Genomic DNA, 114,624 nt, shown 5'->3' with positions numbered 1-114,624 from the left:
CGGCGGCCAGACTGCCGCGCATCGATTCGATCGGCGGCAGCGCGGCGGGCGTCTATGTCGACAACCAGCCGCGCATCGCGTCGCTGTTCCGCGGCATCCCCGAGGAACAGTTCGAATCGCGGGTGCGGCCAATTTTTCTCGAGATTGCGAAGCAGTTTCCGGGTGTGCCGTTCGTCGTGCTGAATGACGGCGAGGTGACCGCCCTGGCGGGCGCGGTCAGCATCGGCAGAAATGCCCTGCTCGGGCTGGCCATGGGGACCAGCGAGGCGGTCGGTTTCGTGACCCCGGAGGGGACGCTGACCGATCACCTGAATGAGCTTGCGTTCGCTCCGGTCGACTATCGTGAAACCGGAGCTCCGGTCGATGAGTGGTCCGGCGACGCCGGCGTCGGCGCGCTCTATCTGTCGCAGCAGGCGGTCGGGCGGGTCGCCGGAAAGGCCGGGTTCGAATTTCCGGCCGGGACGCCGCTGCCGGAGCAGCTCAAGCTGGTCCAGAAAGCGATGGAGTCCGGCGACGAACGCGCCGCGAAGGTCTATCGGACCGTCGGCTGCTATCTCGGGTATGCGGTCGCCCATTATGCGATGTTCTATCCGCTGGAGAATCTGCTCCTTCTCGGGCGCGTTTCGTCCGGCAGGGGCGGCTCGATCATCCTCGACAAAGCGCGTGAAGTGCTGGCCGGGGAGTTCCCGGAGCTGAAGGTCGAATTCCATATTCCGGACGAGGCGTTCAAGCGGCACGGCCAGGCGGTCATCGCCGCCACGCTGCCGGAACTCTAGTCCGGAGGGCGCGTATCTGGAGAACCGCCGCAGGGCTGTCCTTTCCGGGAAAGAGCGCCGGAAACCCGCGGGCCGATTTGCAAAAACGGTCCGCGGGTTTTATATTATCCGATTGACAATCAGGGAGAGAAACCGGTGCTCAGGGTTGAAAATCTGACCAAATGTTACGATGCCGAGAAGGCGCTCGACGGCGTGTCGCTCACGCTGGAGGCCGGCCGCATCCTCGGCCTGATCGGTGAAAACGGCGCCGGAAAGTCGACCTTTACGAAATGTCTGACCGGAGTCGTCAAACCGACCTCCGGCCGGATTGAGCTCGAACCCGGTGTCTCGGTCGGCTGGATTCCGCAGGAGTTCAACCTCGTCGAACACCTGACCGTGACCGAAAATATTTTTCTCGGCCGGGAGAGGAGTCGTTTCGGGCTGCTCGACCGCGCCGCAATGCGCCGGGAGGCCGCGCGGCGTCTCGCACGGCTTCATGCCGATATCGATCCCGATACGCCGGTCGCGGAACTGCCGCCCTCCGGCAAACAGATGGTCGAGTTCGCCAAGGCGCTCGATGAAAGTTACCGGCTGCTGCTGATGGATGAACCGACCACGATCCTGAACGCGGAGGAGACGCAGCGGCTGTTTGCGATCATGCGCGAATTCAAAGCTTCCGGCGGCTCGATCATCTACATCTCCCACAAGCTGGCCGAGGTGAAGGAGATCTGCGACGAGATCGCCGTGCTGCGGGACGGTACGCTCGTCAGCGTTTCTCCGGCTTCGGAGCTCGATCCGCCAGAGATGGCGCGGCGGATGGTCGGGCGCGAGCTCTCCCGCATGTTTCCGGACTCGCCGTCGAATCCGCCCGGAACGCCCGCTCTCGAGGTCGAACACCTGTCGAGCGGCCGGGCCGTGCGGGATGTGAGCTTTGTCTTGCGGCACGGGGAGATCCTCGGCGTTGCCGGGCTGGCCGGGGCCGGCCGCACCGAAATGGCCGAAGCGCTGATGGCGCTGAGACGCATCGACGGCGGCACGGTGAAGGTGAACGGCAGAGCCGTCCGTTTCCGGCGTCCCGCGGAGGCGGTCGCGGCCGGGCTTTCGTATCTGCCGGAGGACCGGCAGGGCTCCGGCATCCTCCCCGGCTTCACGATCGGGGAGAATATCACGCTTGTTTCGCTCGCGCGCTACTGCCGCGGGCTGCTGCGCCCGGCGGAGATCCGGCGGGCGGCCGAGGCGTATGTGAAGGAGTTCCGCATCAAGCCGGCCCGGCCCGATGCACTGCTTTGCGAACTCTCCGGCGGGAACCAGCAGAAGGTCGCGATGGCGAAGGGGCTTGATACGCGGCCGGAAATTTTTATTTTCGACGAACCGACCCGCGGAGTGGATATCGCGGCGCGGCGGGATATTTACGAATTTATCCGGAATCTTGCGAACGGAGGCGTCGCCTGCCTGCTGATCTCGTCGGACATGGAGGAGATCCTCGGCATGTGCGGCCGGGTTATGGTCATGCGCGCCGGCGCCGTCGCCGGATTCCGCTCGGGTGAAGAACTCACGCAGGAGGAACTGATGTATCTGGCAATCGGGGTGGAACGGCGATGAAGAAGATCAACTGGAGGAATCTGCTGGATTCGGGCGGAGTCTGGATTGCGCTGTTCGCATTTCTCGCGGTCGCTTCGGCTTCGAACGAATATTTCCGTTCGCCGCAGAATCTCATCAACATCACCCGGCAGGTGTCGTACAGCGGGATCATCGCGCTCGGCATGACCTTCGTGATCGCGGCGGGCGGCATCGACCTCGCGGTCGGGTCGCTCTTCGCGCTGGCCGGAGTCGTGTCGCTCTTCGCAATGAATTCGGCGGGCGGCTCCGAGGCGGTTCAGCTGGCTGCCGGATTCGGCGCGGCGCTCGGCGTCGGCGTCGCGGGCGGCATGCTGAACGGGGTGCTGGTCGGCGCGGCGCGGGTCCAGCCGTTCATCGTTACGCTCGGCACGATGTCGATCTTTCGTTCGCTCGCGCTCTATTTTGCGAATGCGGGGCTGGTGCCGACTTCGAATTCTCTTTACCAGCCGCTGGTTTCGGCGAAGGCGGCCGGGCTGCCGCTTGCGACGCTGGTCCTTTTCGGCCTCACCGCGGTTCTGGCCGTCGTGCTGCGGCTGACCCGCTTCGGACGGCACGTCTGCGCGGTCGGTTCGAACGAGCGGGTCGCCTGCTATTCGGCGATCCGGACCGGCGTGGTCAAGTTCTGGACCTATGTGCTGGTCGGCGGCCTGGCGGGGCTGAGCGCGTTTCTGCTCGGCGGCCGGCTGAATTCGATCAGCAGTTCCGGCGCCGGGCTCTCGTACGAGCTCGACGCGATCGCGGCGGTCATCATCGGCGGAACCGCCATGACCGGCGGCAAGGCGACGGTGCCGGGGACGCTGGCCGGCGTTCTGCTGCTCGGAATCGTTTCGAACGTGCTCGACATGTGGGGGATTTCGGTCAACCTGCAGGGGGCGGTCAAGGGGCTGGTCATCATTATCGCTGTGCTGATTCAGTACCGCCGGAAATAATGAAAGGTCCGGCGTATTTTTTTCTGGAATGCTGCGGGGCGTTCCGGAATATGATCGTCATATTTATCCAATACGGAAGGATGGGGCGATGAAAAAACTTTTTACTTTACCATCGAAAATAATAAAAGTTCTGGCGTATTTTCTTCTGGAATGCTGCGGGGCGTTCCGGAATATGATCGTCATATTTATCCAATACGGAAGGATGGGGCGATGAAAAAACTTTTTACTTTACCATCGAAAATAATAAAAGTTCTGGCGTATTTTCTTCTGGAATGCTGCGGGGCGTTCCGGAATGTGATCGTCATGTTTATCCAATACGGAAGGATGGGTCGATGAAAAAAATTTTTACTTTGTTCGGGGCGGCGCTGCTGGCGTTCGCGGTGGTTTCGTGCGGAGACGCGAAGGCGAAGAAGACGAAGATCGGCGTGTCGATTCCGGCCGCCGACCACGGCTGGACCGGCGGCGTGATCTACAGCGCCGAAGCGGCGAAGCAGAAGCTCGAAGCGGCGAATCCGGATTACGAGATCATCATCTCGACCGCGCGCGATGCGGCCGAGCAGGTCAACAAGATCGAGAACCTGCTTGTGCAGGGGGTCAGGGCGGTCGTCGTGCTGCCGCAGGAGCCGGGGCCGCTGACCAGCGTCTGCGAAGCTGCGAAGAAGCAGGGGGCGTTCCTCGTGACGGTCGACCGCGGACTCGACAAGCCGATTCAGGATGTCTACGTCGCGGGAGACAACGCCGGCTTCGGCCGCACCGCCGCGCAGGCGCTCGTGAAGGCGCTCGGCGGCGAGGGCGACATCCTCGTCATGGAGGGGATTCCGTGCGTGGTCAACACCGACCGCGTCGAGGCGTTCAAGGCTGAGATCGCGAAGCACCCCGGCATTAAAATCCTTGAGTCGCAGTCGGCCTACTGGGATACCGAGAAGGGGTTGAAGCTCATGGAGAACTACCTGCAGAAGTATCCGAAGATCGATGCGGTCTGGGTCGGCGACGACGACGTCCTGGTCGGCGCCCTGAAGGCGCTCGAAGAGTCGAAGCGCCGGGATGTGAAGCTCATGCTCGGCGGCGGAGGCGCGAAACTGATCGTCAAGCGCGTGCTCGACCGCGACCCGATCGTGCAGATGACCGTCACTTATCCGCCGAAGATGATCGAAGTCGGCATCGAAGCCGCGATCGACGGACTGAAGAACGGCGGCAAGGCGAAGGAGACGAAGATCGTGATGCCGTCCGAAGTCGTGACGCCGGAAAATGCGCAGGCGTTCTATTTCCCGGATTCGATCTACTGACATGCTGCTCACGCTTGCGACATACGCGGTCGGCGGCCGCCGGTTCGAGCATCTGCCGGGGAACCCGGAGCAGCCGGCGCTCGTGCTCGTGCACGGGCTGCTGCACCGCGGCATCGTCATGCGGAGCCTGGCGAAGTTCCTGAACGGCCGCGGTTACCCGGTCTATATCTACGACTATAAAACCACCCGCAGCGGGATCGTGGAGCATGGGCGGAAATTCACGGAATTCCTGCGGAGCCTGCCCGAAGAACGGGTCGGAATCGTGACTCACAGCATGGGCGGGCTCCTGACCCGCGTCGCCTTGTGCGGATTGTCCGGCACGCCGGAGGCGGCGAAGATCGGCCGCGTGGTCATGCTTGCCCCGCCGCACCACGGTTCTCAAATGGCGGAAGACGTTTCGCGCCGTTTTCCTCCTTCGAAGCTCATGGTGCGTCCGCTTGCGGAGCTGTCGAACCGGGAAGGCGCGGTCTGCCGGACCCTGCCGGTGCCGCGCGGCTTTGAAATCGGCGTTGTTGCCGGCGACGACGACGGCAAGGTGTCGATCGAATCGACGAAGCTCGACGGCATCGCGGACCACGTTGTCGTGCACGCGCGCCATGTTTTCATCATGTTCCTGCCGGAGACGCGCCGCCAGATCCTCGCCTTTCTCGACACCGGGCGCTTCCTTCATTGAATTGCCCGCATTTGGAAAAAGTGAAAGGCTCCGGCTGGAAAAATGGCGGGGAGCAGTGTAAATTAACCGGATGAGATGAATCGAGCGAAAGGATTGTTTTATGCCGATTTTCAATTATAAATGCAAGGCGTGCGGGATTGAGTGCGAGCTGCTCGTCCCCCGTTTCGACTCCGAGGCCGAGTGCCCGAAGTGCGGTTCCGCCGATCTCGAGAAGCTGCCGAGCCGGTTTGCGGCGGTGCTGAACAAGGGACCGCGTTCGTGCGCGAACCGTGATGTCTGCCCGTCGGCCCATAAATGCGGCGGCAGCTGCGGCTGCGGCGGTCACTGATATGAACAAGCAGCAGCTGACGGCGGCGCTGGAGTCGATCGGCATGCGTCCGGGGCGCGGCCTCGGACAGAACTTTCTGCTCGACGGGAATCTGCTCGATTACATCGTGCGGCTGAGCGCTCCGGGAAAGGGAGAGCGGATCCTCGAGGTCGGCCCCGGCTTCGGAGCATTGACTTCCCGGCTGCTCAAGGCCGGAGCCGAGGTTTATGCGGTCGAGTTCGACCACCGCATCGCGGAGTATCTGCGCACGCATATCGAAAAAGGGAACTTTCACCTGACCGAGGCCGACGCCTGCCGGGTCGATTACGTCGAACTGCTCGAAAACCGGCCGTTCCGCGCGATCGCGAATCTGCCGTATTCGATCAGTACGATCTTCATCGCCCGGATGCTCGATCTGCCGAATCCGCCGGAGTCGATGTTCTTCATGCTTCAGCGCGAGATGGGCGAGCGGCTGAGCGCCGTGCCCGGTACTAAAAATTACGGCGCGCTGTCGGTGCGGACCCAGTTGCGGTATGATGTGAAGCTCGAAAAGATCGTGCCGCCGGAGGTGTTTTTTCCGCCGCCGGAGGTCGATTCCGCCATCGTCTCGTTCCGCCGGCACGACCGCTATGCCGAAAAGCCGGAGCTCTGCCGGCTGCTGCCCGGCGTGGTCAAAACCGTCTTTGCGCAGCGCCGCAAACAGATGGGCAAGGTGCTCGGGCAGAATTACGGGAAGGAGAAGGCGGCCGCCGCGCTCGCGGCAGTGAACCTTCCGCCCGAGATCCGTCCCGACAAGCTTGCCGTCGACCAGTTCGCCGTCCTGACCCGGGCGCTCTTTGCGCTCGACTGAGCGCCGGGTCGCCGCACGGACGGTCAGAGTTCGGTGAGGACGATGTTGTCGATCAGCTGGCTCTGGTTGCCGCGCAGGTAGAGACGGCTGAAGCTCCGGAAGCTGTCGTCTTTGGCGGAGGCGACGACTTTGCCGTCTATTTTCAGCGTGAGGACGCCGCCGCGGAGCGTGAATTCAAACCGGGCCGGCTCCCCGGAGAGCGCGGGGTGTCCCGACGCCGTATTGGCGAGCCGTTTTCCGCCGATGTTCCAGTCGAGCGGTTTCTCTCCTTCCAGCTTCAGGATATGCACGAATCCGGTTCCCTCCGCGATGTCGGGGCGGGACGAATCCCAGCCCACGCCGTAGCCGCGTTTGCCTTCGGCGTCGGTCAGGGCGACGACGAGATAGCGCTGCGCGTTCTTGTGAATCGCGTCGAAGGTCAGCCGGAAGCCGTCTCCGGCCGGCCGGGGCAGTTCGCGGCAGACCAGCGTGTTGCCGAGTTCAAAGCGGCTCGAAGTCTCCTTGCGGACATACGGCTTGACCGCCGGCTTTCCGCCGGAGAGCGGTTTCCAGAGCTCGGGGCGGGAGCAGTTGTCGGCGAGCAGCGCGCCCGGAACTTCGAGTTCGGGCTCCTGCACGGCATTCGCGCCGCCCCGGTCGAAGAATTCGTAATTCGGCACGGCGTAGAGGACCGGACTCCCCCAGTTTCCGGCTGCGTCGCGGGCGCGGAGCCAGACGAAGTGCGCGCCGGGCGTGCCGAGAATCTCGTCCGGGAGCGTCAGATAAAAAGTCTTGATTTTCCCCTCTGCGTCGAACGGGACTCCGCCGGTGACGGTGCGTTCTTCGCGCGGTTCGCCGAGAATCGAGATGAGCCCGAGCTTCGCGCCGTCGGCGTTGAGCGTGAGCGGCTTCGACGCGAGGTCGACCGGGCGCGGATTGACGGCAACCGCCGTGCGCCAGCCGTTCCAGAGTGCGGCCGGAAACTGACTGTCGCGCGGATACGGAGTGAAGGAGAGCGTGCAGTCGGCCTGTTTTCCCCCGGTCGGTTCGCGCAGGAGAACCGGTGTCCGGTTGGCCATGCGGACCGTCACCTTCTGCATCGGATTCTCCGGATCGAACACGGTTGCCGTGCCGACCGCGAAGGTTTCCGGCAGTTTTTCGGGCTCCGGCACGGTGAATGCGATTTCTCCGCCCGGGAGCGGTACCGCGCGGCCCGGCGTGTAGCCGAAGAGGTTCTGCTGAAGCTCGCTCTTCGGCAGCTCGCTCCGGGGAACGAGAGCGCCCTGCGGTCTGCCCCCGGCGGACTGCGGTGCGAGATAGTAGAGATCGCCGTTCCAGACCGCTTCGAGCGCGGCGACTTCGGAGGCGGTGTCGCGGACGGTCACCGCAAGCGCACCGCCGCGGTTGTGGGAGCGTTCGATTTTCTCGACCAGCGGCCCGGCGCCGTCGCCGTAGCCGAGTTTCTCCCGGATGGTCGGGTGGACCGCCTCCTTCGGCGGGAGCGGCGGCGGAACGAATTCCCGGCCGCGCAGATGGGCGATGACGCGGCAGTAGAGGTACGGATCGCCGGAAAAGCCGTCGAAGTCCCAGCCGGGTTCGAAGTTTGCGCCTTCCTCCCAGTCGTTCCAGCTCGACAGCATGATGAAGTCCGGATTGCTCCGGAGCGAATTCAGGATCGTGGTTTCGAGCGTGCGTCCGCCGAGCCCGTACTGGGCGACGCCGGTCTGCCGCCACGGCTGGCTGGTGCCGTCGAATTTCGGATACTGCATGTCGGTGATCTTTTTGCCGAGTTTGTGCCCGGCGGAGAAGATATGGGCGGGGGCCTGCTCGTTCAGCTGCCAGGCGCGGGTCTCCTTGCTGCGGCGGTGATGGCTGGCGCCGTCGACCATCCAGGCCAGCTGCGGGATCTTCCCGAAGCGGTTGACTGCGCCGAAGATCATCCAGTGGACCGGTCCGGCGGCGGTTTCGACCTTCCGGAACATCGCCTCGAGCTCTTCAGGCTTCACGCTCCAGCCGTAGGTCTGGAAATAATAGACCGGTTTGCCGTCCACGCGGTAAAAACCGGGACTCGACGCATATTTTTTCAGGAAACGGATGATTCTCTGCGCCATGATTTCGGGGTTCTGCGATACCGAACCTTTGCGGAATGCGACTTCATCCATGAAAAAGACCGGGAATTTCTCTTCCGCGGCGATGTCGAGAATGGTCCGGATCATATCCTCGGGGGCTTCCTGGATGAATTCGATTCCTTTGCCGTTGTCGGGATGGATCATGACCGCGACCGAGTCCAGCCCGGCCGCTTTCATGCAGCGGATCTGCCAGCGGATGATGTCGGGATTGGCCGAATCGTAGAGCCCGACCAGCGGATAGCCGTTGCGGTTCCAGTCCAGCCGCCAGGGTTCGCCGGAGGCGGTCAGGGTCGAATCCATATGGGAGAAAGGCCGCCGGGAATCCGGGTACGGAAACCCCCACCAGATATGCCACTCCTGGATGTAGGTCGGTTTGTCTTTCAGGATGCCGAAGCTTTCCGGCCCGAGTTCGGGTCCGGCTGCTGCGGCGGTGAACAAGAGTGCGGAGGCCGAGCAGGCGACCGCGGCGAGTCTGGCAAACAGGTTCATTCGGATTCCTCCTGGGTTGGTGCGAACAGATGCGGAATGCCCGGGTTGCCGGCTTCGTCGTAGGCTGCCGCCACGAACGGCCGGGCCGGGTCAATGCCGGCCGGAACGGGGATTGCGCCGGAGGGGGCGGCGGAATGCTCCTCCATCTCCGGCGACCAGATGATGACCTCGTGAATGCGGCTTTTCCCCTTTTTGCCGGAGAGCCGGATCAGAAGGTCGCCCTCTTCCCCGCAGAATCGGTCCCCCCACGCCGGGACCCAGCTGAAGACCGAGCCGTCCGCCATCGGCAGCGTGACGCCGGAGTCGAGGTTGAGGGAACGGCGTTCCCAGCGTGAATCGATCCGGTAATTTTCATGGACGGAACGGTAGTTGACGGTCAGCTTCGTACCGGCCGGAACCGAATGGCGGATGCCGATCCAGCGCGGGGTTGCGGTGCGATTCGCAAGGCCGGGCGCGTAGAACCGGAGTTCCCGGCCGCCCTCGATGGTTCCGTCCGCATCCGGCGCGCTCCAATTTGCGAGGCGGAGCTTCTGCCCCCGGTATTCTGCGTCGCCGGGCGTCCAGCGGGCGAGATTGTCCTGAACCACTCTCAGAACGGCCGGAACGGGGCCGTCCTCCGCCCACGGCAGGGGGAGCGTTCCGTTCTGCGGGCGCACCCGTGCAAAGACCGGTCCGAGATCGCCCGGCGCGGTGTCGCCGTAGAGCTTATGGCGGATATACGGATCGACCTCCGCGCGGGGCGGCAGCGGGGCGGGGCGGAAGGTTTTGCCCTGCATCGCCGCGACGATCCGGCAGTAGCGGTACGGATCGCCGTTGAAACCGTCGAAGTCCCAGCCCGGTTCGATGAAGGCGCTCTCCTCGAAATCGTTCCATTGGGTGAAGATGTAGAAATCCGGCTTGAATTTCATCGTCCGCCTGACCGAATCTACGAAGAACATGCCGTTCTCGGCCGGAATCCGCCCGCGCCCCGGATTGCCGCGGTCGAAGTTGTTGTTGAAGCGCGTATAGACCATCATGCCGAACTTCTTGCCGTGTTTGCGGGCGAGCTTCACGGCGCGCTCCATCGAAGCGTCGAGCTTCTCCCACGGGTGCGGCCCGGCGCCGTGCGGCGGCGTATGGAGGAACCAGCTGTTGTTGTGCGACAGGACCGCCCTGATCTGCGGGATCCGGAAGGCCGCTTCGCTGTCGGGGCCCTCGTAGACCCAGTAGACCGGACCGGCCTGCTTTTCGACCTCCGCGAAATAGCGTTCGAGCTCGGGCGGTTTGATCCAGCCGTTCCAGTTCTGGAAGTAGTAGACCGGCAGGCCGTCCGTTTTGTACCAGCCCGGATGCTTTCCGTAACGCCTGACGAGAAGGGCTGTCCGGCGGACGCTGTTTTCGAAGAGCTGCGCCTTGGTGATGTTCGGCCGCCGGAAGGCGATCTCGTCGTGGATCGCTATGGGGTAGCCGAGTTCGGCCGCGATATCGAGCGCGCGCTCGAAAAGCGGCTGCGGCGTCAGGTCGGCGCCGTCGTCCCAGAGCGACGGCCAGAGGTGCAGATACATGCATTCGATTCCGGCATTGCGCGCGGTTTCGAGCTGCCAGCGGATGATGCCGGGGCGGCCGGGGTCGTAGGGGCCCGGCAGGGGATAGCCGGCGCAGTTCAGGTTTCGCCGCCAGGAACTGCCGGGACGGAGCTGTTCGATCGTGGTTGCCGGATCGTATCGGCCGAACTTCTTCTCCCCGTTCCAGTGCGTCCAGCGCGGAACGGTCGGCCGGTCGCCGTAAGGCACGCCGGTCCAGATATGCCACTCCCGCGCGAAGACCGGGACTTTCACGTTGAGTTTCGAGGCCGCTTCGACGGCGGCGTCTCCGGGAACGCTTTCGGCATACTGCCGGAGATGTTCGTCGCCGGGCGCCGCAAAGAGCGGGAAGGCGGCCGCTGCCGCCGCAAGGGTCAGGAGGGTTCGTTTCACGGCTGTCTCTCCGCGTTCAGGTCCCGGATGCTCTCCCGGGCGATGAATTCCATGTCGATGATGAACTCGCGTGACAGAGTGCGTTTCGGCTGCAGGATGATTTCCAGCGCGGTCCGGCAGATTTTTTCGTTGGAGGCGATCACGGTCGACAGGCTCGGGTAGGTGTACTCCTCGATCCCGGCATAGCTCTGGGCCGTGATGATGCTGACGTCGCCGGGACAGCTGCGGCCGCTCTCGAGCACCGCGCGCAGCGCCCCGATCGCGCCGGGGATCGTGTCCACCACGAGCCCGGTCACGTCCGGGGCGCGCTTCAGCACTTCGCGGGCCTGGACGCAGCCGTTTTTCATCGGGTCCTGCCAGAACTCGATCGAGCTGTCCGGCAGCACGAGGTCGCGCCAGCGGAACCGGTACTCCCGCACAGCCTCCTTCATGCCGCGGATGCACTCCTGCTGGGCGATCGACGGCGGGTCGTTCGGAATGAAGCCGATCCGGGTGTGTCCCGCCTGCAGCAGGGTCTTCATCTTCAGGTAGCCGGATTGAAAGTGATTGCTGCTGACCGTGCGGATGTTCCGGTAGAGCTTGATGTTGTCGAGCTCTCCGATGATGACGACCGGCACTCCGGTTTCGTCGAGCCGCTTCAGCGCGGATTTGGGCGTCGGCAGTCCGGCGTTCACGATGATGCCGAGCAGATTCCGGCAGTTGTCGGCCAGTTCGAAGAGTGAGTCGAAATCCGATTCCGGGTGGATTTTCATATTGACCACCTGCAGATTTTCGCGCATCGCCCCGATTTCCAGGGTGTGCAGCCGTTCCCACAGAGAGTACGAGAAGAAGTCGGGCGAGGCGATGAGGAGTTCGCCGCGCGCCCGGACCGGAAGCCGGGTCGAGGCGATTTCGCTGTCGCGCGGCATGATGAAGGTTCCGCTGCCGATCCGGCGGGAGAGGTAGCCTTCCTTGACGAGTTCTTCGAGCACCTTGGTCATGGTCGAGCGGCTGACGCCGAATTCTTCGGCCAGCCGGCGCTCCGGCGCGAGGCGGGTGCCGACATCCTGACGGCGGATACTCTCAAGCAGCGCCTCCTTGACCTGGCTGCGGGGGGAAACCGGTGTTGCAATCATGATAAAGTGTTCCTTGCTGCCGGTTCTAGGGGCCGACCCAGAGCCGCTTGGTTTGACTGACGGGGTCGACGCAGGCCGAGAAGGTTCTGCTGCAGGCGCTCCGGGTAGCCTCGACATGACCGTCGTGGAAGAGGACGTTGGCTTTGCCGCTGTGGGAGAGGCTCAGGCTTTCGAACGTCGCATAGACGACCTGGGTCATGCGCGCGCCGTTGTCCTGAAAATTGTCGAAGGTCGTGACGAACATCGAAGGCGACAGGTGCGAAAGCAGCTCTTCATTTTTATCCGTATAGGAGCTTCCCGGAGGTGCGACCGGGCGGAAGGAGTTGCCCGACGCCTTCCAGTAACCGTCCTGGTTCACATTGACTTTGTCCGATGTGTGGATGCCGCGTTTGGCATAACCCATGATCTCATGTTCGAATTTTCCGTACGGATGAGTTGCCGGGCATGCCGCGATCCAGTTGACCTGTTTGCGGGTCGTGTTGTAGTTCTGGATATAACCGAGATTCGCCATGCTGATCGTCCAGAAATTCGTGTTCAGGGTGCCGGAAACCGCCGTCTGCGGGGCGGCTTTGAGGCGCGGCCCGTAGAGCCACCCCTCGTAGTCCTGTCCGTACTGGGCGTCTCCGATGCCGATCTGCTTGAGGTTGCTGGCGCAGTTCGCCGTCTTGGCGCGGTCGCGCGCCTTGTTGAGTGCCGGCAGCAGCATGGAGGCGAGAATCGCGATGATCGCAATAACGACCAGAAGTTCAATCAATGTGAATCGGAATCTTTTAATATGCAATATGTTACGATGATTGCGCATGCGTTTCATTTGGGGATTTTTCCTTTCTTTGAAGTTTCCGTGCGATCAGAGGTCCGAATGGCTGTGCCTATTCCATACTTGTACGCGATAATCGTCGTGCTGCATCTGCCCGGTGCGACATACTGTTTCTCCTTCATCCGGTGTGAACCGCCAAATTCAGATCAATTTGATTTTTCAGTAAATGGATTAATCCAATTTTGTTGTCAATATTATGATCGATTTTATTGAAAATGTCAAGAGCGGAACGGAATATTTTCGGAAAAATGGAGAATTTGGCCGGGGTTATGGAAAAAACGGCGCTCCCGTGCTATATTATCGCTTCATCAAATCGATTGCAGGAAGGGAAGATTCATGGCCGTTGCGCTTCTCGATTACAATATGGGCAACCTCGGCTCGGTGCGGAAGGCGCTCGAGTTCGTCGGCGCCGGGGTCGAGGTGGTCGAGTCCGGCGCCGGGCTGGCGAAGTTCGGCTGCTGCATTCTCCCCGGCGTCGGCAACTTCGGCGACGGAATGGAGAATCTGAAACGGCGCGGCTTCGACCGGGCGATTCCGGAATTCCTGGCGCGGGGCGGCTATTTCTTCGGCGTCTGCCTCGGCATGCAGATGCTGCTCGAGTCGAGCGAGGAGGCGCCCGGAGCGGCGGGACTCGGCATTTTTCCGGGCGCCGTCGTGCGTTTCCCGGCCGGGAGGGAGAAGGTCCCGCACATGGGCTGGAATTCGGTGTCGTTCCGGCCGGACTCCCCGCTCGGAGCCGGAATGCCGGAGGGGAGCTGTTTCTATTTCGTCCACTCCTACTATGTGCCGGTGAATGCCGCGTTCACGGCGGCGGCGAGTGAATATATCGTGCCGTTTTCGGCCTGCATCGGAAGCGGGCGCTGCTTTGCGGCGCAGTTCCATCCCGAAAAAAGCCAGCGCTGCGGGTTGCGGCTGCTGGCCAATTTCCTGCGGTTGGCGGGGGAGGTGAAGTAATGGCGACGAAAGCCCAATGGAAGAAGCTTTATGACGATCTGTATGCGCTGTACGGTGATCTCTGCTGTCCGCTCGACCATGTGACGCCGTTCCGGCTGCTCTGTTCGGTCATGCTGTCGGCGCAGTGCCGCGACGACCGGGTCAACGAGATTACGAAGGAGTTGTTCCGGGTCGCGCCCGATCCGGCTGCGATGGCGGCGCTCGAGGTTTCGGAGATCGCGGAGATCATCAAGGCGTGCGGACTCTACCGCAACAAGAGCGAAAACCTTTCGAAGACCGCGAAAATGCTGCTTGACGAGTTCGGCGGCGAGGTGCCGCGGACCATGGACGAACTGACCCGGCTGCCCGGCATCGGCCGCAAGAGCGCGAACGTCGTGCTCGGCAATGCGTTCGGCATTCCTGGGTTTCCGGCCGACACGCATGTGATCCGGGTGCTGAACCGGATCGGCTATGTTTCGACGCCGGACCCGGTCAAGATCGAGGCCGAAGTCAATGCAGGGACGCCGCCTGAGCTCTGGACCAATTTTTCGCATCTGATCATCGTGCACGGCCGCCGCGTCTGTCACGCCGGGAACAGGCCCGAGTGCGACCGCTGCCCGCTGACCGACCGCTGCCGCTATTTCAAGGAACACTGATGGGTTATTTCAAGCAGAAATTCCGCAGCGTCAAGAAGCTGCCGACCTGGATCTACTGGCTGCCGGCCCGGCTGATGCAGCTCTATGTGCGCACCTGCTTCCGGATCCGGGTGGTGGACCCGAACGGCTATATCGAAAATGCGAAGGGCGCCGTGTCGGTCACCTGGCACAACCGGCTCATGTTCTTCGCCGTGCTGTTTCCGGCCGGAGCGCGGAAACGGACCGTTGCGGTGGTCAGCGCCTCGCGTGACGGGCAGTATATTGCGGACTTCATTTCGATTCTCGGACTCAAGAGTCTGCGCGGCTCCTCCTCGAAGAAGGGGGCGAATGCGTACCGGGCCGGGATCAAGGCGGTCAGAGAGGGGTACAACGTGAGTTTTACGCCGGACGGTCCGCGCGGTCCGCGCTATGTCATGAAGACCGGCCCGATCTCCCTTGCGTCGGTCACCGGCACCGGCGTCATCCCGATCTCGGTCAACGCCTCGCGCTGCTGGTCGGTCCGGAGCTGGGACGGGTTCCAGATTCCGAAGCCGTTCTCTACCCTCACGCTGATTCTCGGCGACATGGTCATGATTCCGCCCGATCTTGACGAGGACGGGCTGGAGCTCTACCGCGAAAAGGTCGAAGCGGCGCTGATGGCCATCACGGCCGACCCGGCGTAACGGACCGGAGAACCGTTTTACGATCTTTTTACGTTTTCCGGTTGCATTCGGCTGTTCCGGTGATATTGTGTTGTCAGTCATCAAAATATTCCGGGAGGTGCTTATGCGGAAATTCCTGTTGAAACTGCTGGTGCGCTGTTCGGTTCCGCTGTCGCTGGTTCTGGCTTTGTTCGGCACGGGCGGCTGTTCCGGCGGCGACGGGGAACGGCAGGCGCTTGCCGGCGATATTGCGCCGGCGCCGGAGGCCGCGGTCCCGACCATATTGGGGAAGCCCGCGCCGCTGCCGGCCGCCGGGGAGGAAACCGGGAAGTGATGCGATGAGCGGCATTCCGGATTCCGCGATCCTCGAACTTACGTTCAACTGCAATCACTCCTGCCTGTTCTGCTACGCGCCGTGGCTGGAGGAGCCGTCGCTGTACGGCCGCGAGCTGTCGATTCCGGAATGGATCGAAGTCGCGGAGTTGCTGATCCGGCGCGGCGTCCGCCGTTTCACGCTCTCCGGAGGCGAACTTCTGTTGAAGGAGGGGGTGACGAAACTGATCGATTTTCTGGCCGCGCACCCGGAACGGCCGCACTTCACGCTCTATACGAACGGAAGCCTCGTTACGCGCGAACTGGTCGAACGGCTGCGGGGGACGCGCGGCGACTTCGCGTTCAGCCTGCCCGGAATCCGCTGCTACCGCGCGCTGACCGGCTCGACCTGGAGCGTTGACGGCCTGATCGACCTCTTCGACCTCTGCCGGAACCGCGGCGTGCCGTTCGGCGTCGGCATTGTGGTGACCCGTCCGGCGCTGCGGGAGTGGAAGCAGTTGATTTCGCTCGCCGTCCTCTCCGGCGCGGCGACGGTGCAGATCGGCCCCTTTCTGGCCGAAGGGCGAGGGCGGTTCCATCCGGAGCTGCTGCTGACCTGCCGGGAGGCGGTCCGACTCGGGGAGGAGGTGCGGCGCTTCTCCCGCAAATGCCCGGTTCCGCTGCGGTTCGCGGGGGAGCTTTTCTGCTCCTGCCGCAGCGATGCAGCCTGCATCAGGCCGCCGGGGGTGCCGGAAGATTATCGGCCCGCTCCATGTTCGGTCGAAGAACGGTTTCTGGTGGTGGGGCCGGCCGGGAAGTGCCGCCGCTGCCTCCATCTGCCGGAGGAGGCCGGCGATGTCCGCCGGTTCGCCGGTATGGCAAACTGATGAAAACTCTCGCTCCGCGACTGGACATTTGCTTTTCGCGCGTATATATTCCCTTGTATATAAGCGGAAGATTCGATCCATACTCATACGGGAGCGGTTATGCGGCATAAAATGTTGTTGCTCGGGGCGGTGCTGTTCGGCGTCATCGCGTTTGTCCTCACCTATCAGCAGCTGGAGGCCGAGCGGCGCAGCATCCGCGGCACGTCGGAGACCGTCATGCTGATCCGGCTGACCCGCGACAAGGCCGAAGGCGAGGAACTGCGGCAGGAGGACCTGGCCCGCTATGAGGCCCAGCGCCGTCCCGGGGAAGGCGGCATGAGCCGCGACATTCCGTGGACGGAAGCCTCACGCGTCGTCGGCCGCCGTCTCGAAGTGTCGATGCGGGCGGGGCAGACGCTCCAGAGCACCGACCTCAAGCCGATTTCGCAGCGGCAGGGGTTCTCCGGCGTGATCCGGCAGGATTACCGCGCGGTCTCGATTCCGGTCGACTCGGTTTCGTCGGTCAACAACCTGATTCAGCCGAACGACAATGTCGACGTGATCGGCACGTTCCGCTTCCCGGACGTGCGCGGCGACAGCTCGCTCGACACGGTGACCCTGACCATCCTGCAGGACGTGAAGGTTTTGGCGGTCGGCAACCGCTGGGGAGCCGCTTCCCTCGACCCGACCGGCAACCGGACCTACGGCACGGTCACGCTGCTGCTTTACCCGGAAGAGGTCGAAATGATCGTGTTCGCCTCCCAGAAAGGGAAACTGACGCTGTCGCTCCGCAACTTCGAGGATGAACGCATCGAGCGCAACATCGAATCGCGCAGCGTGAACTTCAAGCTGCTCGAGCAGGAGATTCCGAAGTACAACCAGAAGCGTCAGGAACGCCGGTCGTACAAATAGGCGGGAAGAGGAGGCGAAACGATGCTTGAACTCGAGATCCTGCAGCCCGGCGTACCCGCCGCCGCGGCCCAGCTTCCGCCCGGCGCTTACCTGGTCGGTTCCGGCGCGGAGTGCCACATCCGCCTGAAACGGCCGGAGATATCGAGCCGTCACGCCCAGCTCATCGTGCGCGACAACCGGCTTCTCGTCATGGACCTCGGCAGCCGGAACGGAACCGGGATGGAGGACGGCAGCACGCTGTTTCCGAATCAGCCGTATGATATTCCGTTCGGTACGAAGATCAGAATCGGCAAGGCCGTGCTGCGGGTGAGGCCGCAGGCGGAGCCGGTGAAGCAGGGCGCCGCAGTTCCGCCGGTCCCGGCCGCGCGTCCCGGTACGGCGGCGTTGCGGCCGGAAGAGCCGAAGCTCCGGCTGGACGGCCTGACTCCGGCCAGACAGGAGATTCCGGTGCTCCGCGTCTCCGGCATTCCTGAGAAGCTGCGCCCGATTGTGCAGGAGATCAAGAAGCAGGCGCACCGCGAGCTCCTGAAGCGGCTGAACCTGAAGAAGCTCGCCGTCTCCGGCGTCAGCGGCGAAGACCTCGCGCGGCAGGCCCGGAGCATGATCCGGGAGATTCTTTCGCAGCTGACCATTCCGCTGCCGCCGGAGATCGACCTGCCGCTGGTTGAAAAGGAGCTGTTTCAGGAGGCGGTCGGACTCGGCCCGCTCGAAGCGCTCATCGAGCGCGACGACCTCACCGAAATCATGGTCAACGGCCCGGATCAGGTGTTCGTCGAAAAGAACGGCATCCTTTACCGGACCGATACGGCATTTGCTGGCAGCAGCCAGGTGCTTTCGGCGATCGAGCGCATCGTCTCCCCGCTCGGGCGGCGCATCGACGAGAGTTCCCCGATGGTGGACGCCCGGCTGCCGGACGGCAGCCGCGTGAATGCGATCATTCCGCCGCTGTCGCTGGTCGGGCCGACCATCACGATCCGTAAATTCTCGCGCAAGCCGCTGCAGGCCGAGGATCTCGTGCGTTTCGGCTCGGTTTCGCCCGAGATCATCCGCTTTCTCGCGATCTGCGTGGCGGTGCGGAAAAACATCCTGATTTCAGGCGGCACCGGCTCCGGCAAGACGACGCTGCTGAACGTTCTGAGCTCGTTTCTGCCGAACAGCGAACGCATCGTCACCATTGAGGACGCGGCCGAACTCCAGCTCCATCAGGAGCATCTGGTCCGGCTTGAATCCCGTCCGCCGAACGTGGAGGGCAAGGGGGCGGTCACGATCCGCGACCTGGTCCGCAACGCGCTGCGCATGCGCCCCGACCGGATCGTCGTCGGCGAGTGCCGCGGCGGCGAGGCTCTGGATATGCTTCAGGCCATGAATACCGGCCACGACGGGAGCTTGACCACGATCCATGCGAACAGCGCGCGCGACGCGCTCGCCCGCCTCGAGACCCTCGTGCTGATGGCCGGCTTCGACCTGCCGCTGCGGGCGATCCGCGAACAGGTCGCTTCGGCGATCCAGATCGTCGTGCAGATCAACCGGGAGCGCGACGGGAGCCGCAAACTGGTCAGCGTCAGCGAGATCACAAAGATGGAGGGCGACGTGATCACGATGCAGGACCTCTTCGTTTTCCGGCAGACCGGATGGGATGAAGAGAATCGGATCGTCGGCGTTTACGAACCGACCGGAGGGCTGCCTACCTTCCTCGACGAGATCGAACGGGCCAAGATCGCCTGCGACATCGGCATGTTCAATCCGAAAAAGCGGGAGGAGTCGTGAAATGCTGAACAACTCTTTCTGGCCGAGTCTGTTTGCGTTTTGCAGCGTGTTTTTCGCCACGCTGGTGCTGATCGAGTTCGGCATCTACGTCGCCGGGCGTTACCGCGAGCGTTTTCTCGAAGAGGCCGGGACCGAACTGGACGACGTCCTGATCCAGATGCCGGCGGGCCGGGTGCTCGACATCAGTCTCGGGCTGGCGACGGCGGGCGTCATCGCCACGGCGATTCTGCTTTCGACCCAGGTGGAGTCGTTTTCGTGGAAGTGGGGGGCGCTGGTCGCGTTCGGCGTCGGGGCGGTGCTCTTCATGGTTCCGCGCATCATTCTGCGTTATTTGAAGAAGCGGCGGCTCCGGAAATTCAATATCCAGCTCGAAGAGGCGCTCGGCATCATATCGAGTTCATTGAAAGCCGGTTTCAGCATCAACCAGGCGCTCGATGAGGTCGCCGGGCAGAATATCCATCCGGTATCGGTCGAATTCCGGCTTCTGACGCAGGAAATCCGTCTCGGCGTACCGCTCGAGCAGGCGCTTGAGAACATGAACAGCCGGCTCGGGTCGGACGACTTCGAGCTCGTGGCCACCGCCGTGCTGACCGCGCGTCAGACCGGCGGCGAACTGACCGGCACGCTCGAGCGCGTGGCGGCGCTGATCCGCGAACGGGTCAAGATTGCGAACAAGGTGCGGGCGCTGACCGCCGTCGGCCGGCTGCAGGCGATCATCATTGCGGCCATGCCGTTTTTCCTGCTGTATATGATGACGCGCGTGAGTCCGGAGCTGATGGGGGAATTCCTGCACAGCTTTGCCGGGGTCATGGCGGTTATTCTCGTGGTGATCCTCGACTTGCTCGGATTCCTGTGGATCCGCAAAATCACGACCATTGAAGTATGAGGCGGAAACGTGTACGGTAATCTGATCCAGCTTCTGACCGCGCTTTCGGCTGCCCTGGCGGCCGGATTCGGCGTACTCTACCTCGGCCGGGTGCTCTCGGAGCTTGAGCTGGCTGAAAAGCATGAAAATCTGCCGCAGCGGCTGCCGCTGTTCGTCCGGCTGCTGCTGCCGTTCATTTCGGTGACCCGCCCGGCCGCGTCCGGAAACGCCTTCGCGGTCTGGCGCGACATGGCGGCCCCGAAGCTCTGGATGGCCGGGCTCGGGGATGCGTTCACGCCCGTCGATTACATCGCGCTCCGGCTGGTTTTCCTGATCGTGTCGCTGCTGCTGATCGTTCTCGGGATGGCTGCGGGGCAGATTCTGATCTGCCTGGCGCTCGCGCTCCTGTTCGCGGTCTATCCGGGCGTGTGGATTTCTTCGACGATCCGGAAGCGGCAGCTGTCGATCATGAAGGCGCTGCCGAACGTTCTCGATCTGCTGACGCTGTCGGTCGAATCCGGGCGCGACCTCCTGTCGGCGCTGCGCGACATCCTCGCCCGCCGCAAGGTCGATCCGCTCGGCGAAGAGCTGCTGCGGACCTTCCAGGAGATCCAGCTCGGCCGGAAGCGGACCGACGCGCTGCGGGCGCTGACGCTGCGGGTCAGGCAGGCCGACCTGACCGCCGCGATCAACGCGATCATCCAGGCGGAAGAGCTCGGAGTTTCGATTGCGCAGATCCTCCACATTCAGAGCGACATGCAGCGGAACAAGCGGTTCATGCTCGCCGAGAAGCTCGCGAACGAGGCATCGGTCAAAATCATCATTCCGATCATTCTTCTGATTCTCCCGGCTGTGTTTCTGGTGCTGGTGGGGCCGCTCGCGCTGCGGGCCGCCGCGTTTTTCCGATAGGGTTCCGCTATGATTTTCAATCTTGATTCGCTGCATTACGTCGCCCGCCGCCCGGTGTGGGCGCTGGCCTGGCGCGACCGGCTCCGCGGCATGATCGGCCGCCGTTTCGAGCCGGAGGGGATCGACGCGATGATCTTTCCGCGCTGCAACGCCATTCATACGATGTGGATGTCGATTCCGATCGATGTTGTGTTTCTCGACGCCGATGCGGAGGTGGCCGGGCTCTGCGCCGGGCTGAAGCCGTGGCGGCTGCCGGTTTCGTGCCGCCGGGCGGTCACGGTCATCGAACTGCCGGCGGGGAGGATCGCGGAGAGCGGAACCGAGGTCGGACACCATTTGAATTTAAACTCCACATTGTCGCCGGAAATGATTGAAAAATTACGTAAAAGTGCTATTCTTAATGCGGGTAACGCAAGCATCGTGCCGCGAAAAGCAGGCGGGGGAGAAGAATGAAAATCAGTTTTGACAACGGCCCGAGGTGCGGCGAGGAGATTGAATTTGCGCTGCCGGAGATCACGGTCGGCCGGGAGGAGGACAATGTGCTGCGGGTTCCCGCTGCCGGCGTCTCCCGTTACCACGGCGTGATTCAGCGCGCCGCATCCGGCTCCTGGTTGGTCCGCGATCTCGGCAGCACGAACGGCATAAAGGTGAACGGCGTGAAGATCGCCGGCGAAAAGGAGCTTGTCGAAGGGGATTCCGTCGAGTTCGGCGATCAGAAAATCCAGGTGAGCGGCCTCGGCGAGACGGCGCCGCCGCTGGTTTTCAATCTGCTCGACGCGGAGCAGCCCGGGCCGTCCGCCCGGGCGACCTCCAGACTGCCGGAGGAGCCGCCGGCTGCGCCGAAGAGTGAAGCGAAGGTCGAGGACCTGACCGCGCTGTTCACGGCCGGAGCCGGAACGCTTTTCGACCCGAACGGCCGGAAAAAGGCGGCGAAGGAACCGGAGACGGCGCCGCCTTCCGGACGGAAGCGCCGTTTCTCCAGTCATTTCTTCTATGTGTTGGTCGTCTGCATCGCTGTGATCGGCATCAGCGCCGCCATGCTGCTGATGAAACCCGGGCAGCCCGGCAGGAAGCCGGAGAAGGCTGCCGCTGCGGCCGGACCCTTCTCGCTGTTTTTTGAACGGAGCGTGGTGTCGCGGGACAATGTTTTCCGCTTTTCCCTGTTGCTGGAGAACGACCGGCTCGCTTTTACGGTCGACGACGTCAAGTCGCGCCGGCACGTGAGCCGGACGGAAAAGATTTCGAACGAAGCGGTGGAGCTGCTGCGGGACCGGGTCGGCGCCTCCGGCATCTGGAACGAAATTCCGCCGGTCTCCTCCCCGGGGGAGGACGCGACCCGGAAGCGCCGGGTCATGATTGCGGACGGCACCCGGGTCAAGGAGCTCTCCTACACCGGCGGTTACACGCCGACCAGCTTCGGGCTGGTGGAAACGCTGGTGAGCGACCTGGCCGAGACCTACGGGATTCAGACCATCTCGCTTTCGCCCGAAGAGCTTATGCGGCTGGCCGAATCGAATTTCACGCGCGCCGAGGATTTTTACGCGAACCGCGAAGCCAAGAACAGCTATCTGCGCGACGCGGTCCGCCGCTACCGCGTGGTGGTCGGGGCGCTCGAGCAGTTTTCGCCGCGGCCCTCGCTGTGGAACCGGGCGCGCAAGCGGCTGGAGGAAGCGGAGTCGCTGCGGGCGCGCAAGCTCGACAATCTTGAGATGGAGCGCGTCCGGCTCGGCCAGTTGGAGGATTTCGACGGCATGCGGCTGGTATTCCTGCAGATCATGGAACTGGCCGATGAGGAGTCGCCGGAATATTATGCCGCCAGGGAACGGTTGTTCAAGCTGGATGCTTTTTTAAGGGGGCGCAAACGATGAAACGAGCGGGTTATTTCATTTTCGGCGTTTTGACGGCGCTGCTGGTTGCGGCCGGGTGCTCGAAGGCGCCGGAGAAGGCGGTTGTTTCGGTGACCGGCCCGGAAGGAATGGAAATCACCGTCGGCGATGTCCCGGTCGGCCGCGCGCCGGTCACCCTGAAGCTGAATGCGGGTACTTATCTGTTCAAGTTCCACGCGCCGGGCTACGAACGCAGGTGGGAGACGGTGGTGCTCAGACAGGCGGAGAAACGCGCGATGCCGGTCCGGCTCGAACGCGAGACCGCCTCGGTGCTGATCACCACGAAGCCGGTCGGCGCGCAGCTGATTGTGGACGGCCGCGTTCTCGGCGCGACGCCGATCGTGCTCGAAAAGGTGCTGCCCGGCAAAGAGTACGTCGGGCAGCTGCGCATGCCGGGTTACAGCGAGCGCGAAGTGAAGTGGGCCGTGGACAACGCCCGCCCGAAGCAGATCATGATCGACCTCGATGCGAATATGGTCAAGGTCGAATTTCTCAGCAAGCCGCCGAAGGCGCGGATCGCGATCGACGGGCGCACCGTCGGGGTCACGCCGTACAAGGGGGAGCTGACGGAGGGAAAGTACCGGCTTCGTTTCGAGGCGGCCGGTTTTTCGCCGCTCGAGCAGACGGTTTCCCTGAGCCGCGGGGAGGATTTCAAGATGGAGTATGCGCTTACTCCGCTGCCCGGCGGCATCTCGATCACGAGCGTTCCGGAAGGCGCCGAAGTCTTCATCAACAACCGGAAACGCGGGGTGACGCCGTGCGTCCTGACCGATCTGCCCGCCGCAATTTACGAGGTGCGTGCGGAGAAGGACGGTTTCGACCCGGTGACGCGCAAGGTCGAGATCACGGCCGGCTACAAGGATGAGATCAAGCTCGTGCTGCTCTCGAGCACCGGGGAGCTTGAGCTCGACGTCCGCCCGGCCGGAGTCACGGTGCAGCTCGACGGCCGGGATATCGGGGTGACGGCGGCGAACGGAGACTCCGCCGCGGCCACGAAGCCGATCCGGGTCAGCGGCCTGAAGCCCGGGAAGCATACGGTGACCGTTTCGCATCCTCGTTCGCGCCCGCAGTCGCGGTCGATCGAGATCGAGGTGGAAAAGGGCAAGCTGACCCGCCCGAAGACAATCGATGTATGGCTCGTCAACTGTGAAATCCGTTACAGGGACGGCCGGATCGAAACCGGCGCCCTGTTCGAAGAGAACGACAGCACGATCTTTTTCGGGCCGGAGCCCGGCATCAAGTACGAGGTCCGCCGGGACGATCTCGCTTCGATCAAGCGGCTCGATAACGATTGAGGAACGGAAGAGGGGGCTCCTCTCCGTTCCTCCGGAGCGTCAGGCTACGGTGTCGATGGCGGAGAGTCGGCTCTCCAGATGACGGCGCCTTTGAGTATACTCATTGGTGATGAGAGCAAACTCGGTCTCGAGGATCTCAATTTCCTCAAGCAGTTCGAGGCGAGCTTTGGTCTTTTCAATCGACTCTCTTGTGTTTGTCTGCGAATCCGGCATACTTCCTCCATGAATGTTGTGCTTTGGGTGACGGTTTTGTTTTTATGTTTGCGATAGGTCAGGACGGCGGCCAGTTCGGGAATCCGCGCCAGCCGTTGTTTGACCAGTTTGTGCATCGCCTGGCGGGTGACGCCGCGGCGTTCGGCCAGGTCGCTTAAATTGAGGTCCGGATTTTCGAGTTTCCGGGTAATGAGGTCGAGCGAGCGGATATCGAGCGCCGCCATGAAGGTGATGACCTCCAGCAGGTCGGCGCGGGTGTATCTCCGGTCCTGTTCGGCCCGGCTGAACCGGTTGCCGGTCGGCCGCCGGTATTTGGCGAGCACGAGGTCGTTCAATTCATCCGGCAGGGCATTTTGCGCCAGAAGCGGCGGATCTCCGGCTTTGCTGCAGTGCCGCCTGAGCCGGCAGCTCGGGCACTCCGCCTGTTTCCCGTACAGGACTCCGTAACATTTCATCAGGCTCTCTCCTTCCTGTGACTCCGCGGCGTGCAGACGGCACGGAATCAGTTTATTTTAAAATTGTTTCAGATAATGCTTAAATATATGTAACTTGATACTTAATGTCAATTGTTTTTGATGAAAAAAAAAGGAAGAAAAATAGGAATTAAGTGAAAAATACATTAATATTGGTGTATATTTAGGCCTGATGCTGTTGCGGCGGGTCGCGGATATTGCCGGGAGGATCGCCGCAGGTCCGATTTTTTTCATGCAGGAAACGAATTTGCGTTCTGAAGTGATGTCTGAACCGGGGGAGAAGAGGAAGATGAAAATGGTTGCTCATGTGAACGGCTGGTCCGCCATTGAACGGCAGTTGCGACTGCAGGCGAAGAAGCAGGGGGAACTTGCGCGGGTGCTGGAGATTTCACAGGCGGCAGTGTCTCTGATGAAGAAGGGGAGCTTTCTTCTGAATCCGGGACAGCTGGAGAAGATCGCGCAGTTTCTGCGGTTTGACGAAGAGACGCGCTGTGAATTTTACACGGAGCTTTTCAACGCCCGGCTGATCTCCCGGACCGCTTCCGCCGAGCCGGCCGGAGAGGAGGAACGCGGCACATACCGGGTATCCCGCTCTCCGGTTCCCGAACGGAAGCGGATGTGCGAGGTTCCGCTGGCGGAGCTGGGGCTGCTGTCCGGGTATGAACCGCTTCTGGAGCCGCTGGTCGACTATCTGCTGCGGAGTTCGTCGGAACGGAGAACGGAGGCTCTGTCCGGAACCGGTCTTTGCGCGCTCCGGGTGGGGGCCGAACAGGAGAAGATCGGCCTGACGGCCGGCAGCATCATCCTGCTCGAAAGCGGACGGTATCCGGAGCCGAACTCACTGAATCTGATCGCTTTGCGGGATGGAAGCTTTCTTCTGCGCGAATACCGGCCGGAGGGCGAACTGGTCAGGTTCCGTCCGCTGTGGAAGAACTCCGAACCGGATATCGTCTGGAAACGGCAGGAGATTCCCGCCCGGATTTCCTGGCTCCACCCGGTTCTGGAGCTGACTTTGCGCCCGCTGCATTTCCCGCGAAGCTCCTGAACGGTCTTTTCTCCATCGAATTCGGGTTGCACTTGCGTGCGGACGCGGACCTGTCGGAAACACTCCGGCAGTTGCGCTGTTTTCCTGATTTCGTACCGGCAGCATTGGCACGAAGTGAATTGCCGCGGGGAAACGAAGCGCTTCTGCGATGTTTTCCGGAAAATCGTCCGGGGCGGGGAATGGAACGCGCTTTCCGGATGAAAAATACGGTTAATCTCGCATGAATCCTTTGACTAATGGGCTTTCCGGTAGTATTTTATGGAATGAATCAGGTCGCCGGGGTGTAGCGCAGTGGCTTAGCGCGTCTGCTTTGGGAGCAGAAAGTCGAGGGTTCGATCCCCTCCACCCCGACCATTTTCGCCTGTTCCGGGGGACGCGCCTGAATGACTGGGTTTGACAAAGGGGAATACATTGCCGGGGAGACCGGCTCAGGTTATGAAAAAATATTATCCGCTTCTGGTGATCGCGTGCTTCGTGCTGCTTTATCTGGGCTCGATCTGGCAGAGGCCTTTTTTTATCCCCGATGAGACGCGTTATGCGGAAATTCCGCGTGAAATGATCGCAAGCGGTGACTTCATCGTTCCGACTCTGAACGGACTGCCGTATTTTGAAAAGCCGGTCATGGGCTACTGGCTGAATGCCGCGGCAATGAAATGTTTCGGGGAGGTGCCGGGGGCCGTCCGCTTCATGGGCGCGCTCGGGACGCTGCTCTCCGCCGGGCTGCTCTGGCTGCTCTGCCGCCGGGCGGATGAGGAGAAAATCGGCCGGGTTGCGGCAGTCGTCTTTCTGCTTTCCGGCCTTGTTTTCGCGGTCGGCACCTACGGCGTCCTCGACGCCCAGTTCAGCTTTTTCGTTACTTTGACCATGAGCATGTTCTATTTCGCCTGGACGGAGAAGTCCCGCTGGAAGCTGGCCGGGTATCTGGCGCTTGCCGGCGTCGGGACGGGATTGGCCTTTCTGACCAAGGGATTGCTCGGCTTTGTGCTGCCTGTCCTTGCCGTGGTGCCGTTCCTGATCTGGCAGAAGGAGTGGAAGCGGATCTTGTTTCTGCCGTGGATTCCGCTCGCAGCGGCGCTGCTCGTGCTGGCGCCGTGGTCAATCATGGTGCACCGGGCCGACCCGGATTTCTGGCCTCAGTTTCTGGGAGTCGAACACTTTCAGCGTTTCTTTTCGGGCCGCGGCGCGAATGACGACCGCAGTCAGCCGTTCTGGTTTTTCCTGCCGGTCGTGATCGGCGGGCTGCTGCCCTGGCTGCTTTTCGTTCCGGCGATCTGGCTCGGCTATCGCGGCCGGGCGAGAGAGGCTTTCCGGAATCCGCTGCTGCGCTATGCGGCCTGCATGGGCGGTGTCTGGCTGCTCTTTTTCTCGGTGTCGAGCGGCAAGCTGGCCACTTACGTGCTGCCCTGTTTTCCGGCTTACGCCGTGCTGATCGCCTGGGGGCTCGTCCGCTATGCGGAAACCGGCAAAACGTTCCGCGAGGCGGACTGGGCGCTGCGGATTCTGTTCCGCTGCCTGCTGCCGGCGCTGGTGGTGCTGTTTGCGGTGCAGGCGTTCAATCTGTTTGTGCCGGGTAAAATTCCGCAGCATTATCTGCTCTTCTGGCGCGGGGAGAATTTCTTTCTGCCGGTCATCGCGCTCATGGTGTTTCTGCTCTGGATCTGGATGGCGAAGGAGGCGCGCGAGCCCGTATATAAGTTCACCTGCGTCTGCGTTGCGGTCGGTTTTGCGGCGCTGGCTTACCCGGTCTCCATTCCGCACCACCTGGTGCGGGAGATCGCTCCGGTCGATTTCCTCGCCCGCAATGCCGGGAAATTCCTGACCCCCGACACGCTGATTCTGGCCGACGACCGCATGGCGGTCGTCGCGGCGTGGACATTCCGCCGCTCCGATATCGGCGTCTACTACAAGAAGGGGGAACTCGCTTACGGTCTCGACCGCCCGGAAGGGGAGGGGAGATTTTATACGAAGGACGCTCTGGCGGAGCTGGTCCGGAAGACAGAACGGCCGATTCTCGTTGTGACCGGCTCTGAAAAGCGGGCGCGCGAAATGCCTGCTTCGCCGGAGAAATCCTACCGCCGTTCCGGTGATTTATTTCTGGTTCATTACCGACCGAAAGGAGAGAAACATCCATGAAGTACTACGCTCTGGTTGGCGTGTTTTTCATTGTCGCCTATCTGCTGCCGCTGGCCGGCCGGCCGATGGTCACCCCCGACGAGTTCCGTTATGCGGAGATTCCGCGCGAGATGATCGACCGCGGCGACTACGTGACGCCGCATCTGGTCAATATGCGCTATTTTGAAAAGCCGGTCATGGGCTACTGGATGACGGCAGGCTGCTTCAAAGTGTTCGGCGAGAATGCTTTTGCGCTGCGTCTCCCGGCTGCGCTCGGGGCTGGGCTCGCCGCGCTGCTCGCCGCGCTGCTGATTCAGCAGACTCTGCATGACGAGAAGATAGCCGCACTGGCGGCCATGCTGTATCTGACGTTCGGGATGGCATACGGCATCGGCACTTTTGCCGTGCTGGACAGCCAGTTGACCGGCTTCGTCACCGGCGTGTCGTGCACGGCATTCCTGGCGGCGGTGGAGCCGCGCTTCACGCGGCGGAAGGCGGCGCTGCTTGTGATCTGCGGCTTCTTTGCCGCCTTTGCATTCCTGACCAAAGGATTTCTCGCCTTCGTGGTTCCGGCGCTCGCCGTGACCGGTTTCCTGCTTTGGGAACGGCGCTGGAAGGAGTTTCTGATCCTGCCGTGGATTCCGCTTGCCGTGGCGCTCGCGGTCATTGCGCCGTGGGCGCTGGCGGTGCATCGCGCCGATGGAGACTACTGGCGTTATTTTGTGGTGGTCGAGCATCTGCAGCGCTTCTTTTCGGACAGCGGCGAACAGCATCCGGAGCCGTTCTGGTTCCTGATTCCGTTTCTGGTCGGCGGCATCTTTCCGGCCGGCCTCCTGCTTTCCGCGGCGATTCCTGGCATTCGCGGGGAGCGGAAGACGTTTTTCCGGAGTCCGCTCAACCGGTTTTGCCTCTGCGCGGTGGTTCTGCCGTTTCTGTTTTTCTCGATTTCGAGCGGCAAGCTGCCGACTTACATCCTGCCGTGCTTCCCGTTTCTGGCAGTGCTCGGTGCCGGCGGCATCGCGGCTTATTTCCGCACCGGAGGGACGCACCGCGCGTTCAGCGTCGTCATGTCCGTCTGGGGGGGGCTGCTGCTGGTGGCGGGGCTCGGGGTGCTGGTGATTGCGTTCGGCGACCTGATTCCGCAGTTTTCGTCGCGGCGGATCGTCGTCGGACTGCTCGGGATCTGCGGGCTGCTCTCCGGCGGCCTTCTGCTGTTCAGCCGGCGTTATGTCTGGCGGACCCGTTTTTACCTGTTCTTCGCCGGGATCGGCCTGATCGTTCTGGTCGGCGGCTGGGCGATACCGGCGGAGCTGCTGGAGAGCAAGGCGCCGGCGTCGGCGCTCCGCTCGTTTCCGGAAAAGCTCGGCTTCGATCCTGCTACCGCGGTTTTCATCACGCATCCGAGCATGATTCATGCCGTGGCGTGGGTGTATCACCGGCCGGACGCCCGGCTGTATGAGTCGGAAGGAGAACTCTCATACGGAATCGCCCGGGCCAAACAGGCGGGCGAGGTTCCGGTCCGCATGAGCAAGGCGGAGCTGGCTGCCCTGCTGTTGAATCCGGACCGTCCCGACGTCGTATTCATCGCCCGCGGCGACAGGAAGCGGAAATTCCCGGTGGAGGCGGAAAGCCGTTCCGCCTTTGTCAATGATGTTCAGGCAATCTGTTTTCCGGCTGCCGGGAGCGGCCGGGCGTTATAAAGAGGTATGGTAGTGATGAGCAAGAATGTTCTATTCCGACGCTTTTTGCGCAACCCGGTCCAGGTCGGAGCGTTGTGTCCTTCGTCCCGCGCGTTGTGCAGCACGATGGTCTCCGAAATCGGTGTCGACACGGCCGATGTGATTGTTGAGCTTGGCCCCGGGACCGGCGTGATCACCCGCGAAATCGTCCGGTGCATGTCGCCGAATGCAAAATTGATTGCCATTGAATTGGATCAGACTCTCTGCGAACATTTGCGCAAGGCGTTTCCCGAGGTTACGGTCTGCAATGACAGCGCCGCCGGGATCGGGGAGATTCTCGCCCGGCACTCCCTGCCGAATCCGGATGCCGTGATCTCCGGGCTGCCCTGGGCGAATTTTTCCTCCCGGCTGCAGCGGAATATTCTCGATGCTGTGGCCGAGCATATCGCGCCGGGCGGCTATTTTACGACATTCGCCTATCTGCAGGGATTGATGTTTCCGAACGGCCAGCGCTTTCGCCGCCTGCTCGGTGAAGTGTTCCGCGAAGTCGAAATCAGCCCCGTCGTCTGGAAAAACATTCCGCCCGCTTTCGTCTACCGTTGCAGAAAGTAACAGCCGGTTGTTAATAACTTGACGTTTTCTGTTGATAACTGCTTTCGGCGGCCTGACACCCCCCCTCAAACAACTGTGAAGTTATTAACAACCTGATGGACAATATCTTGGGCTTTCCCAGCTGAAAAACAGGGAAAATCACCGCCGGACGGAACTCCTTGAAGGGGAGGGGAGTCCGGCTTTTTTGCGGCTGGAATCCCGAACCGGCGGCGGAGGCGGCGGGCGGATCTACTTCTGCCGCGTGTACCGTTGGCCGGTGCCGAGCTGCTTTGATCTGCGGTACTCGGCCTGTGCCTCCGGCAGCGCTTTCTTCAGTTTTTCAAGACGGTTGTCGCCGTCCGGGTGGGTCGAGAGGAATTCGCCGACCACGCCGACCTGGCTGAGCTTGCGGAATTTGTCCCAGAAGGTGATCGCGGCCTGCGGATCGTAGCCGGACTGCGCCATCAGGATCAGTCCGAGGTAATCGGCTTCAAGCTCCTGTGTGCGGCTGTACGGCAGCATGGCGAGCAGCGTGCTGGTGGTCTGGTAGGCGGGCGCCCAGTCCTGTCCGAGCAGGAGTTCGACCAAGACGCCTCCGCAGGCCTGCATGGTCGACTGGCTGCTGCGTTCCATGCCGTGCCGCGCGAGCGCGTGAGCGACTTCGTGGCCGACTACGGTTGCGAGCTCAGCGTCGTTGTCGAAGAGCTGGAACAGGCTCGAGTAGACCGCGACCTTGCCGCCGGGGAGGGCGAACGCGTTCGCCTCGTCGGAGTCGAATACGACGAATTCCCACTCGTAGGCCGGCTTGTTTGCGGCGGCGGCGATGTTCTGGCCGACCCGGTTCAGCGCGGCGGTATAGACCGCATTCGAAGAGACCTTTTCCTGCGCCCTGACCTGCTGCCACGCCTCTTCGCCGGAGGCGATGTCGTCGCTTTCATTGTAGAACATGAGCTGCGTCCGCCCGGTATGGGGAGCGGAGACGCAGCCGGCGAGCACAAACATGCCGGCCGCCGACAGAAGGGCCGGAAAACAGCGTTTCCACCATGTCGGGAGTTTCATGCTTCGCCTCAGTCGTTGAGTTTGCGGTTGTCGATCACCCGCTTCGCCTTGCCGGTGAAGCGTTCCAGCGTATTCGGCTCCACAAGCTCGATGTTGAAATGGAGCCCGGTGATGGCGGAGACCTCGCGGGCGATCCGGTCGCGGAGCTTGTGCATCGCTTCCATCTTGTCCGAAAAATCCTGCTGGCGGATCTCGACCTTGATCGCCGCTTCGTCGAGGTTGCCGGGGCGCGACAATTCGATCATGAAGTGCGGCGCGGTGCCGTCCACCCGGAGCAGCGCCTCTTCGATCTGGGTCGGGAAGACGTTGACGCCGCGGATGATCATCATATCGTCCGAACGGCCGCGGATGCGGCTCATGCGCATGGTTGTGCGTCCGCAGGCGCATTTCCCGCGGTCGAGCCGGGCAAGGTCGCGGGTGCGGTAGCGGATGATCGGGCACGCCTCCTTATTGAGGCTCGTGATGACGAGTTCGCCCTGTTCGCCTTCGGCGACCGGCTCGAGCGTTTCGGGGTCCAGGCACTCGACGATGAACTGATCCTCCTGAATGTGCATGCCGCAGCGGGCCGCGCACTCGCCGGAGACGCCGGGGCCGATGATCTCGGAGAGCCCGTAGTTGTTGAATGCCCGGATGCCGAGCTCTTCCTCGATTCCCGCACGCATCTCCTCGGTCCACGGTTCGCCGCCGAGGTGGGCGTAGCGCAGCGCAAGCTTGCCCTTCTTGCCCATGGCGGTGATGGTCTCCGCGAGATTCAGCGCGTAGGAAGGCGTGCAGATCAGCGTGTTGATGCCGGCGTCCTCCAGCAGCAGGATCTGCCGCTGGGTGTTGCCGCTCGAGGCCGGCAGCACAGCGGCGCCGACGCGCTCGATTCCGGCATGCAGCCCGAAGCCGCCGGTGAAGAGTCCGTAACCGAACGACACCTGCACGAGCTGGTCCGGCGTCAGCCCGCCCGCCACCAGGAAGCGCGCGCAGAGCCGCGACCAGAGGTCGAGGTCGCGCCGGGTGTAGCCGACGAAGGTCGGCTTGCCGGTGGTTCCGCTCGAGGCGTGAATCCGCGCCAGCTCGGCGCGCGGCACCGCGAAGAAGCCGAACGGATACGCGTTGCGCAAATCCTGCTTGGTCGTGAACGGCAGGCGCTTGAGGTCGTCGACAGACTGAATCGACTCCGGCGTCACCTTCAACTCTTCGAACCTGCTGCGGTAAAACGGGATCTTCCCGGCTTGCTCCACGGTGCGGCGAAGGCCGGCGGCCTGCAGTTTCCGGCGCTCGTCGCGCGGCATGCACTCCGCCTCCGGATCATAAATCCGGTTGGGTACTACGAACTCAGACATTTTGAAACTTCTTCTTTAAAAAATTACCGGAACAGCTCCGAGGCTTTCACGAGTTTGATCGGTTCATCCTTCAGTTCCTCGACCGCATGGGCCGGATTTTCGAACCGGAAGACGATGACCGCCTTGTCATCCATGCCGAAGGTGAAGGCGTACATATACTCGACCGACAGCTCGTGCCTGTCGAGAATGGCGAGAATATCCGCCAGTCCGCCGGGACAGTCCGGCACTTCGAGCGCGAGGACTTCGGTTTCCTTGACGATGAAGCCGGCTTTTTCGAGCGCCGCCTTGGCCTGTTCGTGCTCCTTCAGCAGCAGCCGGAGAATCCCGAACTGCTGCGTGTCGGCCAGCGACAGGGTGCGGATCGACAGATTGTTCTCCTTCAAAACCTTGCAGACCGCGCTGAGGCTGCCGGGGCGATTTTCCACGAACAATGACAACTGTTGAATCGGCATAGAGCACCTCCCTGTTGATTATCCCTGCCGGCCGAGCCGGAACATTTCGATGTTGAGTTCATGCAGCTTCTCCGGCAGGAACGCTTTCAGCACCTCGAGAAACAGTTCCTCGCCGATATCGGGCATTTTCGCCGAAAGCGCGCCGAGCATCATCGTATTCAGCGCTTTCGGCGTCTTGAGCCTGTCCGTCGGCACGTCGTCGGTCGTGATGAGCACGCCGCCCGCTTTGAGCTTGTGCAGATTCACCTCGATCTGGGTCGGTTCGAGCACGATGAGGAAATCGCTTTCGCCTTCCGGCACCATCGGGCTGGCAACCTCTTCGCCGTAACGGACTTCGCTCGAAACCGAGCCGCCGCGCTGGCTCATGCCGTGGACTTCGCTCTTCTTGACGTCGTAACCCGCGCGGAACAGGACCTCCGCAAGGATGTCGGTCACCTTCAGCACCCCCTGGCCGCCGAGGCCGGAGACGGTGATATTCGTTGTTTTCGCCATATCAGTTTTTCTCCCCGTAGGACTTGATCTTCACCGCGGCCAGGATGCACGGGCGGCGGCAGATGATGACGCTCGTGTCGTTCGAGGCGAGCCGCTTCTTCAGCAGTTCCTCGAATCCCCTGCCGTCGAGCACCGCGTCGATCACGTCGACGTTGTCGACGCCGATTCCCTTGACCGTCTCTTCGATCGAGACCGGTGTCGGGCAGGGGGTATGGTCGAGTTTCCGGCCGGTGCCGGGATGCTCCTGAAGCCCGGTCATCGCGGTTGTGCTGTTGTCGAGGATCAGGACCACGTGCCCGGTCGCCGGGCGGTTGTAGACCATCTCGACGATGCCGTTGACGCCGGTGTGCATGAAAGTCGAATCGCCGATCACGCTGACCACGCGGCGCGCTTCGGCCTCGGGCAGCGCCTTGCGCAGCCCGAGCCCGACCGTGATCGACGCGCCCATGCAGACGCAGGTGTCGACCGCTTCAAACGGCGGCAGCACGCCGAGCGTGTAGCAGCCGATATCGCCGGAGACGATGCAGTTCAGGTCACGCAGCAGTTCATACGCCTTGCGGTGCGGACAGCCGACGCAGAGCTGCGGCGGCTTGCCGGCCGGCGGCTGCGCCTCCGGCGTGAGGTCGTTGGCGAGCAGTTTGCGGACGCGGTTCACATTGAGCTCCCCGAACCGGAACATCTCGGCCTTGCCCTCGACCGGAATTCCGGCGGCCCTGATCGCGTCCTCGAGCATCGGGTCGCCCTCTTCGACGACGACGCAGCGCCTGACCGATTCCGCGAAACGGCGGATGGTCTGCATCGGCAGCGGATAGGTGAAGCCGATCTTCAGCACCGAAGCTTCGGGCGCCGCGTCGCGGACATGCTGGAAGCTGATGCCGGAGGTGATGATACCGAGCTCGTCCGACTTCCGGATCTCCTTCGTGAATTCGCCTTTTTCGTTCAGCGCCTCAAGCTCATGCAGAGACGCGCGCAGTTTGCGGTGCGCGATCCGGGCGTAGGCCGGGATCATGACATTGCTTTTCGGGTCCTTGTCGAAATGCGTCGCGCGCGGCTCGACTCCGCCGCGGCGGGTCAGGATGCACTTGGAATGGCAGACCCGCGTGGTGACCCGGAACAGCACCGGACGGCGGAACTGTTCGGAGATTTCAAAGGCGCGGATCAGGAAGTCGTAGCACTCCTGCGAGTCGGCCGGTTCGAACATCGGCACACCGGCGGCGACCGCATAGCGGCGGTTATCCTGCTCATTCTGGCTCGAGGCCATGCCGGGATCGTCGGCGCTGACCAGCACGAGGCCGCCGGGAGTTCCGGAATAGGCGATCGTGAACAGCGGGTCGGCCGCCACGTTGACGCCGACATGCTTCATGGTGACCAGGGAGCGGCCGTTCGCGAACGCGACGCCGATTCCGACTTCAAGCGCGCACTTTTCGTTCGGCGCCCATTCGGCGCTGCCGCCGATCGCGCTGAAGTTTTCGAGAATTTCCGACGACGGGGTCCCGGGGTAGCCCACCCCGAGATGCACGCCGCAGTCGAACGCGGCCATCGCAATCGCTTCGTTGCCGCTTGCCAGCATCCTTTGACTCATATTGATCTCTCTCCTGAGGTTGTTGCTTATTGGTTCGGACCGCTTTCGAACCGGTCGGTCAACCGCGCAATGAGAGCTTCCTGCTCGTCGGTGCGCAGCTCGACGGTTTCGGCCAGGCGGTCGAGGTCGCCGGCGTCCGGCGTGTAGCCCGGATCGTTCAGCAGTTTCAGAACTTCATCGAGCTGCATCGAGAGCGCCGCGAGTTCCTTCAGGTCATCCTGCGACAGTTCCGAGGCGGATTTGTCGATCGAACTGAGGAAGTCGAAGAAGGCGAGGCGGTCGTCTACGAGTTCGAGGATCGTCGAACGCAGCGGAGCTTTCGGTTCGTCGTCCACCCGGTTGTAGGTTTCGGTCAGCTCTTCGAAGCGCTCTTCGACGTAGTTGTAAAAGACGGCCTGCTGTCCCTCGTCGACGAACTTCAGCTTCTCCCGGCCGAAAGCCCGCGCGAAGAACTCCTCGAAATCGAGTTCGCGCGCATAGCAGCAGTCGAGAATATAGCTGTCCACCTCGATCGGCGTCAGCGGGGAACCGATCTCACGCAGCAGGGAGCCGATTTCACCGGTTTCGCCGCGCGAAAGCAGGACGCCCTCCGGCAGCTCGACCGGATAGTCGTCCGGCTCGGCCTGCCGCTTCGCCAGAACGGTGTGGTCCGAATCGAAATTGATCTCGACCTGATTGGTCCGGCGGACGAATTCGTCGAGCGAGGCCGACTTTCCGGCCTCCGGCAGTTCCCCCGCACCGGTGAAGCAGGCATAGGCGAGCTGCTCCGGAATTTCCGGATACGATTCGAAACGGTCGAATACGGGGTCCAGCGCCTTTTCGTATGCCGCGATCCATTTCTTCAGGTCGGATTCCTTCCGGTCGTCGGCCGGCAGGAAGGCGGCCGTCACCCGGCCGTCGCACCAGTCGTCCACCCGGCAGAGAAGCGCATCCCCGGCGGTGAATTTGTGTTTGCGGTAGAAATCCGCCAGGTCGAAAACGTTCAATGTCACAAGGTCGGTCGGCTGCGGCCGGCGCGAAAGATTCGCGTTCGCGGCGGACTCGGCCGTGAAAAAGTCGAACAGCTGCTCCGAACCGAGCAGGAGGTGGTAATGGAACACCTGCGAGACCGGCACGTTGATCTGCTTTGCGGCAAACGGCTTGCCGTCCGGGCCGCAGAGCTTGGTTTCGGACGGGAACACGGCGGGACTCACATAGGCCGCGAAGCGGTGGCCGGGGAACAGGATGCCCTCCTGAATCTCCCACTCGTCCGGCGTCAGGACAAATTCGTAATTGCGGAAAAACGCGGCGCGGGAGGTGAAATTCCCTTTGCCGTCGTCGAAGAAACGGTCGTCTCCGGTCAGCGTCCGGTCGATCCGGTCGGCCAGGGCTTTGGTTTTCCGCCCGCCGAGCTGTCTGATGACCGTTCCGGCAGTGACCGGAACATCGGAATTCCGCCGCAGGCAGCTGTCGATCGCCGATTCGATGTCGCCGATCGTAAAGTCGGATTCAGCCATGGTTCACCCCCGCGATTTTGGAGAGGCGTTCAAAAAGAAATTTGCGGACATGGATTTCAAGGTCAGCCTGTTCGAACTCCTTCAGCTGATCGACGGTGATCGCGTCTCCGATGCCGAACTGCCCGCTCACCGTGCGGCGCAGTCCGGCCAGCGTCCCGCCGCAGCCGAGCTTTCTGCCGAGATCGGAGCAGAGCGTACGGACGTAGGTCCCTTTCGAACAGCGCATGGTGAATTCGCAGAACGGCAGTTCAAGCTTCGTGACGTCGATCGAGAAAATCGTGATCGGCTTCGCCTCGCGCTCGACTTCGACTCCCTGGCGGGCCAGCTCATAGAGCTTTTTTCCGTCCTTCTTGACGGCCGAAACCATCGGCGGCGTCTGGAGCTGCTCGCCGACGAAACCGGCCAGCGTCTCACGCAGCAGCTCCGGCGTCACGGCGGACCAGTCGCGCGTGGAAATCACTTCGCCATCCAGGTCGCCGGAGTCGGTTTCCAGCCCGAGCTGGAGCTTCGCCTCGTAGACCTTGTCCTCCCCGCTGAATTTCGAGGAGAGCTGCGTGAACTTGCCGAGCACGAGCACGAGCAGCCCGCTCGCGGCCGGGTCGAGCGTCCCGCAATGGCCGACTTTCGGGATATTGAAGCGGGAGCGCACGAAGTTCACCACATCGAAGCTGGTCCACTCCAACGGCTTGTCGACCAGCAGCACTCCGCTGGTGTGAAACGGCGGCAACCGGTGTTTGGAAGGGTTGTATCGCATGAATTCCTAATCCTGTTTTGCATCCTGGTCCAGCAGCGCGGCCGCCTTTTCGAGCAGCAGCGCTTCTACCTCTTCGTGATTCATCCCGGTGAGCGTGATGCCGGCCGCCATGTCGTGGCCGCCGCCCCCGAGGGCGCGCGCCAGCGGACCGACCGGATAACGCTGGTCCTTGCTGCGGAGCGAAACCTTGAAGCTGTCGCCCTTCCGGTAGAAGAGTGCGACGATCTTCGTTCCGGCCACCTCGCGCAGGAGTTCGATCAGCCCTTCGCCGTCGCGCATGTCGAAGTCGTACTTCCGGAACAGTTCGTCCGGAATATAGGCGTAGATGTACCGGCCGTCCAGCGCGACCCGCTCCTGCGTTTCGAGCAGCTCGACCTCGAACCGCTGCTGGCGGAGCGGCTTCGAATAGTAGGCCGCGTTGACCACTCCTTCGAGATCGGCGCCGCAGTCGAGCAGCTCGGCCGCCACCCGGAGCGTGCGCCCGAGCGTGTTCGAGAAACGGAAGGCACCGGTGTCGGTCAGGATTCCGAGCAGCCAGAGCGTGGCCGGGCGGGGCTGGATGCGGCACGGAAATTCGAGCGCGATTTCGGCCGCGATCTGGCTCGCCGCCGCCGCGTCCGGAATCACGAGGTTCCAGCGCGCGCCGACATTGTTGCCGACATGGTGGTCGACATTCAGCATCGGCGGCGTTTCCAGCCCCGGCAGCGAGGCGCTCCCGATTGCGGGACCGCAGGCGATCCTCTCCCGGTTCGCGCAGTCGAGCAGCAGGATCAGGTCGTAATTGCCGAGCTCCTCCGGCGTCAGCGTCTGCTTGCAGGAACCGATCAGCTCCGCGTAGCGCGACGCGGGGGGAGCGGGGAGATACGCCTCGGCCCGCTTGCCGCAGCAGTCGCGCAGGAACTCCTGCATCCCGAGCGCGGACCCGAATGCGTCGCCGTCGGGGCGTTCATGCGTCAGAATCAGGATCCGCTCTTTTTCCTGCAGCAGTTTCGCCGCTTCGGGGAGGGAGATCGTTTCACTCATCGCGCCCGGATTCCTCCCTTTCGGCCTGCTGGAGCAGCTCCAGCACCCGGTCGCCCTTTTCCGTGCGAGTGTCGAGCCGGAAGTCCAGCACCGGCGTATGCTTGAAAGCGAGCGTGCGCCCGAGACGGGACTGCAGGTTCAGCCGTTCCTCGGCCAGCCCGTGCATGACCGCCTGCCGGTCGGAGGCTTTCCCGCCGAAGATGCTGACATAAACGGTCGCGTTGCGGAGGTCTACGCTGACGTTGACCTCCGTCACCGATACGAGCATGCCGGACGGGATCACGAGATCCCGTTCGATCGCCTCGGCCAACTCGCGCTTCAGCAGCGCGTTGACCCGGGTTAAACGGTCTACTTTTTCCGCCATATTCAGAGAGTCGCTTTCTTGAGCTCGATTTCGTAAATTTCGATTTCGTCGTTGACCAGGAAGTCGGCGAAGTTGTCGAGGCGGATGCCGCATTCGAGGCCCGCCTTCACCTCCTTCACGTCGTCTTTGAAGCGGCGCAGACTCGCGACTTCCCCGTTGTAGATGAGGTCGCCGTCGCGCCGGACCCGTGCCTTGGCGCCGACCCGGACCGAACCGGATTCAACCATGCAGCCGCAGATTTTCGGCCCCTTCGAGAGTTCGATGATCTGCAGGATCTTCGCTTCGCCGATCGGTTTCTCGCGCTTTTCCGGCTCGAGTTTGCCGGCGAGCGCATCGGTGATGTCCTCGAGCAGCTCGTAGATGATGCTGTACAGGCGGATTTCGACCTTCTGCTTCTTCGCCATCTCGTTCACGCCCGGATTGACCCGGACGTGGAAGCCGACCACGATTGAGTTCGTCGCCGCGGCGAGCGAAATGTCGTTTTCGCTGATCGGGCCGACCGCATTGGCCACGACTTCCGCCTTGATCTTCTCGTGCGGGAGCTCGGCGAGAGAGTGGGCGATCGCTTCGCCCGACCCCTTCACGTCGGACTTGATGATGATGTTCAGCGAATTCTGGTTATTGCTGTTGAGCTTGCTGAACAGGTCCTCCGCTGTTGCGATGGCGCTGGTGGCGAGCATGTTGCCGCGTTTGGCGGCGACCCGCTCCTGCGCCTCGGCCCGCGCCGCTTTCTCGGATTCGAAGATCTCGAGCCGGTCGCCCGCTTCGGGAACGCCGGAGAGCCCGACCACCTTCACCGGAACGCTCGGCCCCGCCGTCTTGACGCGCTCGCCCTTGTCGTTGATGAGCGTGCGGATCCGGCCGTAATGCTCTCCGCAGAGAATCGTGTCGCCGACATGCAGCGTGCCGTCCTGCACCAGGACGCTCGCCGTGGGGCCGAGACCGACCTCCATCTGCGCTTCGAGCACGGCTCCGGCCGCGCGCCGTTTCGGATTGGCCTTGAGCTCGAGGATCTCCGCTTCGAGCAGGATGCGGTCCAGCAAATCCGGGAGTCCCTGGCCGGTTTTGGCTGAAACGCGGACGGTGCCGACGTCGCCGCCCCAGTCTTCGCTGGTGAGGCCGTTCTGCTGCATATGGAGCAGAATCTTGTCCGGATCGGCTTCCGGCAGGTCGATCTTGTTGATGGCCACGATGATCGGAACCTTGGCCGCCTTGGCGTGGTTCATCGCCTCAACGGTCTGCGGCTTGAAGCCCTCTGTCGCGGAGACGACCAGAACGACGATGTCGGTCAGGTTTGCACCGCGGGCGCGCATGTTCGTGAAAGCCGCGTGTCCCGGGGTGTCGATGAACGTGATCGGCTTGCCGTTGTGAGTGACGGTCGAAGCGCCGATATGCTGCGTGATCGCCCCGGCTTCCTGCGCCGTCACATGGGTGTGGCGGACGGCGTCCTGCAGCGAGGTCTTGCCGTGGTCGACATGACCCATGAAAGTGACGACCGGCGGCCGTTCCTTCAGGTTGGCCGGGTTGTCCTCCGGCTTCGGCTTGGCGGGGGCCGCCGGCGCCGGAGCCGGTTTCGGCGCGGCGCCGATTTCGAGCTCGTAGCCGTAGGAGGCGCAGAGCTTCCGCGCGTTCGCCTCGCTGATCGGCTGATTGATGCCGGCGAGTTCGCCGAGCTTGATGAGGTCGGTGATGAGTTCATTCGGCTTCTTGCCGACCGCTTCGGCCAGCGCCTTGACGATGATCGGCGCAGGCAGCGTGACCTTCCCGCCCGCGGCACGTGCGGAAGAAACTGCGGCCGGCTGCGGCCGCCCGCCCTTGTGCGGACTGCCTTTGCCGCGGTCGCCGCCGTGCTCTTCCCTGCGCCCGGCCGGCGGTTTCTTGCCGCCTTTTTTGGCCGGTTTCTTGTCGGCGGCCGCGGCCGGTTCGCTGTCCTGATCGTAGAGGTCGGCGAAATACATCTCGACCAGTTCGATCATATCGTCCGGAATGACGCTGTTTTCGGCGTCGTCCGCTTCGATTCCCTGACCGGCGAGTTCTTCGATCACTGATTTTGCCGGGACGCCGTACTGCTTTGCGATGTCCTTTACTTTAAGAATCTTACCCAATTTCAAATCCTCCTGTTGCGGCAGCACTTACGCGTCGAGATGTTCAAACGCATGGTTGATTTCCTCCGCATCGACGCCTTCAAGCTCGAGAAGCGTGTCGCGCCCCGCCTCCTTCACGCCGTCCACGGTAACGTATCCGTTGCTGATCAGCAGATTCGCGGTTTTCTCCGAGATGTCGAGGTCGGCCGCGAGCCTGGCCGCCGCCTGGCGGAGCTGGTCGCGGATCGAGCCTTTCTCGTCCTTCGGCTCCTCATTCTGGATCGTGATGTTCCAGCCGATCAGCTTCGAGCAGAGCCGGACGTTCTGCGCCTTCTTGCCGAACGCGAGTTTCGACTGCTCCTCGGTGACCCGGACGACCAGCTCGTGCTTCTCTTCGTTGACTTCGACCGACTGCACCTTGGCGGGCAGCAGCGCGTTTGTCGCATATTTGCGGATGTCGGCATCCCACGGGACGATGTCGATCCGCTCCATGCCGAGCTCGGCGGTGATGTTGCGCACGCGGTTGCCGCGGACGCCGACGCAGGAGCCGACCGGGTCGACCCGCGGGTCGGTGCTCATGACGGCGACCTTGGTCCGGTTGCCCGCCTCGCGCGCGATTCCCTTGATGACCACGACGCCGTCATGGATTTCGCTGACCTCGCGCTCGAAGAGTTTGAGGACGAATTCGGGGCAGGCGCGCGAAACGATCAGGCTCGGCCCCGCCGTGTTGATGTCGACCTTCTGCAGGTAGGCGTTGATCCGCTCGCCGGGCTGGTACTGTTCGCCGTGGACCTTCTCCTTGGCGGGCATGATCCCCTCGGCGCGCTGGAAGTCGATGATGATGCTGCCCGCGTCGAAACGGCGGACGATGCCGTTCAGAATCGTGCCGACCCGGTCGGCGAACTCGTCCTGGACGTTCTCCTTCTCCGCCTTGCGCAGCTGCTGGATCATCGCCTGCCGCGCGGTCTGCGCCGCGATGCGGCCGAAGTTGTGCGGCGTGACCTCCCACTCGACGATGTCGCCGAGCTTCACGTCCGGGAAACGCTCCCGGGCGCGGGCGACGACGAGCTGGTCGCAGGTCGGATTTTCCTCCACGACCTCGAGCATGGCCCAGGCGCGGATCGCCCCGGTCGCCGGGTCGATCTTGACCTTCAGCTCGTTGGCCGGGTGGATGCTTTTGCGCGACCCGATCAGAATGGCATTTTCCAAAGCGCGAATCAAGCTGTCGCGGCTGATTCCGCGCTCCTGCTCGATGTAGTCGAGAATCTGAAGCAACTCGTTTCCCATATCAACCCTCCCATTGCATTTTCCCCACATCCGGGGGAGTTCTCCCATATCATCCGGCCGAGAGCCTTGTTCCGCAAAATAAAAAAGCGGGCAGAGCTGCACCCACTTCACACTTACCGGTACCAGACTATTAAGTTACTTGGGTAATATAGTTGATTTTATGAGATAATCAAGTTTTTTTAACGGCACTCCGGACTAAAAAACGCAAATTGGCCGGACCGGCGGAAAATCCTTTTGTCCGCCGGAGGACGAAGGGCTTCCGGGAACGGTTCCGGCCGGCGGATGCCGCCCGCCGGGTTGTATGTACAAATTTTGGCGGAGGAGGCGGATTTGTTCAAAAAAAACGCCGTTTTTCTTGCACCCGGCCGATTTCTTTTTCATAATTAAGGCAGAAGCCAAAGGGAGAGCGGATATGTCCATACAACCGAAATACAGGGAAATCTGCCGGGAGCTGTCGGAGGAAATCACCTCCGGCGTTTTTGCCGCCGGCGAACGGATTCCAACCGAACAGCAGCTGGCGAAACGCTTCGGCGTCGCCCGTCAGACCGTCCTTAAGGCGCTCGACGTCATGAAGCACAGCGGCGTCATCCATTCCGTGCAGGGGAAAGGCACCTTCGTGGCCGTCACCCACGGCCGTGCGCGCCGGCCGGACGAACAGGGGCGGCAGATCGCTTACATCTGTTCCAATCTGCAGGATTCGATCGGCCACCTGATGATGGTCGGCGCGGAGCGCGCCGCCGCGAATCTCGGGTATTCCATGATCGCCTGCGCCACCCGCTACGACTCCGAGCGCGAGGCCGAATACCTGCGCCGCTGCCGCAACAACAAGGTCGATGGAATCATCCTGCTGCCTTATTTCAGCAACCGGGAGCTTGTGAGGCGATGCGCCGCCGAAATACCGATGGTCTGTGTGGACAACGGCATCGACGGCCTGCCGATTCCGGTGGTGGCCACCGACAACTGCCGGGCGATGTACGAGGCGGTCTCCCATCTGATTGAGCTCGGGCACGTCCGGATCGGATTCATCCTCAGCGGCTTTGAATTCCTGGAGACGGTCAGGTCGGTCCGGGAGCGCTTCGACGCCTATCGCCGGGCGCTTGCCGATTACGGAATCGCCTACCGTCCGGATTATGTCTCCGAGCTCGGAACTCCGCTCGCTCATATGCGCCCAGCCGACGTGGGACTCGATTTGTACGCTTATCCGGCCATGCACCGGCTGATGTCGGTCGACGATCCTCCCTCGGCGGTGGTGCTGCTGTGGGATGAGCTCGCTCCCGGCGCCATTGCGGCGGTGCGGGACGGGCGCAGGCGCATCCCGGAGGACTTTTCTCTTGTCGGCTTCAACGACGACGAGCTTTGCTCGCTGGTTACGCCGAAGCTGACCTCGGTCCGGCAGCCGGCCGAAGAGATCGGCGAATGCGCGGTCCGATATCTCGACGGCATGATCCGCCGCGGTGAAAAGCCGCCGATGCAGACGATTATTCCGAGCGTGCTGGTCAAACGCGCCAGCACAAGCATTTATCAACCCCGGGAATCATCACAGGAGAAAGCATGATGAGAAGACATTTCACTCTGGTCGAACTATTGGTCGTGATTGCGATCATCGCGATTCTGGCCTCGATGCTGCTGCCCGCGCTGAATCAGGCGCGGGAGAAGGCGCGTTCTTCCGGCTGCGTCAACAACACCCGGCAGCTTCTGGCCGCAATGGCGCTGTATGCGGACGACTTCGGCTGCACGCCGGCGATTTATACGGCGGATTACGGCTGCTGGGCCGGCCTGGAGAGGCCGTTTTTTCCGGCTTACCTGACGCGGAAGGCGGCGGTTTGCCCGAGCGACCCCATCCCCGCAAACAAGGTAAACGCCTGCTGGGGCGCATATGCGATGTATTCTGCCGGAAAAGATCAGAATTACATGGATGACAACGGGATTCTCGGGAACTGCGTCAGCTTCGACAATAACGATCCGAGCCGCTCTTGCTTCCGTCCGTCGCATGTGAAATCTCCCTCGAAAACCGTTTTTTTCATCGACGCTGCCGCAACTGCCGCCCATTCCGCCAATTTCACCTACGGCATCTACAACTTTTCGCCGACCGCCTATCTGGAGGAGAGCAGCAACAGGATTGCCGCGATCACCCGTCACGGCGACCGGGCCAACCCGGGCTTCTTCGACGGACACGTTCAGCCGATGGGGGTGAACGAGCTGAAATCGGAACCGGTCAATCTGTTTACCGTCGTCCACAAGAATAATGTGGTGCAGGCGTACTGAATCGGGGAGGTTTTCCGGATGAAACGATATATTTTCGCAATGCTCGGAGTGGCCGGAACGCTTCTGGCTGACGCCCCCTCCCTGGAAGTCGACCGCTACGGACAGTATACCGGCGAGGATTGGCCGGGGAAAGTCACCTGCGACGAACAGCTCCGCGCCGAGGCCGCCCGCGAATGGCCGCTGATCCGCGATGCCGGGTTTGATTCGGCCCGGTTCGACCGCTTCGGAGGACGGCTCGACGCCGGGGACTTTGAGGCGACAGGCCGCTTCCGCAAGAAGAAAATCGACGGGCGCTGGTGGCTGATCACGCCGGAGGGACACCGCTGCTTCATCATCGGCTGCGACGCGGTCGGTTATCGTGAAGGCGGTTACTCATCTCCGCTGAAGGAACCGGACGGCTCCGCGCGGCAGGGATTTCTCGAACTGCCGGACCTGAAGCGCGTGCCGGACGGAATATCCGGCGGCAAGGTCAATTTTCTCGCCGCCAACCTGGAGAAAAAATACGGACCGGGTTATTATGAGAAGTCGAAGGAGGTTAACCGCAGGCGGCTGATCGCATGGGGCTTCAACTCGACTGCCAAATGGGGATGGGGCGAAACCTTCGGCCTTCCGTATGTCGAGGATTGGACTTTCCGCACGGTGAAGCGTCTGCCGCGCCGCCGGATCGACATTTACGACCCCGGTTTCGCCGCTGCCGCCGGGAAGGAGGTCGCCGCCCTGACGGCCCGGCGCAGGGACGATCCGATGCTGATCGCCTACTCCACGGAAAACGAGAACGGCTGGGAGGCGCGCGACGTGAACGAACTTGCGGCCGCCGAACCCGCAGTCGCGTCGAAACAGGCGCTGGTCGATTTCCTGATCCGCCGCCGGGGAGAAGCGGAAGCCGCCGAACTGTTCCGCGTCTCCGGCGGCCGCGGGGCGATGCTGGAAAACCGGCAGAGAATCGCGCTTCCGGCGGAGGATGTCGCGGATTTCATCACGGAAGCTTCGCGTCACTACCATCGGATCGTCCGGGAGCTTTTCCGCAGATACGATCCGGGGCACCTGTGGTTCGGCGCATCGCATTGCCGGGGCCAGTCCGACGAATGGATCTATGCGGCGGCGGAGTTCACCGATGCGGTCATGCTCAACGAATACGATCTTTATGCCCAGTGGTCGACCGGGCTGATGCCGAGGCTCCGGGAGTTGGACAACCCGGTCTTCCTCACCGAATTCAGCTTCGTCTGCGACCGGCGGGGATTGCGTCCTTACAACTCGGTCAGCACCGTCCGGGACCAGCGTTCCCGCGGACTGGCTTACCGCCACTATACCGAGCGGATGGCCGCGAATCCGCTGTGCATCGGTTTCGGCTACTTCATCTTTTTCGACCAGCCGGTGATGATGCGCAGCCTGCCCGTGGGGGAGAGCTTCAACTTCGGGCTGGTGGACGGAACGGACCGCCCTTATGACGAAATGATCGCCGAAGTGATGAAGTCGAACGTGCGGCTGGAGGCGGTCCATGCCGGGCGGGAGGAACCGTTCCGTCTGGAGAAACCGGCGGCGCTGCTTTTCAGCCGGATGCGCGGACAGCTGCTTGCCGGCATCCTGCCCGGTACGGTTTCGGAGTACGTCACGACGGACAGTTCCAATGCGGCGGAGTATTTCGGCGGCTGCCCGCTCCGACTGAAGATCGATGAACGGCGGCTGAGCGCCGACGGCGCCGACGGCGGCCGCTGCCCGGTCGGAACCTTCCATGCCGGAGACAATTCGCGCTTCGGAGAGGTGAAGGCCGACGTCTACTTCTGGTTTCGGCATCGCGGCAAAGACCTGAACGACTACTACGAACTGGAGGGGTCGCCGGACGGCCGGAACTTCACTCGCCTGCCGCTTCGATTCGAACTTGTGCGCCGTTCGGAATTCGACCATTACGTCATGTGCAACGCAGAACCCGTCCCGGCGGACATGCGTTACCTGCGGATCGTGCTGAAAGCGCCGGTGCTCCGGGAGAGCTGGTCGAATCAGATCGCCGGAATCACCGTGGAACGGTAAGCGGGCGCGACGCTCCGGGAAGTTCCGCGATGCGGGCGGAACTTCTTTTTACTTTTCCGGCGGGGCGGGTTGCATCGGCCTGCGGTTCATGGTATATTAATCATCTATCGAAAGGAATTATCATGGATCAGCCCCGAAATACTGTCGTTGCGATCATCGGACTCGGGCTGCTCGGCGCTTCGCTCGGCATGGCGCTGCGCGGGGGAGTTTATCGCCGCATCGGCTGGACCCGCCGGGAGTCCATCCGCCGCTGGGCGGTCGACTGCGACGTGCTCGACGAATGCGGCGACTCGTTGGAGGAGACGCTCGGCAAGGCCGACCTCACGCTTTTCGCCCTGCCGCTGCCGGAGATCGAGCACTATCTCATGACCTACGCCTCCTGTTTCCGCCCCGGTTCGGTCGTGAGCGACCTCGGCAGCTGCAAATCCGGCGTCATGAAGGCGGCGCTCTGCCTGAGACCCTACGGCGTCCATTTCATCGGCGGCCACCCGATGGCGGGCACCGAGAAGTCCGGGCCGGAATCGGCCTTCCCGACGCTGTACCGGAATGCGGACGTTTTCGTCTGCCCGTACGAGGATTCCCCGGAGGACGCGGTCCGGATGGTGGAGGAGCTCTGGCAGTCGGTCGGCACGCGCACGTCGCGCATTTCGGCGGCGCGTCACGACGATCTTGTCGCCCATACGAGCCATGTGCTGCACATCCTGGCGTCGGCGCTGGCGCTTTCGATTCTCGATTCGCCGGACGGGAAGACGAAGCTCGAACGGTTCCGCGGCTGCGCGACCGGCTTCCGCGACACTTCCCGCATCGCCTCAAGCTCCCCGATCATGTGGCGGGAGATCATCGAAAACAACCGTGAGTATGTGCTCGGCGCCATGCGCGATTTCGACCGCCGCTATGAAAAATTCCGGCGCCTGATCGAATCCGGCGATTTCGACGGATTCGAGCGGGAGTTCGCCGAAGGCAAACTGCTGCGCGACAGCTGGCTGGAATATAAAAGCAGGGAACAGGAATGAATACGGAACTTGCAATCGACATCAAACATGCGAACGTCTTTCTCGGCGGGCGCGAAATCATTCACGACCTGAACTGGCAGGTTGCAAAGGGCGGACGCTGCTTCATCCTCGGCGCGAACGGCGCCGGCAAAACCACGCTGGTCAAAACGATGATGGGTTATGCATGGCCGAAATTCGGAGCCACGGTCGACGTGCTCGGCAACCGCTTCGGGCAGACCAACCTCGTCGAGCTGCGCAAGAAGATCGCCTGGGTCAGTCCGTTCATGAGCCAGTTCACGAATACCGAGAGCACCGGGCTTGAAATGGTGCTCTCCGGTTTCGACGGCACGCTCGGACTGACCCGCAAGGCCACTGCGGAAGAGGTTGACACGGCGAAGGCGCTGATGGAGCGCTTCCGCTGCGCCCACCTGATCGACCAGGAGATTTTCACGATGTCGAGCGGCGAGCAGGTCAAGATCATGATCGCCCGCGCGCTGCTGACCAAACCCGAACTGGTCATTCTCGACGAACCGAGCGTCTATCTCGACATGGCCGGCCGCGAGTTCCTGCTCGAAGAGATCCGCCAGATCGCCGAGAAGCTGCCGGAGGTCACGATCATCTTCATCACCCAGCGCATCGAGGACATCCTGCCGGTTTTCAACGAAGGCATGATCCTTGCCAAAGGCCGCATCGTCGAGTACGGCGACCGCGAAACCGTTCTGCGCGAAGAGGTGTTGAGCGCGGCCTACGGGCTGCCGATCAAGCTCTGGAAAAACAAGTCGGGCCGCTTCTGGGCGATGCTCGAGTAGGCCTTCCTCCCGCAGCGCCGCGGAACCCTGAGGAGACGCGCTCCTTCGAGGGCTCCCGCGGCGTCGCGTAAAGTCAGCGGCCGGTGAGAACGACCGAACGGAAGTAGACGCTTCCGGCCGGGGTCGCACTCTGCTTTTCGTCGAACTGGCTGATCAGCTGAAGATTCACTCCCCCGGTGCCTGCCGGCAACTCGGCGACGGGCAGGACGATTTCAAACCGCTTCGTTTCTCCGGGTTTTGCGGCCGGGAGGTCGAAGAAGTGGGCTGATTTTCCGCTCCAGAAGAAGACGCGCGGCCGGTTGCCGCGATAGTCGCGCGAGAGGGTGAATTCGCCGCGCAGCACGAGTTCGCGCAGGTTCGGCGCAAGTTTGATGACGCCGGTGGCGCGTCCGGCGTAGTTGACCGGGACGGCTTTGATTTCGAGCGCGCGCGCCGGAATGCCGGTTTCGGGCGTATCCCCGGTCAGGCCGCCGGAGAGCGGGTTTTTCGGGTCGCCCCAGGAGTTGAAGCTCCAGCCGCCCGCGTTGGCCTGCGCGGCGGAGGCCGGGCCGGAGAAGTTGCTGCGGTAGAGCTCCTTCTCCGGTACGCGCGGCGTGCGCGCTTTCGCGGCGGCCGGGGTGAATGACTCGGGGTCGAGTCCGGGCGCGGCCGGAATCCGGTCCGGGGCGGGGGGCAGCGGCATCAGCTGAATCCGGTCCGGGGCGATTTCGGCGTATTCGATCTCGACTTCGGCGGTTTCCTGGGCCGGGAGCGCAACCGACAGCGCCCAGCCGGCCGGATCGTAGTCGTATTCGGCGGCTTTCCCGTTGACGCGGACGGCGGCGGGAGGCTGCGACGAGATGGCGCGGAAAGCGTATTGCTCCGGCACGTTCCGGAAGGTCAGGCGCGCGAGTTTCCGCGACGGCGTGAAGGTGAAGTCCGGCGCCGGGAGCGGCAGCCATTCGGTCAGCGTCAGCGGGCAGCCGCCGGTCAGCGCCATCGGCATGGTTTCGCGGACCGCCCCGGAGCGTTCGTAGAACACGGCTTTTTTCGTCCAGTGGTCGAGGAGCTCAAGCCCGCGGGACTGCGGCGTTCCGTCCAGCATGAGATAGGCGATGCGCGAGTAGAGGTGTCCCATCATGCTGCTTTTGCCGCGGTCGCGGTTCGGCCAGTAGATTGCCCGGTCGTTCTCGTAATGGCGCAGGTCGTCCCAGACGTATTTCGCATACGGGAAATAGATGTCGGGGCAGTCGAGATACGCGTAGCAGAAGAGCGAATCGAGCGAGCCGTCATATTCGTTGCGCGGCGTTTTGCCGATCATCGGGGAGTTTGCGAAGGAATCCGGCGTGATGAATTCGCGGAAACCGACGTTCATATGGTCCGGCCCGAGTGTCCCGGTCGCATGTCCGTACTCGCGGAAGGCCGGGCGGCCGATCTGGGAGAGCTGGGACTTGGCGAGATGGTAGGAGGCGCGGGCGCGCTCTTCGTCGTTGCCGAACTCTTCCGCCATGCGGCGGAGCGCGGCGACGCCGCCGAAGACGGCCTGTCCGCAGTCGACGACCGGGCCGTTGTCGCCGCAGTCGTTGCTGCCGGCCTCCATCCACGCCCAGTCGTGGACGCCGGTCAGGTAGCCCTGCATCTTATCGACGGTCACGGTGTTCCCGTCGCGGATGGCCATCGGCGGGGCGAGGGGGGAGTTGTCGCGCCAGACCGCCTTCACGGCATCGCCGCAGCCGCCGTACGAGGCGAAGAGGTCGAGCAGCAGCAGGTGGTTCGCCACGCCGTAGCCGCGGTCGCCGAAGACGCCGACGTCGCCGGGGTCCTTGCAGGCGATCGAGAAGGAGTAGAAGTACTTCGTTCCGGAATACGGTTCGCAGAGCGAGCGCCAGAAACGGTTGCCGCGATAGCCGAGCGCATTCCGGGTCAGGAACCCGTCCTGGCCGGCGATATATGCCCGGAATTCGGGGGTGAGGTAGTTCCATGACTTCGTGGCCATGCCGTTCCCCGCGGTCGGGGTGAGGGAGTGCCAGCTGCGGGCGATGTTCTCGCAGTAGGTGCGGAAGCGGGTTCCCTCGACGGCGCTCAGGTTCCACTTGACGAGCTCGGCGACCTTGTCGGCCGGAGCTTCGGTGTTGCGCGGGAAAAGCGTCCGGGGCGCCTGCGGAACCGGCAGCGTGCAGCGGAGCGTGTCGCCCGGAACGGCCTGCAGCGGTCCGTAGATGGTCGGATAGCCGAGATCGACGAGCTCCGCCGGCAGTTCCGCGTCGAAGCCGCGTTCCGCCATCAGTGCGAGCACCGGCGGGACGGCGGTGAATTCGAGCGGGGCAAGCTGCCAGTCGTTGTCGTCGAAACGGCGGAATTCGCTGCGGTTCACGAGCTCGACCCGGTCGTCCCCGGCCGGCCGGAAGTATTCGCGCAGCCCGACCGGATAGGCCAGAGCGGCGCGTCCCTGCACGTCGCAGCGTCCGGCGGCGGCGGGCGGCAGGCTGCCGAGCCAGTTGCCGGCCGGCTGGATGCGGGCGCCGAACGGCGTATTGAGCCAGACCGCGCCGGGCTTGCCGAGCGTGATCCGGTACTGGCCGCCCTCTTTTTCGATGCGCTTCGGCTGGCGCTGGAAGACGACCTGCACCGGAATGCTGCCGGCGTGGCGCGAGAGGTCGGTGTCGGTATGGTTTCCGCTCCAGAGAAGCACCCAGTTCGCGCCGAGCTTTCCGTCGCTTTCGAGGTCGTAAACGGTTCCCTCCTCAAGCGGCTGCGAGACGATTTCACCGTCGGCGTTCCGGTAGCCGATATGAGTGAAAGGGCCGGTCGACGGTTCATCGATGACGAGAGTGTCGAGCGCGCTTTCGAGCAGCAGCGCCGGGGAGGCGAGACTCATGTCCGCCACGAAGTTGTCGGCGCAGGCGAACTGTTTGCGGACCCAGTTGATCGCTTTGACCTTGACCTGCTTCGGCGTGCTGCCGGAGTAGAAGGAGCTCGGGTCATAGCCGAATTCGACTTCGGCGTTTTCTCCGACGGTCGGCAGCGCGTTGAGCCGCTCGGCTGTGGCGGGGTCGGGGGTGCCGGTGAAACGGAAATCGAGCCGCCACGGCTTTTTGCCGTCCGGGCTCGTGACGTACTGGCGCAGGAGCCCGCCGGAGGAGAGCACCTGGTTGGCCAGCAGTCCGTCGCCGGAGGAGTAGGAGCTGACCTTGTCGCCGGTCAGCCAGCCGAACCGGCCGAAGTTGCGTCCGAAGGAGACGCCTTCGCGGAAGCGGTCGAAATCGGGCGTCATCCGGTCGAGAACCTGCCGCGCGGAGGCGGAGACGGTTTCGGCCTCCGCCGCGTTGTTGCTCCGGACCGCCCGGCGCAGCCGCTTCGAGAGGAGTTCGAGCTGCCGGAGTTCGGCGGAGAAATCCCGGTTCAGGAGTTCGCCGATTCCGGCCGCTTCGCGCCGCAGGTCGTCGAGCTGCACGGCGCGGTAGGCGTTGTAGACGGCGAGGTAGAGTTCATCGAGCTTCGCGTCGTATTTTTTCGCGTCGCGGCCGGAGAGATCGGCCGGAATCGTGCGGCGGAGCGCAAGAATTTCGGACTCCGCCGCCGGGATTTCGATCTTCCAGCGCTTAAGGTTCTTGAGGTCGTCGATCAGGCGGTCGAGATTCCAGATCACCCGGTCGGCGCCGTAGAGGTGGAGCCGTGCTTCGCGGCTGCGGATGATTTCGGGATCCGGCACGCCGAGCCGGTAGTTCCAGCCGTTGCTGCCGCTGCCGATTTCGACCGCAATGCGGTTCTTGCCGGCGTTGAGCGGGAGCTCGAAGACCTGTTCGCCGCGGCCGTTGCCGGATTTCATGAGGTCGATGACCGGGTGGCCGTTGACCGAGAGCCGCCAGAACCAGTCGCCTTCGGCCCCGGCGATGTAGCGTCCGGTTGCGGGGGCGGTCACTTCGCATTCGAGGCGGGCGGTGCGTCCGGTTCCGAAACCTCCGGCGATTCCGGCGATGTCGATCATGCCGTCCGGCCCCGGGGTGACGGTGCGGGCGCCGCCCTTGTCGAGGGTCAGAGTCCAGGAGGACGGCAGCGGAATCGGGGTGAGCGCCGGTTTCGGGACGGCCGAATCGAGGTTGTCGGCGCGGAAGCTCCGCAGGGCTCCGGCCATCCGCTGATTCGCAAAGCCCGGACAGGCGGAGGCGAAGACGCGGCTGAAGGCCGGATCGCGGAGCGTCCCCTTGAAGAGCACCCTGCCGTCGGCTCCGGTGATAGTTCCGGTCGCGGTTCCGTCGGCCAGCGTCAGGGAGAAGCGGTAGCTGCCGGCGGGATTCCACTCTTTCGCATCGGCGGTGACGGTCCGTTCCGGGTTCAGTCTGGGCTCTCCGGCATAGGCGAACCGGACCGAGCGGGCGCCGTCAGGCGATTCGTCGAGCGTCAGGAACAGGGTCGGAATGGTCATGGCGTCCCGCGTGCCGCGCGAGAATTTGCGGTCGAGGATCACGAGCCCGATGCTGCGCGCGGTTTTCTTCGCCGGGTCGAGAAAGCTGAAACCGCGGCCGCCGAGCGTGAACTCGGCTTCGGCGGCGACCTTCGGGCCGGCCGGGAAATCGCGCAGCTGCCCCATGACGAGAGCCGGATGGACGTCACCTTCCTCGGCGGCTTCGATCGCGACGCCGTTGAAGCGGTATTCGCCGTCGATCACTTCGCCGCCGACGCCGCGGAACATCCAGTTCTCGTGGGCCGGGTCATAGTCGGCATATCCTTTGAAATTCTCTTCGATGACGACGGCCGGCAGGCTTCCTGCCGTCAGAATGGCGGCAAGGGCCGCGGAGAGCGGAAAAAGACGCATGAGCAGGTCCCTTTCTGTTTGCTGTCATAACGGATCATGAACTTGTGGAATAATATAGGCGCGATTTCCCCGGAATCCTTTTGACGGCATTGTCCGATGAATGCGGTTGGGGATAAAATATCAATACAGTCCAAAAGAAATCAGGCATTTGTCCGCCGTTTCAACGGAATTCAGCCTCGATCGCGTGGCGGCCGATTTTTCCGGTGAGTTTGCCGTCCATTGCGTCGAGCAGCAGCCGGGCGGCGCGGCGGCCGCATTCGCGCCGCGCCGCGCTGATCGTCCGGTAGTCGTCCGGAACTTTCTCGAGCCGGAGGCCGTCGCAGCCGACCAGCGGGATACGGATTCCCTGCGCCTCAAGCTCCGCCGCGATCTCCGGAATCAGCAGGTCGGAGGCGACGAGCAGCGCGTCCGGCCGGGTCCGGGCCAGAAGGTTCCGGACCGCCGTGCGGCCGTTTCCGGGTTTCGGCCAGCACCCTTCGATCAGTGCGCGGTCCATCTGCATGTAGCGCTGCACCGCATGCAAATACGCATGGAACTTCTGGAGCATGCCGGGATTGATCCACGCCTCGATATGCCCGATGAAACCGATCCGGCGGCATTTGCGCTGTTTTCCGAGATAGTCGATCGCATCGCCGATGCCGCGCGTGAAGTCGAAGAAGACGCCGGGCATATCGGGGTCCGAGACCTCGTCTCCGGCGCAGATCATCGGCCGCCGGGTCGCCGCGATCCAGTCCAGCAGCCGCTTTTCTCCCGGGCCGACCACAACCCGGCCCGCCGCCTCCGACAGCCGGATCCGGCTCAGGTCGAACAGATGGGTCTCCGGCTCGGAAACGATGTGATTCAGAATCATCCGGCAGCCTGCTGCGGAAAAAACATCGTGAAGTCCCTCAAGCACTTCGCTCCAGAACGGGTGCAGGAACGGAGCGGTGAAACCGGAAAAGACGACTTCGATCATGCGCGCCTCTCCGGCCGCGCCCCCGGACGGGCGGACAGCGGTCCCGAAACGCTTCCGGCGTTCGACCACCCCGGCGGCCGCCAGCCGGTTCAGCGCCTTGTTCATGGTTTTGACGTTGACCCGGAACTCCCCGGCCAGCTGTGACGCGGGCGGCAGCATCTCCGTATAATCGCCGGCGTCGATGCGCCGTTTCAACTCCGCAATGATATCCTCCTGGCAGGACGGGTACATGGGCCAACCTCCGTTATCGTTTTCCATATCTTCAATAATACCATATACTGATCTATGGATTTTACAAGACGATCATTAAAGATTTGTGATTTTTTCGGTTTGAATGGCAAAAAAGCTTGACATCCGCCCATTTTTCCGGTATAATTAAAACCAGATAAATCCATTGTTATATAGTGAATTTAATAAGAATATGTCCAATCAAAACCGAACATTCCACCAGAAAACCATCTTGTAAAGGAGCCGGAACCATGAGAAGAAACTTCACGCTGATCGAACTGCTGGTCGTTATCGCAATTATCGCCATTCTGGCTTCGATGCTGCTGCCGGCGCTGAACCAGGCGCGCTCCCGGGCGAAGGATATTCAATGCACGTCGAACCTGAAACAGCTCGGCACATATATGGCGATCTATGTGGACGGCAACGACGGAGTGATCCCGGCCGGAAACTGCAACATCATTCCGGCGCCGGCCGCCTATTCCGGCAAATGGCAGGATATGCTGATGCGGATTCATTCTCCCGGAACCGAAATCAGGGATAACTGCTTTGCTCCCGGGCCCAGCACCAAACGAATTCCGACCGGTCCGTTCGCCTGCCCGGCCTCTGTCGCCGAATATGACGCGACCGTCTCGACGCGGCATTACGCGATCAACGACCCGAAGGACGACGACACCGCCCGCGGTTTCGCTTCGGCCCGCAAAATGACCTTCAAAATGAAAATCGGCCGGATCAAATCGCCGAGCCGGCGCGCCGCGATGTTCGACACCGACCAGTGGGGCAGCTACCCGGACCCGCAGGCGGCTTCCGTCAGCCAGATGGTCAACACCGCCGGGAGCGGCACCGGAGAGTGGCGGCACGGCGGGCGCTCCGCCGCGAACGTCTGCTTTGCGGACGGACACGTCGAACAGCGCGGCATCAAAAGCATCCCGAACGATTACAAAGACGCCGAAAACGGTTATTTCTGGGGCACGACCGAACGCAATTAGCGTACGGCGGAAAGAACGCCGCCATGCAAATGACGAAAGTTTACAACAGATTGGAGATGATAAAATGAAGTCGATCCGGAAATTTCTTCTCCCGCTCCTGCTGCTCTGCCTGACGGCCTCGGCCGCACCGCTCAAATCGGACTGGAAGCTTTGCAGGGGCGCGACGCTTGAAACCCGTGACGGGAAGCAGTATCTGCGCGTCGTCATCCGCCCGGAGGAGAAGGAGGCGATGAACTGCGCCGAGGCGGAGTTCGATCTCGCTCCCTGGGCGGACAGCATGGTGGAATTAACGATCCGCGCCCGCGCAAAAGGGGTTTCTGCGCCGGTAAACTACTACAACGGCGTCAAATTCATGCTGAATTTCACCGACGAAACCGGGAAGGAGTACTGGAACAACGTCGTCCGTCTCGACGGCACGTTCGACTGGCGGGACATTTCGTTTGCCGCCCTGATCGGCAGGCCCGGAAAAAAATCGCTGCTGAAACTCGGGCTTCAGGAGAGCAGCGGCGAGGTGGAGTTCGATCTCGGTTCGCTGCGGGTCACGAAGTTGTTCGGGGCCCCCGCCGAACCGTATACGGCCGTCTATTCCGACACGGTCGCCTCCGCGCCGCAGTTCCGCGGCGTGATGTCCCCGGTCCGGTTCAAGGCGGAGGATTTCGACACGCTCGGGGAGTGGAACGTGAATCTCGTCCGCGCCCAGATGATCCGCAACTGGGGAAAGGCCGGCACCGACCGCGATCTCGGGGAGTACGACGTCTGGCTCGACGGCATGCTCGACCACTATGAGAAGATGTTTCCGCTCGGATACCGGAAAGGCATCCGGTTCGTCATCGATCTGCATACCCTGCCGGGCGGCCGGTACGAAAGCGGCGAGATGGCGATGTTCCATGAGAAGGAGTATGCCGACCATTTCATCGCGGTCTGGAAGAAGATCGCGGAGCGTTTCAAGGATAACCCGGCAGTCTGGGGCTATGACCTCGTCAACGAACCGTCCCAGATCCGCCGCGCCCCGTACGACTACTGGAACCTCCAGCGCCGGGCGGCCGAAGCGGTTCGGGAGATCGATCCGGAGCGGCCGGTCATTCTCGAATCCAACGGATGGGATGCTCCGGAAACCTTCCGCTATCTGGCCCCGCTCAAGCTGAAGAACATCATCTACCAGGTTCACATGTATAAGCCGGGGGCTTATACGCATCAACGGGTCAAGGTGCGGGACGGCAGGCTCAAGCCCGGCGAAAAGCCGATTCCCTACCCGGGAAAGATCGCCGGAACCGACTACGACAAGGAGAAATTGCGGCGTGACCTGCAGCCGGTGCGGGATTTCCAGAAAAAATACGGCGCGCGCATTTATGTCGGGGAATTTTCGGCGGCAATCTGGGCGCCGGGCGCGGCGGACTATCTGCGCGACTGCATCGAACTCTTCGAGGAGTACGGCTGGGACTGGACCTATCACGCCTTTCGTGAATCCCCGGTCTGGGACGTCGAGAAGGCCGGGACGAACCGCGGGGATATCCGTCCGGCCGCCGATACCGACCGCAGGCGGGTCCTTCTCGAAGGTTTCCGGCGGAACAAAGTGAATTGAAGGAGGCGAACGCCATGCATACGCTTCCGGTATCCCACTTCCTGCATTTCGAACAGCTTGAAAACGACCAGCTCGGCAAATTTTTCGACTCCTGCGCCGCAGACGGCGCGGAGTGTCTGTCGCTGACCCCGCCGGAGCTCGAACGGCTGGCGGCGGAGCCGCTCCGCATCCGGCTGCTGCAAACCGAAAGCGCCCGGACCGGCATCCGTTTCCTGAACGCCCATGCGCCGTATGGGGATGGCTGGGATTTGAACTGTCCCGACCCGGTTCGCCGCCCGGAACTGCTCGCCGGGCAGAAGCGCTTTTTCGAAATCTGCGCTTCGCTCGGCGTCGAAACCGTCACATTGCATATCGGGACCAACGACAGCGGCCGCCCGGCTGATGAGCTGCGGAACCGGGCGCGCGAATCGCTTGCCGAATTGCTGCCGGCCGCCGAAGCGCGCGGACTTGTCCTGGCGATCGAAAACACGCTGTTTCCGACCGATACGCCGGACGAGCTGCTGGGGGTTCTGGCCGCATTCCGTTCACCGTCGCTCGGCATCTGCTTCGATGCCGGGCACGCGAACCTCATGGACGGCACGCCCGGCAAGCACTCCGACAGGATGGTCGAGTGGATCCGGCGCCGCTGGCGCGGGAACGTCCGGTTCGAAACCGACACGCTTGCTTCGCTGCTGCCGCACATCGTGACCTGCCATCTGCACGACAACCACGGTTTTGACGACGAACACCTGCTGGCGGGCGACGGGACGATCGACTGGCCGGCGCTGTTCGGGCGGCTGGCCGGGGCTCCGCGCCTCCGGTCGCTCCAGAACGAAGCGAATATGGCCGCCTGCCGGATCGCGCCGCGCCGTGCCGTGGAACGCTTCCGGGCGCTCGGGCGAAGAGAGGCGCGCCTGCACGCATAAAGCGGCGGAGGCGGCGGTTCACCGTCCTTCGTTCCGCAGTTCGGTCGGCGTCCGGCCGAGCCGTCGCTTCAGCAGCTTCGCAAGGTAATTCGGGTCGGTGCAGCCGGCGGCGGCGGCGACCTCCTTGACCGACAGCCCGGTTCCGGCCAGCAGTCCGGCCGCCTCCTGAATCCGGCGCGAGACCAGATATTCGACCGGAGAAATCCCGGTCCGCCGCCGAACCAGGCGGGCCAGCGTCGAGCGGTGGATGCCGAGTTCTCCGGCGATGGAGCCGATCGTCAGCGACGGGTCGTCGAAGCGCTCCTCCACCAGTTGCTGAAAGGTTTCGACTGCGCCGTCCGGAATATTTTCATCGCCGCGGCAGCAGCCGAGCGACAGAATTTCATACGCCGTCGCCCCGGCCCGGTATTCGCCGCTCCGGGTCAGGTCGCGCAATTCGAGGCCGAGCCGGGCAAAGAGATCGCGCGGCGCCTTTCCGGCCGGATGCGTCCGCCGTTCGAGTTCGAATCCGGCGATGACCTCGTCGAGGTGGGCTCCGTCGCAGGTCATCCAGTAATACTCCCACGGCACCGTCTGTGCCGAAATCCGGTGCACATCGCCCGGAAAATAGAAAAACACGTCGCCGGGGCGCAGGTGCCATGTGCCGGTTTCCGCGACAAAAGTTCCTTCTCCCGCCGTACACCAGAAGAGTTCGAGGAACGTCTTCCGGCGCGGCTCTTCCTCCCAGCACGGGTCTTCGATCCGGTAATGCCCTGTGGAACGTGCCCGCAGCGGCGCGGCGACGGAGCCCTCCAGCGTCGGGCGGTAAACGGCTTCTCGAATCATCCCTGACCCTCCATTGTGCGACAAAATTACCCGATATAATACATCCGTCCTCTGTTGAATGCAACTGTTCCGGAGTATAATATGGGAAGAAAACCAGGGAGGATTCGCATATGAAACAAGGCCCGAAGGTCGTCGTCATCGGGGCCGGCAGCTACTTTTTCGGCAAGCCGGTCATCTACAACATGGTTCACAGCCCGATCCTGAACTCGGGAACGCTCGCGCTGGTCGATACGGAGCCGGCCGTGCTCGAAACCATGATGAAAATCGCGGAGCGCGCCGGAACGCATGCCGGAGTGCCGCTTCGGATCATCGGCTCCACCGACCGGCGCGAAGTTCTGGAGGGAGCCGATTTCGTCGTCCTGTCATTCTCGTTCCGCAACGCCTGCTACCGGGAGCTCGACACGCGGATTTCGCGGAAATACGGCGTAACGATGTGTTCGGGCGATACGATCGGACCGGGCGGAATCTTCCGTGCGCTCCGCGAACTGCCGGAGGTCCTGCGCATTGCGCAGGATGTGCGCGAGCTCGCCCCGGCGGCGTGGCTGATCAACTTCGTGAATCCGACCTCGGTGCTCGGCATCGGCCTGATGCGGCACGCGCCCGCGGTCAGAAGTTTCGCGCTCTGCGACGGGAACCATGAGCCGTACGTCCGCCTGATGTACCTGCGCAAGCTCGGCATCATCGCGGACGACTCGGAATTCACGCCCGAAGTCGACGCGAAATTCGACCTGCGGATCGCCGGAGTCAACCACTGCACCTGGATTCTTGAATGCCGCTACGACGGCCGCGACCTGCTGCCGCTTCTGCTCGAAAAGACCCGCGAAGCCGCCCGGCATGAGTACGACCGCGCCCCGTCGCCGAAGGCGAAGCCGCGGCTGAACGCGAATTACGAGCTTGCGCTGATGGAGCTTTACGGCGCATTCCCGACCGCCGCGAGCCATACGAAGGAGTACGTTCCGTTCTTCCAGGGCTACGGCGTCACGCCGGTCACGCCGGAGCCGATCATCTGCTTCGACGGTTACAACCGTGCCGACGAGATGGCCGAAGCGTGGGCCGAAACCGAAAAACTCGCAACCGGCGAGACGCCGATCTCCAGGCTTTTCGAAACCGGGCGCGGCGACCACGCCACCGACATCATCGAATCGATGTGGGGCGGTCTCGGCAAGAAATTCTACATCAACTCCGCGAACCGCGGGGCGGTGGCGAATCTGCCGGACGATGCGTTTCTCGAACTGCGCTGCGAGCTCGACATGCAGGGGCCCCGGCCGCTGCCGGCGGGAGAAATGCCGCGCGGCCTCCTCGGGCTCACGCACCAGGTGCTCGATACGCATGAACTGACCGTCGAGGCCGCCGTCAGCTGCGACCGGAAGCTTCTGCTGCGCGCGCTGGCGACCGATCCGATCGTGAACAACCTCGGCGACGCCCGGAATATCATGAACGAGCTTCTCGAAGCCGAACGCGACCATCTGCCCGCCGGCTGGAGCCGGTGACGCGCCGCGGGAGCGGGGGAAACGGAGCCTGCATGAAATCCGGTCAGCTGTTTTTTATGCGGGCTCCGGGCTCGCGTTTCAGGGCGAAGCGCCAGAAGAGCAGCCAGAGCACCAGCATTCCGGCCGAGATCAGCCAGACCTCGCCGATGCCGCGCGTAAAGACGAGGACCAGTGCCAGCGAGGTCCAGATGCCGCCGCCCATGATCGGTTCGTGCAGCAGCTGCTTGTAGCCGAAGCTCGCCGCCGCCGGCGTCCGGTTCTCCGGGTCGACCGTGCGGAGCAGCAGGAGGCCGGTTGCGGTGACGCCGAGCGACTGGCCGAACTCCGCGATCGCCCGCTCGAACCACGCATCCTCGAAAAGCCGCGGCGCGGCGTAGAGCACCATGAATACGCTCCATGCGGTTCCGCCGAGCACGAGCAGCAGCAGCGGCATCCAGTAGTTGAGCACGAAGTCCAGCCGGATCGAGGCGACCGCCGCCACGACGAGAAAGTCGAGCGACGCTCCGCCGAGCCGCTGGATCTGCCCCTGGTCGACCAGCGAGTCGAGCCGGATCAGCAGCAGGAGCTTCTGAAGGATCAGCCCGCCGATCAGGCAGAGCGGAAAGAGCGGGAAGCTGGTCAGGATTTTCAGGTTCTGAATCGATTCCGGCATGAACTGATTGCAGCCCGCCAGCAGCTTCTGGAGCCCGTAGCCGATCAGCACGGCCAGTCCGAGCGCCGCGACGTGCAGCGCGAGCGAGTCGACCGAATCGCTCTGGACCGTCTGGCGTCCGGCCGGCGGCTGCGCGTGTTTCGGGTAGACGCCGATCCGCTCATGCGGCGTCTGCTCGCTGAAGGTCCGGATATTTCTGACCCAGCCCCGCCGGACCGCAAGGTTGATCAGCGCCATGCCGAGCGTGATGCCGAGCACCATGCCGACGGTCGCCATCGTGTAGCCGAGGGCGATGCCGGCCTCCCAGTTGAAATCCGTAAAGGTTTTGGTCAGCCCGGCGACTGTCCCGTGCCCGCCCTCGAAGCCGATTTCGAGCAGGTTGCCGAAGGCGGCGTTGACGCCGAACAGCGGCACGAGGACGGCGAAGGCCAGTCCGAGCCCGATCACATACTGCCCCCAGGCGATGAGCTGCCCCATGCAGAGCTGCGGGGCGGCTTCGTGCCAGATCGTACGCAGTTTCGGAATCTTCGCTCCGATGAAGAGCGCGGCGAAGACGATATTGATGAGAAAGCCGGGCAGCGCGTTCCAGCTGGCATGCCACTCCGGCGGCGCATCCTTCCCGAGCGTATTGATCCAGAGCAGCCCGATCAGCCCGCCGATCACCGACGCGGGCAGGTAGAGCCGCTGAAAGAGCGGAACCGCCGTGCGGACGAGCTTGCCGAGAATCAGCAGCAGGCAGAGCCCGCAGAAAGACATGACCACCGTTTCCATCGATCTTTTTCCTCCGCCGCTTCGTCAGATCAGGTGACCCATGCGCTCTTTCTTGGTCCTGAGATAGAACTCGTTCTCTTCGCACGGCTTGATCACGATCGGCACGCGCTCGGCGATTTCGAGCCCGTAGCCGGAGATTCCGACCAGCTTCTTCGGGTTGTTGGTCAGCAGCCGCACGGACTTCACGCCGAGGTCGAGCAGGATCTGCACGCCGATGCCGTACTCGCGCAGGTCGGCCGGGAAGCCGAGCTGTTCGTTCGCCTCGACCGTGTCGCACCCTTCGTCCTGGAGCTTGTAGGCGTGGATCTTGTTGAAGATGCCGATGCCGCGCCCCTCCTGCCGCAGGTAGACGATGACGCCGGAACCGTTTTCGACGATCTGGCGCATCGCGGCGTGAAGCTGCTCGCCGCAGTCGCAGCGGGCCGAGCCGAAGACGTCGCCGGTCAGGCATTCGCTGTGAACCCGGACCAGCACCTTCTCCTTGTCCTTCACGTCGCCGTAGACGAGCGCGAGATGCTCGAACGAATCGACCTTCGTGCGGTACGGCGTCACGCGGAACTCGCCGAACACGGTCGGCAGCCGCGCGCTTTCGCCGCGGATGATCAGGTGCTCGTGGCGGCGGCGGTAGGCGATGAGCTCGGCGACCGTCCCCCACTTCAGGTTGTGCTTTTTGCGGAACTCGTCGAGCTGCGGAATCCGCGCCATCGTGCCGTCGTCGTTCATGATTTCGCAGATGACGCCGGCCGGGGTCAGCCCGGCGAGGCGGGCGAGATCGACCGCCGCCTCGGTGTGTCCGGCACGGCGCAGCACGCCGCCCGGCCGGGCGATGAGCGGGAACAGGTGGCCCGGCGAGACGAAGTCCGCCGCCGATGCCGCCGGGTCGATCAGGGTCCGGACCGTCCGGGCCCGGTCGAAGGCCGAAATTCCGGTCGTGGTTCCCTTGCGGGCGTCGACGCTCTGCGTAAAGGCCGTCCCGAACGGGTCGGAGAGCGACGCCGGGGTCGAAAGATTGATCTCCGCCGCGCGTTCCGCCGTCAGCGGCGCACAGATGAGCCCGCGCGCATGGGTCGCCATGAAGGTGATCGCCTCCGGCGTGACATTGGCGGCGGCGAGCACGAGGTCCCCCTCGTTTTCGCGGTTTTCGTCGTCGGTGATGATGACCATCCTGCCGGCCTTGATGTCGGCGACGAGGTCCTCGATCGGATCGAATGCAATTTCGCTCATATTCCGAAGCTCCGTTAAATCGTTATTTCGCGGGAAACCGGGCGGATATCGGTTGCGCGCCCGGTCAGATAGTCATAGCTTACGACCGTTCCGTCCAGCCGGATCGGCCCCTTTTCGACGACGGCGAGCCGGTTCGGCATGCCGGTCGTGAATTTGTAGAGAACGTCCTTCACATCGCGTCCGAGCACGCTCGTTGCCGCGCCGGTCATGCCGACGTCGGTCTGGCGCGCGGTTCCGCCGGGCAGCACGAGGGCGTCAGCGGTCGGCACGTGCGTATGGGTGCCGAGAACGGCGGTGACCCGCCCGTCGAGCAGATACCCCATCGCGAGCTTTTCGCTTGTCGCCTCGGCATGGAAGTCGACAAAGATGCTTTTCACCGATTTCGGCAGCTCTTCGGCGAGAATCCGCTCAACCGTTTCGAACGGGTTGTAGGCCGATTCGCGCATGAACACCTTGCCCTGCAGGTTGATGACAGCGATTTCGCCGCCGGCCGGATTCCGGTAGACGCCCCAGCCGCGGCCGGGCTGTCCCTTCTGCAGGTTGGCCGGGCGCAGGACGCGGTCGAACCGGTCGATTTCGGCATCGAAGCCGCGCTGGTCCCAGACGTGGTCGCCGCTGGTCAGCACATCGGCGCTCTCGAGCAGTTCCCGGGCGCACCCCGAGGTCAGGCCGGAGCCCGCCGCCGAATTTTCGGCATTCACGATGACGAACTGACAGTTGAATTCCCGGCGCAGTTCGGGGACCAGGAGCCGGACGGCTTCGCGTCCTCCCTTGCCGACGACGTCGCCGATGAACAGCAGATTCATGACGTTTTCTCCTCCTTACCGTTGAACGGGCACGGCGCGGCTGCCGCCCCGCTTCCCGAGAATGAACAGCATGGCCAGCGCGGCCGCGAAACAGGCCGGCGCAAGGTACATTGCCGTTTTGAGCATGAAATATTTGCCGGCCACGCCCGCCAGCAGCAGCATGATTCCGGCGATGCCCCAGCTGCCGCCGACGATCATGCCCATCCGTGCGCCGAGTGCGAGCGATCCCTGCGCCGTGCGGGCCAGCACGACGAGCTGCGGGAATCCGGCGCCGACCAGCATTCCGGCGAGCGGCGCGAGGCAGGCGGCCCAGCGGCTGCCGGCCAGCGCGAGATAGAGCACGAGCAGCGGAATGCCGGCGGCGATCTCAAGTTTCAGGCAGGAAAGCACCCGGTAGCGCTTGATGAGGAAGCTCGTGCCGAACGCGCCGAGTCCGGCTCCGAGGCCGAAAAGCGTGCCGGAAAATCCGCCGAAGCTGAGCGTGAAGCCGAGTTCTTCCATGTAACTCGGCAGCAGCCCCTGCATGATTCCGCACCCGGCATTGATGAGCACCGCGAGAAGAAAGAGTTCGCGGAAGGTCAGCGGGGAGACCGGCACGGCCGAGACGGGCTTCGACGCACGGTGTGCAGGTGCGGCGTGCGGCTCCGGCGCATTGTCGAGTGCGAGCCGGACCCGCGCCCGGTGGAAGAGCCAGAGCAGCAGGCCGACCGGGATCAGCAGGAAATAGAGCCCGGCAAAGCCGAACTTTTCGACCAGCACTCCGCCGATCAGCGGCCCCGTGGCATATCCGGTGAAACCGGCGAGCATGAAAAGCGAGGTCGCCACCGCCGGAGTGACCGACCCCTCCGGAATGGCGCAGATGCCGCGCAGCCCCTCCGGATGGGCGAACGCGACTCCGGTGCCGAGCACGAGGACCAGCACGACCAGGAATGCGAACGCTCCCGTCTGCGGCGCGAGTCCGGCGAAGCAGATCGCGCAGGAGAGGAGAAGCCCGAGCTGGACCAGCTTCGGCCGCTTCGCGGCTTTGCGCAGCGTTCCGGCCCAGAGCTGGATGCCGTTCGAGCTGAAGCTGCAGAGCGTCAGGAGCACCGTTCCGGCGACGAGGGAGAGCGCATACTCCTGACGCAGCGCAGGCAGGAAGCCCGGCAGCGTTCCCGACAGCATATCGACCGTGAAGTGGATCGCGGTGAGCAGCGACAGCCGCCAGAGCGCGAGCGTGTGACGAGTCATGGTCTCCCTGTTCTGATGTAAGACGGATTTATAAACATATCTTTATAATATAACCTTCCGTATGCCCCGCGTCAACCGCGCCGATTGCCGGAAACCGGTTAATTTTGCCGGAATCATTTGCTTTTTGACGGATTCGCGTTATATTCCGCAAATGCTTGAATACGAATTGAGGATTGCTTTATGAGAGAGACACTTTCCGCCGCCGCCGGCCGCCTGCGCGCCCGGATCGAATCGTTCCTGCCGCCTTCCGCATTTCTTCCGGCTGCGGAACCGGAAAAGCTCCGCCGGTTCCTGACGGTTCTGCTCTGCGCCTGGGGCGCGGTCTGGTTCGTCGCTCCGCTGCTGGCGCTCGACAACGTGTTTATCGACGTTCCCGAGAATATCATCTGGGGCAGTTATTTCCAGTTCGGCTACGATAAGAACCCGTATCTGGGCGCATGGATCGGCTACCTCGGCAGTTTGCTGACCGGGAACAGCTTGTGGAACAGCTACCTGCTGAGCCAGGTGTTCGTTATCACGGGGCTCTGGGCGGTATGGCGGCTTTCGCTGCGCATGACTTCGCCGGCCGGGGCGTTTCTGGCGGTGATCTTTCTGCTCGGGGTGAACTTTTACGGCATCAAGTCGGTTGAGCTCTGCGACGATGTGATGGAGCTCGGCTTCTGGCCGTTGCTGATCTGGTCGTTCTACTGTTCGCTGAAGGACGGCAACCGGATCGGCAGCTGGCTCCTGACCGGGTTTCTGGCCGGCTGCTGCTTCATGATCAAATATTACGGAGCGGTGCTGTTCGTCTCGATGTTCGCCGTCATGCTGGCGACGCCGGAGGGGAGGCGGGCGTTCCGCCGGCCGGGTCCGTACCTCGGAGCGGTGCTGTTCGCGGTCATGTGCCTGCCGAACCTGATCTGGCTCGGCGGCAACGACATGGTTGCCTTCCGCTACGCCTTCGACCGGGCGGCGCTCGACGACGGGGCTCCGGCCTTCGCATTCACCTACGAGCGGCTGCTGAAATATCCGCTGCGGAGCTTTACCCGGACGCTGTCGGTGCTGATCGTGCCGCTCATTCCGTTCTTCCTGCTCTTCTTCCGGCGCGACGAAGCGATGCCGTCCGGGCGGTTCGACCGGCGGTTCGTCGCGATCCTGGCCTGGGGGCCGTTCATTCTGACGCTGCTGTTCTCGGTCGTTTCGGGCGGTTCGATCAACTATTCATGGGTCGTGCCGTGCTTCCCGCTGCTCGGGCTTTTTTTCGTGCTCTGGTTCAAGCCGTATATCAACGCTTTCAGTCTGCGGGCGTTCACGGGGTTCATCCTGCTGCTCGGCGTCGTATTCGTGACGATTTTCGTGGTCCGGAGCCTCTGGCAGCAGCCGTATCTGAAGCGCGGCTGCGACTATGAGAATTTTCCGGGGAAGGCGCTGGCGGCGCGGCTGACCGCCGAGTGGCGCAGGCAGTACGCCGTACCGCTGCCGTTCGTGATCGGCGACCGGCGCGAATCGTGCAACATCGCGGTCTATTCAACCGACCGGCCGGAGGCGTATTTCTCGGCGAATCCGAATTTCAGCCAGTGGATCGATGAAAACGAAATCCGCGAAAAAGGGGCGCTGATTCTGTTCGACGGACGCAAAAAGCGCCGCCCGAAATGGCTCGGGCGGCTCGCGGCGGCGGGCTTTGCGATGACGCCCGAGATCCGGATCGAGGAAGAGCGGGCGGTCCCCGGCTGGTTCCGCGCGCTCGCCGGCGCCCCGAAGTCGGACAGCTACGTCTACTGCTTCATCCCGCCGCAGGCGGGCGCCGGTGCGGAGCCGGCGCGTCCGTGAAGCTATCTGTAGAAAACCCTCAGGTTGCGGACCCAGTAGCTCTGGCGGTCTGATTTCGGGTTGACTCCGAGGCGGATCATTTCGATGTTCTCCGGATTCGGGACGAATTCGTCGAAGCTGATGATCCGTTCCTCCCACTCCGCCGACGGCATCGGGAAGCGGATGAATACGGCGCGTCCGTGTTCTTTTTCGCGCCCCATGACCGCCATGAAGACCGCCTCTTTCGGCATTGACGGCACGGTTTTGATTTCGAACGCGACTCCGCGTGCCCGCCGGAACGACTCGCGCGGCTTCAGGATGAATTCCGGATAGATCCAGCGGTCGCCGTGCTGCGGGAATTCCACATCGAAGCGAATTGCCCCTTCCTTTTCATCATAGGCCGCCGTCATGTTTCCGGAGGAGTTGTTCCGCCACCGTTTCGGGTCGCTGATTGCTTCGAGCGTCATTGTTTTTCCCGATGCGACGCTTTTCCCGAACAGGAATACCGGGATATGGAGGCGGCTGACCGGCTTTCCGTTGAATGTTCCGGAAAATTCCATTCTGCCGTGAAACTCCTTTTCCGGAATGTGCGGTGTGAAGAGCAGCGGCAGCTCGACTTTTCCCATTGCCGGAATCGTGATGCTTTCCGGAAGGCCCTCGGCATGGCCTCCCGCAACGGTGATGGTTCCGCTCTTCGGCGTGTCGGAGAAGTTGTACGCCTGAAGCGTGAGCCTGCCTGACTTTCCCGGCAGGTCGACGCTGCTGCGCCCGCTGCCGAGAATGAAATCTTCCGAAAGATCGGCGCGCAGGATGACCGTGCGGTCGTTTTTCGTCGGCTTCATCGCGTATCTTCCGGGTGCCGGGGACGGATGCGATGGAACGAGGCCGGCGAGTCCTCCGACGTAAGCCGGGTAACGGGTCGAGGTGAGAGTCAGCCTCCCCCCGGAGGCCGCAGCTTGCGACGGCGTTCCGAAGAGATCCCGGACTGTAAAGGCGCCCTCCTTCGCCGCGATCGTGAACGTGCGTTTGTGCAGTTCCTTTGAACCGACCTGAATTTTTTCATTGGTTTCGAGATCGAGGTCGGATTCGCTCCAGAATGCGACGGTCTGCGTGCCGTCCGGCTGTTCGTAGAGAAATGCGCGGATTCCCTTCGGCGTATCGAGTTTTCCGAGAAGCTTTGCATTGCCGAGCTCCTTCACCATCGCGGCAAACGCAAAATAGCCGGGACGGGCGGTGTAATCCTTGCGCAGCAGGCCCCAATCCTTCACGCCCTCGTTATAAGGAGAGAGGATGAAGAAAAAATCGCGTGCGACGCCGAGGCTCTGCATCGTGATCTGCGCTTTCGGGATGAATTCCGCAACGGTCATCTCCTGTTCCGGCGAGTAACTTTTCAGTCCGGGGTAATAGCTTTTCGTCGAAGCCGGTCCGGGGGCTTGCGTGCCGTGTTCGGTGAGCCAGATCGGCAGCTCCGGGACCCCGTGCCCGGCGAGGAATTTCCGCAGTCCGGAGATGACCTCCGGATATTCCCGGATCGGCTTATAGGTGTGGAAGTTGAAGGCGGAGATGTACTCTGCCGCATCATTGTTGAACACCGCATCCGTGTAGTCGCGCAGAGGATAGACGCAGAACGCGCCGTTCAGGATCACGGCGTTCGGATTTCCCGCCCAGTAGCCGAGGCTTGCCGCCTTCAGGTTCGCGGCGTAATCCCACGCGCCCTCGACAGTGAAACCGGCGTCTTCTTCGTTCCAGAACTCCCATGCTTCGGTACAGCCTTTCGCTTTCGAGGCCACGTTCCTGGCGAAACGGTAGGTCGCGAAGAGGTCGTCTGGCAGGTCTTTGCTGTGTTTCTTCGTGAATTTCGGAGCGTCGTGATAGGTATTCGACACTCTGATGCCGCGTCTGCCGAGCAGCCAGCCGTTCGGAATGTACTGGCAGAGCCGGAACGCCCCGGGTTCGTTCTCGATGTCCGACCAGCTCATGCGGTCCCGGACCCATGCGAGACCGGAACGGTGCGCGGCTTCGGTTACGGTTTCGAAGCCGTTGCCGGGGAAGCGGATGTTGCGTTTCGAACCGACCGCACACCAGCTTTGCGCGGTGTCCAGCGCAAAGTACATATCGGGATTTTCCGGCCGTTCCGGAACGTCGGCGACCACACCGAAGGTTCCGGCTCCGGAGCAGGCGTTTCCCCCGCTTTTCAGCGTAATCGTGTAAATGCCGCGTTCAAGTTTCGGGAGTGTGAGTGTCCCTTCGCCGTTTTCGGGCCATTCGCCCTCCGCGAGGATGCGGCCATGCCGGTCGCGAACCGTGTAGGAAACCGGTCGTTCGGAGCCGGGACGGAGCGTGAATTCCGGCGATTCGCTTTCGAAGAAGATGCCGGTCGTCCCCCGGGCGACGATGACGCCGGCGGCGTCGCCGCCGGTCGCGGCAGCTCCCGTTACGGCAAATATTCCGGCGGTGAGTATGGAAGCAAGAGAGCATTTCATCTGGATCGTCTTTCTCTGAATTGAAGTTACAGGGGAAACTGGCCGTCGCCGATGACCACTTTGCTGAAATGAAGCTCTTTGAGCCGGCCCCGGTTCAGGCCGGCGCAGTGGCCGTCGGAGAAAGCGGTATTCGCGCGGTCGCGGTGGTTCAAACTGGTCTGTCCGTCGAGGCCGCTGTTCGGCATCGGATTGAAGAACACATATCCTTTCCCGAGATCGGTTCCCTGGAAGGTGCGCGTATCGGTGAACATTGCCAGCTTCGACGGCTGTTTGATGCGATGCAGCGCGTAGTAGTGGTAGTCATCGGAGGAGGGGCGTACATAGAAGTCGCCGATCTCGTCTTTGTAGGTGTTGCAGAAGGTTCCGATGTCGCTGCGGTAGATGCCGTAACTGCGGCGGAACCAGTTGCCGGTCGTATCTTCAAGGTTGACCGGGCAGTTGATGGTCTTGCGCGGCGCGTAGCGGTCCGCGACGAAAATCTGGTTCCACAGCAGCGAATTGCCGTCCCGACGGGTTTTGACTGTGAGGAAACCGTTGTAGTCCTGTGAATAGAGAATGCCGCCTTTCATGGTCTGGTTCAGGTTGTTCAGACATTCGCTCGACTTGGCCGAGGAACGCGCCTGGTTCAGCGCCGGAAGCAGCATGGAGGCGAGAATCGCGATGATCGCGATAACTACGAGCAGTTCGATCAGGGTGAATTTCAATGGTTTCATTTGTCTGCCTTCAGTAAAGGGTTGTGAGTATGGATTCCGGCATTTGCCCGGCGGCGTTAACCGGTGTGCTGCCGGCGAAAGCTCGTCAGAAGAGAGGCCTCTTTTCAGGAGTCCGGTGCCGTCACCGAATTTCGCCTGACCAGCTCCGGCTGGACCGTCCGGCTCTCGCAGTGTCCGGAAGAGAGCATTTCGAGCGCGAGCCGGATCTGTTCGGTCAGCTCGACCGATACGGTGTCGAGCGGCGGCGCACAGGTTGCGGTCACGGCGGTGTTGCCGATGACGACCACGCTGAGCCGGTCCGGAATCGCGATTCCGCAGTTGTGGCAGGCGTTCAGGGCGCCGGTGACGGAGTCGCCCGAAATCCCGGCGAGCGCCGTGAAGTCGAAGCCGCGCCGGATCACCTGCTCGAATTTACGGTAGGTCTTTTCCTGCGCGGCCTCCCCGCCCTGGATGCCGCAGTCGATCACCTCGACCTCCATGTCGTGCAGCCGCGCGTAATTTTCGATTCCGGAGACCCGGTTGCCGATGATGCTGCTCGGCGGTTCACTGACCAGAATCCCGATCTTCTTGTGCCCGAGGCTGTACAGGTGGTGGGCGGCGCAGTTCCCGGCGAACATGTCGTCCAGCCCGACCGACGGCACGTTGAAGTTCGCAAGGTGATGGCAGAGCACGATGAGCGGGCCGTGGCGGCGGAATACGTTCAGCGCGGCCACGTCGGTTTCCCCGAGCGTGTTGACCCGGCCCGGCATCAGGAGCATGCCCTTCACGTTCTCGGCCCGGAGCGCCAGCTCGGGAGGGATCGCATAGCGGAAATCGAACCGGTAGAGCAGCAGCCGCATGTCGGGATAGTCCGGCTGAAGCTGCTGGAGCGCGGATTGAATTTCATCGATGTCGGGCGATATCCAGTTCGGAACCGCGACCATGTAGGTCGGCGGCACCGCCTCGGGATTGCGGATCGGCCGCGGGATGAAGCACCCCTTGCGCGGAATCGACTCGAGCCGCCCTTCGGTTGTGAACCGGTCGAGCGCCCGTTCCACCATCTGCTGGCTGACGTTATATTCGCGCATGATGTCGCGGACCGACAGGAAGCGTTCGCCGGGCGCCAGCCGAGAGAGTTCGCGTTTCAGATTTTCATACAGAAAATCAAGTTTCATTGCATTCTGGTTCATACAGCTCCTGTACTGTGTTTGCTGTTATTATGCTGTATGATACAGAAGGGTGCAAGTCCCCGGCAGCGGAATTTCGGAATTTTTTTCGACTCGCCCGGTTCGTTTCCGGCAAATGAAAACGGGCTCCGCAAAAAACGCTGCTTTCGCGGAGCCCGGCTGTCTATATGGATCTATATGGAGAAGACCTACCTCCTCGGGCTGGCTGTGTTTCTCAGGTTGGCGGGTACGGAGGGCGGCTGCTCCTCCTCCGGCGGCGGGGGCGGGTCCGCCTGGCGGATCAGCCGCTCGAGCGTCTCGGCACGCTGGCCGCGGGAGTACTTCTGAAAGGTCACGCTGTCGATCAGGTGCGTGAAGGAGACGAGGTTCCCCGCGCTGGCCCGCTCGAGCGCCGGCAGCGAGACGAAGCCGGTGACGATGGTCTTCTGAGGCGTGGCGCAGAGCAGGAAGGCGGCGAAGTTGATCAGCACCATTCCGGCGAGAAAACCGCAGAACCCGCCGCCGAGCTTGTCTAGAAGAGGCGGGAAGACGAACTCCCGCTCCTCCGGCATGAGCTGGTCGGTCAGCTTCATCAGCAGCACCCAGGCCAGGATCGCACAGAACAGCATCGTGACGGCGGATTTGTACGGCGCGGCGTTGCCGGGCACCCGGAACAGCGAGGAGATCATGCTTTCGGTCCAGATCGAGAGATATACGGCAAAGGCGAAGTTCAGCAGCGACGTATAGCTTTTGAACAGGCGGCTGCCGAGGCCGATCAGCGCGCCGATGACGGGGACTCCCCAGAGAATCAGGTTTTCCATCTTATTTCGCCTCCAGATTCAGCGTGACGCGCTCGACTTCATCGACCGAGGTGACTCCCGCGGCCACCAGCTTGAATCCCTCGTAGGCGAGGATCGTGCTGCCGTGCTCCGCTTCGATTTTCTCCTTGATGCTCGACAGGGTCGCGCCTTCAGCTTCGAGCGCCGAACGCAGCGAGTTGTTCATGATCATCAGGTCGAACAGGGCGGTCCGGCCGCTGTAACCGGTTCCGTCGCACTCGCGGCAGCCGACCGGCCCGCAGACGTTTTTCGTGCTCAGGTTCTGGCTTTTGAAATATTCCTTGAGCTCCGGCGAAAGTTCCACCGGCTTCTTGCAGCGGCAAAGCTTGCGGACCAGCCGCTGCGAGACGATCAGCTGCAGCGTGGCCGCCACGCTGCGCAGCGGGATGCCGAGATTCACCAGCCGGTCGATCGTGCCGAGGTTGTCGTTGCTGTGGACGGTCGCAATGATGAGGTGGCCGGTCTGCGCCGCGTGGGCCGACACCTGCGCGGTCTCCTCGTCGCGGATCTCGCCGAGGCAGATGATGTCCGGATTCTGCCGCAGCGCGTTGCGCAGCAGCTTTGCGAACGTGATGTCGGCCTTGGTGTTGACCTCCATCTGGCTGATGTTCTCCATTACATGTTCGATCGGATCTTCGATCGAGATCACGTTTTTCATCGAATAGTCGATCGCCTGCAGCATCGCGTAGAGCGTCGAGGTTTTGCCGCTGCCGGTCGGTCCGCACATGAGGATCATGCCGGACGGCATGCGGATCGCGCTCTGCATGATCTTCAGGTTTTCGCCGGAGACGCCGGCGTCCTTCAGCGTCATCGGTCCGGCGGTGGAGGAGAGCACACGGATCGTGATCTTCTCCCCGCCGAATGCGCCGACGCTCGCCACGCGGAACGAAGCCGGCCCGCGCGAACTGACGCAGCTGAAAGCGCCGTCCTGCGGACGCCGCTTTTCGGTGATGTCCATGCCGGCAGCGACCTTGATCGCGCTGACCGTGCTCGCGCCGAGCGACGCATTCATCTCCTCGACGACGCGGAGAGCGCCGTCGACGCGGTAACGCACCACGACCGTGCCGTTCGGCTTCGGGTCGAAAAAGATATCGCTTGCGCGCTTGCCGAGCGCTTCGAAGATCAGCACCTTCGTCCTGTGGATCGCCTCGCCGGTCTCTCCGCCGTGGTTCGAGTCGAGCGCAGGCTGGCCGCGGGAATCGAGCAGCTCGATGTCGATCTTCCGCCGCTTTCCGCCGGATTTCGAGAAAAGGCCGCCCAGCTGGGAACGCAGCTGGCCGAGCGCGTCGGAGAGGGTGAAGAGCAGCAGCACCAGCGGCCCGGCGAACAGCGCCGCGGCATTCAGCCAGCCGCGGCCGCGGGAAGGCGCATCTTCCCGCCGGTCCACATAGAACAGCGTATAGATGCCTGAGTAAGCCCAGACTCCCAGTATTCCCAGTAGAATCGGATTGTAGTTCACCTGTTTCCCTTTTTGTCCGTCTGTCTCTGCGATAAATATATTGTTGTTTTTCCGGTTTTCAATCGACAATACATATTTCCGCGGAATTTCTTTCCGCCGATTTCGGATATCTGCCTGTAAAGACGCTTCCCCGGGCGGTTTCTTAGCGGAAAAACGGGAATTTTTACCGATTTTCTCCTCAGCGGCCGAAAACGATCAGCGAAATCAGGCGCCAGAGCAGGTAGCCGAGCGGGATGAGGCAGAGCAGGAGCAGCAGCTGGTCCTGCCGTTTCCAGTAAAGCGGCGGCGACTCGTAAAGTTCGTACCAGAAGCGGACCCGGTGGACGAGCACGGCCGTCAGCAGCAGCAGGAAACCGACTGCATATGCTTCCGGGCCGGTCATATCGACAAACTCCCGCCACCGGATCCGGAGCGGAATACGGAAGCGGCCGCCGGCGAGGATGAAGAGCGACCACAGAAACACGGCCCCCGGCAGGACGAGGCCGTAGAGCCAGCGGTTGAACTCCCGGGTGACCGGCGGCTCTCCGCCGTGATCCGGCGGGATCGGAGGCCGCGTGTGGCGCGGGGCGATCATGCGCCTTTTCCCGGACGGCGGAATTCACACGGCACGGCGGTCTGGCAGAGGGCGCAGCCGAGCGCCCGCTCGAGCCAGCCGTAGGTGTGTTCGCGTTCGCGGGAGATTTCGGTGACGGCGTATTTCGCGCAGGCCGGCTTGTCGCGGTCCGAGAATTTCGCGCCGACCGCATGGGCCGGGCAGCGCCGGATGCAGGCGCCGCAGCGGGTGCACCAGGCGAACGGGTCGTCGCCGTAGGGACGCTTGTCCGCCGGCAGCTCGAGTGCGGTCACGACCGAACCGAGCCGCATGGCCGTGCCGTGTTCGGTGATCAGGCTGGCCGACAGCCCGAAGGTGCCGGCCCCGGCCACGAAGGCGACGTGCCGCTCGGACCAGCTCGATGTGAAGTTCTTCACATCCCAGCCCGGCGCCGGATAAACCTCCTTCTGTTCGAGGTGCGGAGCGACGGCGGGGAATCCCTCCCGGGTCAGCAGCCCGGCGAGCTGCGCGCGCATCTCCTCATTCAGGATTTCGCCGAAGCTGCGGACGGCGGCCCATTCGACGGACGGATGAACCTTCTCGGCTGCGTTGGTCTCGCGCGCTTTGCGGTTGACCGGCAGCACCCAGACGATGACCGATTTCGCCTGCGCATCGGGGAATTTGCGTTTCAGCACTTCATCGGGCGTCCAATGGAACGGGCCGATGATCTCTTTGAATTTGAGGAAGAACGGATCGTCCGCCGCGGCGATTCTGATGTCCGGCTCTTCGAAGAAGCGGTCCGCTCCGGTCTGGCGGTACAGGTGGTTCACCATTTTTTCGATATCGGCGCGTGTCAGCATAATCTCATCTCCTGTTCGTTGGCGGCCCTGAAAAAAAGAGCCCCGGCGCACCGGAGCTCTCTTTACGTTCTTACGCTTCGATTCTCTTTTCGAGGTAGTCGCGCAGCTGGGTCACGTTCACGCGGTCCTGCAGCATCGTGTCGCGGTCGCGGACGGTCACGCAGTTGTCGTTGGCCGACTCGAAATCGTAGGTGATGCAGTACGGCGTGCCGATTTCGTCCTGGCGGCGGTAACGCTTGCCGATGCTGCCGGTTTCGTCGTATTCGGCGCGGAAGTGGCGGTCGATGTCCTTATAGAGATTGTACGCCTGCTCCTTGAGCTTCTTCGACTGCGGCAGGACGGCGACCTGGATCGGCGCGACGAGCGGCGGCAGGTGCAGCACGACGCGGGTATCCTCCTCCATCCCCTCCTTCGCGGTCGCGGCCTTCTCTTCGTCGTAGGCGGCGGAGAGCAGCGCGAGCATCGTGCGGTCGAGCCCGACCGAGGTTTCGATGACGGTCGGCATGAACTTGCGGCCGTTGTCGTGATCCATGTACGCGAGATCCTCGCCGGAGAATTCGCTGTGGCGCGACAGGTCCCAGGTGCCGCGGTGGTGGACGCCCTCGAGCTCTCCCCAGCCGAACGGGAACTTCACTTCGATGTCGATCGCGGCCTTCGCGTAGTGGGCGAGCTTCTCGTGCTCGTAGATGCGGAAGAAGTCATCCTTGAATTTCAGCTTGTTCTTATAATAGCTGATCCGCTGCGCCTTCCAGTACTCGAAGAACTCCATGCCCTCCTCGCCGTCGCAGAAGAATTCCATCTCCATCTGCGTGAATTCGCGGCTGCGGAACGTGAAGTTGCGCGGGTTGATCTCGTTGCGGAACGCCTTGCCGATCTGCGCGATGCCGAACGGCAGCTTCTGCCGGGTCGCCACCCGGACGCTGTGGAAGTCGACGAAAATCGGCTGGCAGGTCTCGGCGCGCAGGTAGGCGGCATGTTCCTCGTCGAACACGGGGCCGACGAAGGTTTTCATCATCAGATTGAATTCACGCGGTTCGGTCAGGTCCTTCGAGCCGCAGTTCGGGCAGGTGGTCGGGTCCTCCATCTGGTCGACGCGGTAGCGGGACTTGCACTTGCGGCAGTCGGTCATGAGGTCGCTGAACTGATCGAGATGGCCGGAGGCTTTCCAGACCCGCGGATGGCAGATGATCGTCGAATCGAGTCCTTCGACGTTGTCGCGGGTCTCGACCATTTCGTGCCACCAGAGGTTTTCGACGGCGCGCTTCATCCGGGCGCCGTAGGGGCCGTAATCCCAGAATCCGTTGATACCGCCGTAGATCTCCGAGCTCGGAAACACGAATCCGCGACGTTTGCACAAACTGACGATCTTATCCATCAGCTCCAGATTCTTCACACTCTCTTCGGCCATTTTTTCTTCCTTAGCGTTGTTTGAGAAACCGTGGCTCGATCCCTCACTGTTATAATGAAAAGAAAGGACGCCGCAGGACGTCCGTTCATTAATATAACATCGATTGCACGAAAAGCAAGGCGTTACAGGACCAGCTCGAGCGACAGGCCGGCCGTGATCGTGTTGCGTCCGTTCTCCTCCTTCCAGCCGAGCGTGAAGTCGCGCTTCAGCAGCGCGCGGACCGCGAATGCGCCGAGCGTTTCATCGTAGCGCGGGAAGAGCGCATCGAAGGCGAGCAGCCGCCGGAACAGCTCGTCCCGGTGCGGAGCGCGGAGCCGCAGCTGGGCGAGGACCCGATAGCCGGTGCTGCGGTTGCCGGAGGCGACGCCGGTCAGCCGGACCGAGGCGGCCGGCGCTGTGCCGCACCCGGGCGGCGGAAATTCGCCGCGGCAGAGTTCGCGGTCCATCGTGAGGCCGAGCGCTTCGGCGATGCGGGCGGCGAGGGCGCGTTCGAGCGCCGCCGGGTCGAACGGCGCCACGCTCCGGTTCGGGTCCGGCGGTTCGGGCGCGGTTCCGCTCCCTTGCGAAGCTGCCACCCGGACGCGGGCGCGCAGTTCGACCCGGGCGCAGCCGTACGGCCGCTCGAGCAGGGATTCGAACTCGAAGCGGGCCTCTTTCTCCGGCCAGATGCCGCAGAAACAGATGCCGTTCGCCGTGACGTTTTCGGCCGGAAGTTTCGCCAGGAGTCCACCGAACGCCGTTTCGAAATCGACGCTGCCGGGCATCCGCACGGCGAGTTCGAGCGTGAAGTCGCGCCAGGCGAAGTCGGCGGCGGGCGCGGAGCGGATGATGCGGACGCTTTTCCCGGCGCATTCCTCCGGCAACGGTCCCGGATCGGCGTCGAAAAAGGCGGCGGCCGCCGCTTCGACGGCGGCAGGGCGGATGTTCTGCCACATGGCGCGGTCCGGCGCCTCTTCCGGAGCGGAGGGAGCGGTGAATGCGGAGCCGGTCAGGTCGATTTCGCAGAGCAGCGGCAGGATTGCGGTCCGTTTCGGGATGCCGTGGTGGAGGGTCGAAGCGAATTCAGCCGCCTCCGCCGGGTCGATCCGGGCGAACCGGATTCCGGCGCTTGCCGCGGCGGCCGCCGGAAATTTCGCGGCCAGTTCCGAAAAACGGTCCGGAAAAGCCGGATCGGCGGAACGGCCCGACAGCCGGACCACGGCCCGCCAGCAGCCGAGGTACGGTTCCGCCGGAGCCGGCAGCTTCACGGTTTCGACGCCGACGCCGTCCGCATGGTCGGGCAGGGGACCCGTGAAGAATTCGAGCTCGGGGGCGTATCCGGCCGCCAGAACACGGACCGCTTCGGCGACGGCGCCGGCGCAGAAGCCGTCTCGCAGCGCGATTCCGGACTCCGACGCGGCCGGGGGAATGCAGATTTCGGGCATAAGGACCTCCTTGGGTTGTATCATCGGGAATTTGTCAACTTTTTTGCGGGGAATGCTTGCAATGTTTCTTGCGGGATATAATTTAAAGAAAAATATAGCGTTCGGAAAACAGGAAAGGAAATTGAATATGTCGAAAACAGCCCTGGTGACTGGCGGCGGCCGCGGGATCGGCGCCGGAATCGTGGAGAAACTTGCCGCCGACGGGTGGAACGTCGCGTTCTGCGGGCGGAAGGAGGAGTCGGCCTTCGTGGAACGCTGCCGCGAGCTCGGGAAGAGGTATGGCGTGAAGGCGGTCTATTTCCGCTGCGACGTCTCCGCCAGGGGGGACCGCGAAATGCTGCTGACGCTGATCCGGAACACCTTCGGGTCGCTCGAGGCGCTGGTGAACAACGCCGGCGTCGCGCCGCTGGTCCGCGCGGACCTGCTCGATATGAGCGAGGAGAGCTTCGACCGCGTGCTCGACATCAACCTCAAGGGCCCCTTCTTCCTGACCCAGCTGGTCGGCCGCTACTTCGCGGAGAACGGGATCGCCGGGACGATCGTGAACGTCGGCAGCATTTCGGCCACGGTCGCTTCGATCAGCCGCGGCGAATACTGCATCTCGAAGGCCGGCGTCGCGATGGCGACGAAGCTCTTCGCCGTGAAGATGGCCGAGTTCGGCGTACCGGTCTACGAGATCCGTCCCGGCGTGATTTCGAGCGACATGACCAGCGTGGTCAGGGAGAAGTACGACAAGCTCATCGCGGAGGGGCTCACGCTCCAGCCGCGCTGGGGAGAACCGGCCGACATCGGCAAGGCGGTCGCGATGCTGCTGCGCGGCGACCTCGCATATTCGACCGGGCAGGTCATCAACGTCGACGGCGGTATGGAGATCGGGCGGCTCTGATGAAAACGCGCAGACTCAACACGCTCGTGATCGGCTCCGGCGCGTCGGGCCTCGCGGCCGCGCTGCGGCTCAAGTCGCTCGGCGTCGACGACATATTGCTGCTCTCCGAGGGGCTGAAGCGCGGCACCTCGATCAACACCGGCAGCGACAAGCAGACCTACTACAAGCTCGGCGTCTACGGCGCCGAGCCGGATTCGCCCGCGCTGCTCGGCCGGACGCTCTTCGACGGCGGCTCGGTGCACGGCGATGTGGCGCTGGTCGAGGCCGCGATGTCGGTGCGCTGCTTCATGAATCTCGTGAACCTCGGCGTGCCGTTCCCCTGCGACGAATTCGGCCAGTACATCGGCTACAAGACCGACCACGACCCGAAACGGCGCGCGACGAGCTGCGGGCCGTACACCTCGCGCGAGATGTGTCTCGCGCTGATCCGGGCGGTGAAAGCGGCCGGGGTCGAGATCGCCGAGCAGCGCAACGCTGCGGAGCTCGTCTCCGTCGACGGCCGCGCGGCCGGAGCGGTCGTCTGGAACCGGGAGACGAAGGAGTTCGAAGCGTACCTCGCCGAGAACACCGTGTTCGCGGTCGGCGGCCCGGGCGGGCTCTACGCCTCGAGCGTCTATCCGGCCGGACACATGGGCGGCATCGGGCTTGCGCTCAAGATCGGCGCGGCGGCGCAGAATCTGCCGGAGTCGCAGTTCGGACTCGCTTCGACGCGCTTCCGCTGGAACGTCTCCGGCACCTACATGCAGGTGCTGCCGCGTTTCGTCTCGACCGCGGCGGACGGCGTTTCGGACGAGCGCGAATTCCTGCTCGACCATTACAAAGATCCGAATACGATGAATTCGATGATCTTTCTCAAGGGCTACCAGTGGCCGTTCGATGTGCGCAAGGTGCCGGACGGCTCGTCGCAGATCGATCTGCTGGTGCACGAGGAGACGGTCGGCAGGGGGAGGCGGGTCTTTCTGGACTTCCGCTCGAACACCGCCGGGCTCGACTTCGCAGAGCTGTCCGGCGAGGCGCGGGAGTATCTCGAAAAATCCGGCGCCTGCTTCGGCACCCCGATCGAACGGCTGGAGGCGATGAATCCGGGCGCGATCGAGCTCTACCGCGACCACAATATCGACATCCGCAGCGAAATGCTCGAGATCGCGGTCTGCGCCCAGCACAACAACGGCGGGCTGGCCGGGAACGTCTGGTACGAATCGGTCAACGTTCCGCATCTGTTCCCGATCGGGGAGGTGAACGGTTCGCACGGCGTGACCCGTCCCGGCGGCTCCGCCCTGAATGCCGGGCAGGTCGGCGCATTCCGCGCGGCGGAGTTCATCGCGGCGAAATACCGCAGGCCGACGCTCGATTTTGAGAAGGCGGAGGCGGCGGCGGCGCTGCTCGCGGAGGATCTGCTGCGCCGTCTCGCCGGAACGCGCGACTGGCGGAAGGACCGCCGGGAGCTTCAGGAGCGCATGACCGGGTATGCCGGCCACCTGCGGCGGATGGACAAGCTCGACGATGCGGCCGACGCGGCCCGCAATCTGCTCGACGCGATGTATCAAGAGGGTTATCCGTTCGAGGACGCCGACCATGCGGTCACGAACTTCCATCTCGCGTTCGCGTCGTGGGTCTACCTTGAGGCGATCTCGTTCCTGGCCGCGACCGGAACCGGTTCGCGCGGCAGCGCGGCGGTGCTGCGGCCGGACGGCTCGATCGTGCCGGAGAACCCCGCCTTCCGCGGCAAGGTGCTCGAGACGGCGGCGACGCCGCAGGGCGTCCGCGTCCGCTGGGAGCCGTGCCGCCCGTTTCCGGAGACCGACGGCTGGTTCGAGACGGTCTGGGCCGCATACCGCAACGGAACGGTTTACGGGTGACGCGATGGAGCAGTTCGACTTCACCATCCTGCGCGAGCTGCGCAAGCGGGCCGGCCTCAGCATCGGGGAGGTTTCGGCCGAGAGCGGCGTCTCCGCGGCGGTGATCTCGAAGCTCGAGCGGAACCGGACACGCGCCGAACTCGACACGCTCTACCGGCTCGCGCGCGTCTTCGGCATCACGGCGGCGGAGCTGCTGAATCTGGCCGAGGCGCGGCTGTCGCACCCGCTGAAGGCGACGGCGCACCGGAACGAGGATTTCCTGTTCCGGGAGATCAATTACAAAAACATCCGCTGCCTGCACGGCAGGGCGGGGAAGGGGTCGCGCGTGTCGCACCCGAACGTGCATCGGGACGATTACGAGCTCTGCTGGATTCTCGACGGAACGCTGCGGCTCACGCTGCCGTCGGAGTCCTACGAACTCTCGGCCGGGCAGTCGCTGCAGTTCGACGCGCTGCTCGAGCATACGTATGAGGCGCTGACCGACTGCGAGCTTTTGATTTTACATATCAGAAAGGAAAACAGGTTCTGAAAATGGCAGAAAATTATCCGAAAATCACTTCGTTCAAAACCGCCGACGCTTTCCGGGCGCATCTGAAGGCGCTGAAGCTCGATCTCGAAATCGACGATGCGATCCTGCCCGCGCCGGAGAGTCCGCTCGCGCAGGGGCTAGAGTACCACGGGCGCAGGATCGGCAACCGCTGGTGTATCCTGCCGATGGAGGGGTGGGATTGCCTGCCGGACGGTTCGCCCTCCGAACTGACCCGCCGCCGCTGGCTGCATTTCGCCGAAAGCGGCGCGAAGCTGCTGTTCGGCTGCGAGGCGTGCGCCGTGATGGAGTCCGGCAAGAGCAATACCCGCCAGCTTATGATCACCCCCGGGACCATGCCGAAACTGAAGGCGCTCTGTTCCGAAATGCGGCAGCGCCACGCGGAGAAGTTCGGCACGGCGGACGATCTTTATATCGGCCTCCAGCTGACCCACTCCGGCCGTTACAGCCATCCGCATGATGACGCGAAGCTCGAGTCGGTGACCGCCTACTGCCACCCGCTGCTCGACGAGAAGTTCCGCAACACGGCAGCGAATGTGGTTTCGGACGACGAGCTCCGGAACATCATCCGCCGTTTCATCGGGGCTGCGAAGCTCGCGGAGGAGGCCGGGTTCGATTTCGTCGACGTCAAAATGGCGCACGGATACCTCGGGCACGAGCTGCTTTCGGGCTTCGACCGTCCCGGCGAATTCGGCGGCAGCTTCGAAAACCGGACCCGCTTCTTCCGCGAGATCGTCGAGGGGATCAGGCGCGAGGTTCCGGGGCTCGAGATCGGCACGCGCTTCTCGATCTTCGACTGTCTGCCGTTCGAAAAGGGGCCGGACAAGGTCGGCATCCCGATGCAGCGCGGCGATATCGGCGTCGGCAATTACAAATATGCGTTCGGCGGCGACGGCACCGGGCTCGGCTGCGACCTGACCGAACCGCTGAAGTTCCTCGAGCTCTGCCGTTCGCTCGGCGTGGAGCTGATCTGCACGACGGTATGCAGCCCGTACTACAACCCGCACTTCCAGCGTCCGGCCTATTACCCGGTTTCGGACGGCTACCTGCCGCCGGAGGACCCGGTGTGCGGCGCGGCGCGGCAGATTCGCGCGGTCGCCGAGGTCAAGGAGCATTTCCGGGGAACGGATATGATCTTCATCGGCTCCGGCTACACCTGTCTGCAGGAGTTCCTGCCGCAGGCCGGACAGGCGGCGGTGCGTGCCGGAAAGACCGACATGGTAGGCATCGGCCGCATGGTCATCGCATATCCCGAGCTCCCCGCCGACGCACTGGCCGGCGGTCCGCTCAGGACGAAGCGGATCTGCCGCACCTTCGGCGACTGCACCACGGCGCCGCGCGGCGGCATGGTCTCCGGCTGCTACCCGCTCGATGATTTCTATAAATCGCGCCCCGAATGCGAGTGCGTGAAGGAAATCAAGCGGAAATTCCGCGAAGGGTGACGGGAGTTTCCGCGGCTTTCGCGCGTTTCCGTTTCCCGGTATGGGCGGAAACGCGTTTTTCATGGTTTCTTCCGGCCGGAAACTGGAAAATGCGCGGAACGGGTGCTAAAATAAGAGAATGGAGCCGATGTTTAATTCTGACAGGTGAAACGATGATTCTTTTTGCGGCGGACGACCATTTCAATACCTCCCCCGGGCGGAATACGTATGAGGAAATCGCGGGCGACTACCCGCAGATGAAATTTGTGGAAAACGACTGGTCGTGCTTTACGGCCTGCGATCTGGCGAAGGAGTGCGATCTGCTGATCCTGAACATGATCGCCGACACCTGCGGGCTGCCGATTCCGGACGGGAAGGCGGCCGGGGCCGTGAAAAAATACTGCGAAGCCGGCAGGCCGATGCTGCTGCTGCACGGTGCAAGTTCGGCCTTCTGGCCTTACGACTGGTTCCGCGAATCGTCCGGTTTCCGCTGGGTGCGCGGCAACGACCCGGACGGCTTCGAGGCGAGCTTCCACCCGCATGAACCCTACAAGGTCGTTCCGGCCAAGTGCCGCCACCGGCTGGTGAAAAAGCTCGTTCCGATGGATTTCCCGCAGGACGAGATCTATACCGGGCTCGAACAGACCCGGCCGTTCACGATCCTGATGAACACCACGATCAGCATGGGAACCTTCCCGCAGTGCACCGAGTCGTTCACGCGCTGGGGCGGGCGGGTCGTCAACTTTCTGCCGGGGCATCTGCCCTGCGTGACCCGCCACCCGGATTTCGTCCGGAATGTGAAAACGCTGATCGACGATCTGCTGGAGGACTGAACCATGGAGCTGTTCGGAGACCGCGAGGCGCTGTATGCGATGCCGGAGGTGTTTCCGGCCGCTCTTTTCGATTATCCCGGCGTGAAACAGCTGTTTTACTCCGGCCCCGCCTGGCGCGGCAGGCCGACCCGGGTTTTTGCCTGCTGCGGAGTGCCGGAAGGGGCTTCGCCGGAGAACCCGGTTCCCGGCGTCGTGCTGATTCACGGAGGCGGTGCGACCGCGCTGGCCGACTGGGTCGCGCTCTGGAACCGGCGCGGCTATGCGGCAATCTCGATGGATACCTGCGGCTGCGTCCCGGGCTGGTCGGTCAATCCGTATTGCAACCGGAGCTGGCCGCGGCATGAGTTCAGCGGCCCTTCCGGCTGGAGCGAAAGCATGCACGAGGCGGATCTGCCGCCGGAGGAGCAGTGGCCGTACCACGCGGTGCGGGCGGCCGCGGCGGCGCATACGCTGCTGCGTTCGATGCCGGGCGTCGATCCGGAGCGGACCGGGGTCACCGGCATCTCCTGGGGCGGGGTGCTGACCTGTCTCGCCGCCGGAACCGACGACCGTTACGGATTTGCGATTCCGGTTTACGGCTGCGGATTCTTCAATACGCCGGAGAGCGGGCTCGGGTACGACAATCCGCGCCTGACGCCGGAGCTCCGCCGCCGCTGGTTCGAGCTGTGGGACCCGGCGCACCGGCTCGGGAATATCGCGTGCCCGACGCTGTTTTTTTCGGGCAGCAACGATTTTGCATTTCCGTTCGACGCGCTGCGGAAGTCGTACCGGGCGGTTCCCGCCGCCGGCAGGCGGCTGTCGGTCCGGCTCGCCTATCCGCACAACCATACCGAGTGCTGGAGCGAGGAGACGGTGTTCGACTTTGCCGCCGCGTCGCTTGAGGGCCGGGCGCTGCCGTCGCTCGCGCGCCCCGAGATCGCCGGGGAGACGGTTCGCTGCGGCTTCGACGCGGCCGGAGCCGGAGGCGTTTCGGGCGTTCTGAACTTTACGCGCGCTTCCGGCATGTGGCCGGACCGGGCGTGGAGTTCGGTTCCGGCCCGGATCGAGGGCGGTGCTTTCACCGCTCCGCTGCCGCGCGGCGCGAAAGCGGTTTTCTTCAACCTGCTGGCGGCGGACGGCCGTTGTTACAGCTCGGAGTTCATCGAATGCTGACCCGTGCGCTCCTGGCGATGCTTTTCATGTCCGGCTGCCTGCTCGGCGCGGCCGGGCGGGATGAACTTTCCGCGCAGCCGTATGTCAGGACGCTGACCCGAGGGGAGGGGAGCGGAGCGGCGGGCGTGTTCCGGCTGGACCGCGAGCTTTACCGCCGGGTGGATGACTGCCGCCGCGAGCTGCTGCTGTTTGCCCCGGACGGCCGTGAGATTCCGCTTGCCGTCCGCCGCGCCGCGGTCGAAGCACTTCCCTCCGAAACCCCGCTGCTGCCGGCGAAGCTGCCGGCGCGGCGTTACGATTCGACTGATCCGACCGCCGGGGTCCTTTTCGATAATGCGGGCGGCAAACCGGTCACGGCGATCCGCATCCGCACTGCCGAGCGGGATTTCGAGAAGCTCGTCCGGGTCGAGGCCGGGCCGGACGGAAAAAACTGGCGGACCGTGCTTGATGCAGAGCCGTTTTTCGACTACTCCGGAACGGTGGAGGCCGGGCGGCGCGAGTTTCGTTTCCCGGCGGCGGTCAGCGACCGGGTCATCCGGGTCCGTATCATGGATTATCCGGGAGGGGCGGCGTCGCCGGGGCGGCGGGTCAACGGCGGCATTCTCGGCGACGCCGAATTCGCCGTGCGGCGGCGGCTCCGCATCGACCGCATCGAGGCGTGTCTCGACGGCGAAAAGCTGCCGGTCGCGGAAGAGCTTTCCGAGCGGGTGCGGCCGTCGTCTCCGGAAAAGGCGGACGGCGACACGACCGTGCTGACGTTCGAATGCGGTCCGTACCCGGTCAACGGCTTCGAACTCGAAACCTCCTCCGGCGATTTTGCGCGGAAGGCGACCGTTTACGGCAGTTCCGACGGTGGAAAGTATATCCGGCTGGCCGACGGAGAGCTGTATTCGATCGACGGCGGGAGGTTCCGCCGGCTGCGGCTCGACCTGCCGGAGAGCCGCTTCCCGTTTTATCGCATCGTGATTCGGAACGAAGGGCTTGCGCCGCTGGAAAATTGCTCGGTGACGGCGCTTTCCCCGGTTTACGAGGCCGTATTCGGCGACGCGTCCCCGCTGCTGACCCTCGCGTATGGCGGGGATTCGCACGGCGTCTCGATTGCGAAGCCTCCGGCGGAGGCGCCGGTTCGCTATGCGCTCGGGCCGGAGAGGCCGAATCCCGACTGGCACCCGGAGAAGGTCAACTGGATGCGCCGGGGGCTCGTGCTTGTGGTCGGCGCCATGCTGGTCGTTCTATGCGTTCTGCTCTGGCGGGGATACAAATCGATCGAAAAGTGATCGGATATCACACAATCAAACAAATGGTATTCGAGGCCATTGAAACATTAACCATGCCTCTCTCTTGAAAGAGCGGGGCCCCCCCGGAATGCGCCCGAAGCCCGCCGCAGGCGGGACCCGAGGCCCGTGGCCGAAGAAACGGCAGCTTTTCGGGGAACACAGGAGAAATCTCATGTCAATCCACTCCATGCTCTCCGCGGCGGCGCTCGCCTGCTTTCTGCTGATGGCCGGATGCACGTCGGTGAACGAAGCAGGAAAGACCGCCCCGGCGAAGGCTGAAAAGGCCGAAAAGGCCGAAAAGCCGGCGAAAAAGGGAATCTTCTCGTTCCGGGTGAAAACCGACAAGCCGGCGGTTTCCTACAAGATCGGCGAGCCGGTCGTCTTCACCGTCGAGCTCTGCGAGGACGGCGAACCGGCGGAGGCGGGAAAACTGATCTCCTGGGAGCGGCGCGGCGACGACGGCGTGGTCGAAAAGGGCGAAGCGAAATCCGGCGCTCCGGTGAAGGTCGTGACGAAGGGGACGAAGCCCGGCTTCATCCGGCTCAGCGTGAAGGCCGCCGACGCGGACGGTTCCGCGCTGAAAAACGGTTCGCGGGCCGTGACGGTCACCTCCGGAGCGGCGGTTGAGCCCGGCAGACTGCCGGTCGCTCCCGAGCCGAAGGATTTCGACGCGTTCTGGGAGCGGCAGAAGGAGCGGGTCAGGGCCGTTCCGATGAAGGAGCTCGAGCGCGTTCCGGTCGACTGCCGCGCCAAAGGCGTGGTCTGTTATGATGTGAAGGTGAGCGCCCCCGGCGGCAAGCCGATGTCCGGCTACCTCTGCATGCCGGAGAACGCGAAGCCGAAGTCGCTGCCGGTCACCGTGGTCTATTTCGGTTACGGCGTCTATCCGATCGGGAAGAACGACGGCATGGCGAAGGACCGCATCGTGCTTTCGGTCAACGCGCACGGTTTCCTGAACGGCCAGCCGAAGGAGTACTATTCGGAGCTTTCCAAGGGGGAGCTCAAGGGGTATGCGTTCGACCGGAAAGAGAATGAGGACCCGGAGACGACCTACTTCAACGGCATGATGCTGCGGCTGATCCGCTCGCTCGAGTATGCGAAGAGCCTGCCGGAGTGGGACGGGAAAAATCTGACCGTGCAGGGCCACAGCCAGGGCGGCATGCAGGCCGGCATCGCCGCCGGACTCGACGGGGATGTGACTGAAGCCGTTCTGAACCAGCCGTGGATGTGCGATATCGGTGGTGCGGCGATGGGACATCTGCGCGGCACCTGGCACATCAGGCCGACCGAGGCGCTGAAGTATTACGACACGATCTACCATATGCGGCGCTACGACGGCAAGGTCAAACTCATGGCCGGACTCGGCGATTACGTCTGTCCGCCCTCCGGCATGGCCGTGATCTATGAGGAGGCGAAGGGGCCGAAGGAGATCGTTTACACCCAGTCGGCCGGTCACAACGGCAATCCCTCCGGCGAGAAGTTCACCCTGACGGCGGAGGCGGCGGAATGAAAACGCGTTTCCGCCTCGTTCTCCTGCTCTTCGCTCTGGCTGCCGCGGCGCTCCGGGCCGGGGAGTTTTCGTTCTCCTGCAAAACCGACAAGTCTCCGCTCGAATATGCTTTGGGGGAGAAGATGACCTTCACGCTCCGGCTTCTCGAGGACGGCGAACCGCTCCCCGGCAAAAAGCTCGTATGGACGCGCACCGGGGATGACGGCAGGAAGGAGAGCGGCGAAGCCTCGTCGGATTCTCCGCTGGTCATCGAGACCTCGATAGACCGGCCCGGCTTCGTCCGGATCAAGGTCGATCCGTTCGATGCGGACGGCAAGCCGCTGATGCGCGGCAGGGACAAGTTCGGCTTCGACGGCGGCGCGGGCGCGGCGGTCGGGCAGATCGGCGGCGGGGAAATTCCGGAGGATTTCGACGCCTTCTGGGCCGCACAGAAGGCGGAACTGGCGAAGATCCCGCTCAAGGTCCTGGAGATGGAGGAGGTCGACAGCGGAGATCCCGCCGTGAAGTGTTATGACCTGAAGATCGCCTGCGCCGGCGGCATGCCGGTTTCCGGATACCTCTGCATGCCGAAGAATGCGGAGCCGAAGTCGCTGGAGGCGGAGCTTCTGTTCCGCGGCTACGCCGTGGTCGGCGCAAGCAGGCCGGTGAAGCAGGGGAAGGAACGCATCGCCTTCCAGATCAACGCCCACGGCATTGAGAACGGGCGGCCGGAGTCTTATTACAACGAGTTGAAGAATGGAAAACTCCGCGCCTACGGTTTCCGCGACGACGAGAACCGGGAGCGTGAGACGACCTATTTCAGGGGGATGGTCCTGCGGCTGCTGCGTGCCCTGGAGTATCTGAAAAGTCTGCCGGAGTGGGACGGGAAGACGCTTGCCGTCTCCGGCGGCAGCCAGGGCGGATTCCAGGCGCTGGCGGCCGCCGCGCTCGATCCGGATGTGACGCAGTGCTTTGCCGGAATTCCGTGGCTCTGCGATCTCTCCGGCATTACGCGGGGGCGGCTCAGGGGATGGCGCCCGAATTATGCGCCGGGGCTCGATTACATCGATTCGGCCTTTTTCGGGACGCGGATCAAATGTCCGGTCACGATCGAAGCCGGGCTCGGCGATTACGTCTGTCCGCCCTCCGGCGTGGCCGCGCTCTACAACGGCATCTCCGCGCCGAAAAAGATCGTCTGGAAGCAGGGACGCACGCACGCATACTCCCCGCGTAATGCGGAGACCTTCGTGCAGGAGGCGGAATAGGAGGCGCTTCCGATGCGGATCGGCACGGATTTTCCGGGCGGAAATGTCGCCGTCCGGTTGTTGACGGATGGAGCGGGCGATGGATGCATGGGCCGCGCGGCTTGAGCGCGAACTGCCGCCCGGGCTGCCGTATTCGGCTTCGGACAACATCCGTTTCGGCACCGGCTGGAACACGGCGGAGAATTATGCGAAGGGCCGGATGCTGAGCTGCTGCTGCGGAGGATTCGATTTCGTCCGGGCCGCGCTGGCGCTCGAAATTCCGTATGCGAACATGCGCGGCTGTGTGCTTGATGCGGCGAAGGCGCGGGAACTCGGTTCCGTGCTGCTGCGGGTGGCCGCCGCCGCTTTGCAGGAGTGAATTTTTTCTTGTGCCGCGCCCGGCTTCCGGCAGTTGGAACCCGGGCGCTTTTTCTTGCGATTTTGTTGTCTCCGCGACTGGAAAAAAACGGGAAGGGGCATATAGTATGTCGCATACCTGCCCATAACATTTTTTCCGGAGATTTTTGACGCCAATGCTGTACCTTCTTTCGCTGCTCGGTAACGATTTCCTGCCGTTTCGCCTGTTCGATTACGTGACCTTCCGCGCCGGCGGCGCGGCGCTCACCGCCTTCCTGATCGTGATTCTGCTCGGCGGCAGAACGGCCCGCTGGCTGCGCAGGCTCAATGTCAGGACCAGCGAACGGCTGGAGGGGCTGGTCCCCGCCGAATTCATCGACAAGGAGAAAAGCCGGACACCCTGCATGGGGGGGATTCTCATGATCGGCGGCATTCTGATTTCGGCCTGTTTCTGGAACGTCATGAGCAGCCCGATTTCGATCCTGCTGGTCGTCTCGACGTTCGCCTTTGCGCTGGTCGGTTTTTACGACGATTACCGCAAGGTCGTTTACAAGGACCGCGACGGCCTGCCCGGGCGGTACAAGCTGCTGTGCCAGATCGTGATCGCCGGGCTCGGCGTCTGGGCGCTTTTCCTGATGCCCGAGGTCGGGCCGTACATGGATGATTTCATGGTGCCGTTTTTCAAGGACCCGGTGCTCATCTGCACGCCGTGGACGGTGCTGGTGGCAGTCGGCACCGTCGTGGCGACCTCGAACGCGGTGAACCTCACCGACGGCAAGGACGGCCTTGCGACCGGCTGCACGATCTTCTGCACGCTGACCTACGCGGCTTTCGCGTACCTGATGGGGCATGCGGTGTTTGCGAACTACCTGAAGGTCCCGTTCATTCCCGGTGCGGGCGAGGGAATGGTGTTCGCCGCTGCGGTCTGCGGCGGCTGCATCGGGTTTCTCTGGCACAACTGCCACCCGGCTTCGATGTTCATGGGGGACACCGGCAGCCTCGCCCTCGGCGGCGCGGTCGGATTTCTGGCCGTGCTCGTGCGGCAGGAGGTGCTGCTGATCCTGGTCGGCGGGGTTTTCGTCATGGAGGCCGGGTCGGTCATGCTGCAGGTGCCGTACTTCAAGCTGACCGGGAAACGGATTTTCCCGTGCACGCCGATCCACCACACCTTCGAGCGGCGGGGGTGGACCGAAACGCAGATCGTGGTCCGCTTCTGGATTCTCTCCGGCGTCTTTGCGCTGATCGCGCTGGCGACGCTCAAACTGCGCTGATGCTCGTTCCGGCTTTACCTCCGCAGGGTTGGATGCGGGAAGAAAGATGCATATTTCCAGTGCGGCGGTTGCGAAAACGGCGCGGAGGTGGTACATTCCTGCATATGACAATCCAGTGAGGATGGAGGTGGGGCATGTTTCTTGAAAAACTCGTGAATTCCAGGCGCAGCGGCGTGGTTGCCGTGGAGACGCGCGATGACGATGCGGTTTTCTTCTATCATGACGGCGGCGGATTCCGGCAGGAGACGGTGCCGTTTACGCCGATGCTGCTGCTGAGTGCGCCGGAGCAGCTGGAGGATTTTTCCGGCACGGCGGCGGTTTCGCCGTTCGACGGGAATATGGTTTTCCGTTTCCTGGCGAAGTTTCCGACCGTCTCGGAGTATGAACTCGCTTTGAAGCACCTGAAAAAAGGCCGGGGGGCGTATTTCGTCTTCCGGGATTACGCACAGCAGATTCTGCAGCAGGAGGAGACGCGGCTGTTCGCCGGGATGGAATTCCGGGAACTGCGGCGGCTTCAGTTCGACCTCGAAGTCAGGACTACGCCGGGCTTCGACTTTCCGAATCCGGACCGTGCGGGGGACGAGATCGTCATTATTTCGATGTGCGACTCCACCGGCTGGGAGTTGGCGCTGTCGCAGGATGCGATGGGCGAAAAAGAGCTGATCGAAACGTTCGTGCGGACGGTTGCGGAACGCGACCCCGACGTGATCGAGGGGCATAACCTCTGCCGCTTCGACCTGCCGTATCTCGAGGCGCGCGCGAAGCGGCACAAGGTGCGGCTGACGCTCGGGCGCGGCGGCGCGACGCCGAAGAAGCGGTCGAGCCGGTTCAGCCTGGCTGAACGGATCATCAACTATACCCGGTACGACCTCTTCGGACGGCATGTGGTCGATACGCTGCACCTTGCGATGATGTACGACGTGTCGAACCGCGATCTCGAGTCCTACAACCTCAAGTACCTGGCAAAGCATTTCAATTTCGCCTCCGAAGAGCGCACCTACATCGACGGAGCCCGGATTTCGCAGGCGTGGGAGGAAGAGCGCGCGCTGCTGCTCGCCTATGCGCTCGACGACGTGCGTGAGACGCGGAGCCTCGGGGCGCTCCTGAGTCCGAGCTACTTCTACCAGACGTCGATCCTGCCGATGAAGTATCAGGATGTGATCGTCCGCGGCAGCGGCACGAGCCTCGACGCGCTTTTCGTCTCCGAGTACCTGAAAGCGCGGCATTCGCTGCCGCTGCCGGAGCCGGCCCGCCGTTTCGCGGGGGCGCTGACCCGGGCGGACGAGGTCGGCGTGTTCGAGAACGTCTGGCACTGCGACGTGCGCTCGCTGTATCCGTCGATTCTGCTGGCCGAGGGATGGGCGCCGTCGCGCGACGGTCTGCGCGTGTTTCCCCGGCTGCTCGATGCGCTGCGGACCTTCCGGCTCGAGGCGAAGGACGCGATGCGTTCCACGCGCGATCCGGCCGAACAGAACGAGTTGAAGGCGCTGCAGGGGACGTTCAAGATCCTCATCAACTCGTTCTACGGCTATCTCGGATTTTCGCAGGGGACGTTCAACGACTACGACCTTGCCGAGCGGGTCACGGCGCGCGGGCGGGAGATCCTGACCATGATGCTCGATTTCCTGACCTCGTCGGGCGCGAATGTCCTTGAGATGGACACCGACGGCATCTACTTCCAGCCGCCGGCCGGGGTGACCGGCAAGAGCGCCTTTCAGAAACGGATTCAGGGGGCGCTGCCGCCCGGCATCGAGGTGGAGCTCGACTCCGCCTACGCCGCGATGTTCTCCTACAAAAGCAAGAATTATGCGCTGCTCGGGCTCGACGGAACGGTCAGCATCACGGGGGCGGCTCTGAAATCGCGCGGTCTCGAGCCGTTCCAGCGGCGGTTCATCTCGCGTCTGGTCGAGCTGCTGCTGAAGCGCGATTTCGCGTCGGTTCCGGCGATGTACGAGAAGATGCGCGGAGAGATCGAGCGGCGCGAGCTGCCGCTTGCGGACCTCGCCAAAAGCGAGAACCTGAACGATTCGCCCGAAACCTACAAGCGGAAACTGGCTGCCGGAACCGGGCGGCGCAGCGCCGCCTACGAACTCGCCATCCGCTCGAAGCTCGACTTTCAGGCCGGCGACCAGGTGACCTACTACCTGACCGGCGAGAAGAAGAAAGTCTCGGTGGTCGACAACGCGAAGCTGCTGTCGGAGGCGCCGGCCGGGGAGCGCGATGAAAACGTCGCCTACTATCTGAACAAGCTCGATGAGCTGTACGCCAATTTCAAGGCGTTTCTGCCGGAGGAGAAAAGTCCGCTCGGCATTTGAACCGGAGAAGAAGGAGGAGGGGAAATGAAGAGGTGTGATCTGGACAAAGCCCTGCCGGAGGGAATCCGGAGTTTCGACGAGTGGGAGGCGAAGATCCCGAAGTATCAGACTCCGCTGATGAAGCGGCTCGATTCGCTCGATCTCGGCAGCCGCCCGGAGAACTGGACCCGGGCCGCGCTGTACGAGATCGTGCTCTGGGAGCTGAACCGCTATCCGGAGATCGACGACACCCTGTTCCGCGACCTTGCCGGCGCGGCGAAGATCGCTCCGGGGAAGCACAGGGAGGGGAAGGAGCTCTTTCTGCGGCTGCTCGGCTGCCGGAACGTCGGGCTTACCATGGCGACCGCGATTCTGCGGTTCGTGAATCCCGGCACGTTCCAGACATTGAATGCACGGAACGGTTTCGTCGTGCTCGGCGCAGGAGAGATTCCGTCCAGACCGGAAGAGGCGGCCGACTATTATTTCCGCTACCTCGACGAACTGCGCAAGCTGACCGGCGACGGATTCGATTTCCGCTTCGCCGACCGGCTGCTCTATCAGGTGGACAAGGCAACCGGCCGGAAGCTCGGCTCCTGACCGGGAGCGTGAGCGCTCCTCAGAACGGCATCCCTTCGTCGTCCTGCGGCGCGTTCCGGGTCGGGGAGGGGACTTCGGCTTCGAAGTCGGTCCAGCTCCCCCGGTCGCCGTCGTCGCGGGTCAGCAGCTCGATTTTGCGTTCGAGCGTATCGAGCTTGGCCCGGCAGATTTTCGCCAGTTCACTGCCGGCTTCGAAATTCTGCATAAGCTCTTCGAGCGGCAGTTTGCCGGTCTCCATTCTGGCGACCAGGGCTTCCAGTTTTTCAAGTGCCTGCTCGAACGGCAGGGCTTCGAGCTCTTCGCGGGATGATTCAGTACTCACTCTTGGTCTCCGGTTGGGTGAAGAAGGTTGTTGTCGAGCCGGAAAAAGCCGTTGCGGTCGCGGTCGAACCGGAACAGCTGCCCGCTCGGCATGTGAAAATACCACGCATGCAGCGTGAGGCTGCCGGTGCCGGTGCGTTCGCGGACCCATGGGAAGGTCAGCAGATTCTCGAGCCCGAGAATCAGGGAGGCCTCCTCGCAGGCGCGGCAGCGGGTCGTTTCCGGCGATTCCGTCATCGAGGCGTTGACCGCGAGCTTGGCCGGCTCCGCGAGGTCGAGCCACGGGTCGAGAAACTGCCCGGCCGGTTCTTCGGCACTGCGCCGCATCAGCGCCTTGATGCCGCCGCAGTCGGAGTGCCCGAGCAGGATCAGGTGCCCGATTCCGAGCTCTGTAACCGCATATTCGAGCGCGGCGCTGACGCCGTGGTGGCGCGTATCCGGTTCGTACGGCGGAACCAGATTCGCCACGTTCCGGATCACGAAAAGATCGCCCGGGTCAGTGTCGAGCAGAATCGCCGGATCGACCCGGGAGTCGGAACAGGAGATCACGCATGCGCGCGGATGCTGTCCGTGCCGGAGCTTGTCGAACAATTCGGAGTCGCCGGCGAACCAGGTGTTGTGGAAACTGCGGAAACCCTCGATCAGTTTATGAATGGATTCTTCCATGTTCCTCTCACTTCAGCATGTCCGTCATGAACCGGAACGTGCGGTCGTTGTGTCCGGGCAGCCCTTCGTGGCCGAAGTCCGGGTAGAACACGTGCTCTTTCGGCGCCGTGATCTTGTTGAAGGCGGCGAACTGCGTCGACGGCGGGCAGACCGTATCCATGAGCCCGGTCGCCATCATGATCCGGCAGCGGATGCGCGGCGCGAGGTTCTGGACGTCGATGTAGCCGAGACGGCGGAAGAACTCCTCCTCCCGCGCATGAGTCGGGTCGAACCAGCGGAAATAGTACTGCAGCTCATCGTAGGCGGCCTTGGCGAGATCCATGTTCCAGACCCGGCGGTAGTCCGAGAGGAACGGGAAGGTCGCGGAAGCGCGGTTCAGCTCCGGCACGAGCGCGGCGCAGGCGAGGGTGAGGCCGCCGCCCTGCGAGCCGCCCATGGCGCCGACGCGGGTTTCGTCGACATCGTCCATCGCCATGACGATCCGGGCGGTCCGGGCGGTGTCGAGAAAGATGTTGCGGAACAGCAGTTTCTTCGGGTCGGGGTCGTCCACGCCGCGGATGATGTGGCCGCGCAGCGTCGTTCCCGTGACCGGCGTGACATCCTGCGAAGGGCCGCCCTGACCGCGCACGTCGAGCGATGCGACCGTAAAGCCGGCCGAGACGTAATTGAGCTTGTCGCACCAGTCCCCCGAATTGCCGGAGTAACCGTGGAACTGGACCACGGCCGGGTGTTTCCGGGTCGCCCCGGCCGGCCGGAGCAGCTTGGCATGGACCCGGGCGTTGCCGGTGCCGGTGAACCAGAGGTCGAAGCACTCCGCATTCGGAGCCTGGAATTCGGATGGAATCAGTTCGATCTCGGGCGGCAGCGCGGCCAGTTCGGCCAGCGATTCATCCCAGTACGAGTCGAAATCCTCGGGCAGCGGGGAGCTGCCGAGATAGGTGCGCAATTCGTCGATCGGTTTGTCGATCAGCATTTCGGAACAGTCCTTATATTTGAGTGTTGGATGCGGGCTCAAAAAAAGGCGGCCGGAGCCGCCCTTCCGTTGCCGGGTTATTTGACGTAATCCGGCATGTCGGTCCGGAACGGACAGGCCGGGAAGCCGTCTTTGTTGTAGAAATTCAGGTTTCCGGCGTAGCTGACCCAGCCGTAGCGGACGGCAGCCGGCTCCTTGACTTCCGGCGAGCTCACGACGACGGTGTCGCCGTCGATGACTGCGTCCGCCCAGACGAATTTGCCGTCTTTGCCGGCGATCGCGAAGCAGCCGAGCTTGCCGTCTCTGCTGCCTTTGGCTTCAAGCCCGGCGCCGACGTTCGTGAAGGAGATGACCGCCTTTCCGTCCCTGACCGTCATCGATTTGAACATCGGCCCGGCGGAAACGATGTCCCTGCCGTAGCTGATGCGTTCGGCTTCTTTGGCCAGCCGATAGCCGACCGCCTGCTTGTTGGCCGGGTGGATGTCGGAGTGGTTGCCGGCGTCGATGCAGACCGCCATGCCGGTGTAAGGCACCTTCCTGAGCGTCGCGGCCTGCGCTTCGCGGAAGGGGGCCCAGACCGGATTGCCGGGCTTGCGGTCCACCCAGTAATCGTCCGGCAGCGGCTTGTCGGGCGTATGCTTCTCGTAGCCGGAGAGCTGGACGAAGAGGAACGGCAGTTTCGGGTCGTTCCACAGCGTGCGCCAGTCGGAGATGAGGAGCTGCTGGAGCTTCAGGTAATCCTCCGGCGCGCCGGCGTTGGTCTCGCCCTGGTACCAGAGGAAGCCGCGCAGCGGATAACCGGTCCACGGCGCGATCATGGAGTTGTAGAGCGTGGACGGGAAGCTCGGGTGGCGTTCGTTCGTGTTCATGTAGGCGAGCGGGTCCGGGCGGTTGCCGATCTTCCTGAGGTCGGCGGCGAATTCAAGCTTGAGCTTCCAGTCTCCCGCGAGACTGATCTTCTGCTTGCCGTCGGGTGAGAGGAAGAGTTCGTCGTCGGCGCCCTGGATGCCGCCGTCGATGAACATGTCGCTGACGCGGACCGCGATGACGTTGCGTCCGGCCTTCACGAGTTTGCCCGGAACCTTGTATTTGCGCGGGACGGACCAGTAGCTTTCGACATCGGAGCCGGTCGCGCCGACCTTTTCGCCGTTGAAGAAGGTTTCGTCGCAGTCGTCGACGGCGCCGAGCGAAAGGACCAGCTCTTTGCCGGCCCAGGCAGCCGGGATATCGACCGTCCGGCGGTACCAGGCGACGCCGTCGATGCCTTCGGGGAACGAGTTGCGGGTCGATTCAACTTTGGTCCAGGACGAATCGTCGAGATCCGGATTCTTCCAGCCGGCGGCGGCCGCCGTCTCCTTCGCGTAGGTCGAGTAGAAGCGCTTTTCCCACTCGGAGAACTTCTTGCGGGCCTTCTCCTGCTCGGCTTTGTATTTCGCTTCGAGCTCGGCGCTGGTCTTGCCGAGACCCTCGATCTTCATGAGCTCACGGACGCGGCCGGCGCGTTTGTAGGCATCATAGCTGATCCACGGCTCGATGGCCGTGCCGCCCCAGCTCGCGCTGATGAGGCCGATCGGAACGTTCAGGTCCTTGTTCAGCTCGCGACCGAAATAAAAGGCGACCGCGCTGAACGGCGCCGCGGTTTCGGGAGTGCAGAGCTGCCAGCCGGGCCCGACGACCTCATGCTGGACCTTGCCGGGGGAGACATATTTTTTCGAGGTCGCGTTGTAGAGGCGGATGTTCGGGTAGGTCGCCTGCGCCGCCTCTTCTTTGCCGTTCAGCGTGGACCAGTGCCTGCCCTTGCTGTAAACCGGCATCTCCATATTCGACTGCCCGCTCGCGAGCCAGACGTCGCCGATCAGCACATCCTTGAAGATGACCGGTTCGCTGCCCGGTGCGCCGGTGACGCTGACCAGGTAGGGGCCGCCGGCCTCCATGGCGGGCAGCACGGCCGCCCACTCGCCGTCGTCGCCGGCGGTGGCGAAAACGCTGTTGCCGCCGATGCCGACCAGCACCGATTCGCCGGGAGCGGCATGCCCGCTGATCCGGATCGGCTTTTCACGCTGCAGGACCATGTAGTCGCCGTAGATTTTGTGTACCGAATAGTTCGCCGCCATCTTCTCCGGCCTGACCGCCGTGCAGGCGGCGAGGAGCAGCGCGACGGCGAACGCCGCCAGGATCGGGATCCTTCTGAGCATTTTGTTGAACTCCCTTTCGTTTGTGACGTGAGTGGATGGATTTATTATAATCCCGAGTTCCGCAATTTGCAATTGCCGGGACGAAAATTGAAGGAGTTTTTGAATTTGCCCTGCTTTTTTCCGGGGGCGGCCTTGCATTTTGCGGCAAGGCAAGTTAAGTTATATCCTCAGGCTGAATACCGAAATCATTCGGTGGAAATTCACAACAACGAAGGAGTCTTCTTATGGCGGTCAGCTACAAAGATCTCGGCCTCGTGAACACCAGAGAGATGTTCGCCAAGGCGATGAAAGGTCACTACGCGATTCCGGCGTACAACTTCAACAACATGGAACAGCTCCAGGCGATCATCCAGGCCTGCGTCGAGACCGAATCCCCGGTGATTCTTCAGGTTTCGAAGGGCGCCCGCGAGTACGCGAACCAGACGCTGCTGCGCTATCTCGCGCAGGGCGCCGTCGAGTATGCCAAGGAGATCTCCGGCGGCAAGGGGATTCCGATCTGCCTGCATCTCGACCACGGCCCGGATTTCGAGACCTGCAAGAGCTGCATCGACATGGGGTTCTCGTCGGTCATGATCGACGGCTCGCACCTGCCGTATGAAGAGAACGTCGCCGAGACCCGCAAGGTGGTCGAATACGCCCATAAGTTCGATGTGACCGTCGAAGGCGAGCTCGGCGTCCTGGCCGGCGTCGAAGATGACGTGAAGGCCGAACACCACACCTACACGCAGCCGGAAGAGGTCGAAGACTTCGTCAAGCGCACCGGCGTCGACTCCCTTGCGATCGCGATCGGCACCAGCCACGGCGCCTACAAGTTCAAGCCGGGCGACGATCCGAAGATCCGTCTCGACATCCTCGCCGAGATCGAAAAGCGCATTCCGGGCTTCCCGATCGTGCTGCACGGCTCCTCAAGCGTTCCGCAGGATCTGGTCAAGATCATCAACGAGAACGGCGGCAAGCTGAAGGACGCGATCGGCATCGGCGAAGACCAGCTCCGCGCCGCTTCGAAGTCGGCAGTCTGCAAGATCAACATCGACTCCGACGGCCGTCTGGCGATGACCGCCGCGATCCGCAAGGTCTTCAACGAGAAGCCGGCGGAATTCGACCCGCGCAAGTACCTCGGCCCGGCCCGTACGGCCCTGAAGGAGCTCTACAAGCGCAAGAACGTCGAAGTGCTCGGCTCGGCCGGCCACGCTTACGATAAATAAGTTCTTTCGGGAATTTACAGGAAGAAACGGTCCTCCTTTTTGCGGGAGGGCCGTTTTTTTGTCATGAAAACGCCTCCCGGAAAAGGTTCGCGGGAGGCGGCATCGGCAGAGCGGCGATCAGTGATTGCCGCAATGGCCGCCGCAGCTGCGGCCTTCACCGTGATGATGGCCGTGGCCGCCGCAGCTGTGGCCTTCACCGTGTTCATGGTGATGATTGCAGCTGAAGTTCGGGTTGGCTTCGAGCGTGCCGGCCAGATAGTCGCCGACCGCTTCGGTGACGTCTCCCCGGACGCCGCCGACGAGTTTGATGCCGCACTCGGCCAGCGCCTGCTGGGCGCCGCCGCCGATGCCGCCGCAGATCAGCACATCGACATTATGCTCTTTCAGGAGTCCGGCGAGCGCGCCGTGGCCGCTCTCTCCGGTCGGGAGGTCGGTGCGGCCGGTCAGCCGGTTCTCTTCGACGGTGAAGAGGGCGAAGGACGGCGTGTGCCCGAAGTGCTGGAACACATTGTCGTTTTCACAGGTGACTGCGATAATCATGGTTTCTCCTTGGGTTTTAAGTTTGGCCGCCGTTTCGCTCGAACGGCAGCAGAAGCGACAGGTGGAAAAGCTGCGGCATCCCGGAGCGGGAACGGCGTTTCCGTTCTCCGCGATTGCGATGCTCCGCCCGGTGGTCAGGGCCAGCGCGACCCGGCGGTGCGCCGCGTAGAGCAGCCGCTGGAGCGTGCCGCGCGAGATCTCCATATGCTGCGCCGCCTTCGCCTGGTCGAACTCCTCCAGGTCGACCAGCCGGAGCGCCTCAAGTTCATCCAGCCGGAGTTCGACGGCGGCCTGGCCGGAAGCCCCCTGAAATATCCGGCAGGACGGGCTCAGGCAGATTTTACGGCATTTGGGATTGCGCGGCATGGATGTCTCCTTTAGTGTGCATATGCACATAATATAACTGTTTTTTTCAGAATGTCAACAAATTTTCCGGCGATCTATTGACAATTCCGTTTTCTTATAGTATAATTATCTATGGAGAACCGTGGTGAGGATTTCAGCCTTGACAGAGTCACCGCCGGGAGATATTGAAAAGCAAGTTAACTTGTTAATTCCCCGGGTTGCCGCAAAACCAGCGTATATGATCATTATGGGATGGAGGACGACGATGAACAAGAAAGCATTTACCCTGATCGAGCTTCTGGTCGTGATCGCGATCATCGCGATTCTGGCCTCGATGCTTCTGCCCGCGCTGAATCAGGCGCGGAATACCGCCAAGCGCATCACCTGCACCGGTGTGCTCAAGCAGTACAATCAGGCGGCGCAGCTGTATGCATCGAACAACGATGATTACTGGATTCCCCCCGGGAACCCGCAGTGGTACATGAAGACCGCCTTCCGCGGGCTCATCGGAGCGTCGACGGAGCCGGAGAGCGAAGGCAGCATCAAGTCCAAGGATATCACGCTGCCGGTCGGGCTGCTCTGCCCGAACTCGTTTGCCGTGATTGCCCCGGAAGGAGCGAGAAATGCGATGTACTCCTACGGTTTGACCTACAGCGGCCTCGAGGCGAACAACTGGGAAAAGTATGCATACAAACTTACGCGCTTCAAGAAGCCGAGTTCGTCCGCCAGCTGGATGGATGCGCTTGACTGGATCGTCTATGGCACCAACGCCTATCTCGGCGAGGATGCCGCGGCGCTGGGGTCCGGACGCCGCGCCTACCGCCACAGCAACGGATTGAATGTCGGATTCTATGACGGCCATGTCGAATCCATGAGCAAGGCGGATGTCGAAATGCGCTGGAACGACAGCAATACCTGGAGTTTTGTCAACAACTTCTTCTGAGCCGGGCAAACGGAAAAAACGGGGCGGAATTCCGCCCCGTTTTTTTGTGGCCGCCGCATCCGGCTTACGGCGTCGGCGTGTTCTCCGGCGCAGAATCGCGTTCCGGACGGACAACTGAGCCGCGGAGCTCCCTTCGACTCCCGTTCACGATGAAGTGGGGCGGAAGAAGATGCAAAAAAAACGCTGCCGGGGAAAACCGGCAGCGTCGGGATATCGTGTCCGGAACGGGGATTACTCGCCCATCTCCTTCAGCGCGGCTTTCCGCGACAGGCTGATCTTGCCGTTCGACGGATCGATGTCGAGCACCTTCACCGAGACGTAGTCGCCTTCGTTGCAGATATCGGTGACCTTGTTGACCCGGTAATCCGCCAGGGCGGAGATGTGCAGCAGTCCTTCCACGCCCGGCAGGATTTCGACGAAAGCACCGAAATCGCGCACGGTCACAACCTTGCCGCGGTAGATCTTGCCGATCTCCGGCTCCGCCGTGCAGCCCGAAATCCGCAGTTTGGCGGCTTCGAGGTGCTCTTTATCCGGAGCCATGATCTTGACGGTGCCGTCGTCGTCGATATCGATCGACGTGCCGGTCTCTTCGGTGATCGAACGGATGTTTTTACCGCCGGGGCCGATGAGCGCGCCGATCTTGTCCGGATTGATCTTGACCACTTCGAGGCGCGGAGCGCGCGGCGAGATGTCCGCTCGCGGCGCCGGGATGCAGGCCTCCATCACATCGAGAATCTTCAGCCGCGCGATGCGGTTGCGTTCCATCCCCTCGCAGAGCAGGTCGATCGGAATGCCCGGCAGCTTCAGGTCGAGCTGGAAGCCCGTGATGCCGTCGCGCGTGCCGCAGACCTTGAAGTCCATATCGCCGAAATGGTCCTCGGCGCCGATGATGTCGGTCAGCAGAAGCCGCTTTCCGTCCTTGCCGGTCACAAGGCCGCAGCTGATGCCGGCCACCGGAGCGGTGATCGGAACGCCGGCGTCCATCAGCGCAAGCGTCGCGCCGCAGACCGAAGCCATCGAGGTCGAACCGTTCGAGCTCATGATCTCGGAGACGCAGCGGACCACATACGGGAAATCCGCCGGAACAACCTTCGAAACCGAACGCTCGGCCAGATTGCCGTGCCCGATTTCACGCCGTCCCGGACCCGTGATGCGGCCGACTTCGCCGACGCTGAAGTTCGGGAAGTTGTAGTGCAGATAGAAGCGCTTTTTCGTGACGCCGCTTTCACTGGTCAGGTCATCGGCTTCCTGCGCGTCCTTCTCGTTGCCGAGGGTCGCGAGCACGAGCGCCTGGGTTTCTCCGCGCGAGAAGAGCGCGCTGCCGTGGACCACGGGGAGCACGCCGACTTCGGCCGACAGCGGCCGGATTTCGGTCGTAGAACGGCCGTCCGGACGGAACTGTTTCTCGAGGATGACGTTGCGGGTCGTTTCACGGACAAGGTTGTCGAACGCGATCGCGGTCATGAAACCGAATTCGGCGTCGCTCATCGCGGCGAACGGTTCGCGCAGCGCGCCGCGCAGCTCGGCGCGGAGTTCGTCGAGCGCGACCATGCGGGCTTCCTTGCCCGGAATCGTGCAGACGTTTTCAATACGGTCGGCGCAGAGTTTCGCCATCGACGCGGCGAGCTCTTCCGGAACCAGGTAGAGCTTGTAATCCTTCTTGGCGCGGCCGGCGCGTTTTGCGAGCTCGATCTGGGCCTCGCACTGTTTCCTGACCGCGTCGTTCGCGAGGTACATCGCCTCTTTCATCTGCGCTTCGGAGACGAAATCCGCTTCGCCTTCGATCATGATGACCTGGTCGGGACGGCCGGCGTAGATGAGTTCAAGCTTGCTTTTCGCCATCTCGGCGCGGGTCGGGTTCACGATGAACTTGCCGTCGACAAGACCGACGCGGACCGCGCCGATCGGGCCGTCGAACGGCAGGTCGGAGAGCATCAGCGAGGCCGAGGCGCCGACCATCGCAAGCACGTCCGGCTCGTTCACGCCGTCGGCGGAGAGCAGTACGCAGGAGATCTGGACTTCGTCGAAGAACCCTTCCGGGAACAGCGGCCGGATCGGCCGGTCGATCATGCGGCAGGTCAGGATCTCCTTGGTGGAGGGACGCCCTTCGCGCTTGATGTAGCCGCCGGGAAACTTGCCTGCCGCCGAGTATTTTTCGCGGTAGTCGACCTGCAGCGGGAAGAAGTCGGTGCCTTCGCGCGGAGCGCCGGAGCAGGCCGCCGCGAGCACGATGGTGTCGCCGAGGCGGACGAGGCAGGAACCGTTGGCGAGACCGGCGACCTTGCCGGTGGAGATCTCCATCTCCCGTTCGCCGTCGAACTGGAATACGATTTTTTCTTCAGCCATGATTGATTTTCCTTTTCTCATGTTGGCTTTACAGAGGAAAGGCGTACTCCGGTCCGTCTGGCGCTGGGCCTTTCGACTCGCGGAATCCCGGTATCAGCCCCCGAAACGCTGCCCGGATGCTGATAACGACCGAATTCCACAAAATCAAGCCGATGCCGGAGACTCCTCTCCATACAGTTGGAATAATATAACCTGCTTTCACCGAAAAAACAAGCAGGTTTTCCGATTTTCGGCGGTTTTGCGTTCCGCTCACCGGCCGCGGCCGCGGCGGAGCCGGACCAGCAGCAGCTTCAGCCGGTGTACCGTCACTTCCGTCACTCCCGTGAAAAGCCGGTTCGCAAAGCGGTACAGTGCGAGCTCCATTCCGGAGGCGTTCCGGTAGGTCCGGTAATAGTAGAGCTGGCTTTCGAGGCGGAGGCGGTCGCTTTTCGAGGGGGCGAGAAAGTGCCGGGTGACGCCGCCGACCAGATGGACCACCCGGCGGTCCCCGAGATAATAATAACGGTACCCGCACTTCAGCAGGCGTTCCGCGAGGATATCCTCTTCTCCGTACAGAAAGGTTGCCGGGTCGAATCCGCCGCACGCCTCGAACGCTTTCCGCGAAGCCATGAAAAAACAGCCTACCGCGCTGTAACAGAAGCCGCTTGGGGCCGGCCGGTTCCGTTCGTTCTGAATCCGCCGCAGAAGCGGCCAGGTCAGCGGATAGAACAACCGGAGCAGCGTCTCTTCGCGGATCGATTTGCGTTTCCAGCCGGGTCCCTGGCGGCCGAACGGCCCGTCCACATGGGGGCCGGCCGCACCGACATCCGGCCGGGCGAACACAGTCCGGAGCCGGTCGACGACGTCGGCGTCGATGATTTCGATATCGTTGTTGCTGAAAAGGAAACAGTCGATTTCCGGAAAATGGTCCGCGAGGAACTTTGCCCCGAGATTGTTGCCGCGGGCATAGCCGAGGTTTTCGGCGGAGGAGATCAGGTAAACTGCCGCATCCCGTTCAGGAGGAGAGGCCGGGTCGGTGATCCGGATTGCTCCCGTTCCCTCCTGAATCCGCCGCGCCGACTCTTCGTCTCCGGCGGCGTCCACAATGACGAGACGCCAGGGGGACGGCAGTTTGCTCAGTTCCCTGCCGACAAAATCGACGGTCAATTCCGCCGTCTTGTAGTTGACGATGACGATGCCGGTCATGAAGGCCGTTTCTCCATTGCCGCGATCAGCTTTTCGAGTCCGGCGGCGGCCGTTTCGACCGGGAGCCGGCGGAGACAGCAGTATTCGCGCGGCGTATTGCGGTAGCGGCACTCCCAGTAGCAGCCGGCGCATGGGAGCGGCGGCAGGGCGGCCTGGACGGGAAGGCGGATTCCGGGGATTCCGGCGCCGCCCTGCGGATACGGATGGAAGATTCCGGGCTGTCCCTGGCCGCTGATGACGAGAGAAGGCACGCCTGCAAGGGCGGCGATATGAATTCCCCCCGTGTCGTTGCCGATGACCAGGGATGCATTGGCGATCAGGGCCGCGAACGCCTCGATATCCAGCTCCCCCGCCAGATTCGCGGCCGGAATCCGGGCGGCGGCGATCACCGCGTCGGCGGTTTCCCGTTCCGCTTTCGTTCCGGCGACGGCGACCGGCAGCCCCCGACGGGAGGCCTGTGCAGCAAGCGCGCCGAAACCAGCCGCCGGCCAGCTCAGGCCCGGCGTACCGCCGCCCGGCAGAATTACGGTGCATCCGGCGAGGCCGGCCAGCGCTGCCGGCAGCGGCGGACGCTTCCGCCACGGGTTCGGAACCGGCTCGCCGCCGGGTGCCGCGCTGTCGAGAAAACAGCGGTTTTTCACAAGCTCGTGTGCGTCATGCAGGGGGGCGGCGTCGAGCAGCCGGCCGTATGGCCGGTTCCAGGGCCGCAGAAGGCGGCGTTTGCGGATGTGCCGCGTCGTTCCGCTGAAGGCGAGGCTCTCCGGCGCGGCGGCGGCCATGGCGATCAGGTCCTCGAGCAGCAGTTCGCGGTGGAACCGGGGCTGCAGGAGAAGGTCGCAGCGCATCGCCGCAACTTCGTCGAGCAGGGTACGCCGCAGAACCGCATCGGAGAGAAAACGTTGCGGATCAAGTTCGATGAAGCGGTCGAAATCCAGCATCCGCCGGGCCAGCGGCATCCAGAGGGTGTTCCCGAGCAATGTGATGTGACAGCTCTCCGGAGGAAACGCCCTGCGCAGCGCCGCCGCGAACGGCAGATAGAGTGCGAAGTCGCCGATCCGGTCGAGGCGTATGACCAGTATCCGCCTCCGGCCGTCTTTTGCCGGGGCGTGTTCCCGGCGGGAACGGCGCGCCTGCCTGAACAGTTCTCCTGCCAGCGATATCCGGTGTTCGAGCTGCATGGTCAGTGTCTCCGCATGTTGACGAGCCGCCGCCGGATGCGTTTCCAGAGCGGATTGGCGTAATCATGTCGGAAGGTCTGCCGGTCCAGTTCCGTGTTCCGGATCGGAAACTGCGGGTGCCGGAGCGGGAATTCCGCCTGAACGGCCGGAAGTTCCGCAAACGGATTGCCCGCGGTATGCATGGCGTCGGGCGTGCAGCCGATATTCTCGACCAGATTGTTTCGCGGAGTCACGGCGAGGGCGTTGTTTTTGAAGTGGGCATAACTCCATTGCGCGTCCCACGTGTTGAAGCCCGGTTCGCCGCGGTACACCTTGTCGAGAATTTCCCGCCAGCGTTTCCGCTCGACCGGGTCCGGAAAGCAGCCGGCGAGCGCCCCCGATTGTACGAAATCAGGGTAGTCCGGCATATCCGGCGAATAGTTCCGCCATGCCCGCCGCCAGGAGGCCCAGCCCCAGATATGCGGGTAGCGCGAAAAATAGTAACTGTCGCCGAGCTCCGCGCCGCGCAGCAGGCTGTTGACTCCGCTGATGTTCATGACGCGTTCGTCGTCGCGGTAACGCTCCAGGAGTTCCCGGCAGTACCGGAAAAAGGTCGGGTTCGGCAGGCAGTCGTCTTCGAGGATGATTCCCTCTTCCACTTCGGAAAAGAACCAGCTGATCGCCGAACTCATGGCGTTGCGGCAGCCGAGATTCTCTTCCCGGAAGAGGGTTGCGACTTCGCATTCCCAATCGACCTCCGCAACGATTCCGCGGACCTGCGAAACCAGGGGGGCCTCTTCCGGCCGTTCCGGACGGGGACCGTCGCAGGCGATGAAAAGACGGCGGGGGGCGGCTCTCCGGATGGCTTCGAAAACACGCCGCGTACAGGCGGGGCGGTTGAATACCGTGAAAAGGACCGGCGTCTCCGGAGAAGTGCGTTTCATATTCCGTTTGATATCGGGTGATTGCCCGGTTGATGATTTTGACCTGAACCCGGTTATATTATACTATCATTTCGTTTGAAAGCAAGCAACCGGCTGAATTTCGGCGGAGGTTTTCTTGAAACTCCGTTTCCGGGGGGATATGTTAAGGCCGGACTTTCTCTGAATAATATGGAATTCGGAACATGCTGGAAGAACTCCGACAACAATTTCACCGTATTGCCGGACACCGGGGAATCCGCCGCTACGGGGCGAATACGCTCTGGATGCTGGCGGAAAAGGGGTGCCGTCTCGTCTTCGGCTTTCTGGTCGGAATCTATGTCGCCCGGCAGCTCGGGCCGGCCCGGTATGGACTCCTGAATTATGCGGTCAGCTTCGTCGCGCTTTTCTCGGTGCTGGCGACCCTCGGCATGGACCCGGTCGTCGTGCGCGAACTGGTCCGGAGGCCCGGAAAGGCGAACTCGATTCTCGGCAGCGCATTGGGGCTGAAGGCGGCCGGATTCGCGGTGATGGCGTTCGTCGTCGGCATCGTCCTGCTCGTGTCGCCGATGTCGGATTCCGACCGGGGGCTGATGGCGGTGATTCTGGCAGGTTACGGATTTCAGGTGTTTCAGATTTTCGATTTCAGCTTTCAGGCCCGCGTTCTCGGCAAATACAGCGCGATGTCCCAGATCGCCGCCCTGGCGGTCTCATCGGGATTTCGGCTCTGGTTTGCATGGCAGGGGGCGCCGCTCTGGTGTTTCGCCGCTGTGGAATCGGGGTACATGGCGCTTTCGGCGTTCGGCTACGCCCTGTTTTACCGGAAGACCGGCGGGTGTTTCCGGCTCTGGCGCTTCGACCGGGCGGAAGCGGCTTTTCTGCTGAGGGAGTCGCTGCCGCTGCTTCTGGCCGGAGCCGCCGCCATGTTCTATCTCCGCTTCGATCAGGTGATCGTCACCTGGATGCTCGGAGATGCGGCTAACGGGCAGTATGCGGTGGCGGTCCGGCTGGTCGAGGTGCTCTTTCTGGTTCCTCTGGTGGTCTCGGATTCGTTTTTTCCGTCCCTGGTCGGGACGCGTTCGACGTCGCTTCTGCGCTATTACCGGCGTACGGAGCAGCTTATGCGTTTCATGTTCTACTGCGCGCTGGCCATCCTGCCGCCGGCCGCCGTTGCCGGATATTTCCTGATCGTGCAGTTGTACGGAGCGGCGTACCGGGAGGCGGCATGGCTGTTCGTTTTTCTCCTGTTCAAGATTCTTCTGGTATATCCGGGGCTGGTCTACGGGAAGTGGTATCTGGCGGAGGGGATGCAGAAGATTTCGATGGTGGTGGGTATCTGCGGCTGCTGTACAAGCGTGCTCCTGGATTATCTGATGATTCTGTGGTGGGGTTTGCCCGGCGTGGCGGCGGCCGCCGTTGTGACCAATTTTTTCACCTATCTGGTCTTTCCGCTGTTTTTTCGGAAGGGGCGGGCCGGCGTCCGGCTTTTTCTGCGTTCGCTGCTGCCGGTTCTGCCGCGATCAACGGATGAAGGAAGGAGAGGATGAGAGCTGCCCCGATCGCTCTTTTTGTTTACCGCAGGCCGGAGCACACGCGCCGGACGCTCGAATTTCTGCGCCGGAACGTCGGTGCGGGGGAGAGCGCGCTGCATATTTTCTGCGACGGCCCGCGTTCGGAGGCGGAGAAGCCGCTGACCGACGAAGTGCGTGAAATTGCGGCGCGGGCCGAAGGGTTCGCTTCGGTCGAGCTTCATGCGGCGGAACGGAACCGCGGGCTGGCGGCGTCGGTTGTCGCCGGCGTCGATGAGATGACCGCCCGCTTCGGCCGGGTCATCGTGCTGGAGGACGATATGGAGAGCTCTCCGTATTTTCTATCGTTTATGAACGAGGCATTGAACCGTTTTGCACATGACGGCCGGATCGCCGAAATTCACGGCTACACGGCTCCGCTGCCGCCCGGCACCCCGGAGTGTTTCCTGCGGCGCGGCGCGGATTGCTGGGGGTGGGCGACCTGGGAACGCGGCTGGCGGCTTTTCAACCCCGATGCCGCGGCGCTGCTCACGGAGCTGAAGCGGCGGGGGGAGACCCGGTTGTTCGATCTTGACGGCGCATTCCCGTTCTGCCGGATGCTGGCCGACCAGGCGGCCGGAAAACTGGATTCCTGGGCGATCCGCTGGCAGGCTTCGGTTTTTCTGGCCGGAAAATATATGCTGCAGAGCGGGCGGCCGCTGATCCGCAACATCGGCGGCGACGGCAGCGGCCGCCATTGCGCGGCCGGAGTCGGAGAGGAGTTCAGGTTGTGGGAGCGCCCGGTCGGCATTCCGGAAGAGCCGGAGCCGGAGAGGGAAGCCGTGCGGCAGGCGTACCGCGCTTCGCTCGGCAACTGGCGGATTCCGCTGTCCCGGCGGATTGCGGGGAAACTGCGCTATGAGTTCCGGCGGCTTTTTCCCGGCGGGAAAAAGTGAACCGATTTGCACCCCGCCGGAAATGATGGTATATTCTGCGGCGGAGGGAAACGAGACGATCATGTTGGACCGGCTGAAAAAATATCTGATGCGGCGGCAGCGCCCGGTTTCATTCCGGGACCCGTTGCGGACCGTTCCGGCAAGCCGCGGCTTCGGCGCCGCGAACGGCACTCCGGTCGACCGGTATTACATCGAGCGTTTTCTGGCGGAAAACCGCAGTTCGATCCGGGGAGTCGTCGGGGAAATTGCGGAAAATTTGTACACAGGGAAGTTCGGAGCGAAAGACGTGCGGAGTCTGGTCTTCAATTTCGACCGGAAGGCGGCCTCCGATCTCACCGGCGATCTCTCCCGGCCGGAGACGCTGCCGGAGGAGCTGTTCGACTGTTTCATCTGCACGCAGACTCTGAATTTCATCTTCGATGTTCCGGCGGCGGTTTCGGGGCTGGCGCGCATGCTGAAGCCGGGCGGGGTTCTGCTCGGTTCCGCGGCGGGCATCAGCCAGATCAGCCTCTTCGACTACGAACGCTGGGGGGATTACTGGCGGTTTACCGACCTGAGCCTGCGGCGTTTGCTCGAACGGGAGTTCGCGGAAGTCGAAACCGAATGCTTCGGCAATGTCGCGGCGGCGACGGCGTTTCTGGACGGCGTGGTCGTCGAGCAGCTGCCGGATCAATCGGTTCTCGATGCGGCCGATGGCGATTATCAGCTGCTGATCGGGTTTCGGGCGGTCAGGCCGGAGCGGGGAGCGGCGTTATGAATCTTTGCGGAAAAGCCGCGCGGCTGGTGCGGGTCTGCCGGAATGCCGCCGCAAATTGCTTCGGACAGCCGGTCGTGGTGCTGACCTACCATCGGGTCGCTGTTTTGCGGGACGACCCGGAACAGTTGGCGGTTTCACCCGATCGTTTCCGCCGCCAGCTGGAGTTCCTGCGTTCGAATTATCCGATCCTGCGTTTCGATGAACCGTGGGGGAAGCCGGAGCGCATGTCGTTCGTCATCACCTTCGACGACGGTTATGCCGACAACCTGACGGCGGCGCTGCCGATTCTGCGCGAATTCGATTGCCCGGCGGCGTTTTTCATCTGCGCCGGGGCGATCGGTTCGGAGCGGGAGTTCCCGTGGGACGGCGGCGGGACGCCGCAGCGGAAGGAGTTCCGCACGCTTCGTCCGGACGAGCTTCGGGAACTGGCCGCCGATCCTCTGGCGGCGATCGGGTCGCATACGGTGTCGCATCCGCGCCTGAGCGGGCTTTCGCCGGAGGAGCAGCGGCGGGAGATCGCCGGGGGACACAGGATGCTCGAAGAGCTGATCGGGCGCCGGCTCACGGTCTTTTCGTATCCGTTCGGCAACTACCGGGATTTCAATGCGGATTCCGTGGCGGTCTGCCGGGAGTGCGGATTTTTCCGGGCGGCGGCGAATTATCCGGGCCAGTACCATCCCGGCAGCGATCCGCTGGCGGTTCCGAGGCATCTGGTCCGGGACTGGGATGCGGATGAATTTCAAAGCCGGATGTTCCGGTTTAAATACTTATGAAAATTCTTCACGTCAATTATCACGCCTCCGGCGGCGGGGCGGCGCTGGCGGCGCGCCGGCTGCATGAAGAGCTGCTGCGGCAGGGGTGCGACTCCCGGATGCTGGTGGTCGAGGGTGCCGGAACTTCCTCAGACGGCGTGATCCGGGCGGGAACGCGGATTCGTCGTGTCTGCCGGATCATGCAGCGGCTTGAGCATCTGCTGCTGCGGCTGGACGGAGGCTCCCGGAACTGCCTGCCGCGTTCGCTGAACCTGCTGCGGACCGGGATCGCCGGAGCAATTCGCGCCGAGCGGCCGGACCTCGTGCATCTGCATTGGGTCAACGGGGCGATGTTCGGCGTCCGGGAACTGGCCGGACTCGGCCTCCCGGTCGTCTGGACGCTGCATGACGGCTGGGCGTTCTGCGGCTGCGAGCATCATCATTCCGCCGGGGATGAGCGTTTTCGATCCGGGTACCGGAGCGGTTCCGATTTCTGGAATGTCTGGAACTGGAGGCGGAAGCTGAGCTGCTGGCGCGACTGGCGGTTCCGCAGTGTTGCTCCGAGCGGCTGGCTGATGCGGGAGGCGGCGGAGAGCATTCTCCTGAACCGTTCGCGGCCGGTCTGCATTCCGAACGGGGTTGATCTCGGGCTTTTTTCGCCCGGCGACCGTGCCGAAGCGCGCCGGAGGCTCGGGATTCCGGAGCAGGGGCGCATGATTCTGTTCGGAGCGGCCTCCGTGTCGGACCCGAACAAGGGCGGTCCGGAGCTGCTGTACGCGCTGCGTGCGCTTGCCGCCCGGAAGGAGTGCCGGGATGTGACGCTGCTGCTGCTGGGCAGGGGGGAATTGCCGGAGAAGCTGCCGTTTCCGGTGATTCCGCTCGGTTTTGTCGGGGAGGAGCGGCGGCTTGCCGCCTGCTACCGCGCCGCCGATTTGTTCGTGCTGGCGTCGAAGTACGACAATCTGCCGAACATGCTGATCGAAGCAGCCGCCTGCGGGACGCCGCTGGCGGCGTTCGATATCGGCGGCATCTCCGATATCGTGATACCGGGCCGGAACGGTTTTCTGGCGCCTCCGTTCGATGCCGCGGCGCTGGCGGACGCGATTGCCGCCGTTCTGGAGTCTCCGCAGAAACTCGGTGCGGAGGCCCGCGCCCATGCCGAGCGGCATTTTGATATCCGGCGCAGCGCGGAGCAGTACCGCGCCTTGTATGAAGCCGTCCTCCGGGAGCGGCGGCCCAGGGCTTATCCGGGGACAAACTCTTACTCCTCCGGCGCCGGATAAAGGCCGCTCAGTGTGGCGGCTGCGAGCACACGGCCGCTCATCGCGTCGAGCAGTTCGTTCATCAGGAAACCATCCTTGAGCGGCAGCTTTTCGCTGAGCGCGTAGACGGTCAGCTGATAGCGGTGCGGTCCGTTCGGCGGAACCATGCCGCCGTAAGCGGAGGCCGCTTCCCTGTGCAGCGCGTTCGGGCCGAGGAGCGGCGCCCCCCAGCTGTTGACACCCTGCACGAAATCCGAACTGTCTTCGGCGGAGGCGTTCTCCGGCATTTCCGTCCGGTCGAAGTTGGCGGCGAGCCAGTGAATCCAGCAGAAACCGGCGACCGGGACGGAATCGTAGTCGAGCAGCGTCAGCGCGAAGGTCCTGGTTCCCTCCGGCGCATGTTCGATGGTGAACGGCAGCGAACGCATCGGGATTCCGGCGACGTTGTCCGTTCCGAAAATGCCGAATCGAATGTCGATGATTCCGTTCTCGATGCCGCGCGAGCGCACACTCATCGGTTTGGCTTCCGGCGTGCGGTTCCACACCGCGCAGCCCGGAATCAGGGTGATTTCGGGATTCTTGTTCATATACACTCCTCCTTGTCTTGAAATTTCCTCTCTGTCATAAAGATATCATGTTTTCGCAAAAAAGCAAATCGGCGGAGGAGCTTCGGGTCAGAACAGATCCGGCGTATGCGGCAGCTCGCCGGCTCCGGCGGCATGGGCGCGGATCCAGCCAAGCAGGAGCGCGGCGATGGCGGAGATCTCTTCGTCGGAGAGCGCCCGTCCTTCCGGTATGCCGTGCCATTTGCGCAGGCAGCCGCGGCAGCAGCAGCCGGTGGCGTGCTGGGCAATGAAGCACGGGTGGCCGCGCCACGGCGTCTGCCTGCCGTCGTTCGGAATGACGGCGGGGCCGAGGCGCCTTCGGATGATTTCCCGGCACTGCGCTTCGATGACCGGGAACCCTTTTTCCGCGATGCAGACGAGTTCGCGCCTGCCCAGACGGAAGCGGCTTCGGAATTTCGATTGGGCGAGGCGCGGCGCGATTTCTTCGTAAGAATGCATGGAGACGGCTTGCATATAAGGTTGTGCGGTTGTATTCTGAATGACAGTATATGATTTTCAGCCGGAATTTCAAGGAGTGAAGCATGGAAAAGTTCAGAGACAGTTCCCTTCCGCTCGAAGAGCGCATCGACGCCCTGCTCGAAGCCTTGACCGTCGAGGAGAAACTCGGGTTTGTCGGTTACCGCAACGCCGCCGTTCCGCGGCTCGGAATTCCGCCGTACGTCTGGTGGAACGAGGCGCTGCACGGCCTGGCGCGCAGCGGCGCGGCGACCGTTTTCCCGCAGGCGATCGCCATGGCGGCGACTTTCTCGACGGAGCTCGTCGAACGGATGGGCGAGGTGATTGCGGAGGAGGGGAATGCACGTTACGCCGACTCGGTCCGTCACGGAGATTTCGGCACCTACAAAGGGCTGACCTACTGGTCGCCGAACGTCAACATCTTCCGCGACCCGCGCTGGGGCAGGGGGCAGGAGACCTACGGCGAATGCCCGTTTCTGACCGGCGAACTCGGCAGCGCTTACGTGCGCGGTGTGCAGGGAAGCGATCCGGAGCATCTGAAGGCCGTCGCCACGCCGAAGCACTTCGCCGTCCACTCCGGCCCGGAGAAGGACCGGCTCGGCTTCGATGCCGCAGTCAGCGAGAAGGATCTGCGCGAGACCTATCTGCCCGCTTTCGAAAAGTGCGTGAAGGCGGGCGCGCAGTCGGTCATGAGCGCCTACAACGCCGTGAACGGGGTCCCGTGCAGTGTGAACCAAAGGCTGCTGACCGACATCCTGCGCGGGGAGTGGGGATTCGACGGTGCGGTCGTCAGCGACGCCGGAGCCGGCTGTGCGCTTGTCGATGAACACGGAAAGTTCGGGTCGTATGCGGAAGGGGTCGCGGCGGAACTGAAGAGCGGCGTCGACGTGGCGACCGATGCGGACCCCCGCGCCGGGGAAGCGCTCCGGGCCGGGCTCATCACCGGGGAAGATCTCGACCGGGCGCTCCGGAACCAGTTTCGCGTGAAATTCCGCCTCGGCATGTTCGATGCGGATCGGGCCTATCCGTCCTGCGACGTCATCGAGTGCGACGCACACCGCGCCCTGGCTCTCGAAGCGGCGCGGAAGAGCCTCGTTCTCCTGAAGAATGAGGCCGAAACGCTGCCGCTCGACCCGGCGAGGCTCCGCAGCGTCGCGGTGATCGGGCCGAACGCCGATTCGCGCGACGTTCTGCTCGGCAACTACTGCGGCACACCGAGCCGCCCGGTTACGGTGCTGGCCGGGATTCAGGAGGCGCTCGCGGGGAAGTGCCGCGTCATTTACGCGCGCGGCTGCGAACTTGTTTCGCTGCGGACCGAAAACTGCGCCGAGGACGGCGACCGGCTGGCCGAAGCGGTTTCCGCGGCGGAACGCGCCGACGTTTCGATCGTCTGCGTCGGGCTCGACCCGCGCATCGAAGGGGAGGCGGGCGACGCGTACAACTCGGATGCATCGGGCGACAAGCTGAGCCTTGAGCTGCCGGGTCTCCAGAAGGTGCTGATCGAAAAGGTCGCGGCGGTCGGCAGGCCGGTCGTCCTTGTCGTGCTTTCGGGCAGTGCGCTGGCGATCCCCGAGGCGTATGCCGGAGCGGTGGTGCAGGCGTTCTATCCGGGGGCCGGCGGCGGCACGGCGGTCGCCGATGTCCTGTTCGGGAAGGTCTCGCCTTCCGGGAAGCTGCCGGTCACTTTCTACCGCAGCGCGGAGGAACTGCCTCCGTTCGCCGATTATTCGATGGCGGGCAGGACCTACCGCTTCTTCCGCGGCGAAGTCCTGCATCCGTTCGGATTCGGGCTCAGCTATACCCGTTTCCGCTATTCCGGTCTCGCCGTTCCGGATCGGTCGGAGGCGGGAGTGCCGGTCGCGGTGTCGGTTGAGGTCGAAAATATCGGGGAGCGCGGCGGCGACGAGGTTGTCCAGCTCTATGTATCGAAGCTCGGCGCCGGATATGACGATCCGCTCCGCCAGCTGGCCGGGATGGCGCGCGTCTCCCTCGCTCCGGGCGAAAGACGGCGGGTTGAATTCCGGATCGATCCGGAAGCGTTCCTCCTGACCGCCGCGGACGGCCGGAGGCGGATTGCCCCCGGTCGCTGGCGCATCGCCGCCGGCGGCAGTTCCGTCGACACCATCGACGCGGAAACCGTACTGGAGCTGCGGCAGCAGCGGGATTGATTGCATCATGCAAAAAAATCCCCCGGCGCGGTGAGGCGCCGGGGGATGCTTTTCGCATGTCTTACTTTTTGCGCGGGCCGACTGTGGCGATGCGCGCATTGATGTTGATGTTCTCGCTTTCGATTCCCGGGGTCTGCCCGCCCAGATCGAAGTCGATGTTGACGTGCGGTCCGAAGATCAGGCAGTGCGTGGAGCCGCCGAAGTGGAACATGCCGGTCTCCTGACCTTTCTTGACATGCTGCCCCTCGTAGACGGTGATGTCGCAGGTCGAAACCTCCGCCATGCCGATGGCGACGAAGCACATGAGCCCGATGTCGGGGTTGTCCGCTTCGATGAAGATCACCGCGCGCGTCGCGATTTCCGAGATGTAGCCCTGGGAATCGTTGGGCGCGACCGGGTCATAGCCGACGCTGCGGGCTTCAGAATAATAGGAGCCCGGGATCACGTAGGTCTTGACGATGCGTCCGGAGACCGGCGAATGCCAGCGGTGATAGGTCAGCGCGCTCAGGAACGCCTGGTAGATGGTGCCGCCGACGAACCGCTTCGTCCACGGGTCGTTGTTCAGCATGAACTGCAGGGCGTACGGCTGGGCCTTGATCCAGAATTTGTCCAGCAGCTGGACATTCCTGGCGATGGCGAAGGGTGCGGATTCGCAGGCGTTGACGACGACGGCGTCGTTGTCCGGCTCGGCGATGGGGCGCACACCCTCACGGAATTCACGCACGAAGAAGTGATCCCATGAGTTGAAGCCGTAATGCGGCTTCGACGGATCGCAGACGAACTCGTCGGCGAAATTCGGCAGCGCTTTTCTGGCGTCTTCCCCGAACCAGCCGTTTCGCGGATGGTCGCTCAGGACGTAGGCGCTCTCCGGCGAACGCAGGAACGTTCCCCACGCATCCAGAATCGCCTTGATGTGGACGTTGACCTTGTCGTTGATGA

The 114,624-nt window shown here is 62.9% G+C and carries 98 protein-coding genes and 1 tRNA gene (2 of these 99 running past the window's edge); 55 read left to right on the top strand and 44 right to left on the bottom strand.

Translation table 11 applies throughout. The features are described 5' to 3' along the window. The 7 genes from FYJ85_RS03205 to rsmA form a co-directional block, all read left to right on the top strand. Positions 1-776: the 3' portion of an ROK family protein gene (locus FYJ85_RS03205; RefSeq protein ID WP_154416971.1), read on the top strand. Its footprint begins 613 nt before the window's first position; the window shows 776 of its 1,389 coding nt (coding positions 614-1,389); its start codon lies off the left edge, out of view; it ends in the stop codon at positions 774-776. A gap of 135 nt (positions 777-911) precedes the next feature. Continuing rightward, positions 912-2,357: an ATP-binding cassette domain-containing protein gene (locus tag FYJ85_RS03200; RefSeq protein WP_154416970.1), complete on the top strand. Its 1,446-nt coding sequence runs from the start codon at positions 912-914 to the stop codon at positions 2,355-2,357. After that, positions 2,354-3,304 carry an ABC transporter permease gene (locus FYJ85_RS03195; RefSeq protein WP_106054840.1) on the top strand — a complete coding sequence of 317 codons (951 nt, stop codon included), beginning with the start codon at positions 2,354-2,356 and terminating at the stop codon, positions 3,302-3,304. Before FYJ85_RS03200 ends, FYJ85_RS03195 begins: the two co-directional genes overlap by 4 nt. 332 nt (positions 3,305-3,636) lie before the next feature. Continuing rightward, entirely contained in the window at positions 3,637-4,590 is a 954-nt protein-coding gene (locus FYJ85_RS03190; RefSeq protein WP_206212946.1) for a substrate-binding domain-containing protein, read from the top strand. A 1-nt stretch (position 4,591) separates the two neighbouring features. Then, on the top strand, positions 4,592-5,263 hold the full coding sequence (locus FYJ85_RS03185; protein ID WP_177995580.1) for an alpha/beta hydrolase: 672 nt from the start codon (positions 4,592-4,594) through the stop codon (positions 5,261-5,263). Positions 5,264-5,363: 100 nt separating this feature from the next. Then, a complete protein-coding gene (locus FYJ85_RS03180; RefSeq protein ID WP_106054843.1) occupies positions 5,364-5,591 on the top strand; it encodes an FmdB family zinc ribbon protein in 228 nt (75 codons plus the stop codon). Between the two features lies 1 nt (position 5,592). After that, the gene (rsmA, locus tag FYJ85_RS03175; protein ID WP_158704227.1) at positions 5,593-6,420 is read left to right on the top strand and encodes a 16S rRNA (adenine(1518)-N(6)/adenine(1519)-N(6))-dimethyltransferase RsmA; all 828 of its coding nucleotides are present in this window, start codon (positions 5,593-5,595) and stop codon (positions 6,418-6,420) included. Positions 6,421-6,443: 23 nt separating this feature from the next. On the opposite strand, the gene FYJ85_RS03170 is transcribed toward rsmA, so the two are convergent. The 4 genes from FYJ85_RS03170 to FYJ85_RS03155 are packed head-to-tail and all read right to left on the bottom strand — an operon-like array spanning position 6,444 to position 12,889. After that, a complete protein-coding gene (locus FYJ85_RS03170; protein ID WP_154416967.1) occupies positions 6,444-9,017 on the bottom strand; it encodes a glycoside hydrolase family 71/99 protein in 2,574 nt (857 codons plus the stop codon). Next, positions 9,014-10,972, bottom strand: coding sequence for a glycoside hydrolase family 71/99 protein (locus FYJ85_RS03165; protein ID WP_206212945.1), 1,959 nt, complete (start codon positions 10,970-10,972; stop codon positions 9,014-9,016). Before FYJ85_RS03165 ends, FYJ85_RS03170 begins: the two co-directional genes overlap by 4 nt. Further along, positions 10,969-12,087: a substrate-binding domain-containing protein gene (locus FYJ85_RS03160; RefSeq protein WP_158704229.1), complete on the bottom strand. Its 1,119-nt coding sequence runs from the start codon at positions 12,085-12,087 to the stop codon at positions 10,969-10,971. Before FYJ85_RS03160 ends, FYJ85_RS03165 begins: the two co-directional genes overlap by 4 nt. 25 nt (positions 12,088-12,112) lie before the next feature. Continuing rightward, positions 12,113-12,889 (bottom strand): prepilin-type N-terminal cleavage/methylation domain-containing protein, encoded by a 777-nt coding sequence (locus tag FYJ85_RS03155; RefSeq protein WP_268878701.1) that lies wholly within the window; start codon positions 12,887-12,889, stop codon positions 12,113-12,115. Positions 12,890-13,240: 351 nt separating this feature from the next. Here FYJ85_RS03155 and hisH point away from each other — a divergent pair, with 351 nt between their 5' ends. From hisH to FYJ85_RS03095, 12 genes are all read left to right on the top strand, one after another. Continuing rightward, positions 13,241-13,858 carry an imidazole glycerol phosphate synthase subunit HisH gene (hisH, locus tag FYJ85_RS03150; protein WP_154416963.1) on the top strand — a complete coding sequence of 206 codons (618 nt, stop codon included), beginning with the start codon at positions 13,241-13,243 and terminating at the stop codon, positions 13,856-13,858. Further along, positions 13,858-14,493: an endonuclease III gene (nth, locus tag FYJ85_RS03145; protein WP_106054850.1), complete on the top strand. Its 636-nt coding sequence runs from the start codon at positions 13,858-13,860 to the stop codon at positions 14,491-14,493. The genes hisH and nth overlap by 1 nt, the downstream gene beginning before the upstream one ends. Further along, the gene (locus FYJ85_RS03140) at positions 14,493-15,155 is read left to right on the top strand and encodes a lysophospholipid acyltransferase family protein (protein ID WP_106054851.1); all 663 of its coding nucleotides are present in this window, start codon (positions 14,493-14,495) and stop codon (positions 15,153-15,155) included. Before nth ends, FYJ85_RS03140 begins: the two co-directional genes overlap by 1 nt. A gap of 103 nt (positions 15,156-15,258) precedes the next feature. Next, complete coding sequence (locus FYJ85_RS03135) at positions 15,259-15,468, top strand: hypothetical protein (RefSeq protein ID WP_106054852.1); 210 nt, start codon at positions 15,259-15,261, stop codon at positions 15,466-15,468. Positions 15,469-15,472: 4 nt separating this feature from the next. After that, positions 15,473-16,333 (top strand): radical SAM protein, encoded by an 861-nt coding sequence (locus tag FYJ85_RS03130; protein WP_106054853.1) that lies wholly within the window; start codon positions 15,473-15,475, stop codon positions 16,331-16,333. 99 nt (positions 16,334-16,432) lie between these two features. Further along, positions 16,433-17,224 (top strand): Flp pilus assembly protein CpaB, encoded by a 792-nt coding sequence (cpaB, locus tag FYJ85_RS03125; protein WP_106054854.1) that lies wholly within the window; start codon positions 16,433-16,435, stop codon positions 17,222-17,224. Between the two features lie 21 nt (positions 17,225-17,245). Then, positions 17,246-18,991 carry a TadA family conjugal transfer-associated ATPase gene (locus FYJ85_RS03120; RefSeq protein WP_106054855.1) on the top strand — a complete coding sequence of 582 codons (1,746 nt, stop codon included), beginning with the start codon at positions 17,246-17,248 and terminating at the stop codon, positions 18,989-18,991. 1 nt (position 18,992) lies between these two features. Then, positions 18,993-19,877 (top strand): type II secretion system F family protein, encoded by an 885-nt coding sequence (locus FYJ85_RS03115; RefSeq protein WP_158704230.1) that lies wholly within the window; start codon positions 18,993-18,995, stop codon positions 19,875-19,877. Between the two features lie 9 nt (positions 19,878-19,886). Next, the gene (locus FYJ85_RS24260) at positions 19,887-20,765 is read left to right on the top strand and encodes a type II secretion system F family protein (RefSeq protein WP_106054857.1); all 879 of its coding nucleotides are present in this window, start codon (positions 19,887-19,889) and stop codon (positions 20,763-20,765) included. Positions 20,766-20,774: 9 nt separating this feature from the next. Next, complete coding sequence (locus tag FYJ85_RS03105) at positions 20,775-21,218, top strand: DUF192 domain-containing protein (RefSeq protein WP_106054858.1); 444 nt, start codon at positions 20,775-20,777, stop codon at positions 21,216-21,218. After that, a complete protein-coding gene (locus FYJ85_RS03100; RefSeq protein ID WP_154416962.1) occupies positions 21,215-22,633 on the top strand; it encodes an FHA domain-containing protein in 1,419 nt (472 codons plus the stop codon). The genes FYJ85_RS03105 and FYJ85_RS03100 overlap by 4 nt, the downstream gene beginning before the upstream one ends. Then, positions 22,630-23,946, top strand: coding sequence for a PEGA domain-containing protein (locus FYJ85_RS03095; RefSeq protein WP_154416961.1), 1,317 nt, complete (start codon positions 22,630-22,632; stop codon positions 23,944-23,946). Before FYJ85_RS03100 ends, FYJ85_RS03095 begins: the two co-directional genes overlap by 4 nt. Positions 23,947-23,990: 44 nt before the next feature. On the opposite strand, the gene FYJ85_RS03090 is transcribed toward FYJ85_RS03095, so the two are convergent. Then, positions 23,991-24,614 carry a hypothetical protein gene (locus FYJ85_RS03090; protein WP_106054861.1) on the bottom strand — a complete coding sequence of 208 codons (624 nt, stop codon included), beginning with the start codon at positions 24,612-24,614 and terminating at the stop codon, positions 23,991-23,993. A gap of 307 nt (positions 24,615-24,921) precedes the next feature. Between FYJ85_RS03090 and FYJ85_RS03085 the strand changes: the two genes are divergently transcribed. The 5 genes from FYJ85_RS03085 (at position 24,922) to FYJ85_RS03065 (ending at position 30,080) form a co-directional block, all read left to right on the top strand. Further along, positions 24,922-25,677: a helix-turn-helix domain-containing protein gene (locus FYJ85_RS03085; RefSeq protein WP_154416960.1), complete on the top strand. Its 756-nt coding sequence runs from the start codon at positions 24,922-24,924 to the stop codon at positions 25,675-25,677. A 277-nt stretch (positions 25,678-25,954) separates the two neighbouring features. Continuing rightward, positions 25,955-26,031, top strand: a tRNA-Pro gene (locus tag FYJ85_RS03080). A gap of 81 nt (positions 26,032-26,112) precedes the next feature. Beyond that, complete coding sequence (locus FYJ85_RS03075; protein ID WP_106054863.1) at positions 26,113-27,810, top strand: phospholipid carrier-dependent glycosyltransferase; 1,698 nt, start codon at positions 26,113-26,115, stop codon at positions 27,808-27,810. Further along, on the top strand, positions 27,807-29,489 hold the full coding sequence (locus FYJ85_RS03070; protein ID WP_106054864.1) for a phospholipid carrier-dependent glycosyltransferase: 1,683 nt from the start codon (positions 27,807-27,809) through the stop codon (positions 29,487-29,489). The genes FYJ85_RS03075 and FYJ85_RS03070 overlap by 4 nt, the downstream gene beginning before the upstream one ends. Positions 29,490-29,504: 15 nt before the next feature. After that, on the top strand, positions 29,505-30,080 hold the full coding sequence (locus FYJ85_RS03065; protein WP_206212943.1) for a class I SAM-dependent methyltransferase: 576 nt from the start codon (positions 29,505-29,507) through the stop codon (positions 30,078-30,080). A gap of 228 nt (positions 30,081-30,308) precedes the next feature. On the opposite strand, the gene FYJ85_RS03060 is transcribed toward FYJ85_RS03065, so the two are convergent. From FYJ85_RS03060 to nusA, 11 genes are read right to left on the bottom strand one after another with little or no spacing between them, the layout of a single operon-like run. After that, entirely contained in the window at positions 30,309-31,118 is an 810-nt protein-coding gene (locus FYJ85_RS03060) for a M48 family metallopeptidase (protein WP_106054865.1), read from the bottom strand. A gap of 8 nt (positions 31,119-31,126) precedes the next feature. Further along, positions 31,127-32,449 (bottom strand): phenylacetate--CoA ligase family protein, encoded by a 1,323-nt coding sequence (locus FYJ85_RS03055; protein WP_154416959.1) that lies wholly within the window; start codon positions 32,447-32,449, stop codon positions 31,127-31,129. 23 nt (positions 32,450-32,472) lie between these two features. Continuing rightward, positions 32,473-32,901, bottom strand: a complete 429-nt coding sequence (locus FYJ85_RS03050) for an ACT domain-containing protein (RefSeq protein ID WP_106054867.1) — start codon at positions 32,899-32,901, stop codon at positions 32,473-32,475. 18 nt (positions 32,902-32,919) lie between these two features. Continuing rightward, positions 32,920-33,393: an indolepyruvate oxidoreductase subunit beta gene (locus FYJ85_RS03045; protein WP_106054868.1), complete on the bottom strand. Its 474-nt coding sequence runs from the start codon at positions 33,391-33,393 to the stop codon at positions 32,920-32,922. 1 nt (position 33,394) lies between these two features. Next, positions 33,395-34,975 (bottom strand): thiamine pyrophosphate-dependent enzyme, encoded by a 1,581-nt coding sequence (locus FYJ85_RS03040; protein WP_154416958.1) that lies wholly within the window; start codon positions 34,973-34,975, stop codon positions 33,395-33,397. Between the two features lie 26 nt (positions 34,976-35,001). Further along, a complete protein-coding gene (locus FYJ85_RS03035; protein WP_154416957.1) occupies positions 35,002-36,471 on the bottom strand; it encodes a hypothetical protein in 1,470 nt (489 codons plus the stop codon). Beyond that, positions 36,464-37,225, bottom strand: a complete 762-nt coding sequence (gene truB, locus FYJ85_RS03030; protein ID WP_154416956.1) for a tRNA pseudouridine(55) synthase TruB — start codon at positions 37,223-37,225, stop codon at positions 36,464-36,466. Before truB ends, FYJ85_RS03035 begins: the two co-directional genes overlap by 8 nt. Positions 37,226-37,231: 6 nt before the next feature. Beyond that, positions 37,232-38,248 carry a DHH family phosphoesterase gene (locus FYJ85_RS03025; protein WP_154416955.1) on the bottom strand — a complete coding sequence of 339 codons (1,017 nt, stop codon included), beginning with the start codon at positions 38,246-38,248 and terminating at the stop codon, positions 37,232-37,234. Next, entirely contained in the window at positions 38,241-38,612 is a 372-nt protein-coding gene (gene rbfA, locus FYJ85_RS03020) for a 30S ribosome-binding factor RbfA (protein ID WP_158704231.1), read from the bottom strand. Before rbfA ends, FYJ85_RS03025 begins: the two co-directional genes overlap by 8 nt. Positions 38,613-38,614: 2 nt before the next feature. After that, positions 38,615-40,717: a translation initiation factor IF-2 gene (infB, locus tag FYJ85_RS03015; RefSeq protein ID WP_177995572.1), complete on the bottom strand. Its 2,103-nt coding sequence runs from the start codon at positions 40,715-40,717 to the stop codon at positions 38,615-38,617. A 27-nt stretch (positions 40,718-40,744) separates the two neighbouring features. Beyond that, a complete protein-coding gene (gene nusA / locus FYJ85_RS03010; RefSeq protein ID WP_177995571.1) occupies positions 40,745-41,983 on the bottom strand; it encodes a transcription termination factor NusA in 1,239 nt (412 codons plus the stop codon). A gap of 412 nt (positions 41,984-42,395) precedes the next feature. Between nusA and FYJ85_RS03005 the strand changes: the two genes are divergently transcribed. The 5 genes from FYJ85_RS03005 (at position 42,396) to FYJ85_RS02985 (ending at position 48,077) form a co-directional block, all read left to right on the top strand. After that, entirely contained in the window at positions 42,396-43,538 is a 1,143-nt protein-coding gene (locus FYJ85_RS03005; protein ID WP_158704234.1) for a GntR family transcriptional regulator, read from the top strand. Next, positions 43,535-44,248 (top strand): prepilin-type N-terminal cleavage/methylation domain-containing protein, encoded by a 714-nt coding sequence (locus tag FYJ85_RS03000; RefSeq protein WP_106055786.1) that lies wholly within the window; start codon positions 43,535-43,537, stop codon positions 44,246-44,248. The genes FYJ85_RS03005 and FYJ85_RS03000 overlap by 4 nt, the downstream gene beginning before the upstream one ends. An 18-nt stretch (positions 44,249-44,266) precedes the next feature. After that, positions 44,267-46,276: a hypothetical protein gene (locus FYJ85_RS02995; RefSeq protein WP_154416951.1), complete on the top strand. Its 2,010-nt coding sequence runs from the start codon at positions 44,267-44,269 to the stop codon at positions 46,274-46,276. Positions 46,277-46,398: 122 nt separating this feature from the next. Continuing rightward, positions 46,399-47,289, top strand: a complete 891-nt coding sequence (locus tag FYJ85_RS02990) for a prephenate dehydrogenase (RefSeq protein WP_158704235.1) — start codon at positions 46,399-46,401, stop codon at positions 47,287-47,289. Next, entirely contained in the window at positions 47,286-48,077 is a 792-nt protein-coding gene (locus tag FYJ85_RS02985) for an ABC transporter ATP-binding protein (protein WP_106054879.1), read from the top strand. The genes FYJ85_RS02990 and FYJ85_RS02985 overlap by 4 nt, the downstream gene beginning before the upstream one ends. A gap of 73 nt (positions 48,078-48,150) precedes the next feature. Here the strand turns inward: FYJ85_RS02985 and FYJ85_RS02980 are convergent, their stop codons facing one another. Next, positions 48,151-52,872 carry a carbohydrate-binding protein gene (locus FYJ85_RS02980; RefSeq protein ID WP_154416950.1) on the bottom strand — a complete coding sequence of 1,574 codons (4,722 nt, stop codon included), beginning with the start codon at positions 52,870-52,872 and terminating at the stop codon, positions 48,151-48,153. 160 nt (positions 52,873-53,032) lie between these two features. Further along, complete coding sequence (locus FYJ85_RS02975) at positions 53,033-54,058, bottom strand: GntR family transcriptional regulator (protein WP_177995566.1); 1,026 nt, start codon at positions 54,056-54,058, stop codon at positions 53,033-53,035. Between the two features lie 248 nt (positions 54,059-54,306). Between FYJ85_RS02975 and FYJ85_RS02970 the strand changes: the two genes are divergently transcribed. The 3 genes from FYJ85_RS02970 (at position 54,307) to FYJ85_RS02960 (ending at position 57,528) form a co-directional block, all read left to right on the top strand. After that, complete coding sequence (locus tag FYJ85_RS02970; RefSeq protein WP_154416948.1) at positions 54,307-55,041, top strand: prepilin-type N-terminal cleavage/methylation domain-containing protein; 735 nt, start codon at positions 54,307-54,309, stop codon at positions 55,039-55,041. Positions 55,042-55,105: 64 nt separating this feature from the next. Continuing rightward, entirely contained in the window at positions 55,106-56,623 is a 1,518-nt protein-coding gene (locus tag FYJ85_RS02965) for a glycoside hydrolase family 5 protein (RefSeq protein WP_154416947.1), read from the top strand. Positions 56,624-56,637: 14 nt separating this feature from the next. Further along, on the top strand, positions 56,638-57,528 hold the full coding sequence (locus FYJ85_RS02960; protein WP_106054883.1) for a sugar phosphate isomerase/epimerase family protein: 891 nt from the start codon (positions 56,638-56,640) through the stop codon (positions 57,526-57,528). Positions 57,529-57,546: 18 nt separating this feature from the next. On the opposite strand, the gene FYJ85_RS02955 is transcribed toward FYJ85_RS02960, so the two are convergent. Further along, entirely contained in the window at positions 57,547-58,353 is an 807-nt protein-coding gene (locus FYJ85_RS02955; protein WP_154416946.1) for a helix-turn-helix domain-containing protein, read from the bottom strand. A gap of 110 nt (positions 58,354-58,463) precedes the next feature. On the opposite strand from FYJ85_RS02955, the gene FYJ85_RS02950 reads away from it, so the two are divergent. Beyond that, positions 58,464-59,843, top strand: coding sequence for a family 4 glycosyl hydrolase (locus FYJ85_RS02950; protein ID WP_106054885.1), 1,380 nt, complete (start codon positions 58,464-58,466; stop codon positions 59,841-59,843). 43 nt (positions 59,844-59,886) lie between these two features. Here FYJ85_RS02950 and FYJ85_RS02945 read toward each other — a convergent pair whose 3' ends face one another. From FYJ85_RS02945 to FYJ85_RS02930, 4 genes are read right to left on the bottom strand one after another with little or no spacing between them, the layout of a single operon-like run. Continuing rightward, entirely contained in the window at positions 59,887-61,266 is a 1,380-nt protein-coding gene (locus tag FYJ85_RS02945) for a sodium/glutamate symporter (protein ID WP_154416945.1), read from the bottom strand. A 24-nt stretch (positions 61,267-61,290) separates the two neighbouring features. Further along, positions 61,291-62,481 (bottom strand): bifunctional 3,4-dihydroxy-2-butanone-4-phosphate synthase/GTP cyclohydrolase II, encoded by a 1,191-nt coding sequence (locus tag FYJ85_RS02940; RefSeq protein WP_418392412.1) that lies wholly within the window; start codon positions 62,479-62,481, stop codon positions 61,291-61,293. Positions 62,482-62,504: 23 nt separating this feature from the next. Further along, on the bottom strand, positions 62,505-63,296 hold the full coding sequence (locus FYJ85_RS02935) for a TIGR00282 family metallophosphoesterase (RefSeq protein ID WP_106054888.1): 792 nt from the start codon (positions 63,294-63,296) through the stop codon (positions 62,505-62,507). Positions 63,297-63,311: 15 nt separating this feature from the next. Beyond that, positions 63,312-64,526, bottom strand: coding sequence for an MFS transporter (locus FYJ85_RS02930; RefSeq protein WP_154416944.1), 1,215 nt, complete (start codon positions 64,524-64,526; stop codon positions 63,312-63,314). A gap of 180 nt (positions 64,527-64,706) precedes the next feature. Here FYJ85_RS02930 and FYJ85_RS02925 point away from each other — a divergent pair, with 180 nt between their 5' ends. Continuing rightward, on the top strand, positions 64,707-66,335 hold the full coding sequence (locus FYJ85_RS02925; RefSeq protein WP_154416943.1) for a glycosyltransferase family 39 protein: 1,629 nt from the start codon (positions 64,707-64,709) through the stop codon (positions 66,333-66,335). A gap of 2 nt (positions 66,336-66,337) precedes the next feature. Here the strand turns inward: FYJ85_RS02925 and FYJ85_RS02920 are convergent, their stop codons facing one another. From FYJ85_RS02920 to FYJ85_RS02880, 9 genes are all read right to left on the bottom strand, one after another. Continuing rightward, on the bottom strand, positions 66,338-68,797 hold the full coding sequence (locus FYJ85_RS02920) for a hypothetical protein (protein WP_154416942.1): 2,460 nt from the start codon (positions 68,795-68,797) through the stop codon (positions 66,338-66,340). Between the two features lie 26 nt (positions 68,798-68,823). Continuing rightward, positions 68,824-69,510, bottom strand: a complete 687-nt coding sequence (locus tag FYJ85_RS02915) for a type II secretion system protein (RefSeq protein WP_154416941.1) — start codon at positions 69,508-69,510, stop codon at positions 68,824-68,826. 104 nt (positions 69,511-69,614) lie between these two features. After that, positions 69,615-70,679, bottom strand: coding sequence for a substrate-binding domain-containing protein (locus FYJ85_RS02910; RefSeq protein WP_154416940.1), 1,065 nt, complete (start codon positions 70,677-70,679; stop codon positions 69,615-69,617). 185 nt (positions 70,680-70,864) lie between these two features. Continuing rightward, complete coding sequence (locus FYJ85_RS02905; RefSeq protein ID WP_154416939.1) at positions 70,865-71,476, bottom strand: CvpA family protein; 612 nt, start codon at positions 71,474-71,476, stop codon at positions 70,865-70,867. Position 71,477: 1 nt separating this feature from the next. Further along, the gene (locus FYJ85_RS02900) at positions 71,478-72,953 is read right to left on the bottom strand and encodes a GspE/PulE family protein (protein WP_158704238.1); all 1,476 of its coding nucleotides are present in this window, start codon (positions 72,951-72,953) and stop codon (positions 71,478-71,480) included. Between the two features lie 178 nt (positions 72,954-73,131). After that, on the bottom strand, positions 73,132-73,527 hold the full coding sequence (locus FYJ85_RS02895; RefSeq protein ID WP_154416937.1) for a hypothetical protein: 396 nt from the start codon (positions 73,525-73,527) through the stop codon (positions 73,132-73,134). Next, complete coding sequence (locus FYJ85_RS02890; RefSeq protein WP_106054897.1) at positions 73,524-74,345, bottom strand: epoxyqueuosine reductase; 822 nt, start codon at positions 74,343-74,345, stop codon at positions 73,524-73,526. Before FYJ85_RS02890 ends, FYJ85_RS02895 begins: the two co-directional genes overlap by 4 nt. A gap of 70 nt (positions 74,346-74,415) precedes the next feature. Then, a complete protein-coding gene (locus FYJ85_RS02885) occupies positions 74,416-75,753 on the bottom strand; it encodes a glycine--tRNA ligase (RefSeq protein ID WP_106054898.1) in 1,338 nt (445 codons plus the stop codon). 122 nt (positions 75,754-75,875) lie between these two features. Continuing rightward, positions 75,876-77,177, bottom strand: a complete 1,302-nt coding sequence (locus tag FYJ85_RS02880; protein WP_154416936.1) for a hypothetical protein — start codon at positions 77,175-77,177, stop codon at positions 75,876-75,878. 127 nt (positions 77,178-77,304) lie between these two features. Here FYJ85_RS02880 and FYJ85_RS02875 point away from each other — a divergent pair, with 127 nt between their 5' ends. From FYJ85_RS02875 to FYJ85_RS02815, 13 genes are all read left to right on the top strand, one after another. Continuing rightward, on the top strand, positions 77,305-78,063 hold the full coding sequence (locus tag FYJ85_RS02875) for a 3-ketoacyl-ACP reductase (RefSeq protein ID WP_154416935.1): 759 nt from the start codon (positions 77,305-77,307) through the stop codon (positions 78,061-78,063). Then, positions 78,063-79,922: an FAD-binding protein gene (locus FYJ85_RS02870; RefSeq protein ID WP_154416934.1), complete on the top strand. Its 1,860-nt coding sequence runs from the start codon at positions 78,063-78,065 to the stop codon at positions 79,920-79,922. The genes FYJ85_RS02875 and FYJ85_RS02870 overlap by 1 nt, the downstream gene beginning before the upstream one ends. A gap of 4 nt (positions 79,923-79,926) precedes the next feature. Beyond that, a complete protein-coding gene (locus tag FYJ85_RS02865) occupies positions 79,927-80,451 on the top strand; it encodes a helix-turn-helix domain-containing protein (RefSeq protein ID WP_106054902.1) in 525 nt (174 codons plus the stop codon). Positions 80,452-80,453: 2 nt separating this feature from the next. Further along, complete coding sequence (locus FYJ85_RS02860; protein WP_106054903.1) at positions 80,454-81,911, top strand: oxidoreductase; 1,458 nt, start codon at positions 80,454-80,456, stop codon at positions 81,909-81,911. A gap of 152 nt (positions 81,912-82,063) precedes the next feature. Continuing rightward, on the top strand, positions 82,064-82,723 hold the full coding sequence (locus FYJ85_RS02855) for a ThuA domain-containing protein (RefSeq protein ID WP_158704239.1): 660 nt from the start codon (positions 82,064-82,066) through the stop codon (positions 82,721-82,723). Positions 82,724-82,726: 3 nt separating this feature from the next. Further along, positions 82,727-83,875, top strand: coding sequence for an alpha/beta hydrolase family protein (locus FYJ85_RS02850; protein WP_154416932.1), 1,149 nt, complete (start codon positions 82,727-82,729; stop codon positions 83,873-83,875). Beyond that, positions 83,869-85,152: a hypothetical protein gene (locus FYJ85_RS02845; RefSeq protein WP_154416931.1), complete on the top strand. Its 1,284-nt coding sequence runs from the start codon at positions 83,869-83,871 to the stop codon at positions 85,150-85,152. Before FYJ85_RS02850 ends, FYJ85_RS02845 begins: the two co-directional genes overlap by 7 nt. A 172-nt stretch (positions 85,153-85,324) precedes the next feature. Next, entirely contained in the window at positions 85,325-86,662 is a 1,338-nt protein-coding gene (locus FYJ85_RS02840; protein ID WP_177995549.1) for an acetylxylan esterase, read from the top strand. Beyond that, positions 86,659-87,906 (top strand): acetylxylan esterase, encoded by a 1,248-nt coding sequence (locus FYJ85_RS02835; RefSeq protein ID WP_154416929.1) that lies wholly within the window; start codon positions 86,659-86,661, stop codon positions 87,904-87,906. The genes FYJ85_RS02840 and FYJ85_RS02835 overlap by 4 nt, the downstream gene beginning before the upstream one ends. 79 nt (positions 87,907-87,985) lie before the next feature. Continuing rightward, the gene (locus FYJ85_RS02830; RefSeq protein ID WP_154416928.1) at positions 87,986-88,264 is read left to right on the top strand and encodes a hypothetical protein; all 279 of its coding nucleotides are present in this window, start codon (positions 87,986-87,988) and stop codon (positions 88,262-88,264) included. 154 nt (positions 88,265-88,418) lie between these two features. Next, positions 88,419-89,513 (top strand): phospho-N-acetylmuramoyl-pentapeptide-transferase, encoded by a 1,095-nt coding sequence (gene mraY / locus FYJ85_RS02825; RefSeq protein ID WP_106054910.1) that lies wholly within the window; start codon positions 88,419-88,421, stop codon positions 89,511-89,513. A 134-nt stretch (positions 89,514-89,647) separates the two neighbouring features. Then, positions 89,648-91,828, top strand: a complete 2,181-nt coding sequence (locus FYJ85_RS02820) for a DNA polymerase domain-containing protein (protein ID WP_154416927.1) — start codon at positions 89,648-89,650, stop codon at positions 91,826-91,828. A 24-nt stretch (positions 91,829-91,852) separates the two neighbouring features. Next, positions 91,853-92,404: a hypothetical protein gene (locus FYJ85_RS02815; RefSeq protein WP_154416926.1), complete on the top strand. Its 552-nt coding sequence runs from the start codon at positions 91,853-91,855 to the stop codon at positions 92,402-92,404. 19 nt (positions 92,405-92,423) lie between these two features. On the opposite strand, the gene xseB is transcribed toward FYJ85_RS02815, so the two are convergent. From xseB to FYJ85_RS02795, 4 genes are all read right to left on the bottom strand, one after another. After that, entirely contained in the window at positions 92,424-92,726 is a 303-nt protein-coding gene (gene xseB, locus FYJ85_RS02810; RefSeq protein ID WP_206212942.1) for an exodeoxyribonuclease VII small subunit, read from the bottom strand. After that, positions 92,723-93,391 (bottom strand): carbonic anhydrase, encoded by a 669-nt coding sequence (locus FYJ85_RS02805; protein WP_106054914.1) that lies wholly within the window; start codon positions 93,389-93,391, stop codon positions 92,723-92,725. Before FYJ85_RS02805 ends, xseB begins: the two co-directional genes overlap by 4 nt. A 7-nt stretch (positions 93,392-93,398) precedes the next feature. Further along, positions 93,399-94,364 carry an alpha/beta fold hydrolase gene (locus FYJ85_RS02800; RefSeq protein ID WP_106054915.1) on the bottom strand — a complete coding sequence of 322 codons (966 nt, stop codon included), beginning with the start codon at positions 94,362-94,364 and terminating at the stop codon, positions 93,399-93,401. Between the two features lie 77 nt (positions 94,365-94,441). Next, the gene (locus tag FYJ85_RS02795; RefSeq protein WP_154416924.1) at positions 94,442-96,559 is read right to left on the bottom strand and encodes a sialate O-acetylesterase; all 2,118 of its coding nucleotides are present in this window, start codon (positions 96,557-96,559) and stop codon (positions 94,442-94,444) included. Positions 96,560-96,783: 224 nt separating this feature from the next. Between FYJ85_RS02795 and FYJ85_RS02790 the strand changes: the two genes are divergently transcribed. After that, the gene (locus tag FYJ85_RS02790) at positions 96,784-97,764 is read left to right on the top strand and encodes a class II fructose-bisphosphate aldolase (RefSeq protein WP_106054917.1); all 981 of its coding nucleotides are present in this window, start codon (positions 96,784-96,786) and stop codon (positions 97,762-97,764) included. 117 nt (positions 97,765-97,881) lie between these two features. Here FYJ85_RS02790 and FYJ85_RS02785 read toward each other — a convergent pair whose 3' ends face one another. Continuing rightward, complete coding sequence (locus tag FYJ85_RS02785; RefSeq protein WP_206212941.1) at positions 97,882-98,670, bottom strand: NifB/NifX family molybdenum-iron cluster-binding protein; 789 nt, start codon at positions 98,668-98,670, stop codon at positions 97,882-97,884. 244 nt (positions 98,671-98,914) lie between these two features. Between FYJ85_RS02785 and FYJ85_RS02780 the strand changes: the two genes are divergently transcribed. Continuing rightward, positions 98,915-99,592 carry a prepilin-type N-terminal cleavage/methylation domain-containing protein gene (locus FYJ85_RS02780; RefSeq protein ID WP_158704242.1) on the top strand — a complete coding sequence of 226 codons (678 nt, stop codon included), beginning with the start codon at positions 98,915-98,917 and terminating at the stop codon, positions 99,590-99,592. A gap of 231 nt (positions 99,593-99,823) precedes the next feature. Here FYJ85_RS02780 and FYJ85_RS02775 read toward each other — a convergent pair whose 3' ends face one another. From FYJ85_RS02775 to FYJ85_RS02760, 4 genes are all read right to left on the bottom strand, one after another. After that, positions 99,824-101,938 carry a polyribonucleotide nucleotidyltransferase gene (locus tag FYJ85_RS02775; RefSeq protein ID WP_154416922.1) on the bottom strand — a complete coding sequence of 705 codons (2,115 nt, stop codon included), beginning with the start codon at positions 101,936-101,938 and terminating at the stop codon, positions 99,824-99,826. A 249-nt stretch (positions 101,939-102,187) separates the two neighbouring features. Then, entirely contained in the window at positions 102,188-103,123 is a 936-nt protein-coding gene (locus FYJ85_RS02770) for a glycosyltransferase family protein (protein ID WP_154416921.1), read from the bottom strand. Next, positions 103,120-104,301: a glycosyltransferase family 9 protein gene (locus FYJ85_RS02765; protein ID WP_154416920.1), complete on the bottom strand. Its 1,182-nt coding sequence runs from the start codon at positions 104,299-104,301 to the stop codon at positions 103,120-103,122. Before FYJ85_RS02765 ends, FYJ85_RS02770 begins: the two co-directional genes overlap by 4 nt. Before the next feature lie 2 nt (positions 104,302-104,303). Beyond that, complete coding sequence (locus FYJ85_RS02760) at positions 104,304-105,224, bottom strand: hypothetical protein (protein ID WP_154416919.1); 921 nt, start codon at positions 105,222-105,224, stop codon at positions 104,304-104,306. 182 nt (positions 105,225-105,406) lie between these two features. Between FYJ85_RS02760 and FYJ85_RS02755 the strand changes: the two genes are divergently transcribed. From FYJ85_RS02755 to FYJ85_RS02735, 5 genes are all read left to right on the top strand, one after another. After that, on the top strand, positions 105,407-106,747 hold the full coding sequence (locus FYJ85_RS02755) for a flippase (protein WP_154416918.1): 1,341 nt from the start codon (positions 105,407-105,409) through the stop codon (positions 106,745-106,747). Beyond that, positions 106,744-107,664, top strand: coding sequence for a glycosyltransferase family protein (locus FYJ85_RS02750; protein WP_106054923.1), 921 nt, complete (start codon positions 106,744-106,746; stop codon positions 107,662-107,664). The genes FYJ85_RS02755 and FYJ85_RS02750 overlap by 4 nt, the downstream gene beginning before the upstream one ends. Before the next feature lie 61 nt (positions 107,665-107,725). Then, entirely contained in the window at positions 107,726-108,421 is a 696-nt protein-coding gene (locus FYJ85_RS02745) for a methyltransferase domain-containing protein (protein ID WP_206212940.1), read from the top strand. Further along, a complete protein-coding gene (locus FYJ85_RS02740; protein ID WP_158704244.1) occupies positions 108,418-109,194 on the top strand; it encodes a polysaccharide deacetylase family protein in 777 nt (258 codons plus the stop codon). The genes FYJ85_RS02745 and FYJ85_RS02740 overlap by 4 nt, the downstream gene beginning before the upstream one ends. Beyond that, on the top strand, positions 109,191-110,456 hold the full coding sequence (locus tag FYJ85_RS02735) for a glycosyltransferase (protein WP_154416916.1): 1,266 nt from the start codon (positions 109,191-109,193) through the stop codon (positions 110,454-110,456). Before FYJ85_RS02740 ends, FYJ85_RS02735 begins: the two co-directional genes overlap by 4 nt. Here the strand turns inward: FYJ85_RS02735 and FYJ85_RS02730 are convergent. Further along, on the bottom strand, positions 110,435-111,022 hold the full coding sequence (locus FYJ85_RS02730) for a YbhB/YbcL family Raf kinase inhibitor-like protein (RefSeq protein WP_206212939.1): 588 nt from the start codon (positions 111,020-111,022) through the stop codon (positions 110,435-110,437). The two genes, FYJ85_RS02735 and FYJ85_RS02730, sit on opposite strands and share 22 nt — an antisense overlap. Positions 111,023-111,109: 87 nt before the next feature. Then, entirely contained in the window at positions 111,110-111,499 is a 390-nt protein-coding gene (locus FYJ85_RS02725) for a DUF4186 domain-containing protein (protein ID WP_154416915.1), read from the bottom strand. A gap of 83 nt (positions 111,500-111,582) precedes the next feature. On the opposite strand from FYJ85_RS02725, the gene FYJ85_RS02720 reads away from it, so the two are divergent. Next, entirely contained in the window at positions 111,583-113,685 is a 2,103-nt protein-coding gene (locus tag FYJ85_RS02720) for a glycoside hydrolase family 3 C-terminal domain-containing protein (RefSeq protein ID WP_154416914.1), read from the top strand. A gap of 61 nt (positions 113,686-113,746) precedes the next feature. Here the strand turns inward: FYJ85_RS02720 and FYJ85_RS02715 are convergent, their stop codons facing one another. Further along, on the bottom strand, positions 113,747-114,624 hold the 3' portion of the coding sequence (locus FYJ85_RS02715; RefSeq protein ID WP_106054928.1) for a phosphatidylserine decarboxylase family protein. Its footprint extends 394 nt past the window's final position; 878 of the gene's 1,272 nt are visible here — the last part of the coding sequence; its start codon lies off the right edge, out of view; it ends in the stop codon at positions 113,747-113,749.

This window comes from Victivallis lenta (genome assembly GCF_009695545.1).
GTDB classification, from domain to species: Bacteria; Verrucomicrobiota; Lentisphaeria; order Victivallales; family Victivallaceae; genus Victivallis; species Victivallis lenta.
Note: the sequence above shows the minus strand (reverse complement) of the source record. Positions and strands in the feature narration are given on the sequence as shown.

What these genes read in the sequence shown, in the direction of transcription:
- FYJ85_RS02750 (WP_106054923.1), top strand. Translation starts at nt 106,744, where the DNA reads ATGAGAGCTGCCCCGATCGCTCTTTTTGTTTACCGCAGGCCGGAGCAC.
- FYJ85_RS03170 (WP_154416967.1), bottom strand. Translation starts at nt 9,017, where the DNA reads ATGAACCTGTTTGCCAGACTCGCCGCGGTCGCCTGCTCGGCCTCCGCA.
- FYJ85_RS02930 (WP_154416944.1), bottom strand. Translation starts at nt 64,526, where the DNA reads ATGACTCGTCACACGCTCGCGCTCTGGCGGCTGTCGCTGCTCACCGCG.
- FYJ85_RS02820 (WP_154416927.1), top strand. Translation starts at nt 89,648, where the DNA reads ATGTTTCTTGAAAAACTCGTGAATTCCAGGCGCAGCGGCGTGGTTGCC.
- FYJ85_RS03090 (WP_106054861.1), bottom strand. Translation starts at nt 24,614, where the DNA reads ATGAAATGTTACGGAGTCCTGTACGGGAAACAGGCGGAGTGCCCGAGC.
- FYJ85_RS02990 (WP_158704235.1), top strand. Translation starts at nt 46,399, where the DNA reads ATGGATCAGCCCCGAAATACTGTCGTTGCGATCATCGGACTCGGGCTG.
- cpaB (WP_106054854.1), top strand. Translation starts at nt 16,433, where the DNA reads ATGCGGCATAAAATGTTGTTGCTCGGGGCGGTGCTGTTCGGCGTCATC.
- FYJ85_RS02765 (WP_154416920.1), bottom strand. Translation starts at nt 104,301, where the DNA reads ATGCAGCTCGAACACCGGATATCGCTGGCAGGAGAACTGTTCAGGCAG.
- nusA (WP_177995571.1), bottom strand. Translation starts at nt 41,983, where the DNA reads ATGGGAAACGAGTTGCTTCAGATTCTCGACTACATCGAGCAGGAGCGC.
- FYJ85_RS03075 (WP_106054863.1), top strand. Translation starts at nt 26,113, where the DNA reads ATGAAAAAATATTATCCGCTTCTGGTGATCGCGTGCTTCGTGCTGCTT.
- FYJ85_RS02770 (WP_154416921.1), bottom strand. Translation starts at nt 103,123, where the DNA reads ATGACCGGCATCGTCATCGTCAACTACAAGACGGCGGAATTGACCGTC.
- FYJ85_RS02970 (WP_154416948.1), top strand. Translation starts at nt 54,307, where the DNA reads ATGAGAAGAAACTTCACGCTGATCGAACTGCTGGTCGTTATCGCAATT.
- FYJ85_RS02925 (WP_154416943.1), top strand. Translation starts at nt 64,707, where the DNA reads ATGAGAGAGACACTTTCCGCCGCCGCCGGCCGCCTGCGCGCCCGGATC.
- FYJ85_RS02780 (WP_158704242.1), top strand. Translation starts at nt 98,915, where the DNA reads ATGAACAAGAAAGCATTTACCCTGATCGAGCTTCTGGTCGTGATCGCG.
- hisH (WP_154416963.1), top strand. Translation starts at nt 13,241, where the DNA reads ATGGCCGTTGCGCTTCTCGATTACAATATGGGCAACCTCGGCTCGGTG.
- FYJ85_RS03185 (WP_177995580.1), top strand. Translation starts at nt 4,592, where the DNA reads ATGCTGCTCACGCTTGCGACATACGCGGTCGGCGGCCGCCGGTTCGAG.
- FYJ85_RS02905 (WP_154416939.1), bottom strand. Translation starts at nt 71,476, where the DNA reads ATGGAAAACCTGATTCTCTGGGGAGTCCCCGTCATCGGCGCGCTGATC.
- FYJ85_RS02945 (WP_154416945.1), bottom strand. Translation starts at nt 61,266, where the DNA reads ATGGAAACGGTGGTCATGTCTTTCTGCGGGCTCTGCCTGCTGCTGATT.
- FYJ85_RS02950 (WP_106054885.1), top strand. Translation starts at nt 58,464, where the DNA reads ATGAAACAAGGCCCGAAGGTCGTCGTCATCGGGGCCGGCAGCTACTTT.
- FYJ85_RS03105 (WP_106054858.1), top strand. Translation starts at nt 20,775, where the DNA reads ATGATTTTCAATCTTGATTCGCTGCATTACGTCGCCCGCCGCCCGGTG.
- FYJ85_RS02915 (WP_154416941.1), bottom strand. Translation starts at nt 69,510, where the DNA reads ATGAAACCATTGAAATTCACCCTGATCGAACTGCTCGTAGTTATCGCG.
- FYJ85_RS03070 (WP_106054864.1), top strand. Translation starts at nt 27,807, where the DNA reads ATGAAGTACTACGCTCTGGTTGGCGTGTTTTTCATTGTCGCCTATCTG.
- FYJ85_RS02845 (WP_154416931.1), top strand. Translation starts at nt 83,869, where the DNA reads ATGCTGACCCGTGCGCTCCTGGCGATGCTTTTCATGTCCGGCTGCCTG.
- FYJ85_RS02840 (WP_177995549.1), top strand. Translation starts at nt 85,325, where the DNA reads ATGTCAATCCACTCCATGCTCTCCGCGGCGGCGCTCGCCTGCTTTCTG.
- FYJ85_RS03160 (WP_158704229.1), bottom strand. Translation starts at nt 12,087, where the DNA reads ATGATTGCAACACCGGTTTCCCCCCGCAGCCAGGTCAAGGAGGCGCTG.
- FYJ85_RS02865 (WP_106054902.1), top strand. Translation starts at nt 79,927, where the DNA reads ATGGAGCAGTTCGACTTCACCATCCTGCGCGAGCTGCGCAAGCGGGCC.
- FYJ85_RS02920 (WP_154416942.1), bottom strand. Translation starts at nt 68,797, where the DNA reads ATGAAATGCTCTCTTGCTTCCATACTCACCGCCGGAATATTTGCCGTA.
- FYJ85_RS02895 (WP_154416937.1), bottom strand. Translation starts at nt 73,527, where the DNA reads ATGATCGCCCCGCGCCACACGCGGCCTCCGATCCCGCCGGATCACGGC.
- FYJ85_RS02855 (WP_158704239.1), top strand. Translation starts at nt 82,064, where the DNA reads ATGATTCTTTTTGCGGCGGACGACCATTTCAATACCTCCCCCGGGCGG.
- FYJ85_RS03000 (WP_106055786.1), top strand. Translation starts at nt 43,535, where the DNA reads ATGATGAGAAGACATTTCACTCTGGTCGAACTATTGGTCGTGATTGCG.
- FYJ85_RS02760 (WP_154416919.1), bottom strand. Translation starts at nt 105,224, where the DNA reads ATGAAACGCACTTCTCCGGAGACGCCGGTCCTTTTCACGGTATTCAAC.
- rsmA (WP_158704227.1), top strand. Translation starts at nt 5,593, where the DNA reads ATGAACAAGCAGCAGCTGACGGCGGCGCTGGAGTCGATCGGCATGCGT.
- FYJ85_RS02960 (WP_106054883.1), top strand. Translation starts at nt 56,638, where the DNA reads ATGCATACGCTTCCGGTATCCCACTTCCTGCATTTCGAACAGCTTGAA.
- FYJ85_RS03025 (WP_154416955.1), bottom strand. Translation starts at nt 38,248, where the DNA reads ATGAGTGAAACGATCTCCCTCCCCGAAGCGGCGAAACTGCTGCAGGAA.
- FYJ85_RS03130 (WP_106054853.1), top strand. Translation starts at nt 15,473, where the DNA reads ATGAGCGGCATTCCGGATTCCGCGATCCTCGAACTTACGTTCAACTGC.
- FYJ85_RS02935 (WP_106054888.1), bottom strand. Translation starts at nt 63,296, where the DNA reads ATGAATCTGCTGTTCATCGGCGACGTCGTCGGCAAGGGAGGACGCGAA.
- FYJ85_RS02965 (WP_154416947.1), top strand. Translation starts at nt 55,106, where the DNA reads ATGAAGTCGATCCGGAAATTTCTTCTCCCGCTCCTGCTGCTCTGCCTG.
- FYJ85_RS02835 (WP_154416929.1), top strand. Translation starts at nt 86,659, where the DNA reads ATGAAAACGCGTTTCCGCCTCGTTCTCCTGCTCTTCGCTCTGGCTGCC.
- FYJ85_RS02980 (WP_154416950.1), bottom strand. Translation starts at nt 52,872, where the DNA reads ATGCGTCTTTTTCCGCTCTCCGCGGCCCTTGCCGCCATTCTGACGGCA.
- FYJ85_RS02910 (WP_154416940.1), bottom strand. Translation starts at nt 70,679, where the DNA reads ATGAACCAGAATGCAATGAAACTTGATTTTCTGTATGAAAATCTGAAA.
- FYJ85_RS02745 (WP_206212940.1), top strand. Translation starts at nt 107,726, where the DNA reads ATGTTGGACCGGCTGAAAAAATATCTGATGCGGCGGCAGCGCCCGGTT.
- FYJ85_RS02790 (WP_106054917.1), top strand. Translation starts at nt 96,784, where the DNA reads ATGGCGGTCAGCTACAAAGATCTCGGCCTCGTGAACACCAGAGAGATG.
- FYJ85_RS03190 (WP_206212946.1), top strand. Translation starts at nt 3,637, where the DNA reads ATGAAAAAAATTTTTACTTTGTTCGGGGCGGCGCTGCTGGCGTTCGCG.
- FYJ85_RS02975 (WP_177995566.1), bottom strand. Translation starts at nt 54,058, where the DNA reads ATGTACCCGTCCTGCCAGGAGGATATCATTGCGGAGTTGAAACGGCGC.
- FYJ85_RS02955 (WP_154416946.1), bottom strand. Translation starts at nt 58,353, where the DNA reads ATGATTCGAGAAGCCGTTTACCGCCCGACGCTGGAGGGCTCCGTCGCC.
- nth (WP_106054850.1), top strand. Translation starts at nt 13,858, where the DNA reads ATGGCGACGAAAGCCCAATGGAAGAAGCTTTATGACGATCTGTATGCG.
- FYJ85_RS02995 (WP_154416951.1), top strand. Translation starts at nt 44,267, where the DNA reads ATGAAACGATATATTTTCGCAATGCTCGGAGTGGCCGGAACGCTTCTG.
- FYJ85_RS03135 (WP_106054852.1), top strand. Translation starts at nt 15,259, where the DNA reads ATGCGGAAATTCCTGTTGAAACTGCTGGTGCGCTGTTCGGTTCCGCTG.
- FYJ85_RS03050 (WP_106054867.1), bottom strand. Translation starts at nt 32,901, where the DNA reads ATGCCGATTCAACAGTTGTCATTGTTCGTGGAAAATCGCCCCGGCAGC.
- FYJ85_RS03060 (WP_106054865.1), bottom strand. Translation starts at nt 31,118, where the DNA reads ATGAAACTCCCGACATGGTGGAAACGCTGTTTTCCGGCCCTTCTGTCG.
- FYJ85_RS02740 (WP_158704244.1), top strand. Translation starts at nt 108,418, where the DNA reads ATGAATCTTTGCGGAAAAGCCGCGCGGCTGGTGCGGGTCTGCCGGAAT.
- truB (WP_154416956.1), bottom strand. Translation starts at nt 37,225, where the DNA reads ATGCGATACAACCCTTCCAAACACCGGTTGCCGCCGTTTCACACCAGC.
- FYJ85_RS02875 (WP_154416935.1), top strand. Translation starts at nt 77,305, where the DNA reads ATGTCGAAAACAGCCCTGGTGACTGGCGGCGGCCGCGGGATCGGCGCC.
- FYJ85_RS02725 (WP_154416915.1), bottom strand. Translation starts at nt 111,499, where the DNA reads ATGCATTCTTACGAAGAAATCGCGCCGCGCCTCGCCCAATCGAAATTC.
- FYJ85_RS03040 (WP_154416958.1), bottom strand. Translation starts at nt 34,975, where the DNA reads ATGAGTCAAAGGATGCTGGCAAGCGGCAACGAAGCGATTGCGATGGCC.
- FYJ85_RS03045 (WP_106054868.1), bottom strand. Translation starts at nt 33,393, where the DNA reads ATGGCGAAAACAACGAATATCACCGTCTCCGGCCTCGGCGGCCAGGGG.
- FYJ85_RS02755 (WP_154416918.1), top strand. Translation starts at nt 105,407, where the DNA reads ATGCTGGAAGAACTCCGACAACAATTTCACCGTATTGCCGGACACCGG.
- FYJ85_RS03195 (WP_106054840.1), top strand. Translation starts at nt 2,354, where the DNA reads ATGAAGAAGATCAACTGGAGGAATCTGCTGGATTCGGGCGGAGTCTGG.
- FYJ85_RS02880 (WP_154416936.1), bottom strand. Translation starts at nt 77,177, where the DNA reads ATGCCCGAAATCTGCATTCCCCCGGCCGCGTCGGAGTCCGGAATCGCG.
- FYJ85_RS02870 (WP_154416934.1), top strand. Translation starts at nt 78,063, where the DNA reads ATGAAAACGCGCAGACTCAACACGCTCGTGATCGGCTCCGGCGCGTCG.
- FYJ85_RS02860 (WP_106054903.1), top strand. Translation starts at nt 80,454, where the DNA reads ATGGCAGAAAATTATCCGAAAATCACTTCGTTCAAAACCGCCGACGCT.
- rbfA (WP_158704231.1), bottom strand. Translation starts at nt 38,612, where the DNA reads ATGGCGGAAAAAGTAGACCGTTTAACCCGGGTCAACGCGCTGCTGAAG.
- FYJ85_RS03035 (WP_154416957.1), bottom strand. Translation starts at nt 36,471, where the DNA reads ATGGCTGAATCCGACTTTACGATCGGCGACATCGAATCGGCGATCGAC.
- FYJ85_RS02850 (WP_154416932.1), top strand. Translation starts at nt 82,727, where the DNA reads ATGGAGCTGTTCGGAGACCGCGAGGCGCTGTATGCGATGCCGGAGGTG.
- FYJ85_RS02830 (WP_154416928.1), top strand. Translation starts at nt 87,986, where the DNA reads ATGGATGCATGGGCCGCGCGGCTTGAGCGCGAACTGCCGCCCGGGCTG.
- FYJ85_RS03180 (WP_106054843.1), top strand. Translation starts at nt 5,364, where the DNA reads ATGCCGATTTTCAATTATAAATGCAAGGCGTGCGGGATTGAGTGCGAG.
- FYJ85_RS02775 (WP_154416922.1), bottom strand. Translation starts at nt 101,938, where the DNA reads ATGGCTGAAGAAAAAATCGTATTCCAGTTCGACGGCGAACGGGAGATG.
- FYJ85_RS03085 (WP_154416960.1), top strand. Translation starts at nt 24,922, where the DNA reads ATGAAAATGGTTGCTCATGTGAACGGCTGGTCCGCCATTGAACGGCAG.
- FYJ85_RS02805 (WP_106054914.1), bottom strand. Translation starts at nt 93,391, where the DNA reads ATGGAAGAATCCATTCATAAACTGATCGAGGGTTTCCGCAGTTTCCAC.
- FYJ85_RS03065 (WP_206212943.1), top strand. Translation starts at nt 29,505, where the DNA reads ATGAGCAAGAATGTTCTATTCCGACGCTTTTTGCGCAACCCGGTCCAG.
- FYJ85_RS03100 (WP_154416962.1), top strand. Translation starts at nt 21,215, where the DNA reads ATGAAAATCAGTTTTGACAACGGCCCGAGGTGCGGCGAGGAGATTGAA.
- FYJ85_RS02785 (WP_206212941.1), bottom strand. Translation starts at nt 98,670, where the DNA reads ATGCCGCGCAATCCCAAATGCCGTAAAATCTGCCTGAGCCCGTCCTGC.
- FYJ85_RS02815 (WP_154416926.1), top strand. Translation starts at nt 91,853, where the DNA reads ATGAAGAGGTGTGATCTGGACAAAGCCCTGCCGGAGGGAATCCGGAGT.
- FYJ85_RS02720 (WP_154416914.1), top strand. Translation starts at nt 111,583, where the DNA reads ATGGAAAAGTTCAGAGACAGTTCCCTTCCGCTCGAAGAGCGCATCGAC.
- FYJ85_RS02800 (WP_106054915.1), bottom strand. Translation starts at nt 94,364, where the DNA reads ATGCTGATCGACAAACCGATCGACGAATTGCGCACCTATCTCGGCAGC.
- FYJ85_RS03120 (WP_106054855.1), top strand. Translation starts at nt 17,246, where the DNA reads ATGCTTGAACTCGAGATCCTGCAGCCCGGCGTACCCGCCGCCGCGGCC.
- FYJ85_RS02890 (WP_106054897.1), bottom strand. Translation starts at nt 74,345, where the DNA reads ATGCTGACACGCGCCGATATCGAAAAAATGGTGAACCACCTGTACCGC.
- FYJ85_RS03055 (WP_154416959.1), bottom strand. Translation starts at nt 32,449, where the DNA reads ATGTCTGAGTTCGTAGTACCCAACCGGATTTATGATCCGGAGGCGGAG.
- FYJ85_RS02735 (WP_154416916.1), top strand. Translation starts at nt 109,191, where the DNA reads ATGAAAATTCTTCACGTCAATTATCACGCCTCCGGCGGCGGGGCGGCG.
- FYJ85_RS03095 (WP_154416961.1), top strand. Translation starts at nt 22,630, where the DNA reads ATGAAACGAGCGGGTTATTTCATTTTCGGCGTTTTGACGGCGCTGCTG.
- FYJ85_RS02885 (WP_106054898.1), bottom strand. Translation starts at nt 75,753, where the DNA reads ATGGCCGAAGAGAGTGTGAAGAATCTGGAGCTGATGGATAAGATCGTC.
- FYJ85_RS02985 (WP_106054879.1), top strand. Translation starts at nt 47,286, where the DNA reads ATGAATACGGAACTTGCAATCGACATCAAACATGCGAACGTCTTTCTC.
- FYJ85_RS03005 (WP_158704234.1), top strand. Translation starts at nt 42,396, where the DNA reads ATGTCCATACAACCGAAATACAGGGAAATCTGCCGGGAGCTGTCGGAG.
- mraY (WP_106054910.1), top strand. Translation starts at nt 88,419, where the DNA reads ATGCTGTACCTTCTTTCGCTGCTCGGTAACGATTTCCTGCCGTTTCGC.
- FYJ85_RS02795 (WP_154416924.1), bottom strand. Translation starts at nt 96,559, where the DNA reads ATGCTCAGAAGGATCCCGATCCTGGCGGCGTTCGCCGTCGCGCTGCTC.
- FYJ85_RS03140 (WP_106054851.1), top strand. Translation starts at nt 14,493, where the DNA reads ATGGGTTATTTCAAGCAGAAATTCCGCAGCGTCAAGAAGCTGCCGACC.
- FYJ85_RS03155 (WP_268878701.1), bottom strand. Translation starts at nt 12,889, where the DNA reads ATGCGCAATCATCGTAACATATTGCATATTAAAAGATTCCGATTCACA.
- FYJ85_RS02730 (WP_206212939.1), bottom strand. Translation starts at nt 111,022, where the DNA reads ATGAACAAGAATCCCGAAATCACCCTGATTCCGGGCTGCGCGGTGTGG.
- FYJ85_RS03115 (WP_158704230.1), top strand. Translation starts at nt 18,993, where the DNA reads ATGCTGAACAACTCTTTCTGGCCGAGTCTGTTTGCGTTTTGCAGCGTG.